Raw genomic sequence first — 100475 nt, 5'->3', positions numbered from 1 at the left:
TAATTCTGCTTTTTCTATCATTAGAGCATTAAAGCTTTCATTTTCTTTAGCTTTATCGAGTGAGAAATTGACTATTTCTTTATTTTTAAAAAAACTGCCTGACAGCGCTATTTCCTCTTCAATATCCTCTTCGATGGGTTCTAAACTAACATCATCAAAACGAAAATAAGATGTATAAGAAAAATCATTACTTGCTCGAACAGAAAAAAACCCCCTGCCAGGGTTGCTGACAGGGGGTTGGAATTATCGATTTAACACCGTATTACATCAGCGGTTGTGCCAACTGAACCAGCGAAATCAGCGGTTGCGGATAGATACCCAGCACCAGTACCAAAATCGCGGAAATCAGCACCACCACACCACCAGCAGTCAATGCCCAGTTGCTTGGTGTGTCACGCACCAGGGTTTCTGGTGCACTCAGGTACAAGCTTACCGTCACGCGCAGATAGTAATACAGGCCGATGGCGCTGCCCAAGACTACAGCACCGGTCAGCCACCACAGGTTGGCACTCACACCCATTGCCACGACAAAGAACTTACCGATAAAGCCCAATGTCATTGGAATACCAGCCAGTGACAGCATCATCACCGTCATCACCGCAGAGAGAATCGGCTTATGCCAGAACAACCCACGGTAGGAGAACAGTGATTCCGCGTCCGGGCCTTTGTACGGGCTGGACATCAGGCTGACGACACCGAAAGCGCCCAGGCTGCTGAACAGGTAACCGGCCAGATAGACACCAGCAGTTTCCAGTGCCAATTGATGAGTTTGCACTGCCACCAACGCAATCAGCAAATAGCCAAGGTGCGCGATAGAGGAATAACCCAGCAGACGCTTGATGTTGGTCTGGCTGATAGCCATCAGGTTACCAAACAGAATCGAGGCCACAGCAATCAGCGAAAGTACTAAACGCACCGCTTCACTGTCAGCGGCTGGCGCGTACAAGAACAAGCGCATCACCACCGCAAAGATGGCAATCTTACTGGCGGTCGCCAGGAAAGTAGATACCGGGGCAGGTGCGCCCTGATACACATCCGGTGTCCACAGTTGGAACGGCACCAGCGACAACTTAAAGCCAAGACCAACAATCATCATCCCCAGACCGGCCAGGATCAGCGGTTGGTGAATCATGGAGTCGCTCAGGCTTTTGCCCAGACCGGCGAATGACAAACTGCCAGATTCCGCATACAACAGCGCCATACCAAACAGCAGGAATGACGATGCCGCCGCAGACAGCAGCATGTACTTGATGCTGGCTTCCAGTGAGCGCTTCTGGCGATAGGCGTAACCAATCAGGCCAAACAGTGGCAGGGAAATCAGCTCGATACCCAGGAACAGCGATGCCAGATGATTGGCGCTGGCGAGCAAAATACCGCCCATAGTCGCAATCAGCACCAGCAGATAGAACTCTTCGCGGTTATCCGGATAGCCATTGAGCCACGGATAAGCAAAGGTGCTGGTCGCCAGACTGGCAACAATCACCAGCCCAGTGTAGAACATCGCGTAACCATCAACCCGCATCAGCGGTGTGACATCCATCGGCCCGACCTGGCCGACAAAGTAGAGTGACAGCAGCGCCAGGTTAAGCCCGATAACCGTCAGAGTGGCGTTGATAAAATGATCGCGTCGCCACGCAATGGACAGCATCACAACCACCACCGTCAATCCGACGATCAACAGCGGTAGCATTGCGATCAGTTGTTGAGGAGTTATTGTCATGGCGAATTACGGCCTTGTTGTTGGAATAATAGATGAAGCATTGAACCACTGCTGTACATTACTCATCGCAGCATGGGATGTGTCGAGAATTGGCTGCGGATAAACCCCCAGCAATACTAACAACACCACTAACAGCAGGATGATGGACAGTTCCCTTGCGCTCATGCCCGGTAATGCTTCTTCAGATTTTGGCGCGCCGTAATAAGCACGCTGCATCATAATCAGCGAGTAAACCGAAGCAAAAACCAGCCCAAAAGTAGAGATCACGGTAATCACCGGAACCACCTGGAAGCTGCCGAACAGGATCATAAACTCACCGACGAAGTTACCGGTACCCGGCATCCCCAATGTTGCCACCGCGAAGAACAGCGATAGCGCAGGCAAGTATTTGATTCGACCCCACAGACCGCCCATTTGGCGCATATCACGCGTATGCAGGCGCTCATATAGCTGGCCGCAGATGATGAACATACCGGCGGCTGACAGGCCGTGGGCAATCATCTGGATAACCGCGCCCTGGTAAGCCAACTGGCTGCCGGTATAGATGGCAATCAACACAAAGCCCATGTGCGATACGCTGGTGTAAGCAATCAGGCGTTTGATATCGGTCTGGCAGAAGGCCATCCACGCACCGTAGAAGATACCGATAACCCCTAACCACATGGCGATTGGCGCAAACTCTTGCGAGGCGGTCGGGAACAGTGGCAGGCTAAAACGCAGCAAACCATAAGCTGCGGTTTTCAGCAAAATCCCCGCCAGGTCGACAGAACCTGCGGTTGGTGCCTGACTGTGTGCATCTGGCAACCAACCGTGCAATGGCACCACCGGCATTTTTACCGCAAACGCGATAAAGAAGCCCAGCATCAGCAACCATTCCACATTGTGGGACATCGGGGTTTTCAACAAATCTTCATAGTTGAACGTCCAGATACCGGTGGCGTTGTAGTGCACAAACACCAGCCCCAAAATGGCAATCAGCATGATAAGGCCGCTGGCCTGGGTATAGATGAAGAACTTGGTGGCCGCCGCGATGCGGGTTTTACCGTCTGATGCTTTGTGACCCCACAAAGCAATCAGGAAGTACATCGGCACCAACATCATTTCCCAGAAGAAGAAGAACAGGAACATGTCGATGGCGAGGAACACGCCGATTACCCCACCCAGAATCCACAACAGATTCAGGTAGAAGAAGCCCTGATTGCGCTGAATTTCACGCCACGAACAGAGGATAGCCAGCACACCCAACAGGCCGGTCAGCACCACCATCAGCAGTGACAAACCATCTAAAGCCAGATGGAATGAGATGCCGAACCGTGGGATCCACGGCAAGGTGAACTCTGACTGCCACTGCGGGATACCCGCCGGGTTCATCAGTGAATAGTTGCCCTGCACCCACAATTGCAAGGAGAGCACCAATGTCAGCCCCATCGCGAGTAGCGCTATCCAGCGCGGTACTCTGGTACCGAAGCGCTCACACTGCCAAGACAGTAAGCCGCCGATAAAGGGGATAAGAATTAGCCAAGGTAATAGCATGGCGTTTTGTGTCCCTAATTAAACGAAAAGCAACAGAGCCAGTACAACGACTGCACCCAAACCCATAGACGCGACATACCAACGCACCTGTCCATTTTCACTGACGGTCAGACCGCGATTACTCCAGCGCGAAAGTATCGCCGGGGTATTCATCAGTGAGTTCAGCGGATCACGTTGCAACAATCTTGCAATCCACAGATACGGGCGGACAAACACGTTATGGTACAGCCAATCAAAGCCCCACGCGTGGAACCACCAGACCGTAAAGAAGCGGCCCGGCGCACTTTGCGCGATGCTGTTGACCAGCTGACGTTTGCCCAGATACAGCATTGCAGCCAGTGCGATACCAATCACCACCAACACGCCGGAGAAGATTTCCAGCGGCATTTTGCCCTCTTCACCGAAATGAAGCTCTGGCAATACACCCGCCAGCGGCGGAGTTATCAGCGCGCCAACAAATGTCGATAGCACCAGCAACACGATCAGCGGCAGGCTGTGAGTGATCCCTTTGACCGGATGCGCTTTGGTTTTTGGCTCGCCGTGGAACACAATGAAAATCATACGGAAGGTATACAGCGCGGTGAGGAATGCCCCAACCAGCCCGGCGACCATCAGATTGATATGGCCGCTGGCCAATGCGCCCCACAGAATTTCGTCTTTACTGTAGAAGCCTGCGGTGACGATTGGCAATGCTGCCAGCGCCGCGCCACCCACCAGGAAGCAGATATACACCAATGGAATAGTCTTACGCAGACCACCCATTTTGAAGATATTTTGCTCGTGGTGACAGGCCAGAATCACTGAGCCAGAGGAGAGGAACAGTAGCGCTTTAAAGAATGCATGCGTCATCAGGTGGAAGATAGCTGCATCCCATGCCTGAACGCCGAGCGCCAGGAACATGTAGCCAATCTGGCTCATGGTGGAATAGGCCAACACGCGCTTGATGTCGCTCTGCACCAGCGCAGCAAAACCGGCCAACACCAGAGTGACTGCCCCAATGATCCCCACCAGATGAAGCACTTCTGGTGCCATCAGGAACAGACCGTGAGTACGGGCAATCAGATAGACACCGGCGGTGACCATGGTAGCCGCATGGATAAGCGCGGAAACCGGCGTTGGGCCTGCCATCGCATCAGCCAGCCAGGTTTGTAACGGCAACTGCGCCGACTTACCCACTGCACCACCGAGTAACATCAGCGTCGCCCAGGTAATGGCGGTAGAGCCCATTTCCAGTTTCTGCGGTGCCAATACCATCAGCTCACGAATGTTCAGCGTGCCCAGTTCCTGATACAGGATGAACAGCGCGATAGCCAGGAACACGTCACCCACACGGGTCACGATAAAGGCTTTCATCGCCGCCGCACCGTTAGCCGGATTGGTGTAGTAGAAACCGATCAACAGGTAACTGCACAGACCCACACCTTCCCAACCCAGATACATCAGCATCAGGTTATCGGCCAGTACCAAAACCACCATACTGGCGATAAACAAGTTGGTGTAGGCGAAGAAGCGGGAGTAGCCCTCTTCTCCACGCATATACCAGGAGGCATACATGTGGATAAGGAAGCCCACACCAGTGACGACAGACAACATGGTCAGCGACAAGCCGTCCAGTGTCAGGGTCAACGGAATGTTGAAGGTGCCGACCGACATCCAGTTCCACAGGGTTTGGTTAAACACCTGAACCCCAGTGGCCTTCTGACTGAGGAAGTCCACGGCAACATACAGTGTCACCAGTGCCGTCAGACCAATCGATCCCACCCCGACAGTGGCAGCGGTATTTTCAGACCAACGCCCACGGGAGAATGCCAACAGCAAGAAGCCCAGCAGTGGCAGCAGAATTGTTAAATATAATAGGTTCATCCGCGCATCTCACTGACTGTGTCAATATTCAGAGTATGACGGCGACGATACAGCTGTAACAGCAGTGCCAGACCAATACTGGCCTCCGCCGCCGCCAGCGTGATCGCCAGGATATACATCACCTGACCGTCAGCCTGACCCCAATAACTGCCCGCCACCACAAAGGCGAGCGCCGCCGCGTTGATCATCACTTCAAGGCTTATCAGCATAAACAGCAGGTTGCGACGAATAATCAACCCCGTCAGCCCCAGCACAAACAGAATGGCCGCTAAAATCAGGCCATGTTGTAGAGGGATCATGCTTGTTCCTCCGTTTTTCTTTTCGCGCTTTCGCTTGCGCCCAGCACTTCACCCGGCTTGTGTTCACGCCCGATATGGAAGGCAACCACCAGACCGGCCAGCAGCAGCATTGAAGCCAGTTCCACCGCCAGTACATAAGGGCCGAACAGGCTGATACCGACTGCTTTGGCATCGACCATTTCACCGCTAATCCCGGAATCAGTGACTGAACTGATGGCATAAATCAGCACGCTGAGCAGTACCAATGCCAGTAAACCAGGGCCAATCCACAAGCTCGGTTTCAGCCAATCGCGCTCTTGTTGCTCGACATTGCCCAGGTTCAGCATCATCACCACAAACACGAACAGCACCATAATGGCACCGGCGTAAACAATGATTTCCAACGCACCGGCAAAGTAAGCCCCCAGTGAGAAGAACACGGCCGAGATAGCCAGCAAAGAGATAATCAGGTACAGCAGCGCATGTACCGGGTTGGTGTGAGTGATAACGCGAATAGTCGCCACCACTGCCACCAATGCTGCAATATAAAATGCAAATTCCATGGACGCTGGCTCCTAAGGCATCAGACCTTTAACGTCGATCGGTTTGGCTTCATTTTCGGCTTCGCCTTTTGGCTTGCCGTCAATCGCCATACCGGACATCCGGTAGAAGTTATATTCCGGATATTTACCCGGCCCCGAGATCAACAAGTCTTCTTTCTCATACACCAGATCCTGGCGTTTGAATTCGCCCATCTCGAAATCCGGCGTTAGCTGGATAGCGGTGGTCGGGCAAGCCTCTTCACACAGGCCACAGAAAATGCAGCGGGAGAAGTTGATACGGAAAAACTCCGGATACCAACGGCCATCTTTGTGCTCGGCTTTCTGTAATGAAATACAGCCAACCGGGCAGGCAACCGCACACAGGTTACACGCAACGCAGCGCTCTTCACCGTCGGGGTCGCGCGTCAGCACGATACGGCCACGGTAACGCGGCGGCAGGTAAACCGGCTCTTCCGGATACATTTGGGTTTCGCGCTTGTGGAAGGCATGAAGGCCAATCATCCACAGGCTGCGCACTTGGGTGCCGAAACCAACCACTAACTCTTTCAACGTCATGGTTCATTCACCCCTTATTGAGCGTTGTACAAAATGACCGCGGCAGTCGCCAGCAGATTCAGCAGGGTCAACGGCAGGCAAACTTTCCAGCCGAATGACATCACTTGGTCATAACGTGGGCGCGGCAAGGATGCACGGATCAGAATGAACATCACCATGAAGAAAGCCGTTTTCAGCGCAAACCAGATAAATGGCGGCAAGAACGGGCCTTGCCAGCCGCCGAAGAATAAGGTGACTATCAGTGCAGAGACAGTCACGATACCGATGTATTCACCGACGAAGAACAAACCGAATTTCATACCGGAATATTCAATGTGGTAACCATCGGCCAGTTCTTGTTCAGCTTCTGGCTGGTCAAAGGGATGACGGTGACAGACGGCAACACCCGCAATGGCAAAGGTCACAAAACCAAAGAACTGCGGGATAACATTCCAGACGTGCTCCTGAGAGTTAACAATATCCTGCATGTTAAATGAGCCAGCTTGCGCCACTACGCCCATCAAGGATAAGCCGAGGAACACTTCATAGCTCAGGGTTTGCGCGGAAGCACGCATCGCCCCTAACAGAGAATATTTGTTATTACTGGACCAACCGGCGAACAGTACAGCGTATACCGCCAGCCCCGCCATCATCAGGAAGAACAAAATACCGATATTCAGATCCGCAACCGCCCAGGTCGGGCTGACCGGGACGATGGCAAAGGAGAGCAGCAGCGAGGTAAAGGCAATCACCGGTGCCAGGGTAAAGATAGCCCGGTCGGAGAAGCGCGGTACCCAGTCTTCTTTGAAGAACATTTTGATCATGTCAGCCACCAGCTGCAATGACCCGCCCCAACCGACACGGTTTGGCCCGTAACGGTTCTGGAACAAGCCCAGCAAGCGACGCTCGCCGAAGCTCATAAATGCACCGCAAGTCACCACGACTAGCAGAATCACTACCGCTTTCAGGACAGAGATTAAAATCTCAATCAATTCAGGGGTAAACCAGCTCATAGCACTGCCTCCCGCAGATTCTCAACGCGCGCACCCACCATAATCGGTGGAATACCCGGTAAGCCAAGCGGCAAGCCGACCTGACCCTGAGCCAAGGTTTCACTCAAACGCACAGGTAGACGCAAGGTCTGACCGGCACAGTTGAACTCCACCAGCGTACCGAGGTTTACCCCGAGACGGGCCGCATCAGCAGGGTTGACCATCACATAAGGTGCTGGCATCCGCTGCTGGATGACATCTGAACGCTGAGACATCTCTTCACTACCAAACAGATGATAGTAAGGGGCAATCTGCCAGTTTTCGCCGTTGGCGGTAAAGGCGGCGGGTATAGAATCAAAGTAACCGAGCGTTCCCTCCCCTGCTTCAATCAAACGTACACCCGGATCACCAAAGCGCAGCTTGCCGCCCACTTCAGCCTGGAATTTGTTCCATGCTTGCGGTGAGTTCCAGCCCGGCGCCCAGGCAAATGGGATCTGCTGACGGTCAGCCAGTGGGCTGTTGTTCCCTTCCATTGAGAAGGCAAACGGCGTGTCGATATCTTGCGGCTGACGCGGTTCGTGCACACTGATATCCGCACGCATGGCAGTACGACCACTGTAACGGATTGGTGAACGAGCCAGTTTCTGACCACGGATACGGAAGCTGGCATCAGGTGCGGCGTCAACAATCCCTTCCAACTGCGGCAATGCTGCAACACAGGCGGCAATCACATGATCAAGCTGTGTCCAGTCTACGTGGCGGCTGGTATACGTTGAGTGCAGAGAATGCAGCCAACGCCAGCTTTCCAGCATGATACTGCGGCTTTCTGGTTTTTTCGGGTCGTCATAATAAGTTGGGTCATAAACCTGGAAGAAGCGCTGAGCGCGGCCTTCCTGATTGACCAGCGTACCGTCACTTTCAGCAAAACTGGCCGCTGACAGAATTAAGTTCGCTTTATCCATAATGGCGGTGCGTTGATGATCAACCACAATCAGGTTGGCCACTTTATCCAGCGCCGCATCAACTTTGTCTTGCGCCGCATGGCGATAGAGATCGTTTTCCATCACGATAACGCTGTCTGCATCGCCTTGAGTCAACGACTCCAGCGCTTGATCCAGAGAACCGCCGCCGATCATAGCAAGACCGATGCTGTTAGCCGCACTAGCAACGAAAGTAATACCGACATCCGAACCACGGCCTTTCAGGGCTTTCGCCACGTTAGCTGCGGCTTCAATGATGGCATCGCTGCCAGCACTGCTGCCGGTAATAATCAGTGGTTTCTTCGCACCCGCCAGGGCTTGCACGATGATATCCACTTTACCTTTCAGATTACGATCCAGGTCAGCTACTGCAGGGGCAGATTCATCCAATGCATGCGCAATGGCGAAACCTAACCGGGCCTGATCATCCACTGGCGCACGATAGTTCCATGCCGCGATATCATCCATGCGGGTGTTATCAACATTGGTGATAAACAGCGGATGTTTGGCATGCTGGCCGATGTTCATGATGGCCGCAATCTGCCAGTCAGCCACTTTCTGTGCCGCCGCCATTTCGCGGGCTTTGCCTTTCACCGCCTGACGAACTGACAGCGCAATACGGGCACCCGTCTGAGTTAAATCTTCACCCAGAATCAGCACGGCGTCGTAGCTTTCGATTTCACGTAATGCTGGCGTGTAGATACCGCCTTCGCGCAGCACTTTCAGCATCAGTTGCAGGCGTTGTTGTTCGCTTGCGGCGATGCCGGTATAGAAGTTTTCCGCACCCACCAGTTCACGCAACGCAAAGTTGCTTTCCAGACTGGCACGCGGTGAACCGATACCGATGGTTTTCTTCGCCTGACGCAGAATATCCGCCGCACCTTGCATCGCCTGTTCGGCGTTCAGGTGGATCCAGTCATTGCCACGCAATTGCTGTGGTTGACGTGGGCGGTCTTTGCGGTTGACGTAGCCATAACCAAAGCGGCCGCGGTCACACATAAAGTAGTGGTTCACGCTGCCGTTGTAGCGGTTTTCGATACGGCGCAATTCGCCATAACGTTCACCTGGGCTGGTGTTACAGCCTACACTGCACTGCTGGCAGATACTTGGCGCGAACTGCATATCCCATTTACGGTTATAACGCTCGGAATGGGTTTTATCGGTGAATACACCGGTCGGGCACACTTCTACCAGGTTACCGGAGAACTCGCTTTCCAACGTGCCGCTCTCGGTGCGACCAAAATAGACGTTATCATGCGCACCGTAGACACCAAAGTCAGTGCCATCAGCATAATCTTTGTAATAACGTACACAGCGATAACAGGCGATACAGCGGTTCATTTCATGAGAGATGAACGGGCCGAGATCCTGATTTTGGTGAGTCCGTTTGCTAAAGCGATAGCGGCGGAAACTGTGGCCGGTCATCACTGTCATATCTTGCAGATGACAGTTCCCCCCTTCTTCACAGACCGGGCAATCGTGTGGGTGGTTAGTCATCAACCATTCAACCACACTCTCACGGAACGCTTTGGCTTCACCGTCATCAATGGAAATAAAGGTTCCATCGGTGGCTGGCGTCATACAGGACATCACCAAACGCCCACGCGTGTCGTCCGCGTTTTGGTATTGCTTTACCGCACATTGGCGGCAAGCGCCGACGCTTCCCAGCGCCGGATGCCAGCAAAAGTAAGGAATATCGAGTCCCAGGGAGAGACAAGCCTGTAACAGATTGTCGGCCCCGTTTACGTCGTATTCTTTGCCGTCTACATGAATCGTAGCCATATGCATGCTTCCAAATGACCTACCTTACGGCAGGCGTTAATCCAAAATTCTGACCCCACGGCAAAACCGTAAGGGTATCTATGCTACCAGCGCGCTTTTAACAGGTTTGGTTGAATACCCGCTATGGCTCGGGTGTTGCCATAGTCTTTCGCTGCGATCCCGGCTTCGAATTCTTCCCGGAAATATTTGATCGCGCTTTGTAGTGGTTCAACCGCGCCCGGCGCATGAGCACAGAAGGTTTTGCCCGGCCCCAGGAAGCGGCAAAGCTGCTCCAGCGTCTCGATGTCGCCCGGCTGACCTTCGCCGCGCTCCAGTGCACGCAAGATCTTCACGCTCCACGGCAACCCATCGCGGCAAGGTGTACACCAGCCACAGGATTCACGGGCGAAAAACTCTTCCAGATTACGTACCAACGGAACCATACCGATCTCATGGTCTACCGCCATAGCCAAAGCAGTCCCTAAACGGCTGCCAGCTTTAGCGATATTTTCAAAGTCCATCGGTAAATCCAGGTGGTCGGCGGTCAGGAAGTCAGTCCCTGCCCCGCCCGGCTGCCAGGCTTTGAATTTCAAGCCATCGCGCATGCCACCGGCGTAATCTTCCAGAATTTCGCGAGCGGTGATACCAAACGGCAATTCCCACAGACCCGGATTTTTCACCCGGCCAGAGAAGCCCATCAGTTTGGTACCGGCATCGTTACTTTTACCGGCGGTAATCCCCTGATACCACTCCACACCATGCTCAAGAATGGCCGGAACGTTACACAGAGTTTCAACGTTGTTAACGCAAGTTGGTTTACCCCAAACACCAGAAGATGCCGGGAAAGGTGGCTTGGAACGTGGGTTGGCACGGCGGCCTTCCAGCGAGTTAATCAGTGCAGTTTCTTCACCGCAGATATAACGCCCCGCCCCGGTATGAACAATCAGCTCAAAATCAAAACCGCTGCCCATAATGTTTTTGCCCAGCAAACCCGCTTCAGTCGCTTCAGCAATGGCACGGCGCAAGTGCACGGCAGCTTCGATATATTCGCCACGCAAGAAGATGTAACCGCGGTAAGCTTTCAGCGCAAAGGCACTGATCAGCATCCCTTCCACCAACAAATGAGGCAATTGCTCCATCAGCAGGCGGTCTTTATAGGTACCCGGTTCCATCTCATCGGCGTTACACAGCAGATAGCGGATATTCATGCTTTCGTCTTTTGGCATCAGACTCCACTTCAAACCGGTGGAGAAGCCAGCACCGCCACGCCCTTTCAGGCCGGCGTCTTTGACTAAGCTAACAACATCAGGTGCTGCCATGCTTTTTAAGGCTTTTTCCGCGCCGACATAGCCGTTTTTGCTGCGATATTCATCCAGCCATACTGGCTGTTTATCATCGCGCAAACGCCAGGTCAGCGGATGCATTTCCGGTGTCCGGACAACTTCTTTGGTAAAACCTGAGTGGGTTGTCATGGATATTGCTCCAGTAACTTCTCAATATCTTCAGGCTTCAGGTAGCTGTGCGTATCGTCATCGATCATCATGGTCGGGCCACGATCACAGTTACCCAAACAGCAGGTCGGCAGCAGCGTAAAGCGGCCATCAAAGGTAGTTTGACCTGGCTGAATACTGAGTTTTTTCGAAATCGCGGCCTGGATCCCCTGATAACCGGTGATGTGGCACACCACGCTGTCACAGTAGCGGATCACATGACGCCCAACCGGTTGGCGGAAGATCTGGCTGTAGAATGTCGCCACACCTTCAACATCACTGGCGGGGATACCCAGCACTTCAGCAATGGCGTGAATCGCCCCATCCGGCACCCAGCCACGTTGTTTTTGCACAATTTTCAGTGCTTCAATTGACGCGGCGCGGGCATCTTCGTAATGGTGCTTTTCATGTTCGATAGCATCACGTTCTTCAGCACTCAACTCGAAAACTTCTGCTGTGGTCGCCGGTTCAGCCGCATTGACTGCCAGGTTCGCCACATTTTGGCTTTCGTTACCCACCTGAGTATCTTTTTGGTTGCTCATAATTAGCGGTCCACATCAGACATTACAAAATCAATACTGCCCAGATAGACGATCAAGTCAGATACCAGGCTGCCACGGATAACCGATGGGATCTGCTGCAAATGAGCATAGCTTGGTGTACGTATCCGGGTGCGATAGCTCATGGTGCTGGCGTCGCTGGTCAGATAGTAACTGTTGATCCCTTTGGTCGCTTCAACCATCTGGAATGATTCGTTAGCTGGCATCACTGGGCCCCATGAAACTTGCAGGAAGTGAGTGATCAGCGTTTCGATATGTTGCAGCGTGCGTTCTTTCGGCGGCGGAGTGGTCAGTGGGTGATCTGCCTTGAATGGGCCTTCTGGCATGTTTTTATAACATTGCTCCAGAATGCGCAGGCTTTGACGCAACTCTTCTACTTTCAGCATCACGCGGTCATAACAGTCGCCGTTGTTGCCGACGGGAACTTCGAAATCGAAGTTTTCATAGCCAGAGTACGGCCGCCATTTACGCACGTCAAACTCAACGCCAGTAGCACGTAAGCCAGCACCGGTCACCCCCCATTCCAATGCTTCTTTGGAATTGTAGGCGGCAACACCGACAGAACGCCCCTTCAGGATACTGTTCTGCAATGCCGCTTTGACGTAGGAATCCAGGCGTTTTGGCATCCAGTCAAGGAAGTCACGCAGCAGACGCTCCCAGCCACGCGGCAGGTCATGTGCCACACCACCAATACGGAACCAGGCCGGGTGCATACGGAAACCAGTAATCGCTTCTACCAAATCGTACACTTTCTGCCGGTCGGTAAAGGCGAAGAACACCGGAGTCATTGCACCGACGTCCTGGATGAACGTACTGATGTACAGCAAGTGGCTGTTGATGCGGAACAATTCAGACAACATCACGCGGATGGTTTTAACGCGATCCGGCACTTCTATGCCTGCCAGTTTTTCAACGGCCAGCACGTAAGGCATCTCGTTAACACAACCACCCAGGTACTCAATACGGTCGGTATAAGGAATGTAGCTGTGCCAAGACTGGCGCTCGCCCATCTTCTCCGCACCACGGTGGTGGTAACCCACATCTGGCACGCAGTCGACAATCTCTTCACCATCAAGCTGTAACACGATACGGAACGCACCGTGTGAAGAGGGGTGGTTCGGGCCGAGGTTAAGGAACATGAAGTCCTCATTTTCGGTCCCGCGCTTCATACCCCAATCTTCCGGTTTGAAAGTCAGTGATTCCATTTCCAGATCTTCTTTCTGCTTGGTCAGCACAAAGGGATCGAACTCGGTTGCACGGGCTGGGTAATCTTTACGCAGCGGGTGACCTTCCCAAGTCTGCGGCATCATGATGCGCGTCAGATGAGGGTGACCATCGAAGGTGATACCGAACATTTCCCAAGTTTCGCGCTCATACCAGTTGGCATTAGGGAAAATCTTGGTCGCTGTGGACACGTGCAAGTCTTTTTCAGACAGTGCCACTTTCAGCATGATATCGCGATTACGCTCAATGGAAAGCAGATGATAGAAAACAGAAAAATCCGCGTCAGGCAAGCCCTGGCGGTGGGTACGAAGGCGTTCATCTACACCATGCAAGTCAAACAGCATGACATACGGCTTCGGTTGTTTTCTCAGAAACGACATTACTTCCAGTAATTGTTCACGCTTCACCCATACCACGGGCATACCGGTACGAGTTGCCTGAACAACAAAGGCCTCTGGCCCAAAACGGTTCGACAGTTCACCAATCACCGGATCATCAAGATGGTCCCGGGTCTGCCATGCTGGCTGGGTGCTGTCGGACGTCGTTAAATCGGTCATTATTTATTCACCACACTGTTTTTTCACCACACTGAATGTGTCATTTTGTGGTCATTTGCCGCACACATGTTCTGGAAGAAAAACGGTTCTCTCCAAAAACAAATCACTTACGCACCAAAATCTTATGCCGAAAGGCACATTAGATTTCGTCAGGTGTACGCAGGTTAGTTACTGCAATTCGTTCAGCATGCTTACGTTCTCTTTCTGGCTGCATATTGGCGCGGTAAACACCTTGATCACCCACAACCCAAGAGAGAGGACGACGCTCTTTACCGATAGATTCCTGTAGCAGCAACAGTGCTTGCATATAGGCTTCCGGGCGCGGCGGGCAGCCAGGGATATACACATCTACCGGTAGGAATTTATCCACACCTTGTACTACAGAATAGATATCGTACATGCCGCCGGAGTTAGCACAGGCACCCATGGAAATAACCCATTTGGGTTCCAACATTTGTTCATACAAACGCTGAATAACTGGGGCCATCTTGGTAAAGCAGGTACCGGCCACCACCATAAAGTCGGCCTGGCGCGGGGAGGCACGCAATACTTCGGCACCGAAACGTGCCACGTCATGCACGGCGGTGAACGAGGTCACCATCTCCACATAACAGCAGGAAAGACCGAAGTTATACGGCCAAAGAGAGTTCTTACGCCCCCAGTTCACCATGTCATGCATGGCGTTCTCAAGTTTACCCATGTAAACACTACGGTGGACATGTTGCTCGAGAGGATCGCCGCTGACGGTTTCCTGAGTTTGCAGGGGGTAACGGTCGTTCTCACCGTTAGGGTCTATGCGGGTGAGCGTATAGTCCATGTTAATGCCTCGCTGTATTTATTGACCACTATACCCTTTGTACTTAGAGCCGCAGGGTTGTTAGCTGTGCACGTTCACCCCAATCACTTACCTGTCTAAAATTATAGATAAGTTCATCGGGATTTATTTGCTGGTAGCCGTACTTTCAACACCACGTTCTTTGGGTATAGCTTGCGGATGATTGCTGGCGTATTTAACTATGCTTGGTTTGCTCACGCGGCGATTAGAACGCGCAGGAGTCCAATCCAGAGCGCCAATACGCACCAGATAAACCAAACCAGCCAAGAGCACCAAAATGAAAATGGTTGCTTCGATGAAGCCTATCCAGCCGCTCTCACGGATAGAGATTGACCACGCATACAGGTACAGCGCTTCAACATCGAAAATAACGAAGAACATGGCGACCAGGTAGAACTTCGCAGACAAGCGCATGCGCGCGGAGCCTACTGAATCAATACCCGACTCATAAGGGACGTTTTTGGCACGGGCCCGAGCTCTCCCACCCAGGAAGAACGCACCTAGCAGCATCAAACCGCACAGCCCGATTGCGCCGATCAGGAATACAGCGAACGCCCAATGATGAGCGATAACTTCAGTGGTTGTTGACATACTCATTGCTTACTCATCAAAAGTGGCGTCGGACATCCTGCTCTTGTGTTGGCAGTTAGTGCACCACATCGATTCAAAGGGAAGGATAAAAACCACACAAAACACACTGTCTTTACAACTGTTTAGCCAGTGTTTTACTGTGGGCTTTTTACTCCTTTCAGTAACCTTTTGTCAACTTTGACAAAAGTAACTACAGATTAATTTACAAACGCACGATCTTACTTAACATTTGATGCGAACCAGCCAGCTTAATCGAGTCAGTAATTTGTTAAGCCAGAACATACACATATAAACCAACATGGATAGTTCCTACCAACTATACCATTGTCTCAGGAATAACCGGTTCTTCCACTCACTAGCTAGGGGTATTTTTTTGATCCAGAACACGTTTTGAGTGTTATTTCATAAATATTCGGTATAAAAAATTGTATTTTTTTATTTAAAAATAATGAAACATCGTTTTAATAAAAAAACGAATAGATAAAAATTAATATGAATATTAACCATTTTATTAATCAGGTTTATTACCTGCAATCTGCTTGAGAAAAACCTCCGTTTGTTAAATAAAACGACGTTTTACGGGTAAAATTAATCTTAACGGGTAAAAAAAGACTTTTAGCAAAAAGTGCAAACAAAAAAGCCCCTAAAATAAGGGGCTTAGAATGATTTATCCGAATGATGATTTAATGTTGATCGTCGATCAAATAATCAGAATCTAGTATTAAATCCGTGCCGGACTGTAAGCCATGTTGATGACCGGTCTGCATAGCATCGAAAATAGCCAGGGCCAATTCATTGCTACACTTGCTGTCTTTACATAACGAATAATGAGTTTCAGGCAGACGAGGTAACCCTTCAGTTTCACCCAATACGCGTAAATCAGGACTCATCATCTCAATCGGTCTGGCTGTGATGCCCACCCCAGCCCTCACTGCCGCACGAATGGCAGAAAGCGAGGAAGCAACATAAGCGATACGCCATGCAATACCGGCTCTGGTCAGATGCTCTATTGCCATATCACGGAACGGGCTTGGCTCATCCATGACAACTAAAGGTACTGATTCGCCGGGTTGGAATTGGTAATCGGCGGAGCAATACCACAGCGTCGGTGATGTTCTTAAAATCACATGAGGATGGTTGTCGACCTTGGCGGTGGTAATCGCCAGATCTGCTTCGCCATGACTCAGCATGTCAGCAATGAGCGGGCTACGTTTTACCCGCACATCGATGGCCAGCCGAGGATATAGCGTCGCCACTCGGTTTAGCAAGAAAGGCAACAGCGTATCGGCAGTATCATCAGATGCGCCGATAATGAGTGAGCCTTCTACATTGCTATACATCAGTGACGTACAAGCTTCATCGTTGAAACGTAAAATTTTTCTGGCATAGCCAAGTAACTGGAGACCATGTTCAGTGAGCAATTTGTTACGCCCGTGACGGGCAAATAACTCCTTACCTACTAACTGTTCTAACCGTTGCATTTGTTGGCTAACTGCTGACTGAGTTCGACAAACCGCTGCCGCAGCAGAGGCAAATGTATTTAAGTCAGCAACAGCTACAAAGGTTCTAAGCAGATCGAGGTCGAGATTAATTATCGGACGATTTGCATTTGTCATAGTGTATTCTTCACTTTTTTGAATTCTAATTACAAACTACCCTGGTGTTTATGTATTAGCGCGATCAATAAGGGACAACGCTAAGTATGACAGTACCCCACTCATTCGAGTAGGGCAAAAAATTTACTTATATTTCGTTACCGCTATCTCTTTTTAAAAAAACTATTGGCTGAATTCTGTCTATGTTTGTGAGTACAGTCATAAAAAAGTGCTAAATCTTCGATAAATGAAGATTTTTTTGTTTAGAAACCCTGCTTTTTGCAGCCTTTATAAAGCAGCTCATCTCCTATTTTAATTAAATTAACAAGACCAACCTATCGGTAAATATTAAAAAACATCAATATTTCTTTCGCGAAATTTCTTATCTAATTGAGAAATTTCAAGTGGTAAGATTTGATAATCGATAAGCATTTGTAAGATTAACATTAGATATTCTTAATAGTTTTCCTATTTACCAGTTTTCACCTTTTCCTCCCTCTATATATGTATGATGATATAAATTGTTGAATCCAGATTCGCAGCTTAAGACGCGACGTCATTGAGTATCGATATTCTTCCTTCCTCTCTATTTTTATCGCGCAGTGAATGGGGCTTAATTTTTATCGAAACCTATTTTTTAGCAATGCGCTCGTGCGATGAAATCTGGCAGAAGAAAACTTCAGGCAAACTCATCAATCACACATCACCCGGTAGGTTTGAGCGCAAAAACACGAGTAAAAATACCTATACTTTACGCCCAACAGTCATTTGCACTAAAGATGTGCATATAACTTCAAAAATCAACGGCGTCGGAGTACATTGGACACCTTGCAGTGTTCCACGCTGAGGACACGCTTTTACCAGCAAAAGGCTCAATTTTTTATGTCCCCCATTGAGAAATCCAGCAAACTGGACAACGTTTGTTACGACATTCGTGGCCCAGTGCTAAAAGAAGCTAAGCGTCTTGAAGAAGAAGGTAACAAGGTTCTGAAACTCAACATCGGCAACCCTGCCCCGTTTGGTTTCGATGCACCGGATGAGATTCTGGTGGATGTGATCCGTAATTTGCCGACTGCACAGGGCTATTGCGACTCCAAAGGCCTTTTTTCGGCGCGCAAAGCCATTATGCAGCACTATCAGGCACGCAATATGCGCGACCTGACGGTAGAGGATATCTACATTGGGAACGGCGTTTCTGAGCTGATCGTGCAATCCATGCAAGCATTGCTAAACCTGGGCGATGAAATGCTGGTACCGGCTCCGGACTATCCGTTATGGACGGCGGCAGTATCGCTTTCGAGCGGTAAAGCTGTGCATTATAGATGTGATGAAGGATCAGGCTGGTTCCCTGATTTGGACGATATCCGCAGTAAAATCACCCCTCGCACCCGCGGGATAGTGATTATCAACCCGAACAACCCGACTGGTGCGGTCTACAGCAAAGAATTGCTGCTGGAAATTGTCGAAATCGCTCGCCAACATAATCTGATTATTTTCGCCGATGAGATCTACGATAAGATTTTATATGACGACGCTCAGCATCATTCGATTGCCGCACTGGCACCTGACCTACTGACTGTGACTTTCAATGGTTTGTCCAAGACTTATCGTGTAGCTGGCTTCCGTCAGGGCTGGATGGTGCTGAATGGGCCGAAGAAACACGCGAAAGGGTATATTGAAGGGTTGGAAATGCTGGCATCCATGCGGTTGTGCGCTAACGTGCCCATGCAGCATGCAATTCAGACCGCATTAGGTGGCTATCAGAGTATCAGCGAGTTTATCCAACCCGGTGGCCGCTTATATGAACAACGTAACCGTGCCTGGGAGTTACTCAATGATATTCCTGGCGTTTCTTGCGTGAAGCCTCAGGGCGCGTTATACATGTTCCCGCGCATTGATAAGACGCGTTTTAACCTGAAAGACGATCAGAAATTGGTATTAGACCTTCTGTTGCAGGAAAAAGTGTTGCTGGTACAGGGCAGTGCCTTTAACTGGCCAGAGCCGGATCATGTGCGGATTGTGACATTACCGCGCGTGGATGAGTTGGAGATGGCTGTTGGGAAACTGGGGCAATTTTTGGAGACGTACCATCAGTAATTTGTTGATTTCGTGATTAGTTCGGTTGTTAAAGCACCTAAGTCAACTTAACCGCCGATGAACCAACCGGCAAAGGGGCCATAAGCGTGGCCCCTTATGCAATCCCGCGCTTGCGCGAAATATTGCCCTGCGGGTAAACCTCCCACGTCTTTCGGGCTGACGAGCCAGCGCGATTATAGCCTCTTCGAGGCTATAATCGGCCCGGTCCGTCTGCGTAATGATGAGTGAGGGAACCCACGCAGTGGGCAAGCGATACGTGCGAAGCGCGGGATTCCACAAGGGTGCGCGCCCGCACCCTTTGGCGGTTGAGGCATTGGAGGTTAGATGAGCGATGAAGCTCTAACAACCGAACCTAATCACAAGACCGAATAACAACCGAAATAGGTTCCGATCAAATCCAACATCAATCAAAACCCAATCTGATAAACTACCCCCTATTGCCTGCCTTAAAAGAACAAAAGAGAGAAAACTATGAGTCACTTCTTCGCTCACCTATCCCGCTTGAAACTCATCAACCGCTGGCCGCTGATGCGCAATGTCCGCACTGAGAATGTTTCTGAGCACAGTTTGCAGGTGGCATTTGTCGCTCATGCATTGGCTATCATCAAAAACCGGAAATTTAATGGCAACCTTAATGCCGACCGTATTGCGCTGCTGGCGATGTATCACGATGCCAGTGAAGTGATAACCGGTGATTTGCCTACCCCTATCAAGTATTACAATCCACAAATTGCTCATGAATACAAAAAGATAGAAAAAGTTGCACAACAGAAGCTGATTGAAATGCTGCCCGCCGAGTTACAACATGATTTTCGTTGTCTGCTGGATGAGCATTATTACAGCGAAGAGGAAAAAGCGCTGGTTAAACAAGCTGATGCCCTGTGTGCTTATCTCAAATGTTTGGAAGAATTATCCGCAGGTAATAACGAGTTCATCCAAGCCAAAGCGCGGCTGGAGAAAACCCTCGCCATGCGCCAAAGTCCGGAAATGGATTATTTTATGGAAGTTTTCGTCCCCAGCTTCAGCCTGTCATTAGACGAAATCAGCCTCGATTCACTGGATTAAAGTTGAAGTTGATTTTCAAAAGCACATTTGAGCTGTCGCGCGAAGAGTATAGGCAAGGAAAACGGGCAGGACGCCCGTTTTAGGCGTCACGCGGAGGGACCCGCGTAAAGCCGTCCGTCAGCCGAAACGATGAGTAAGGGGACCTGCGAAGCAGGCCGCGATACGTGCACTAGCGCGGGGATTCCACAAGGGGTCACGCGCTTGTGACCCCTTTGGCGGTTGAGGCACCAAGGGGCAAGGTGAGCACCAATCTCATATCAACCGAACTAAACACAACTCTTACCCTGTAGCATCCCAATTAAAAAGGAAAAAGTATCGGCACCACCATCACACTCACGATCATCACCAACAGGGTAAATGGCACCCCTATTCGGATAAAATCACCGAATTTATAGCCACCGGGGCCTAAAACCAGGGTATTAACCGGGGATGAAACCGGAGTCATAAAGGCCGCTGATGCAGCAATACCGATAATCATCGCGAATGGATACGGGGAAAGCGACATCTCACGAGCGGCAGCGATGGCAATGGGTGCCATCAACACCGCCGTCGCGGTATTGGAGATAAACAGCCCGATGGTGGCACACAGCACAAATAAGCACAGCAACATCACCCTTGGCCCCATGCCACCCGCGACATCCATCAAACCACGGACTATCAAATCTACCCCGCCAGTTTTTTGCAGCGCTTGTGCAAAGGGCATCATCCCGATAATCAGAATCAAACTCGGCCAATGGATTGAGCGATAGGCACTTTCCATATCAATACAGCGGAATTGCCCCATCAACAAACATGCCACCAACGCCGCTATCACATTCGGCACTTCATCAGTTAGCATCATCGCCACCATCAACGCCAGGCAGAATAAAGCATGGGGTGCTTGTGAGATAGCAGGTGCCACTTCATCAACTTCAGCCGGTAAGTTCAGCACGATAAAATCACGAGTTTTCTGCTGTAACTGTCGAATCAATTTCCAGTCGCCAATCACCAATAAGATGTCGCCAAACTGTAATTTGTCATCGACCAGTTTACCTTCCAGCGCCTTACCATTACGACGAATACCCACTACATTCAGGCCATAACGGGTACGGAAAGTGACTTCACGTAAGCTTTTTCCCAGCAGGGAGGAGTCTGGAATAAGAGAAACTTCGGCCATGCCGACGTTACGCGCCTGTTCAGAGAAATACTCACCACGCAGCACCATCGGCTCTAGCATCTGCTCAGTACAAAACTCGCGTAAATCCACATCGCAATCAGACATATCAATCAGCAAAACATCATTTTCGTGCAGCTCAGACGAACCGGTCGCACTGACCATAACTCGGCGGAAACGTTTCCAGCGTTCAATCCCGACTACGTTCGCACCATAGCGGGCACGCAGATGCAGCTCATCAAGAGAGCGGCCAATCAAAGGGGAATCGTGGCGAATTGCCAGGCGGCGGGCGCGGCCAGTAAGCTTATAATCGCGGATAAGATCACGGAAGGTACGGCGCTTCCATTGCTGCTCTTTTTCTGAACTTTCTGGCTTTCCCCCCAACCAGTGGCGGGCAACCAACATGTAGCCGACCCCCATCAGCAAAATAATAATGCCAATCGGCGTCACGCCGAAGAAGCCAAAACCTTTAATACCTTCACGCAGCAACTCACTGTTCACCACCATATTGGGTGGCGTCGCGACCAGTGTCATCATGCCGCTAATCAGCCCGGCAAAACTTAGCGGCATCATTAATCGCCCAGGTGAAATCTTCATTCGGCTGGCGACACTTAGTACTACCGGGATAAAAATCGCCACCACGCCGGTTGAGCTCATAAAGGCCCCCAATCCCGCCACAGTGACCATCAGTAACGCCAGCATTTTGGTTTCGCTGTGGCCAGCAACTTTGACCAGCCAATCCCCCACCTGATAGGCGACGCCGGTTCTTACTAACCCTTCACCAATGACAAACAATGCCGCAATCAAGATAACATTAGGGTCACTGAAGCCGCTGGTCGCCTCCCCTAATGACAGCGTTCCGCTCATGACAAAGGCAATAATGACCAATAATGCCACGACATCCATCCGCAGTTTATTGGTGGTAAACAGCACAATAGCTATCAGAAGTAGCGTCAACACCCACAATAGTTCGCTGTTCAAAATGGCCTCATTGGCAAAAAGTGAAAAGGAATATCCAGCTCAGGTAGTAAATCATCAAATTAAGACACTACCGCTGTTTGAGATCAATAATGACTGTAAATTTATGCGCTTACCATCCCACAACGGCATTAATTGTGTTTTTTTCTGAAAAATAATTAACCAATTTGTGATGCAGTATTCGCCAGTAAAAAAAACCACCAGAAACACTCCAATATTCAATAAGGTTTAACCGCCTGACTATACTGATAATACTGAGTGGCAGTCCATCATTGGGGCTATCTGGCTGGAGTGGTGAATGGTCGATATCACGGATTATCCGATTGTACTTTTTCTGCTGTCATGTGCCCTGCTATATAGTTCAGCTTATGTCGGTCAGGCCTTTTTCCGACGAGGGCGGGAGCTGGATGATAATCTTCGTGAGAATTTTACCGTCATCCAGGGGGCGATTCTCACCTTGCTGGGCCTGATTATCGGTTTTAGTTTTTCGATGGCGATCAGCCGCTATGATCTGCGCAAAAATTACGAAGAGGCGGAAGCCAACGCGATTGGAACCGAATATCTGCGCGTCGATTATTTACCAGCCGCCTCCAGTGCCGCCACCAAGGCATTGTTAATACACTATCTTGATCAACGGATACTTTTTTATACCACGCGCGATGAAAACCATCTAACAGAGATTAATAACCGAACTAATCAACTGGAAAATGCGCTGTGGGGCGAATTGCTCGGGCCGGTGAGTCAGCGCCCAGACCCTGTTATGGCGTTGGTCGTATCCGGTATGAATGATGTTTTGAACTCAGCGGGTTACACCCAAGCGGCGTGGTGGAACAGAATCCCACATGCGGCCTGGTTACTGATGCTAATTATCGCGATTTGTAGTTGTACCCTGGTAGGGTATGGCTCAAAGCAAGGTAAAAAAGGTAAGGTGATGACATTGATATTGCCGCTGGTTATCTCATTCTCTTTTATGCTCATCGCCGACATTGATAGCCCACGCGGGGGGATTATTCGGGTGAAACCACAAAACCTTCACAGCCTGGAAGACAGCTTACCGCCGCTCCCCTCAGTGCCATCGCTTCCCCAGCCGCGCTAAAAGCAAAAGAGCGCCATCAAGCGCTCTGAGGTTAACGACAAAGCTGTTGATAACTTAGTGAGTGAAGGGTTTACCGCACCTCGGGGCACTCCGGTCGCTTACGCACTTGTATTTGAAACAAAGAGCGACCCCAACGGCACGATTCCCCTTCATCTGGCTTTGTTAGCACTTTGAGAGCGCCATCAGGGCTCTCAATAACATACTCACTAAAGCGACTAGCCGATAAAGCGAACTACCGCGCCATTGGCTGTCTTTTCAACAGCAATATGTTCAAGTGAGCTGAGGACTAAATTAACTTGATCCAGTTTTGGTGTATCAGCAGGAGCATTCACAGCAATCACCTGGCAACCCGCTGCCAGCCCTGACAAAATGCCCGCTGGCGCATCTTCCACCACGATGCAATCCGCCGGAGCCAGGCCTAAACGTTCAGCACCCAGCAGGTAAGCATCAGGCATAGGTTTGCCATGTTTCACCTGTTCAGCAGTGACGAACACTTTTGGTTCAGGTAAATGGCCCGCCGCGCGGCGCGCAGAAGCAACGGGTACAGAGCCGGAAGTCACGATCGCCCACGGAATAGACAAGCTGTTCAGCCGCTCCAGTAATGACACCGCTCCCGGCAGAGCAGTTACACCATCAGTATCATTGGCTTCAATCTGCTCTAAAGCCAAAAACTCTGCTTGCAGTTCGGCATCACTCGCACCCGGCATAAAATGACGAAGAGAGGTAATTGCTTGTTTCCCATGGATAAATTCCAGCACTTCCGATGGATCAATGCCGCGACCTTGCGCCCAGCCAATCCAGGCTCGCTCCACAGCAGGTAGTGAATCAACCAGAGTCCCATCCAAATCAAAAAGAAAACCTTTACACTCCACAAGCACATCCTCGTTAGTCAATCCAGGTCTTGATCATTACGCGCTATCAGGCATTGATAATTTGCGAAATCTCAACAGCACTCAAATGATACTGGCGCGGGCATGATTGCCAGATAGCCAGCATCCGTTGGTATTTGTCCCACATTGGGGTTTGGGAATTGAAACCGTGCGTTCCTGAGTCAAAATGGGTATAGCGGCCTTCGGTATTCACCATAAAGCGCACATAACTCAGGTAACGCGATTCAGTAGCAGCATCAAAACCAAGGAACGCAATACGGCGCTCATCTAAATCTTGTTTGTCCTTCAGGTTACCCCAAGAGACTTGCAGCGCGTGATGCATCTCCATGATATTAATGATAGTACGGCAAGTATCTTCGCTCATTTCACCAAAATCACGGTCCAGTTCACGCATCTGCAAACCAAAGCCACGTTCGACGATGGTTTGCTGGCGGCGATAGCGCTCAGCGTTTTCCGGATCCAGCATGGTCATCATTTTGTACTGATTCGACAGAATCAGTCGTTGGGCGTTTGTCATATCCATCACTAAACTCCTAAGACATAAATAATGAGGAAATCATCGCATACAGAGTTGGGCCATACTTTGATTTGACAGGGGATTTTACGCTGCTGTTTATTAGATACATAAAAAGCCCCCAGTTACGGATAAAGCCCCGGTATGGATTCACGACATAGCCCAATGCCCAATCAAAGGCCACTGTTATAAATCATCAAGAAATGTTTTATCCAGTTGCTTGAAGGCGCGTTTAAGCACGTCGGCCAAAGATTGGTAAGTCGGCGTTTGTTCAATCGGCGCGACAGCTTGCCCGGCTTCAGTCAATTTATTCCGCACCTCGTGGAACCACTGCAATAATGTTGGCGGTAACGGCGTAATAGCACGTTTACCTAACCACCATAATCCTTGCAGCGGTAAACCGCAGGCAAACAATGCGGTGGCAATGGCTGGCCCTAATTGCCCGCCCAGAGCTATCTGCCAGGTCAGCGTAAATATAGCCAACGGCGGCATAAAGCGGATACCAAAGCGGGTCGCGGTCGCCACACGATTCTCGGGAAACACCGGCGCCAGGCGTTTGTCAGCCGGCCAGGTCTTCATATAATGCTGGCCGCGTTGCAGTACCTGAAACCAACTTACGGTATCAGAGGGTTTTGTTGTCATGGCTCACCTCAACTTCACAAGCAAAAATTAAAATTTTTTTTGTAATCCACTAACTAAAAATTAGTCTGTTAAATATATTTTGTTTTTAGGCGGCGCTATCGGTATCCTAGTCCGGCCTTTTGGCCGCTAGAAGATGACGCTAAATATGTCAAATTTTTGCAGCATTTAAATCAATTTTGTTAAATCGCGCAGGTTTTTACCACCAGGCATTAACGTTCTATCAGCGATTTTTCCATCATCATGCCTTTTTCGCTATCGCATGATGTTAATCATTAATGTCAACGCCAATATGCGCTACGCTTTTGGACAGATTGACGTTTTATTAACCACGTGTTTTTCGCTGTTTTTGTCCTCTCGATGCAATATAGGTATCGGTCATGCAAAAACAAATGTCGAACACGACTATAAATAGGTACTTCCATGTCGAGTAAGCTAGTACTGGTTCTTAACTGCGGTAGCTCTTCCCTAAAATTTGCTATCATCGACGCGACCAATGGTGAAGAACACCTCTCTGGTTTAGCCGAATGCTTCCACCTGCCGGAAGCCCGTATCAAATGGAAACTGGACGGCAGCAAACAGGAAGCAGCATTGGGTGCTGGTGCAGCACACAGCGAAGCACTGAATTTCATTGTTAAGACTATTCTGGCACAAAAACCAGAGCTTTCCGCTCAGTTGACGGCTATCGGTCACCGTATTGTTCATGGTGGCGAGAAATTCACTGCATCAGCTATCGTTACCGAAGAAGTTATTCAGGGTATCAAAGATTCCATCCCGTTTGCACCTCTGCATAACCCAGCGCACCTGATCGGTATCGCTGAAGCATTGAAATCCTTCCCGAATCTGGCTGATAAAAATGTTGCAGTCTTTGACACTGCCTTCCACCAGACCATGCCGGAAGAGTCTTATCTCTACGCCCTGCCATACAACTTATACAAAGAGCACGGTATCCGTCGCTATGGCGCACACGGCACCAGCCACTTCTACGTAAGCCAGGAAGCAGCAAAAACCCTGAACAAACCACTGGAAGAACTGAACGTGATTACTTGCCATTTGGGCAACGGCGGCTCAGTCACTGCAGTGCGTAACGGTAAATGTGTTGATACTTCTATGGGCCTGACGCCACTGGAAGGTCTGGTCATGGGCACCCGTAGTGGTGATATCGACCCAGCTATCATTTTCCATCTGTATGATGCGATGGGCATGAGCATGGAACAAATCAGCAAACTGTTGACCAAAGAATCTGGCCTGTTGGGCCTGACTGAAGTCACCAGCGACTGCCGTTATGTTGAAGACAACTACGAAACCAAAGCCGATGCACGCCGCGCAATGGATGTGTTCTGTCACCGTCTGGCGAAATACATCGGTGCTTACACTGCATTGATGGACGGTCGTCTGGATGCAGTGGTATTCACCGGCGGTATCGGTGAGAACGCAGCAATGGTGCGTGAACTGACCTTGGACAAACTGGGCCTGTTGGGCTTTGAAATTGACCATGAACGCAACCTGGCAGCACGCTTCGGTAAATCAGGCACCATCACCAAAGATGGCAGCCGTCTGGCTCTGGTTATCCCGACCAACGAAGAACTGGTCATCGCACAAGACGCCGCCCGTCTGACCGCGTAAGAATCCTTAACACCGTCAGCCAAGGCTGGCGGTGTTGCTTTTGACTAACGAGCAACCGTAAAGAGGTTTAGCCGTGTCCCGTACAATAATGTTGATCCCTACCGGCACCAGCGTTGGTTTAACCAGCGTCAGCTTGGGTGTCATCCGTTCCATGGAACAAAAAGGCGTACGCCTGAGCGTATTCAAGCCAATCGCACAGCCACGTGCTGGTAACGATGCTCCTGACCAAACCACCACCATCATTCGCGCGAACTCCAGCATCCCTGCTGCCGAGCCGCTGAATATGAATCATGTGGAAAACTTGCTGAGTTCTAACCAGCAAGATGTGTTAATGGAAGAGATTGTTGCCCGTTACCACGAAAACACCAAAGACGCCGAAGTGGTTCTGGTGGAAGGTTTAGTGCCAACGCGCAAACATCAATTTGCCAATGCGCTGAACTACGAAATTGCCAAAACGCTGAACGCGGAAATCGTGTTTGTTATTGCGCTGGGTAATGATTCACCAGACCAATTGAAAGAGCGTATCGAACTGGCTCGTTCCAGCTTCGGTGGCAGCAAAAACAAAAATATCACCGGCGTTATCATTAACAAACTGAATGCGCCAGTTGATGAGCAAGGCCGTACCCGCCCTGACCTGTCTGAAATCTTTGATGATTCCACCAAGGCCAGTGTGGCGAGCATCGATCCAAAACAGCTGTTTGCCAACAGCCCGCTGCCTGTTCTGGGTTGCGTGCCATGGAGCTTCGAGCTGATTGCAACCCGTGCAATTGATATGTGTAAGCACCTGAATGCACGCATTATTAACGAAGGCGATATCAAAACCCGCCGCGTTAAATCGGTGACATTCTGTGCGCGCAGTATTCCACACATGCTGGAACACTTCCGCCCAGGTTCTCTGCTGGTGACCTCAGCAGACCGCCCAGACGTGTTGGTTTCTGCTTGTTTGGCAGCCATGAATGGCGTTGAAATCGGTGCCATTCTGCTGACTGGCGGTTACGCCATTGATGAGCCAATCAAAAAGCTGTGTGATCGTGCCTTCCAAACTGGCCTGCCAGTATTTATGGTTGATACCAATACTTGGCAGACCTCTCTGAGCCTGCAAAGCTTCAATCTGGAAGTCCCGGCAGATGACCATGAACGTGTTGAGAAGCTGCAAAACTACGTTGCCAGCCATATCAGCAGTGAGTGGATTGATTCTCTGAGCGCCACATCCGAACGTTCACGTCGCCTGTCTCCTCCAGCATTCCGTTATGAGTTGACCGAGTTGGCACGTAAAGCCGGCAAACGTATCGTGCTGCCAGAAGGTGATGAGCCACGTACAGTTAAAGCTGCGGCTATCTGTGCTGAACGCGGTATCGCGACTTGTGTGCTGTTGGGTAATCCAGAAGAGATCCAACGTGTTGCTGCGGCTCAAGGTGTTGAGCTGGGCAAAGGCGTTGAAATCATCGATCCAGTTGCGGTGCGTGAGCAGTATGTGCCACGTCTGGTAGAACTGCGTAAGAGCAAGGGCATGACCGAAGTGGTTGCTCGTGAGCAACTGGAAGACAACGTGGTTCTCGGCACGCTGATGCTGGAGAAAGGCGAAGTTGATGGTCTGGTGTCTGGTGCTGTTCATACCACTGCAAACACTATCCGCCCACCGTTGCAGTTGATCAAAACCGCGCCGGGCAGTTCACTGGTTTCTTCTGTGTTCTTCATGCTGCTGCCTGACCAGGTTCTGGTTTACGGTGACTGCGCGATTAACCCAGATCCAACTGCTGAGCAACTGTCAGAAATTGCTATCCAATCTGCTGATTCTGCGGCGGCATTCGGTATCGAACCGCGTGTAGCGATGATCTCTTACTCCACCGGCAACTCTGGTGCAGGTAGCGATGTAGAAAAAGTGCGTGAAGCAACTCGTCTGGCACAGGAAAAACGCCCGGACCTGATCATTGATGGTCCGTTGCAGTATGACGCGGCAATCATGGCAGATGTGGCTAAATCCAAAGCACCTAACTCGCCAGTTGCCGGTAAAGCGACTGTGTTCATCTTCCCTGATTTGAACACCGGTAACACCACCTATAAAGCGGTACAACGTTCTGCTGACCTGATCTCCATCGGGCCGATGCTGCAAGGCATGCGCAAACCAGTTAACGACTTGTCCCGTGGCGCGTTGGTAGACGATATCGTCTATACCGTAGCGCTGACCGCAATTCAATCGGCTCAGGCTGACGCATCTTAATTTCACAATTAAGTATGTATAAGAAATACCAACGCCAGCCTTGTGCTGGCGTTTTTATTGCGGGCTTTTTATTGTGTTCGGGCAAGCACGGGCACAAAAAAACCGCCATAAAGACGGTTTTTCTGCGCTGGTCCGGTAAGCGGCCTTTCCAGCAGGTTTGTATTGCCGTTGTAACGCAAGCACTCCCCCGTGTTGGGCATATTGTCTTGCTTAGGAGTGGCTGTCAAGTTTTTAACAACCCAAACATTAGTGTACACTCGCGTCGGGCCTTTTCGCCGTCTTAAGCAAGCGGGCATCGGTTTAAGGAAAGGAGTTCCAACGGCCGTAAACACAGGCACTCTCCCGTGCTTGTATTCACGGCAGTGTCGCCGATGGTGCTGGCGTGAAGCGGTCTAAGCATGGACCGCACAATGAAACGATACTTTTGTATTGTGCTCGTTGTATTTGGTGCGTTGTTAACATCCTGGAATGGGGGTTGGAGTATCTTCAACAACTCAATCACGGTAATCATCAACACATCAGGCAAGTAAAATAGGTGGCCGTCCTTCGGGGCGGCTTTCCTTCAGAGTTTGTCTATCTTCATGTGCTTTGCCGCGGTTCAAATTTATAGTTGAAATTCTGGCTTAGAGGTTCACCCTCTTCATCATTATCCAATAGCTCAATCAGCATTTTGCCAGCTTCTTTGCCCATTTTTTTGTAATCAATACGCATTGAAGTCAAGGTCGGATGGGTTTGATCACAGCTGTCAGAGCCATCTAAACATGCTACCGCAATGCCACTGGGGATTTTCAACAGCCGCCGCTGGCATTCAAATAACACACCGAGCGCGATATCTTCGTGACTGCATATCACCGCATCCAATTCTGGCTGGCGCTGGAGTATTTCTGTCAATGCATAGCGGCCAAACTGCAAACTGGCCGTTTCAGGTGTTGTGACGGTTTGATCTGCATTTTTATAGTGCTCTAACATCGCCTTATGCCAACCATTCAACTGCTGGCGTTGCAGGCGGTTATCCATATGAGCGCCGATAAAGCCAATATTGTGATAACCCCGTTCCAACAAGTGGCGGCTTAATTCATAGGCCGACTCAAAAAAAGCCGCCTCAAGAGTAATTTTGGCCCCTTTGAAATAGGAACCGACCACATTGACCGTCGGGATATTGGCGCGTTCCAATAATTGGTAGGTTTTATCTGCCAGTTGTGAGCCAAATATCACTACCGCTGCTGGGTTACTTTGCAGCAAAGTCATCAATATTTCCGCTTCTTTGCGCTGGTTATATTCATGGCAACCTAGTAATAACTGGAACTCATTTTTATTTAGAATCTGTTGCAGCGCCTGCATAAATCGGGAACTGGCTTTGTCCGTTAATGACGGAATTAAAACAGCGACAGTATCGCTGTGAGCCGAGGCCAATGCTCCAGCAGCCCGGTTGGGAATATAGCCAAGAGTTTCAACCGCTTGTTCTATTTTTTCACGTAACTTATCTGAAACCTGCTCCGGCGTTCGCAGCGCTCTGGAAACAGTCATCGACCCTACCCCGGCGTAATTCGCCACATCGGATAGAGTGACCCGCCCGGTATTACGGCGCTTGCGCGTTTTTTCCATGCTGATTTCCTGCCTGATTAAAATTCTTGTCTGAGTAAAACTTTCCCACACTGGCCCTCGACAATACATTGCATTGTATATGGCTTATTTGGAGATAGCCAAAGCCCTTGGTGTGACAAATGATAGCGCTATCACAAATTTTGATAGCGCTATCAGGTAGCGCTATCAATTGAGATATTCATCACATTAATACCAGTGATAAAAATCTACTCTCACGTTAACAGTCATCGGGAGTCATATATATCATGTTAAAAACACTGTTAACGCCAGACGTCATTCAAGTCGTCAGCCAGGCAAAAGACTGGCGTGATGCCATCGCGATTTCATGTCAGCCACTGATTGATAATGGCTCGATTGAAGCCCGTTATGTCGAGGCAATCTATCGCTCCCATGAGGCTATTGGCCCTTACTATGTTGTTGGGCCGGGCATTGCCATGCCGCATGCCCGCCCGGAAGAAGGTGCCAATAAACTCTCTCTGGCCTTAACCGTCATCACAGAGGGCGTCACTTTCAATGCTGAAGGTAACGATCCGGTAAAACTGCTCATAGTGTTAGCCGCGACAGACAGTACTAGCCACATCGAGGCTATTTCTCAACTCGCTCAGTTGTTCGATAACGATAACGATGTACAAACCTTACTTAATGCCAAAACGCCGCAGGATATCTTATCCGTCATTGCGCGCTATTAATCTCAGCATTGAGTTCGGATAATAATTTCAAGGGGAAAGAAAATGAAAATTACAGTGGTTTGCGGTAACGGTTTAGGTACCAGTCTGATGATGGAAATCAGCATCAAAAATATTCTGAAAGAATTGGCGGTCAATGCAGAGGTGGATCATGTGGATCTCGGTTCTGCCAAAGGAACGCCCAGTGACATTTTCATCGGCACTAAAGATATCGCCGAGCAATTAATTGCTCAGGCCGTGGGTGGAAAAATCGTGGCACTGGACAATATGATCGACAAGAAAGCCATGAAAGAGCGCTTGTCTGTAGCATTAACCGAATTAGGCGCTTTGTAACTGGAGGCTGGTATGGATTTCTTTCGCTTTTTAATGAGTGATGTTCTTTCCGAACCAGCGGTGCTGGTTGGTCTGATCGCCTTAATCGGCCTGATTGCACAGAAAAAACCGGTCACGGAGTGCATTAAAGGCACCGTAAAAACCATTATGGGTTTTGTGATTTTAGGTGCCGGTGCTGGTCTGGTGGTTTCATCTTTAGGTGATTTCGCCAACATCTTCCAACAAGCATTTGGTATTCAGGGCGTTGTGCCGAATAACGAAGCCATTGTGTCTGTGGCACAAAAGAGCTTCGGTAAAGAAATGGCGATGATTATGTTCTTCGCTATGGTTATCAATATCCTGATTGCCCGCTTTACGCCGTGGAAATTCATCTTCCTGACCGGGCACCACACGCTGTTTATGTCGATGATGGTAGCGGTAATTCTGGCGACCGCCGGGATTAGTGGTGTGACTCTGATTGTGATCGGTTCTCTGGTCGTGGGGGTTGCGATGGTATTCTTCCCAGCCATTGCCCATCCTTACATGAAGAAAGTTACCGGCTCAGATGATGTGGCAATCGGCCACTTCTCAACCCTGTCTTATGTATTAGCTGGCTTTATCGGCAGTAAGTTTGGCAATAAAGAACATTCGACTGAAGACATGAATGTGCCAAAAAGTCTGTTGTTCTTGCGTGATACGCCGGTCGCTATCTCCTTTACCATGTGTATCATTTTCATCGTCACCTGCCTGTTCGCTGGGCCGGAAGTGGTGAAAAGCCTGAGCGGTGGTAAAAACTGGTTTATGTTCTCACTGATGCAATCCATTACTTTCGCCGCAGGTGTATACATCATCTTGCAAGGTGTGCGTATGGTTATTGCCGAGATCGTACCGGCCTTCAAAGGGATTTCCGACAAGTTAGTGCCAAATGCAAAACCTGCATTGGATTGCCCGGTCGTGTTCCCTTACGCGCCAAATGCAGTATTGGTTGGCTTCCTGAGCAGCTTTGCTGCCGGCCTTATCGGTATGTTCGCGCTGTATTTGATGAATATGACCGTAATCATCCCAGGTGTTGTACCTCACTTCTTCGTCGGTGCTGCTGCAGGGGTGTTTGGCAATGCAACCGGTGGGCGTCGTGGTGCTATCTTGGGTGCCTTTGCTCAAGGCTTGCTGATTACCTTCCTGCCAGTATTCTTGCTGCCAGTGTTGGGTGATATCGGATTCGCCAACACGACGTTTAGTGATGCTGACTTCGGTGCTCTGGGTATCCTGCTAGGGATTATTGTTAGATAGTCAGTAAATTAAGTCATAAAAGAAGCCCCTGCATTTAGGGGCTTTTTACTGTTAGTGCGCTGCTCGCGTGGAGCGCACCACTATCTCGTTCACATCCACATCCTCCGGTTGTTCAATGACATAACGCACCGCCCTCGCAATTGCATCCGGTTGCAGCGCAATGGCGCGAAAACTCTTCATCGCCTCGGCGGCAGTTTGGTCGGTAATGGTATCGGCCAATTCACTTTCTACCGCGCCAGGATGCACGCACGTCACACGTAGCTGATTGTTCTCCTGACGTAAACCATCTGATATCGCGCGAACGGCATATTTTGTTGCACAGTAAACAGCCGCTGTTGGCGACACATTAAGTGCACCAATCGAGCCGATATTGATAATGTGCCCAGCTTTACACTCCAGCATGAATGGGAGCACCGAAGCAATGCCGTACAATACACCTTTAATGTTCACATCAACCATCCGCTCCCATTCATCCACTTTGAGTGACGCCATGGGTGACAACGGCATGACACCTGCGTTGTTGATCATCACGTCGATACGTCCCCATGTTGTCAATGCCCGTTGTGCAAAAGCCTGCATCGATTCACGGCAAGTCACATCAAGCTCATGAATATCTACCTCCGCACCACGAAAACGAAGCTCAGTTGCCAGGGTTTTCAGGCGTTCAACACGGCGGGCACCCAGTAATAAAATAGCGCCGCTCGCAGCCAGTTCACGAGCTATGCCAGCACCAATTCCGCTTGAGGCGCCAGTTATCAAAATCACTTTCTTATACATAAAAAACTCCTGTTAAGATGTCGAAAGTGATCTTATGCTGACCAAACTATAAACATAACCCCATCACTACTTCATGGACTGGTAACAGTAACTAACCAATGATGCTTGATAAAAATACGCTGGATGTTTTTGTTATGGTGGTTGAGACACGCAACTTTCGCATAGCGGCAGAACGATTAGGGGTGACACGACCAGCCATCAGTCAGGCCCTACGCAGGCTGGAAGACCGACTCAACATCTCACTAATGAACCGTACCACGCGCAGTATTAGCCTGACTGAAGCCGGTGAACGCTTGTACGCTGAGGTTGCACCCGCGATAATCCAGTTAAATCGAGCCGTTGCTGATATTGCCGAGCTGGCAGGTGAACCTCGCGGGCAACTGCGGCTGGCAGTTTCCTCAATAGCCGAACGCTTTATTGCTGGCCCTTTATTGGCGACATTTATCGAGCAATATCCACATATTGAATTGGATATCACGATTACAGATAGCGAATTTGATATTGTGGCACAGGGCTACGATGCCGGTGTGCGGCTAGGTGAAATCATTGCTAAAGATATGATTGCAGTACCGGTTTCAGCGCAACAGCGCCAGATAACCGTGGCGTCACCGCAGTATCTGCAACAGCATGGCACCCCACAGCATCCCTATGATCTCATTCATCACCGCTGTATCGGATGGCGCAAGGAACCCGGCTCATCACCTTACCGCTGGGAATTTTCCCGGCAGGAACTCCAATTTGATGTGGCGGTTAATCCACAGGTAACAACCAACGATATGGGCATAATGATCCGTACCGCCTGCGCTGGCGGTGGTATTACCCTGGGTATGGAGGAAACCTTCAGCCCTTATATCGAGCGCGGTGAATTAGTATCAATACTGGAAGCCTGGCTACCGACATTTCCCGGATTTTACCTCTATTTCCCTAGCCGGAAGAATTTGGCCCCCAAGTTGAGAGCATTGATTGAACATGTCAGGATGTGAGTTAAACATTAACGTCAGAGAATACACCATAAAAAACACCGCCAAATGCCAGATGATTATCCAGCATTTGGGGTGCAATTTATATTTACAGGCATTTTATCGCCGACTGAGATTAATCTTCGCGCGGTGTAATTTTACCGTAATCCTGCTCATTATTACGGGTTAACCACAGCGATAGCGCTTTCAGGGAATCTGGCGTGAACTCGTCACAACGCGCGGTAATTTCCTCTGGCAGCATCCAACGAACTTCGTCTATCTCTTCCGCCTGCAATGCAAATGGGCCATGGGAAACGCAGCTAAATAAAGCCCCCCACACGCGGCAGCACTCTTCTTCAAAGTAGAACTGACCATGTTCAGCAAAAGGCACGCCAGCAATGCCTAACTCTTCTTCCGCTTCACGCCGTGCAGACTCAAGGTAGTTTTCACCACTTTGCACCACACCACCGGCCGTCGCATCCAGTTTTCCTGGATAGAAATCTTTGCTCTCAGTACGGCGTTGTACCAGTATTTTGCCCATTCCATCGTGCACCACAATATAGGTAGCACGGTGGCGTAGTCGTTGAGCTCTCATTTGTTGACGACTGCATTGAGCAATCACTTCATTTTGCTCATCAACAATATCAACCCACTCGATGACTGCTGCTGGATTTTGCTCCACCATCCTCTGAAACCTTCTATCTGGGCGCGATTAGATACGCGCAATTGTTAATCAAGAGTTTATAACTCATTATATTATTTAGTCTTTTAATACCAACTGGGTGACAGGTTCATCATTTTGTAGGGCCAGAACCTGTAAAACTCCCCCATCCAACATGCCATAGCTCGCCGGATATCCCCCTTTAGGAATGCTGACTGAACCGGGATTAAAGCATATGACGTCATCTTGCCACTCTGCCTGTGGTAGATGGGTATGACCATAAACTAAGACATCCCCCTTACGCAACGGAGGAAGCGCCCCCGGATGATAAAGGTGACCATGCGTCAAAAATAAACGTGTTTCTGGCATAATAATCTGTTGCCAGCCGGCCATGATAGGGAACTGTAATAACATCTGATCGACTTCGCTATCGCAATTACCTCGCACAGCAATAATCTGGTTTTTATAGGGATTAAGACATTCCGCAACCGCTGCCGGTTGATAGCCTGCCGGTAACGCATTACGTGGCCCGTGGTTGAGTAAATCTCCCAATAACACCAGCCATTGCGCCCCACTGCGGTCAAAAATCTCCAGAGTTTTTTCAGTAGCCGGTAGCGACCCATGCAGGTCAGAAGCAAACATTAACTTCATGGTATCGTCGTCTCTTAGGTCTAATTTCAGTCAATCTGGCGACACCTGCCGCCGCAGTAAGTCGTGAGAACTCAATGAGGCTTTATTCTATCATCCAATACGTCAGATTAATCCGAGAAAAAGCCGCCATTTATCATAAGAAAATTTTTTCGTAAAATACTTTTATCGTAAAAAATACAATGCCGACATAAAAGAATAATGTCAGCATTGCGCAAGATAAGATGGGAGGGAGAGTGTTAAAGCAAAGATTGCGATACCAATTCATCCAGTGTCAGCTGATTGAATAAATATCCCTGCATTGCATCAATATTACTGCCTTTAAGTTGCTCCGATTCATCCTGGTTTTCTACGCCAACCACAATCACCCCGAGGCAGTATTTCTTAATATTATTGATCAAAATCGGGAAGGTATGCTTATTGTGCTGCCAGAAGAAATGCTTATCAATTTTCACATATTCGAAAATATTGGCAGTGACCGCATTTAAGGTAGAGCCACCGCTGCCAAGGTCATCCAGCCATAGCGGATAGCGCTCAGCCATATCGCGTAACAGCGGATTATTCATTCCATCAGATAAATTGGAAAATGTTTCCATTATTTCCAAGCGTAAAAAAGGCAATTCGTCAAGCATCAGACGGGTTGACTCATCAGTAACAATCACGCTTGCCAAGTCAAAATCGATATTAATTGAAAGCAGAACATTATGAGTGATAAACCACTCGCTATAAACTTTCACTGCGCGTAATTGATCCTGGAATAAATCGGTCTTTCCATCGATATCCAATTTATTAATAAAATCTTCAACATCGATGGGTAAATCTACCGACTTAGCTGAAAATCGGCTCAATAGCTCTACCGCTAATAAACTACCGTCTTGCTTATGTATGGGTTCACACACATAAGAACAATTAACTTCAATGTTTAGCTTCATGCGCACCTGAAAAGTGTATGGACAACAATGAGGCAGCAAGCTGACCTCAACCAGAGGATTTATAAGCCGCCGTGAGTTTTTATGAAATACTCAACTTTTATTTATAAAATATCCAACATTACAAGGTGAAAGAGACAGATGGCCTCTTTTCCATACCGATGAGTATATTGACTCTAGCAGAAAATCGCGAATTCAGAGCTTTGTCGTCATCGGTAAGACTTATAACCATTGTTCGCGTTCAGAAACAATAAGGTACATAGTCCTGACCGTTCAACTACGCAATGGGTAATAGCCGAGTATTCAATCCTGTATTCATCGGATAGATCAGCAAATTTATTTAGTTATTATTTTTATTTTGCTAAAAATTTCACTCAGGATGTGCTCAGCGTCGTGGGAGAAGAGCGCAAGATAACCTATGCTAAAAAAGAAATCAGGCTACCGCTATCCCCAAAGAACGTGGAGTTGCAGGTAAGCATTAAGTCAGAAGGGCATATACGGAGATTGGCTATGCGTATTGTAATCACTGGAGCTACAGGACTGATCGGGCGCAGTCTGACCGCCTTCCTTTTATCGCAAGCCCATCAAATAACAGTTTTAACCCGCGATCCCCAACGGGCGAAAGACGTGCTTGGTTCACAAGTCACCTGCTGGTCGACATTAGATGACCAACATGACCTCAATAATTTTGATGCCGTTATCAATCTGGCGGGCGAACCTATTGCGGAAAAGCGCTGGACGCCGCAACAGAAAGAGATCTTATGTCAGAGTCGCTGGCAAATAACGGAAAGACTGACAACATTAATTAGAGCCAGTAGTCAGCCGCCAGCCGTCTTTATTTCAGGATCAGCCGTCGGGTTTTATGGTGACCAGGGGCAAGCCGTGGTTACCGAAGATGAAGTCCCTCATGATGAGTTTACTCATATGTTATGTGAGCGCTGGGAGAATCTCGCCAGAGCTGCTGCAAGTCAGCACACTCGGGTTTGTCTACTGCGCACTGGCATCGTATTGGCTCCACATGGTGGAGCATTAGCTAAAATGGTACCGCTGTTGCGTCTTGGGCTAGGCGGCCCGATCGGGGATGGTCGCCAATACCTGCCGTGGATACATATAGATGATATGATTCATGGTATTCATTATTTACTGACCACCGATGGCCTTAGCGGCCCATTTAATATGGTTTCCCCTTATCCGGTCCATAATGAGCAATTTATTGCCACTCTGGCCGAGGTATTAGATCGCCCTGCGGTTATTCGTACTCCTGCGGCAGCAATTCGCTTATTGCTAGGAGAATCTGCAACTATGGTATTAGGTGGGCAGCGGGCGATCCCAAAACGTTTGGAAGAAGCCGGTTTTGCCTTCCGTTATTTCGAACTGGAAGAAGCGCTACGTAATGTGTTGCACAAACCCATTCCATAAAATATCTATGCTTCAAGTCCGTTCTTGCAGAATTAAATAATTTTGCAGAAGGAATAGTATATTGCGGGGAATTGATATAACGATGAGATGAACATCACGCTCATCTCATCGGAATAAATTACTTCAATGCACCAGAAAGAAACTGCTGCAAACGAGGACTTTTAGGATGGCCAAACAGCTCGGCGGGCGGGCCTTCTTCTTCGATTAACCCTTGGTGCAGGAAAATAACATGGCTGGAAACATGGCGGGCAAACTCCATTTCGTGGGTCACCACTACCATGGTTTTCCCTTCTTCTGCCAGTTTTTGCATTATTCGCAAAACTTCACCGACCAGTTCCGGGTCGAGCGCAGAAGTCGGCTCGTCAAATAGCAATACGTCCGGCTCCATCGCCAATGCCCGCGCAATAGAGACACGTTGCTGTTGACCACCGGAAAGATGTACTGGATATTTGGCTCGCGCACGCTCATCAATGCCGACTTTATCCAGATAACGGATAGCACGCTCTTTGGCTACTGATTTACTTAGCCCTAATACCTGGACTGGCGCTTCCATCACATTTTCCAGCACCGTCATATGGCTCCATAAATTAAAATGCTGGAATACCATCGTCAGTCGAGTGCGCAGTAATTGCAGCTCTTTTTTATCAAAGACTTTTAATTGCCCGTCTTTATCGCGCACCAATCGGATATCCTGATTATTGACGCTGATCGACCCTTCACTGGGTTTTTCCAGGAAATTGATACAACGTAAAAAGGTACTTTTCCCCGATCCAGACGAACCAATAATGGAAATAACGTCCCCTGCTTTGGCTGAGAGTGAAACGCCTTTTAAGACCTCATGCTCCCCATAGCGCTTATGCAATTCCGTCACAGACAGTTTGGTTGCAACTTTTTTAGATTCTAATATGTCAGTCATAAGGTTCTCCGTACTTAATGCGATGCCTGAGGTTTTATATGTACCAGCCAACGTTTCTCTGCCTGGCGGAACAGGCTAATCAGCGTAAAGGAGATAATCAGATAAAGTACGGCAGCAATACCAAAAGCATAAAACGGTTGATAAGTCGCAGCGTTAATATCGCGCGCTATTTTCAGTATATCTGGCACCGTGGCGGTAAAAGCCAACGCGGTAGAATGCAGCATTAAAATAACTTCATTACTATAGGCGGGTAAAGCAATACGCAGTGCGGAAGGTAAAATAATGCAACGATACATTTTAAAGCGCGAGAAACCATAGGCTCTTGCTGCTTCAATTTCACCATGGGGCACCGAACGAATAGCGCCGGCGAATATCTCGGTGGTGTAAGCACAGGTATTTAGCGTCAAGGCCAAAATAGTACAATTCAATCCACTGCGGAAGAATGCATTAAGTAGATCGTTGCCTCGGACTATCTCCAGGCTGTACATGCCAGAATAGAACACCAGCAATTGCACATATAATGGCGTACCGCGAAAAATATAAGTAAATATCCACACCGGTAAGCGAATCCAGCGCCGCTCGGCAACACGCGCCACCGCCAACGGTATTGCCAGCAATCCGCCCATCACGACTGAGCTAATTAATAGCCATAGGGTAACAGCCATGCCGGTAAATCGATAACCATCACTCCAAAGCAGGGCTTGCCAATATTGATGTAAGATATCAATCATAATTCAGCCCTCTTCACCCCTTGGGAATAGTGCCGTTCCAACCACAGTAAAACACCATTGGATAAGGTGGTGAAAATGAGATAAACCACACCCGCCACCAAAGCGAAGAAGAATGGCTGATAAGTGCCCTTTCCAGCTAACTGGGTGGCTTTAACCACATCATTCAATCCCAAAATAGAGACTAATGCCGTCGCCTTGAGAATAACTTGCCAATTATTACCAATGCCTGGCAGCGCATAACGCATCATGGCAGGGAACATAATTCTGCGGAAAATCTGGCTGGAAGAGAAACCAAATGCTCTGGCGGCTTCAATCTGGCCGGTTGGAACCGCCATATAAGCGCCACGGAATGTTTCAGTGAAATAAGCACCATAGATAAAACCGAGGGTGATAATCCCAGCTGAGAGGGGATCAATATTGATTTGCGCAAAACCAAGGGATTCAGTAATGCTATTTAGGACTATCTGCAAACCATAGAAGATAAGCAACATCAAAACTAAATCAGGAACGCCACGTATCAGCGTGGTATAGCACTCAAATAAGCCAGATAACAGCCGATTTGACGATAATTTCCCACCGGCACCTATTAAGCCGATAATCACTGACAGCAGCACTGAGCACAGTGCCAACTCCAGCGTCACCAGCGCACCTTCAAATATCAGTTTGGAATATCCATCCAGCATCTGGGTTATCCTCTTTTACTGAGTAAGGAGTCTGGTTAATGACTTTGGATTGCCCCATAACGGCCCCTGCCCTATTTAGGCAGAGGCCGTTACAGCAAACGGAATTAACCGCCGTAAACATCGAAATCGAAATATTTTTTCGCAAGTTTATCGTAGGTGCCATCTTTGCGCATTTCTGCAAAGGCTTTATCCAGCGCGGCTTTCAGTTCAGCGTCATCTTTACGCAGGCCCATACCCGTACCTACCCCAAAGAATTCATCATTTTTAACTGATGGGCCGGCGAAGGCATAACCCTTACCTGCATCTTGTTTCAGGAAACCCTCACTACCTGCAACTTCATCCTGAAAAGCAGCATCAATACGACCAGAACTTAAGTCGGAGTAAATTAAATCCTGATTCTGATAGGCGACAACATCTATGCCTTTTGGCTGCCACTCAGCATTTGCAAATGCTTCCTGAGTCGAACCTTGTAATACACCAACACGTTTGCCTTTCAACGCCACCAATGTTGGCTCAATTTTGCTGTCTTTCGGCGCAATCAAGCGGGCATTAGCTGCATAAAGTTTGTCGGTGAAAGCAATTTCTTTTTGGCGTTTTTCAGTAATGGAAAGTGAGGAGATAATGGCATCAATTTTTTTAGCTTTCAGCGATGGAATAAGTGCATCGAAATCACTTTCAACAAAAGTACATTTGGTATCAATCCGATTGCACAACTCTTTGGCTAAATCGATATCAAAACCTACCAGCTCACCACTGGCATTTTTTGATTCGAAAGGAGCATAAGTTGGATCTGTACCAATTTTGATATCCTTAGGAATAGCAGCAAAAGCAGTGCTGGTAGCAGCCAATGCTAATACGAGAGGCAGAACCAAAATTTTCTTATTCATACATAACCCTCAAATTGATTTTCGATGCCGCAAACCGCGTTAGTTTTTGTACAACCCATAGCGTCCATAAATCAATTTGCAGTAATCGTGCCAGTAATCATTGGGAGGAAAAACAAATGTCATCACCACTTTACAGGCATAATTACCGTTAAATGCAGGCATAGGGTCGTAGGCAAAAACTGAATACGAAATCTATGCAACAAGTACGCACTCTGAAACAGCATCATTGTGGTGCATAATGCGCCCCATTTCAGTGCGATGTTGCACAAATGTATCAATTGAGGGATAAATGTTAACTCGCGCCTTGCCAACGCGTAAATAAATCTTCAGGCAACTCAATATCGAATTGATCGATGACCCGATTAACCGTCTGATCAACCAGATCTTGGATAGTCTGTGGGCGATGATAAAATGCAGGCATCGGCGGCATGAGGACCGCCCCCAACTCAGCAGCCTGTAGCATTAGCCGCAAATGGCCTAAATGCAGTGGCGTTTCGCGCACGCACAGCACCAATGGGCGACGCTCTTTCAATATGACATCAGCGGCGCGAGTCAATAAACCATCGGTATAGCTATGGACAATGCCAGATAACGTTTTGATTGAACAAGGTAAAATAACCATCCCACAGGTCTTGAACGATCCCGAAGAGACACAAGCTGCAATATCGCGCGAATCGTGCACCACATCCGCTAGCGCCTGCACATTCTTGACGCTGAAATCTGTTTCCAGCGCTAATGTCTGACGTGCCGCATGACTAAGAATCAAGTGGGTTTCCACGCCCTCGACCTGCTGTAACACCTGTAACAGGCGAACACCATAAATGGCACCGCTGGCACCGCTAATACCGATAATAAGTCGTTTCATGGAAAAGTCCCTCAAGCTGGCTTTATGCTTTATAAATTAAGCATAACATAAAGAAATATGGCGAGACTTTGCCGTATCAGAGATCAATTAGCAAATTACCACCCGCTCATTTAGCCATATCATTCCGGGTTCTGTTAGCAACAAAAAAGGCGCACCGCGCCTGCACGCTGGTTGCACCTTTTTGATTCACTCTCACCTTTTCACTAAAACAACCGTGAATTACCCTTCGTTATGCATCTCCAGGTTTTCCGCTTCGTTATGACTACGTAATGCTTGCGCATCGTCGTTACGTAACGATTCCAGATATTCCAGATAGCTTTGATCCACATCTTTAGTGACGTAAACGCCGTTAAAGACTGAGCACTCGAACTGAGTAATATCTGGGTTATCTTCGCGTACCGCCTCGATAAGGTCAGTAAGATCCTGGAAAATCAGCGCATCTGCACCGATCAACTGACGAATCTCATCCACTTCACGCCCATGTGCAATTAATTCATTGGCACTTGGCATATCTATGCCATACACATTCGGGAAACGAATTTCTGGAGCGGCAGAAGCGAAATATACTTTCTTCGCTCCAGCTTCACGCGCCATTTCAACGATCTGTTCTGACGTGGTACCGCGCACAATAGAGTCATCCACCAATAACACGTTCTTATCACGGAATTCTGCACGGTTGGCATTCAGTTTACGGCGCACTGATTTACGGCGTTCCTGCTGGCCCGGCATGATAAAGGTACGGCCAACATAACGGTTTTTCACAAACCCCTGGCGGTAGGGCTTATCCAGAATACGGGCGATTTCCAGCGCAATATCACAGGAAGTTTCCGGGATAGGAATCACAACATCGATATCCAGGTCTTCCCACTGTTTGGCAATTTTTGCGCCTAACTTCTGGCCCATACGCACACGCGCACTGTAAACAGAAATTTTATCCATAAAGGAGTCGGGGCGAGCAAAATAAACATACTCAAACAAGCACGGATTGTATTTCGGATTTTCAGCACACTGGCGAGTGAATAATTGGCCTTTCTCGGTGATATATACCGCTTCACCCGGAGCAACATCACGCAAGAATTCGAAGCCAAGGGTATCCAACGCCACACTTTCAGAAGCGACCATATATTCATTACGGCCATCAGCGAGAGTGCGCTTCCCCATAACCAGCGGGCGAATACCGTTAGGATCACGGAAAGCAACCATACCATGACCAATGATCATCGCGACGCAAGCATAGGCACCACGAATCAATTGATGTGTAGCGGCAACAGCGGCAAAAATGTTGTCAGATTCCAACGGATAATGCTGGAAACGGTCCAATTCGCTGGCAAAAATATTCAGCAGAATTTCTGAGTCAGAAGTGGTGTTCACATGACGGCGAGAAACTTCGAATAATTCCTTTCTCAGCTGGTGAGCGTTAGTCAGATTACCGTTATGGGCCAAAGTGATGCCAAACGGTGAGTTAACGTAGAAAGGCTGAGCCTCGGAAGCACTGGAGCTGCCTGCTGTTGGGTAACGAACATGGCCAATACCCATATTCCCCTGTAAGCGCAGCATATGCCGGGTTTCAAATACATCCTTCACCAAGCCGTTTGCTTTACGCAGCCGGAACCCATTATGGGCATCAATGGTAACGATGCCCGCAGCATCCTGGCCTCGGTGCTGAAGCACCGTCAACGCATCATAAATCGACTGGTTTACCGGTGCAAAACCGGCGATACCGACAATACCGCACATGTTGTCTTTTCCTCATAAGCCGCTCCGAATCGGTAATTGATTCGGTAAGAAACTCGACGTGCTCTGTAGGTAGTCAAAGAACCACCTGATGATATAACTGAACTGCGGGATTAATTGTGACTGTTTCCAATCAGCACTCTGCGAGAAGCCGGTAAACGTATCCAGAAAGAACAACATGGCCGAGACAATCAACACGCCTCGCAGCGCACCAAAACAGATGCCCAAAACCCTGTCCGTTCCTGATAACCCCGTACGTTCAACCAGCGAACCAATCACATAGTTAACAATAGCCCCGACGATCAATGTCGCGATGAACAAAATGCCGATAGCAATTCCGTTGCGAACCACTTCATCTTCAAAGCGGGTGAAGTAGATAGCAAGGTAAGTGTAAAAGTGGCTGGCAACAAAAAACGCACATCCCCATGTTACAAGTGACAATGCTTCACGGACAAAACCCCGGATTAAGCTGACTAAAGCAGAAAATCCGATAATCCCTATAATGACGTAATCAATCCAGACCATGACTATTCCAATGACGAAATCGCCGCTGCATCCTGTTCGCGGCGAATTCTAACAGAAAAAGAAAACGTTTGCGTAGAGGAATTCTTACCGGCGACAAATTAAAGTGCGGCGATTTTAAAAACAACAATCGCCGCACAAACTTAACGCGAAAAACCCTATACACCCTGATGTCTTAACTTTTAATCAAACTTTAGCGCCCCGTACCATAGGGCTTAACCTGCCCATTCAGACCACTTAATGAATTAAGCTCTGGCAAGGCCGATTGCAGTTTCTGTTTTGACGCATCAGGCCCGACATACACGCGGGTAATCTGGCCTTGAACCGGCGTCGCTGGCACCGTAAATGCGCGATGACCTGACAATCGCAGCGTCGCAACAATCTCATTCACTTTGGCCGCATTTTTCAGCGCTCCCAGTTGGACGACATAGGCCTGCCCCACTGGTGCTTTTTCTTCAACAGCCGATTTGTTTTCTGGTTGTACTTGCGGTTTAACCTCAGGTTTTGGCTTAACTTCCTGCGGTTTTTTCTCGACTGGCGCGGGCTTAACCTCAGCCGGTTTCTTCTCGACGGGTTTCACTTCAACCGGCTTACTTTGTACCGGTGGCGGTGCCACGATAGTCGGTTCAGACGGCAGGTTACCGGCATCATTAGCGGCCTCTGAGCCGGAATCATCTTTAGGGACTGCCACGGCTTGCGCTGCACCTTCCGGCGGCGCAATAGGCAGGGGCTGACTGACCGGTGGAACCGCATCAATCTCCTGACTATCACCGGGTTTTGGCACTAATGGGATGGCAGCAAACTCATCCTCATAATGCTTCTTTTTACCATCCAGTAGCCCCGGCAGTACAATCACGCCCAACGCCACCAGAATTATGGTCCCGACTAAACGGTTCTGGAACTTACTTGCCACTCGCACTCCCCATTTCAATGTCTTGATAAACTCAAGCTGTTACAAATCCATTGCTGCCATAACATGAGCAACCGTATGGAAAGAGCCACAGACAATGACCACATCCTGTGGTTCTGCATCCTGCATGGCCTGACGCCAGGCAGTTTCGACATCACTAAACTGGCGTGATTGCGCCAAATGCTCGGCTAACTGCTCCGCGCTGGCCCCGCGCGGCCCTTCCAGCGGCGCACAGTACCATTCATCGACTTGCTCAGATAAACACGCCAGCGTACCACCAATGTCTTTATCCGATAACATTCCAACCACCGCGCGCACTTTGCCCTGTTTGGGCAGTTGAGCCAGTTTATCTGTCAAATAACGCGCGGCGTGCGGATTGTGAGCCACATCCAAAATCAACAATGGCTGCTCACTGATTATCTGAAAACGCCCCGGTAAACTGGCGGCCTGTAATCCCTGACGAATCACGTCTTCGCTCAATGGCAATCCAGAATAATGCAATACTGCCAGAGCTGTAGCAGCATTGGCTAGTGGCACATTTGGTAGCGGCAAATCGTTCAGTTGGCGATCACCGCATTGCCAGTTCCAGCTGTTTTTTTGTTGATCAGAAGGTTTTTGCTGACTGAACTGCCAGGCAATATTTCGCTGATACAGATGCGCACCGAGTGTTGCCGCAACATCTGCAATCGACTGCGGCATATCAGGTTCGCCCACCACTGCGGGTTTACCCGCACGGAAGACACCGGCTTTTTCACGGCCAATGCTTTCTCTGTCGAAGCCTAGCCAATCGGTGTGATCGATCGCAATGCTGGTAATGGCGGCAACATCTGAATCCACAATATTAGTCGCATCCAAACGCCCCCCCAGACCCACTTCCAGAATTACCACATCAAGCTTAGCCTGCTTAAACAGTTGCAGGGCAGATAAGGTGCCGAACTCGAAGTAAGTCAGTGAGATATCTTCGCGCCCAGCTTCAATTTTAGCAAAAGAATGGCTGTGTTCCGCTTCAGGCAATTCTTGCCCCTGAATACGAACGCGCTCGGTGTAACGCAAAAGATGAGGTGAGCTGTAAACTCCGACCCGCAGACCCGCTGCCAGTAAAATTGATTCCAGGGTACAACAGGTGGTGCCCTTGCCATTGGTTCCGGCAACGGTAAAGACTTTAGGGGCAGGTTTAAGCAAGTCCAAACGCTCAGCAACCTGTTTAACACGTTCCAATCCCAGCTCGATTGGCTGAGAATGCAAACGCTCAAGATAGTAAAGCCACGCGGCCAAAGGCGACGTGGCTTGGGGAGTTTGATGGTTTTTCATAAGTCCCGTCACTGACCTTTATACCCATCATACTTCAAGCTGCATGTGCGTTGACTGCTTTCATTCACCCGAATCATTGACTAACGTCAACTCATCGGGATTCACTCAATTGCCGCCTTCCTGCAACTCGAATTATTTTGGGTATATATTTTCTTTTTAAAGCTATAAAGCTTAAGTTGCGATAATGCTCGATAACCGGGTACCACCTTATCAGGGTGGCACCCGTTCTGATAATCAGGCATCAGCCTGATTATCAGCCACAGCCGCATCAGCCTTAGCATCATCCGCTTTTGGTTGCGGTTGATTGGTCAATTTCGACAAAATGCTGGCCAGCGTCTGACGCATAACCGGGCGGCGAACTATCATGTCGATAGCGCCTTTTTCAATCAAGAACTCACTGCGCTGGAAGCCTGGCGGCAGTTTTTCACGCACAGTTTGCTCAATAACCCGAGGGCCAGCAAAGCCAATCAGAGCCTTAGGTTCAGCGATATTGATATCACCCAACATTGCCAGACTGGCGGATACACCGCCCATAGTCGGATCAGTCAGCACTGATATATACGGCAAACCACGCTCTTGCATTTTAGCCAGAGCAGCACTGGTTTTTGCCATCTGCATCAAAGACATCAATGCTTCCTGCATACGGGCACCGCCACTGGAAGAGAAGCACACCAGTGGGCAATTGTCTTCCAGTGCCTGTTCTACCGCACGAACAAAGCGAGCACCGACCACTGACGCCATTGACCCGCCCATAAAGGCAAATTCAAATGACGCGGCAACAATCGGCATATCACACAAAGTGCCTTTCATTACCACCAGAGCATCTTTCTCGCCCGTCTCTTTTTGTGCAGCAACGAGGCGATCTTTATACTTTTTGGAGTCCTTAAATTTCAGGACATCCTTTGGCTCCAGTTCGCTACCTAATTCCACTTCACTGCCTTCATCCAGCAGCATATGTAACCGCTGACGGGCTGACATGCGCATGTGATGATCACACTTAGGACACACTTCCAGATTGCGTTCTAACTCGGCACGATAAAGTACCTGACCGCAGCTGTCGCACTTCGTCCACACCCCTTCAGGAATACTCGCTTTACGGGTTTGTGTGATATTGCTTTTGTTGAGAATTCGTTCAATCCAGCTCATCGATGACCTTTCTGTTTGAACCTGGCTGTTGCCAGTTCGCTGTTCATGCTTTAACCATCTCCCTGAAAACACTCCAATAAAAAATGCCTAAGATATACGCCAATGTGGCGTAACTAAGGCACTTAACTCGGATTGTCCGCAGGAACAGACCACAAATGTGACTCATTAAACCATATTGGTTCGACAGTGTAGATAAAAAACTGGTCGAACCCACGGCTTAGGTAACATTTTTACTGATTTTTCTGACGTGCTGCTGCCCGCCGATGCCGCCAAACCTCGAATACGCCCGGCAAAATTGACACCACAATAATGGCAACAATCAGCAATTTCAGATTATCCTGAACAAAAGGCATGTTACCAAACCAGTAGCCAGCATAAGTGAATAACAGCACCCATACCAACGCTCCAATCACGTTATAAGCGGCAAAATGGCGATAGGACATTTTGCCCATACCCGCAACAAACGGCGCAAAAGTACGAATAATCGGAACAAATCGCGCCAAAATAATCGCTTTACCACCATGTTTTTCGTAAAACTGATGGGTTTTATCCAGATAACTACGACGGAAAATTTTGGAGTCCGGGTTACTGAATAACTTTTCACCGAATATTCGCCCAATGGTGTAGTTAATCGCATCACCTAAAATCGCGGCCGTGACCATCAGAGCAACCATAATGTGAACATTGATGTCATTGGAAGGCAATGAGGCTAATGCACCGGCCACAAACAGCAGAGAATCGCCCGGCAAGAATGGCGTTACCACCAACCCGGTTTCACAGAATAAAATCAGGAATAAAATACCATAAACCCAGATGCCGTACTGTGCTACCAGTTCTGCCAAATGCACATCAATATGCAAAATAAAATCAATAACGAAACGTATAAATTCCATAAATACTCTCGAAGGTAAACGGGCCTAATCTCTGCGAGCTTAACTGAACTTCCTTAGGTATTCCTTAGCCCCAAGTGATTCATCCGCCTAATACATGTTGTTGCATAAAAATAAGGCAATAATATTAGTCGTCAGCTAAAAAAAGCGGCCCCAATGGCGTTTTGGGTAGAGCAAAGTGCTCAGGATAGTCAACCGAGACTAAATATAACCCTTCTGCTTTCGCGGTTGCCGCCGCACGCGATCTGTCTTTCAGCGCCAGTAACTCGGCCATCCAGGTGACACTCTGATTACCGCAACCAATCTCAATCAGGCTACCGACAATATTGCGCACCATATGATGAACAAATGCGTTAGCCTTGATATCTACCACGATATACGCGCCATGTCGGGTAACTTTGACATGTTTTACATTTCGCCAGGGTGTACGGGACTGGCACTGTATCGCACGAAACGAAGTAAAATCATGTTCACCGAGCAAACATTGCGCAGCCTGTTCCATTTTTTCGGCATCCAGCGGCATGTAACAATGGGTGACCCCTTGCGCCAAAACCGCTGGCCGATAGCGATGGTTAAAAATAATATAACGATAGCGTCGAGCCGTGGCACTGAAACGGGCATGAAAACTATCATCAACTGTTTTGACCCAACGAACCGCAATATCAGGCGGTAAATGGCTGTTGACGCCCATCGTCCAGGCGGCATCTTTGCGCTCGGCCGTGGTGATAAAATGAACTACCTGCCCCGTCGCATGCACCCCGGCATCTGTCCGTCCGGCACATAATACGCCGATAGGCTCATTGGCGACTTTTGACAGTGCGGCCTCCAGACAAGCCTGTACGCTGGCAACCTCTTGCTGGCGCTGCCAACCGAAATAACGGCTGCCGTTGTATTCAATACCCAGCGCGATTTTAATCCCCGCAGCCTCAGCCACGGTATTTTCTGGCTGAGTCAACTCAAGTTCGGACATCAGTATAGTTGCTCCTGCAACAGGCGCTCCGCCGTTTCAATGGCCATCAGCGCACCGCCAAAACGAATGTTGTCGGTCACCGACCAGAATTGCAACACTTCGGGGATACCATAGTCATTGCGGATACAACCAATACTCAAAACATCACTGCCAGAAGCATCAGTCACTTGTGTTGGGTAATCATCTTCTTCCGATAACTGGATATCGTCGCAACTTTCCAGCTCACTGCGGGCTTCTTCCGCGGCGATTGGGCGTAAGGCTTCCAAATGAACCACTTGTGCCTGGCCGTAGAATACGGGCGACTGTACACAGCTCACGGAGATAGGTAACCCCTCGTCTTGCAAGACTTTACGCACCTGATCCACTAAACGGCGTTCTTCACGTACGCTACCTTCTTCATCAGCCAGCAGCGGTAAAACGTTAAATGCCAATTGCTTAGCGAAAACACCTGGCTCCGCAGGGATACCATTTAACAGCTTGGCGCTTTGCCCGGCGAGATCATCCACTGCGGCTTTACCGTGAGCGGAAGCCGAAATCAGCGCGGTAACATGCAAACGGGACAAACCGGCCTGTTCGGTTAGCGGCTTAATCGCCGTCAATAACTGGCTGGTCAGGCTATCGGCGACCGCCACAATATTGCGGTTGCGGTACTCCGCCAGCACTTGAGGATTCACACTTGGCACCACCAGCGGTACATCCTGTTCCATGGCAAACAAGCCACTGCTGTCGATAACCAAACAACCAGCATTTGCCGCTTCTTCAGCGTATTGCTGTGAAGCTTCACGGCCAGCGACAAAGAAAGCCAGTTGCGCCTGTGACCAGTCAAATTCTGCGGCATTTTCAACCAGCACACTTTTACCGTTAAAGCGCACAGTCGCACCAGCACTGCGCTCGCTGGCCAGAGGATACAATTCACCAACCGGGAACTGGCGCTCATTTAACAGCTCCAGCAAAGCTTCACCTACTGCGCCCGTTGCTCCTAACAGAGCTATATTCCAGCCGTCAGACATGTTGGTTTTCTCCACTAAAGTTCATTAAATTACAAGGATTTATACAAAGACAAAGGCGGTAAAATACCGCCTCAAACTGCTGACAAAGTTAAATGAAGGGGAAACGTGCCGATGGGGTCGTAACGGCGTAAGCCGTCGAAGCGCCCCTAGGTACGGTCAACCCTTCACTCACTAAGCGATCAATAGCTTTGTCATTAACCTCAGACGGCAAAATACCGCCTGATATTCCATCATGATTAATCTATAGAGCGGCTTAGAGTAATTGAGTGCTAAACCCTAACTTTTGCAACAACTCAGCACTGGCAGCATCATCGCACTGCACACAAAGTGATGACCATTCGCGCCGCTCTTGATAGTGCTTACGCAGGCGGTCAAACTCGCCCGGCTGACCAGCAACACGCCGTAACGGCGCATCATCGCGGCGCACATCATACACCAAGTGCATCAATCGTTTTAATTTGCCTTCGTCTAACTCACCATTTAGCCGTAACTGGCTGAATTCGGGCTGTGGCAATAAGCTGGCAAGCTCAACGGATTGTGGCTGACCCAAATATTGACTAAATGCTTCAAACACTTGAGTTGTACCGCGCGCCTTGCCTTCCAATGTGTATCCGGCGATATGGGGTGTCCCGATATCAACGCGAGCCAATAACGGCAAAGATAACTCTGGCTCTGGTTCCCACACATCCAGCACTACACTGAGCTTTTTGCCCTTTTCCAGCGCACGGAGCAGTGCGGTGTTATCAACCACCGCACCGCGACAGGCATTAATCAGAATGCGACCATCGGGTAAAGCTGCCAGCAGTTCATCATCTGCCATATGCAAGCTTTGGTAAGGGCCGGTTTTATTCAGCGGTGTATGGAAGGTGAGAACATCAGCCTCGCGTACCAGCTTTTCCAGCGGCCAAAATGTTTCGTTATCACCGCGATCCGCGCGTGGTGGGTCACACAGAAGAGTCCGTACCCCAAGAGCTTGCAGGCGAGCATTCAGCCGTGATCCCACATTCCCCACACCAATGATACCAACTGTTTTATCACGCAGTTGGAAGCCATCGCGTTCGGCCATCATCATCAGCGCAGAAAAAACATATTCCACCACGGCAATAGCATTACAGCCGGGTGCGGCGGAGAAGCCAATGCCCTGCTGTTGCAGCCAGTTATCATCGACATGATCAGTGCCCGCGGTCGCGGTGCCGACAAAACGAATTGACGTGCCTTGCAACAAGGCCTCATTCACTTTGGTGACCGAGCGCACCATCAACGCATCTGCACCAGCCAGCGCATCAAGGGGGATTGGCCGCCCCGGCACTGCCTGCACATCACCTAACCGCTGAAATAGCACATCGGCGTATGGCATATTCTCATCAACCAGAATTTTCACTTTGTTCTCCGGCAGCTTGCTGCCTTACAGATGAAAAACAGGGCGCTTAGTATATCCCCAAAATCGTTGAAGTTGCAGGTAGGCGGCAAGCGAATAAACCCCGATGAGCTGACTCAAGTCAGTGATTCGGGTGCGTAAACGTAGCCAACCCTCTGCGGCCTCAAGGAGGAAGGGGATTGGTGCGACGAAAACGCTCTGGTGTCGTCCCCGAAATTTGCTGGAACATGGTAATAAAAGCTGACGCTGAACTATAGCCTACATCAAGTGCCACACTTTGCACCGTTCTCCCCTGTTCCAGTAGCGAAATTGCATGTAAAAAACGCAAACGTTGCCGCCATTCACTAAATGCCATACCTAACTCTTGCTGGCAACGGCGTGATAAGGTTCGTTCAGTGGTATAGACCCGTTTGGCCCAAACTGCCAGCGAGGTATTGTCTGATGGACAGCGTTCCAGCGCTGCCAAAATGGGCGATAGCAACTTATCTTGTGAGGTCGGCAAATAGGTGCACTGCACCGGTGAGACTCTGAGCTGATCAATCAGCACCAGACTTAAGCGCAAATCTTGTTCGCTTTGCGGCATTAATAAACCACGGGCGAAACAATCCTCCACGATGGCATTAAAAATCGGGCTGACATTAATCAGACAAGCTGAGGTGGGTAACTCTTTGCAGTGTTCTAACGCGATATCGATAGCGCGAAAATGCATTGATTTACGGTTATAACTGGAATGTTCGACGCCAGCGGGGATCCAGACACTGAATTCAGGCGGAGCCAAAAAGCGCTGCCCGCCAATGCTCATGGCCAGTACACCCGATTTCACACATATCAATTGCCCATAGGAATGGGTATGGGGCAGAAATTCAGTATTGGCATTGTATATCTCGCAGCGGAAAGAGAGATTCTGCGGCGCGGTGGCCGCGACCATCGGGAGATTAGGTTTTATCATCGTCATTCATACCCTGCGGCCTACAGCTCTGCCCGTTTAAAGTTGTCTTAATCACGGCAACGATTGTCTGATTATCAGTATATAGAATAAATCAGACAGCGTTACACTGCACCGCATTAGTATCTCAATGAGAATTATGTGCATGAATGTGTTATTCCCCTTATTTGCGGTGATTATCTGGTCAATTAATGCCGTGGTCAGCAAGGTCTCCGCCACCGCTATTGATCCGGCGGCAATCTCCTTCTATCGCTGGGTACTGGCATTACTGACCCTAACGCCATTTTTGCTAATGGGCGTTATCCGCAACTGGCAGGCAATCCGCGTTTATTGGTGGAAACTGATGATTCTGGGGTTATTGGGGATGGTGCTGTACCAAAGCCTGGCTTATTACGCTGCCCACAGTGTTAGCGCCCTGTTTATGGGAATACTCAGTTCGTTAATTCCATTATTAACCGTGCTTATTAGCATTGTGGTGCTACGTGTGGCGCCTACCGTCGGGATTGCGCTGGGCAGTGTATTGTCATTAGGGGGATTGGTGTGGTTGGTCAGCGCGGGTAACCCGGCGCAATTGCTGCAACATGGCATCGGCAAAGGTGAATTGATGATGCTTGGTGCCTCGGCAGCCTATGCTCTCTACGGGGTGTTAACCAAGCGCTGGGCGATTCAATTACCTAACTGGCAATCCCTATATATGCAAATTGTCTTTGGTGTGGTGCTGTTATTACCGAACTTCCTGTTGGCCGCGGATGTTCAATTAACGGCACAGAATATCCCGCTGGTATTATTTGCCGGCATTCCCGCTTCTATTATTGCGCCTTATTTATGGATTCACGGCGTCATGCGACTGGGGGCAAATACCGCGTCGATATTTATGAACCTGACGCCAGTGTTTACCGCCATTATCGCCGTGACTTTCCTGCATGAACAGTTGCACAGTTACCATCTGATTGGCGGCGGAATTACGCTCGCAGGGGTGATATTAGCGCAACGTCTGCGCACACCATTACGTCGAAAAACCGCGTAATAAACACTCTCAGGGTGAGATAACACTATTACTCGCTGTTGCTATCTCACCCTGAGTATTATCTTTTCTATGTAGCATTAATACGCCCAATAAAACCAATGCACTGCCCAGTAATTGCGCAGCCGATAAGATTTCATCCAATAGAAAATAAGCAATTACAGCGGTGAACACCAATTCCAGGGTGAGTATTAAACTGGCGACGGCCAGCGGGAGCGTTTTCAAGCTCAGATTAAACAGACCAAAGCCCAGTAATGTCGGGCCAGCGGCCAGAATCAGCAATAACCACCAGCCAGACCATTGCACACCTTCTGTCCCGATGGATAAAAAGAACAGATTTCCCACCATCTGCTGTAACCCCTGTATTGGGAACCACAACAACAGTTGATTAAATATCAATTGATACACAGCGGAAAGTCCAAACACATATAAAATGGTATTCCACACAGGGTAACGGCGCTCCGTGGCAATTCGCCCGGCCAGAGTATAAAAGCTGTAACCAATTCCCGACGCCAATCCAATGAATAAACCCACAAAATTAAAATCTGCCGCCGTGATATTCACCCCATCGCTGACCAGAAAACAGCCCACCATGCTAATCACGATAACGAAGAACTCACGCCAACCCATATATTCGTTATAAAAAATCCAGCCCAGAAAAACAGTAAAACCTACCGAGCAATACACCAAAATGGTGGATATCGATGCGCCGTTTAACGCCACAGATTCTGTCCATAAGCCATTAAATACCGCCAGCAACAGGCCATAAGCCAAATAGAATTTGACCTGATCGCGGCGTAATTTGGCCCACTCAGGCTTGATCACTAATAAAATAGGCAACAGAACGGCGGCGACCAACCCTGCCCGCCAAAAAGCTAAGACTGAAGTCGGCAAATGATAATGCGCAGTGAGAATGCGGATAATAATCCCGGTAAAACCCAATAACATGGCACTGATAAGCGCCAGCACATACCCCTGCCGTTTACCGGTCAAAAAACCGCTTCCCACCAGCGGAGCACGAATTATAGATGGGGGTAATCCCGCCGGCATTGCCATAACAGCCTCATTAGATTGACGACATTGCTTAATTTAAGGCAATTTTACTCCGCCATTTTTTTGCCACCAGAGCCACTTCCCTCCTGATTGATGCAGGCCACTTTTTCTTGCTTGAAGCCTTGTTGGCATTGGGTATAGTAAAAGTATCATTTCTAGCCTGAGCCACTTTTGGCGTTATCACATGCATATTCCCTTAGATCGCCAACAAGACATTCCGCTGTATCTGCAAATTGAAGAAGCACTGCGGCGGGCTATTCTCAGTGGCGTCTTTGCTGATGGGGATAAATTGCCGTCAACCCGTACTTTGGCAGCAGAATTGTCCGTCAGCCGCCTAACGGTGGATAACGCCTACGCCGAGTTGGCAGCTAAAGGTTTTTTGCAACAACGACGCGGCAGCGGTGCCTATGTTCGCCATCTCTCGCCACCGCCAAGTCAGCCACAGCCGCTATTACCAGGGGAATTCCCACTCGACCGTTTTACCACCGTGACTTCACGGCTGGACGGTTATGCTGATATTCCCCTCCCCCCAGACACCATCAATTTCGCTGCGGGCATTGGCAGCCCAAAGATTTTTCCACTGGATGAATTCCGCCAGATTCTGCAATCGATATTGCGGCGTCATGCTGAGGAGGCATTCAGTTACGGCGATTACTGCGGTTATTACCCGCTGCGCGATACCCTGAGCCGCATTCTTTCTGCGCAGGGAATCGCGACACGCCCAGAGCAATTGCTAATAACCAATGGTTCGCAACACGCCATCAGTTTGGTGAGCCAATCATTATTGGCCCCAGGTGATACCGTGTTGGTAGAAGAACCTACTTATGCCGAAGCAATTGCCCTGTTTCGCCTACATAAAGTGAATGTTGTTGCACTACCCAGTGATCAGCAGGGCATGCAATTGGATACGCTGCCTGCGCTATTGGTTAAGCATCAACCCAAACTTATTTATTGCATTCCTAATTTTAATAACCCGACGGGCCGCTGTCTGAGTGAAAGCCGTCGCCATCAGCTATTGCACATCGCACGAGCCGCCGGAGTGCCGATTCTTGAAGATGATTACGTCGGGGATTTGCGCTACAGCGGCAAAAAACTGCCTTCATTGCGTTCACTGGCGGCACCGGGCGAGGTTATCTATGTCAGCACCTTTTCCAAAATGTTGCTGCCCAGCATGCGTATTGGTTATTTGGTTGCTGACCAACCTCACTACACGCAGTTGGCACGTTTAAAACATGTAGATAGTTTCACCAGTTCGAACCTGATTCAGCGGGCGCTGGATGCCTTCGTTACCGTCGGGCGATATGACAAACAGCTACGGCGGGCGTGCCGTTTATATCGTCAGCATCGTGATGTGATGGTTGAGGCTCTCACCCAGACATTACCGCCGGATTGTCAGTTTGAAATACCTGATGGTGGGTTATTTATCTGGCTGCAACTACCTGAAAATAAGCCAATTTCTCAACTGATGCCGCTGGCGTGGCAAGCGGGCGTGACTTTTGCCAAAGGAGGTGGTTTTCACACCCAGGAAGCTTACGGGGAGTTTACCTTGCGTTTGAATTTTGCCGCCAACTCCCCAGAATTGATAACTCAAGGAATAACCCGGCTAAGTGCCGCTATCAGGGAGTGCGGGGCAGAAAAAAGCCCAGCCTAATGGCACTGGGCTATCTATGAGAAAATATTATCAGGAAAATATTACGTCAGAAGGACGCCAGCCACAGGCGCAGTTTCATCCCCCAATAGCTGGTCCAGCCGCTGCTGTGTTGTACCATTTTGCCTTGGTAGAGAATAACCACGGTCGGTGTGACATTAATTTGCCACTGGGCGGATAACTCACCTTGCGGGTCATTTATCACCGGCAACTGGTAACCTTTTTTACGCAGCCAAGTCCCAACTTGTGCGGAGTCTCCTGACTTCAGCGCCACGGTCAGGACATTTTCACCCTCTTGCACCAACTGATTGACACTGGGAGTGGTGAATTTGCACACACCACACCATGTCGCCCAGAAATAGATAAGTAGCGGTTTTTCCTGACTCATTTCGGATAACGAAACCACTTTTCCCGCCAGCGTTTGCCGTGGTGTATCTGGCCAATTTGCAGGCGCTTGCGGGCTACGCAACCAATCCATTGCCACTGAAACCGCCACCACCAGCAGCAATAGAACCATCAGTTCTTTGCCCCAGCGCTTTAAGCGATTCATTTACCCGCCTGTGCCAGTTGTTGCTTCACTATCTCTTCCAATTCTTGATAAGAAATCGCGCCCGGTACTAACTGGTCACCAATTAAGGTGGCGGGGGTGCCCTGAATACCCAGTTGGTCGGCCAACTTCAAATTGGAGCGCAGCACATTCAGACTTTGCTCACTTAGCGCAGCCGGTGTCACCCCGGTTTTTTTCTGTGCAGCGGCAATACTGCTCGCATCGTGGAAGCCTTTTTTCGCCATCAAACGCTGATGAAAAGCCATCCATTGTTCCGGGTGCTGTTGCCACAGAGTCAATGCCAATCGCGCACTGGTCACCGAGCTTTCCCCTTTGAATGGCAATGGTTTTATCACCACCGCCACCTGCGGGTACTCTTTGACTAACTTTTCCAACAATGGGTCAAATGTTTTACAGAATGGACAATTGTAGTCGGTGAAAGAAACCAGGGTCAGTTGCGGTGCCGTCGCGCCAAAACGCGGGCTGCCGGGATCTTGATACAGGGCTTGTTTATTCGCCGCGATAAACTGACTCAGTTGTTGCCCTTGTGCTTCATTGGCCTGTTGCTGCCAGGCATTGACCGCTTGTTCCAGAATATCTGGATTAGAGATTAGCGTTTCACGGATCAGTTCTTTAATGCGAACTTCCTGTTCAGGGGTGAAGGGAGCCGCCGCCCATAGAGGGTTCGAAAACATAACAAACAGTAATACAGTCAATATTCTCATTTTTTATTTCCTTTCGCATCGGCCAACACTTTGAGCAGAACATCACTGTCCAGCAGCGGAGAAAGTACCACTCCCTGCGGTTGCTGCGGCCCATAAATTTGGTTGAACGGAATGGCAACACTGCCACGTTCACGTAAAAAAGCGGTGATATCCGCAGAAGGACGCGTCCAGTCTCCGCGTAACGCCACCACATCCGGCGCTTGCAAAGCCTGTTGCACATCATCACGCATCAGCACGTGTATCTTGTTAACTTTGCAAGTCACACACCAATCGGCGGTGACATCGACAAACACGCGTTTATGTTCGGCCAACGCCTTTTTAATGGCTGTTTCGGTTAATGGCTGCCACGGGATATTGTCATGCAGCGGTTTGCGCCATAAATCTGCGGTTAATGACCCCACCAGCAGTAATCCCCCAACAATCAGCACGGCGATTAAACTGACTATCGCGGCAATGCGAGCGCCGTAACGTCTGCCAATAGCCAGTAGTAATGCCAGCAAGACTATTCCGGCGATGATAATGGCAGTTTGCAGGCCGATATGACTGATCATCAAGCTAAGTAACCACAGACAGGACGCCAGCATCAGTACGCCCATGGCGATCCGCAAGTGATTCATCCAACGGCCGGGGCGCGGTAGGCACAACGCGAGTTTCGGCCACGCGGCGACTGCCAACCACGGCAAACTCATCCCCACCCCGAGCGCGGTAAAAATCCCCCACAGCGCGGGCATTGGGGCCGCCAGTGCGAAAGCCACGGCGGTACCAAGGAAGGGAGCAGAACACGGGGTTGCCAGCAAAGTCGCCAAAGCGCCTTGCCCAAAGTGGCCCGCCATCCCCCGAGCGCCCGTTTTTTCAATGCGTGGGGCGGCGATGCGGGTATTCAATGATGAAGAGAGCTGAATCTCGAACAGCCCGAACAGGTTGGCGCTAAAGAGTGCGGTCACCAAGACCATAAAACCGATAAACCACGGATTTTGGAACTGGATCCCCCAGCCAAGCGCATGATTACCCAGTCGCAAGAGCGTCATCAGCAAGGCCAGCAGCCAGAAGGAGGTGATTATCCCAGCAGACGAGGCCAGAAACTGCCAGCGTACCTGACGGCGAGTTTGATGCTCAGTTTGCAGAATGGAACCAAGCTTCATCGCCAATACCGGCAGCACACACGGCATCAGGTTAAGGATTAACCCACCCGCCAGCGCCATCAGAATCCACGACCAAAACGAGGAGCTAGATTGCGGTAACGTTAGCGCGGATCCGATAGTCACCGTCGCCTCTTGCGCCAGCCCACCATCCGCTATCACCAGAGTCAGCGACTTACCGCTCAGATTGCCTGTTCCCTCCCCCCAGCCATCGGTAGCCGGCACCCGCACGGAGAGTTGATTACCCTGCACCGTGACGACCGGTTTGCCGAGGTCGACATCTTCGAGGGTGTCGAAGAACAGTTCTGGCTGCTGCCAACCTTCATCACGCAGAGCAAGAATTTGTACTTCTCCCTGACTAAAACCCGCTTGAATTTGCGGGGTCAATGCATTGGCAATCGGCACTTGCCCCATCGCTTGGGCAAAATCGTGTTCAAATTGCTGCTGGTTTTCAGCGCTGACTGCCGCAGACATATCCAGGCTAAATGGGTAGTCAGTCAAAATGCAGACATTACTGCATGTCGACAGGGTTAATGTTCCGCTGAGTGTTGTGGGGGCTTTACCGGAAATCACGATTGGCAAAACGGCCTGTTCATGATAGCCCTGAGTAGAAATTCCAGACACATCAAAACGTTGCGGTACCGGCCAGTACCATTTTACGGTTTCAAGAGGTGGCGACCAGGTAATAGCGGGTGCAATGCCCCCTTCTCCCGGCGAGCGCCAATAGGTTTTCCAGCCTTTTTCCAGCTGAACGCTCAGTAACATACGGGTTTCATTACCGACAGAAGGCTCGGCACGGACTCGAACCTTGGCATGGTCATTTTGCGCACTGACCAGCCAGCCGCTATCTGCTGCCCAAAGGGTGGGCATCCATAGCAGCAACAGACAGAACAAAGCTGTCTTGCTTAAATTGAGCATTGTCTTTCTCCAGAAATAGATTAATTACAACAACATAGGGAGTTGTTGTGCTATTCCCGGAAAATGCATAATCGCAAATGCACCCTCAAACCGCTGGGTGATATGACTCTGGGCGGAGGGAACCGCATGCTGGCGGGTATGATGGGTACCAATAACAGCAGCAATAAGCCCAGAGAGAAAATGGCTAATTCGAACAGAACGGGAGGTGATGCCAGCAGGGATTTGGCACTTAATTCACAAGGGGTTGGGGCGTCGTTTGCATCGGCAACAACCTGTGATGATGATGGCAAAAGCAAACTTTTTTCCAACGCGTGCAAGCTGGCAATGCGTTGCGTCATACAAACCAGTATGACCAGGCAAGCCAGACAGAGGAACCACTTTGCGGCGCGTTGTCGTTTAAACATTATCCCTATTTAACCCTATCCGCACTCAACGATATTCATGATCAACCTTGCATCGAATAAATTATCCTTGGCATTGTTAACTCAATGCTATTCAAGGTTGAGCGCCCATCTTAGCGGCATAATTTAGATTATCAATCTTTGAACCTAAACAATCAGCCAAAGTGACATTTCATTACAAAGGCATATGGGTCGCCCACATGGTATTATACCAGCAACCTGCGTTTACCCGCGGATCACCGATGAATCTTCCACACTATCGCCTCCACTGCGAAGGACAGGTTATATGCAACCTTTGAACAGCCCAGGTGCCTCCATTACCAATGGCAGTAATATTGCACCGACCAAATTGCCCTCTGCGGGCCAAGTGGAAGAGCGGGCGCTGACCCCGGCACAGCGCACCACGTTGGAAAAGCTAATAGTGCGGATCATGGCACTTAGCCCGATAAAATCTGCCGAAATTTGGGCGGGGTTGCGCCATGATTTATCCCTTAGCAGCACCAGTGATTTACTGGCTCGCCACTTCCAACCAGCCGAGCAGTTACTGCAAACTCGCTTGTCTCAGGCTCAGGAAAACCATGCCAATCACCAGCTACGCCAACAGCTTACCGAGTTGTTGCCCCAAGGCAATAACCGCCAGGCGGTGAGCGATTTTATCCGTCAGCAGTTTGGTCATACAGTGTTAAGTCAATTAAGCCATGCTGAGTTGCAACAGGTGTTGGTATTACTGCAATCCGGTACGCTGAATATTCCCCAGCCCCAGTTAACAACGATAACTGACAGGCCATTGTTACCTGCCGAACATCAGCATATTCAATCGTTGGTGGCTAAACTCAGTGCAGCAACCGGCGAGCAACCCGCCAAAATTTGGCAAGCACTCTTTGATATGGTGGGAGTGAAAAGCAATGACCCGCTGCCCGCGCGCCATTTCCAAATACTCAGCCAGTTTTTGCAGGTCAAAGTGGCCCTCAGCCAGCAAACCGCACCGACACTGATTAACCTGCAAACGGCGCTGAAACAGCCCGCCGATGCGCAGGAACAGCAGCTATTGATTGATTATAGTCAGAATCGTTTCCAGGCCAGCCCAACCACACCGCTAACGCAAGCGCAGTTAAACGACATCATTAATGTCTTGTTTGCCGCCCGATTAGACCGGGCGAGTGCCGCCCAGCACTTAGCCGAAGATCAAAAAACCATTCAACCGTTGATTAACCCGCTGATTGTCGCCCTGCCACAGTCATTACAAACTTTGTTGCAAAAGCCATCACTGGCCTTTATCGCGCTGATTATTGTGATGGCTTTTTTACTGGCTATTTTTCTCTAAGCGCATTGAGTCACTTATTGGCATAGATTTACTCTCTGAGCCAATAAAGTGGCTATCCTTCTTTCAGAACGCTAATAACAGCCAGCCGACCAATGCACTCCAGAATAAGAATGGCAGTGAATATGCATGGAATTTTAGCCAGATGGCCGGTTCACCCGCCATTCTCAGCGCGATTAAATTGGCCATAGACCCCAAAGCGAAGCCAAAGCCGCCAATATTAACTGCATAAGCCACCAGCGCACTGGAAGGCAGATAATTAAGTAATAAAATGGTCGCCGGAACATTACTGATAACTTGAGATAACCCGATACCCAATATATAAGCCGCAGCCGCAGATAAGGTTTTGATTTCACCGAAAAGCGACTGTAAGCCGGGTAATTCAGTCAATAAGCGCACATCAATAAACATCGCCATAAAGACCACGATCAAGCTCCAGTCTATTGCCAGTAAAACGCGCCGCGCCAGTAATAATAACCCGGTAAAAACAACCAATAACCCATACTCCGCCCAGCCTAAATCAACACAAATAATAAAAATCACATACAGCGCCAGGCAACTGAGCAATAAACGAGACTGGTAAGGATAAACCGGGCTGGTAGCGTGTTTGTTAATTTTACGCGCAGGGAAACGCCACCAGGTCACTGCCAGCAGGGTCAACAAAATTGTTGCTGCCAGCGGCGCCATTTGGAGTGTAAAACCAATAAATGACAGCTCGGAACGGCTCCATAATAAAATATTCTGTGGATTGCCGATCGGCGTTAATAGCGAGCCTGCATTCACCGCCAGTGCAGAGAAGATAATCAGGCGGGAAACCGGTAAATAAGATATTTTCTTTAGCGTTAAAATCAGTGGAACAATGATAAACAGTGCCACATCATTGGTCAGAAAAGAGGACAACACTGCGGCCGACAAGACTAAAAACAGCGCCAGATGCCGCTCCGTCTGTAATGTATTAATAATCTTCCGACCGATAAAATCGAAGTAACCACTCACCTCGACGCCTTTCGTCAGTAGCATTAATCCCAATAAAGTGACAATGGTGGTCCAGTCAATAAACTGTGGGAAGGCCGAAATCTTTGTGGGCATCAATGCGGTCAGGCCGATACCTAAAACCAATAGAATATGTAGCAAGCGGTCTTGCAAAAAAGGCCTAAAAACAGTTTTTACCGCGTGTTGGGTGGTCGTGAATAGTGTCATCAGAAGGTCTACAAATAGCAGGGGCTGACAAAGAAGGCCACGTTAGCGCAGCCCGTCGTTTTATGCCAGCACCTATTCTCTGCGTACAGCCAAATTTATGGCTGCTACAGATTTGTTACAACAGACGTGATAAACAGAGGGAAAGTCACCGCGCCATTTTAAACAGAAATCATTTCCTGGCGGGCATATCCGGAATAATTAAATCCCCACGTAATGCGTATGAACCCAACACGCTTTTGGTTTTCTCATTAAGCCATGCCACTATTTTCGCTGCCATCGCATCCATAGAATATTCAATTGCAGGAATGGTCGGCACTCCCGGATAATGTAAAGATCCGGCCAGGCTAAATACCATAATGTCATCAGGAACAGATTTATTAAACGCCTGGAGCTGTGGAATAACGCTTTGAGCTTCCCGCTCATCAGCCACCAGCAAGGCATTAAAATTAAGTGTCGCACTGCTATTAAGTAGCACTTGTAACGCAACCGATGATGAGGCGGAATCCATAAAAATCAGGTCACGATTGAAGGGTAAAAAGTTATTTTCCAATGCTCGCTTATAACCTAACAGCACTTCGTCCACATATCCGCTGGTATCCGGATTTATTAAGGCAATTTTTCTTCTGCCCTGTTTTATTAGATAATTACAGGCGGTTTCTGCGGCAAAAGCGTGATCAAAATGGATACTATTCGTGGCATCGACATCCATACAATCGACCAGAATAATACTGTCATCCGCGAGGTTAAGCGGGAAACGGGCACCAATGATCAGTACGTCATCACACAAACCACAGGTCAACTCATCCAGTGCCTGCATAACTTCAGCTTTGTTATTGGCAAAACGCAACAGCAAATGCTTTTGATGCTGACTCAGATGTTTTTCAAGCGCATACAAATAACCGGTGGTTTGGTTTATATTTTCCTGCGCACAGATAACACCAATACAGCCTGTTGACTGACTTAATAATGATTGCGCGATAACATTTGGCCGATAATTAAGTTCATCGACCGCTTTTAATACGGCCAGGCGGCTGGCTTCCTTAACGCCACGTGAACCACTCAACACCCGTGAGACTGTGGCTTTAGAAACCCCAGCTAAACGCGATACATCGTTGATTGTAGACATGATTCTCTCCTCGGCAGGCTTTAGTCCTTACCTGTCATTCCTAAATACGACTCTGGCCCAACTGGTACTACTTCCTGAGTATAATCGTTTCCATTTGCCATGGAAACCGAATTTCCATCACGTTTCAAAATAGTTATCCAAACCTCAAAGCTGTGATAGCCATCAAATAAATAATCCCTTTATACACTGGACTTTGATGGCTATCACAGTTCCACTCACTTTGGATGGAAAACGGTTTCCGCATGATATCCAATCATTCTCGAAACAACCGCATTACCTAATTGGAAAACGGTTTCCATATAGTGTCAAAATCGTTTTTCATCCCGTTTTTATATTTTGAGGATGGTTGTAGATGTTCAAGATTATGTTGTGTTGTTCTGCCGGGATGTCCACCAGCATGTTGGTCAAGAAAATGCGGGTCGTTGCCGATGAAAGAGGAATTCCTGTTGAGATTGATGCTTTTGGCGTATCTGAATTTGATACTCAGTTTCCGCGCTATCAGGTCGTTCTACTCGGGCCGCAAGTGAAATACATGTTAGGTATGCTCTCAGAAAAGGCTGCTGTTCACGGCATTCCCGTTCAGCCCATTGATATGATGGATTACGGAATGCAGCGTGGCGATAAAGTCCTGGACTATGCACTGTCGCTCATTAACGCGACCCACTAAGAAGGTGTTCATATGAGTTCTCTCTACCAATCGATGGTTGCTGTTATTGAACAATCCATCACTCCGTTAGCCGGACGTCTTGGACAGCAAAAATATGTTATTGCTATCCGTGATGGCTTTACCGCAGCACTGCCTTTCATGATCATCGGCTCATTTATGCTGGTGTTTATTTTCCCTCCCTTTTCTGCCGATACCACAATAGGATTCGCGCGGGCGTGGCTGGACTTTTCTCAGACCTACCGTGCACAGCTCATGCTGCCATTCAATCTGAGTATGGGGGTCATGACATTTTTCATTTCGGTGGGAGTAGGTGCCAGTCTGGGTCGACAGTTTAATCTCGATCCGGTCATGACAGGCTTACTGGCATTTATGGCCTTTTTGTTAGTCGCCGCGCCTTTCGCCGACGGCAAAATCTCGACTCAGTACCTGTCTGGTCAAGGGATCTTCACAGCACTGATTACCGCAATTTATTCCACCCGCGTTTATGCCGCGTTGAAGCAACACAATATTACTATTCGCTTGCCGAAAGAGGTGCCAACCGGTGTTGCGCGCTCTTTTGAAATCCTGATCCCGGTTCTGGTCATTATTGCCACCCTGCATCCACTCAATCTATTCATTGAATCGCAGACTGGCATGATCATCCCAGAAGCGATCATGCATTTACTGGCTCCATTAGTTTCTGCATCAGATTCATTGCCAGCAATGTTACTGTCAGTATTGTTGTGCCAGATTTTCTGGTTCTCCGGTATTCACGGTTCACTGATTGTTACCGGCATCATGAGCCCATTCTGGATGACCAATCTGGCGGCAAACCAGGCCGCATTGGCCGTCGGCGCAACCTTACCGCATATCTATCTGCAAGGTTTTTGGGATCACTACTTACTGATTGGTGGCGTAGGTTCCACATTGCCACTGGCTTTTCTGCTGTTACGCAGCAAAGTCACTCATTTACGTACCATTGGCAAGTTGGGCGTAGTACCAAGCTTCTTCAATATAAATGAGCCTATTTTGTTCGGTGCTCCCATCATTATGAACCCAATAATGTTCATACCTTTCATTTGCGTACCCATGATCAACGCCGTGCTGGCCTACACTGCAACCAAACTGGGGTGGCTGGCTCAAGTGGTTTCCCTGACGCCATGGACAACACCGGCTCCGATTGGTGCATCCTGGGCGGCAAACTGGGCCTTTAGCCCTGTCGTGATGTGTTTGATATGTATGATGGTTTCTGCCCTGATCTATCTGCCATTCCTGCGTGCTTATGAGCGCTCACTAGTCAAAACTGAAGGGGAAAAAGTCTCAGGCAACGCACCATCACTTTCAGATACCGTTCGCAGCAACTGATAAAGAGAGCAGATTAATGAAATACCAATTTCCAGATAACTTCTGGTGGGGCAGTGCCAGTTCTGCACTGCAAACTGAAGGAGAAAGCTTGCGCGGAGGCAAAAGCCCCACAACTTGGGATGCCTGGTACGCCAGCCAACCATCGCGCTTTCACCAACAGATTGGCCCGAATGATACCTCTACATTCTATCGCCATTGGAAACAGGATATTGCTTTACTTAAGCAACTGAATCACAACAGCTTTCGCACATCATTGAGTTGGGCGCGGTTAATCCCCAATGGCGTTGGGGAAGTGAATCCTGAGGCAGTGACTTTTTATAACAATGTGATAGACGAACTTCTGGCCCAAGGTATTACGCCCTTTATTACCCTGTTCCACTTTGATATGCCGATGGCGATGCAAGAAATTGGCGGTTGGGAAAACCGTGAAGTGATTGATGCCTGGAAGCACTACGCCGAAGTGTGTTTTGAACTGTTCGGCGACCGGGTTAAGCATTGGTTTACCTTCAATGAGCCAATTGTTCCTGTTGAAGGTGGCTATCTATATGACTTCCATTATCCCAATGTGGTGGATTTCAGACGTGCGGCAACCGTGGCATATCACACGGTGCTGGCACATGCGACAGCAGTTAAAGCTTATCGCGCTGGTTCATATGAGGGGGAAATCGGTATCGTGCTGAACCTGACCCCTTCATACCCACGCTCGCAGAACCCTGCTGATCTGAAAGCGGCTGAATATGCAGATCTCTTGTTTAACCGCAGCTTCCTTGATCCAGCTTTGCTCGGTGAGTATCCGCAGGAACTCATTGATTTACTGTGTGATTACGACCAGATGCCAGTACGCCTGCAAGGGGATAAAGCCCTAATTGCTGAGAGCAGAATCGATCTGCTGGGTATTAATTACTATCAACCACGGCGCGTAAAATGCCGTGACAGTGCGGTAAATCCACAAGCACCTTTTATGCCGGAATGGCTGTTTGATGCCTACGAAATGCCCGGCCGTAAAATGAACCCTTACCGTGGCTGGGAGATTTATGAACCCGGAATTTACGATATTTTGACCAATTTACGGCTTAATTATGGTAACCCTCGCTGCTTTATTTCTGAAAATGGTATGGGGGTCGAAAATGAAGAGCGATTTATCCAAGACGGAAAAATTAACGATCAGTATCGCATAGACTTTATTTCCGACCATTTGAAATGGCTACATAAAGGAATCAGTGAAGGTTGTAATTGCCTTGGCTACCATATGTGGACATTTATCGATAACTGGTCCTGGTGCAATGGTTATAAAAACCGTTATGGCTTTATTCAATTAGATTTATCCAGCCAGAAACGAACAATTAAAAAAAGCGGGGAATGGTTTACGGCTACCGCAGCAAATAATGGTTTTGATTAATTTAGGAATATATCATGATTGAATTAGAAGAAGCAGTGATGGAAATTATTGTTAATGCTGGGCAATCACGTAGCCTGTGCTTTGAAGCATTACAAGCTGCACGCAAAGGCGACATTGATAAAGCCAAAAGTTTGCTACAGGAAGCTGATGGCTTTGCCCGTCAGGCGCACCATATGCAAACCAAGCTGATTGAACAAGATGCAGGAGAGGCCAGACAGCCGATGACGCTTATTATGGTGCACGCACAAGACCATTTAATGACTTCTTTATTGGCTCGTGAATTATCAGAAGAAATTATTCATCTTTATCAGCGTTAAGTTTTAAATATATTATCCATTTAATACGGAGAGACTATTACGCCTAAAATTTAAATAAAACTTATTCTAATGAAATTAGATACCTTACTTTGGTGATAGCACTATTATCCTGTTAAATTCGGGCGGGATAATATCGCCTACTATAATAAAATACTAAATTGAGATAGCGATGAAAATATATAAACAACTTCCATTAGCAATGGCGGTTATCGCCGCGCTTTGCCCTATTTCTGTACTGGCAAAAGAAGCAGTTACCACGATTACCACTGAACAACTTAATAAAATAGTGGCCGACGCAGTAGAAAAAGCACTGGCAGAACGTAAGGAAAAAATAGAAACCGCGACTATTCAAAAACCAAGTGTAGATATCGTAGAGAAAGCCTCTATTCCGCCAAGCCCGGATATGGCTATCCCTTACGGCCTAAAATTCAATGCTTATGCGCGTTATGGTGCACAGTTCCAGGCGGGTGACCAAAAATACGTGGGTGTTGATGGCTCCTATAATGGCTCTTCAGCGATTGGTCGTTTGGGTAATGAAGGCAACGGTGGGGAATTCCAACTTTCTAAAGCCTTTAAAGGCGACAATGGCGCTATATGGGATGTGGTGGTCATGCTTGACCATTGGGGTGACGAAGTTAACCTGAAAAAAGCGTACGCCGGGGTGACTAACTTATTTGAATCTCAGCCAAATGCCTATTTGTGGGCCGGACGCGATTTCCATCAGCGCCCACAACAAGGTATTAACGACTACTTCTGGATGACTCACGATGGACAAGGTGCCGGGATAAAAAATCTGGATCTCGGTGTTGTTCAACTTGATGCCGCGGCTGTTGGTGCGGTGCAATCCTGTAATCCTGAAGTTGTCGCAGACCAATCAAATCCATCGCGCATTACCTGTACCGGTGGTTCAGGAACCGGCGATAACGGCCATTATGCGCTAACATCAAAACTGCATGGTGTGAAGTTGGGGCCAATCAATTTTGAGCTGTATACCAACTATGGTTTTGACTCTAAGGCAATTGAGAGTGAGGAAAAACTAAAAGCCTGGCAGACCGCCGTGGTGCTTAGCCATACCGGCGAAAATATCGAAAATAAATGGGTCACCCGTTATTCAGATAATTCCGACAACAGCGTTTATAACAAAACCGCTGACCTTCGTACCATTTATACCAGTGTTGAGGGTACCTATAAGTTCACACCACAAACTTCTGTGACCTACCTCGCCGCATTCCATGATTATGATAGAAGCAACCATAGTGAGGATAATCGTCGTAACTATGGTGTCATTATTCGCCCGATGCATTTCTGGAATGACGTCCATTCGACCTGGCTTGAAGCTGGTTATCAGCGGGTAGATTATGACACCGGCGGCGATAACAAAGGCTGGAAACTGACTCTTTCTCAGAATATTTCTATCGCAATGGGCGCAGACTTCAGACCAATGCTGCGCTTCTATGTCACCGGTGGTGAAGTCGATAACAAACATACTGCCACCACGACCGACACCGAAGATACACGTCTTGACTCTTTCAACGTCGGAGCGATGTGGGAAGCCTGGTTCTAGTCCCTATTCAGGATAGCCGCTACGGCGGTTATCCTGAGGCAACACTGCATTGATAATTATATAATTAATAAAAATCCCATCTCGTCATCATTACCTCATATTGTCTTACAGTATATCTGCCGTTATCTTGGTATTTATGTGGAGTCGGACTTTCGCCTGCCATAGACAACGGATAGGAATAATAATGATGAAGGTTTTGGGCCTTATTGGCGGTATGAGTTGGGAATCAACTATTCCCTATTACCGGATGATCAATCAACAGGTGAAAGAACAATTAGGCGGATTACACAGCGCCAAGATCATTCTCTTCAGTGTGGATTTCCATGAAATTGAGCAGTTACAGGCCAACGGTGATTGGCAGACTGCGGGCCAGGTGCTATCCGATGCCGCGCTGTCCTTAAAACGTGCCGGGGCCGAGGTTATAGTGGTATGCACCAACACCATGCACAAAGTGGCAGATGATATTGAAACCGCCAGTGGATTACCTTTATTACATATTGCCGACGCTACTGCTGTGCAAATAAAGCAACAAGGGATCAATAAGATCGGTTTACTCGGCACCCGCTATACCATGGAGCAAGATTTCTACCGTGGCCGTTTAACTGAAAAACACCATATTGACGTGATTACGCCAAACAATGCAGACCGCGAAATCATCAATCGCATTATTTATGAAGAGCTATGTCTTGGCATTATCAGTGAAACGTCACGTCAGGAGTATCGCCGTATCATCGGCCATTTAGAGGAGCAAGGCGCACAAGGGATTATCTTTGGTTGTACTGAAATTACCCTATTGGTTAATGCACAAGATGCCACTGTGCCGGTGTTTGATACCACGGCGATACATGCTAAAGCTGCGGCTCAATATGCACTTCAGCAATAATAATACCTAAAACCAACGGCATCGCGGGCCAAGGATATCAACCACTAATAATATTCTTGCCTGCTGCCTTTGAATAATAGAGCATTTTATCTGCGCGAATGAGCAATTGCTCCTGCGATTCGTTTTGTTCCAACTCAACCACGCCCAGACTCATTGTGACATGAATATTGCCATCCACCGGCATGATCTCAACCAGTTTTCTGATTTTCTCAGCGATGCTTTTGGCCTCAGTTAATTGCGTATTAGGCAAGACAATCATAAATTCATCGCCACCCCAACGGCCTAAAACGTCAATCTCTCTAATGTTATTCCTAATAACATCAACAATATGTGTCAAGGTTAAGTCGCCCACCAAATGGCCGTATTTGTCATTAATAGATTTAAAATTATCTAAATCCAATGAAAGTAATGATAGCGGCTGGCAAAAACGCTTAGCGCGATTATATTCATGCTTGAGAACTTTCTCTAACAAATAACGATTTGCAGCAGAGGTTAATACATCCGTTTCTGAAAGAATTTTTTTAATATCTAATTGCTGTTGAAGCTGAAAATTACTTTCACGTAACTCAGTAGTTCGTTCTTCGACTAATGCTTCCAGGGTTTTATTTTTTAATTCCAATTTTTCAAGACGATTTTTTCTGTCATGGATATTCCGGTGAGCACCTATCATTCTGGATACTGTGCCATCAGAATTACGCTCAATCACCTTGCCGCGATCCTCAATCCAGATATAGTCACCATCATGGGTTCGGCAGCGGTATTCAATCTGATATCTTTCAGCTTGTTGATTTATATACGCATCAAACTGAAACATAACCCTTTCAAAATCATCTGGATGGATAATTTTCTCCCAGGTATGTACTGTATTCTCAAAAGCATGGGCCGGATATCCCAGCATTTCATACCAGCCAGAATTACGGTAAACAAATCCATTGTTGGCATTCCAGTCCCAGATACCATCACTTATCACTTCGAGAATTTCATGAACAACGCGCTCGTTTAAATCGGCAATCTTAAGTTTCTGATCACTTTGATTATGGTTCATTTAACTACCCTGCTGTGTTGGTAAATTAAAAGGCACAACTAAATTTGTTTAATTATTGTTCTAATATTGTGAATTAAGGTTTTTGAGCAGGCAAGGGTTTTTTAACTCTAAATTTGACTTTAAAAGAATATAAATGCATTAAAAACAGATAAGATTTACCTTAATACTTTAGTATTCAATCACCTACTTTTTACAATGTTATCTGTATAGGATTTTTAGTATAAGATATTTTTATGAATAACGTGTGATCCGCCAGCCTTCTTTTAGAAAAAATAGCAGATTTAACAAAAAAATATATTTACGTGGTAATGAGATTATTTGGGAAGCGGTGTTTATTTTATAGCGAATAAAAAAGCCTGCGATCGCTCGCAGGCCTAATTATTAACGATCATGTAGCAGAAATATCTGCGATTGATCTTATTTCTGGTATTTACGCATAACCAGGGTAGCATTGGTGCCACCGAAACCGAAGCTGTTAGACATTACAGTGTTCAGCTCACGTTTGGTTGGCTCAGTGACGATATTCATCCCCGCAGCCTGCTCATCCAGATTTTCAATATTGATACTTGGGGCAATAAAGCCGTGTTCAACCATCAATAAGCTATAGATAGCTTCGTGCACACCAGCGGCACCCAAAGAGTGACCGGACATGGCTTTGGTTGAGGAGATAGCCGGCGTGTTATTACCAAACACTTCGCGGATTGCACCCAACTCTTTTACATCACCCACCGGAGTAGAAGTGCCGTGTACGTTCATGTAGTCAATGGGTGTATCAACGCCTTCCATTGCCATCTTCATGCAACGTACTGCGCCTTCACCCGATGGGGCCACCATATCCGCGCCATCTGACGTTGCGCCATAACCCACTATCTCAGCATAGATATGTGCACCACGCGCCAGAGCATGTTCCAACTCTTCAACAACAACCATACCGCCGCCGCCAGCAATGACGAAGCCATCACGGTCTTTATCATAGGTACGGGATGCTTTCGCCGGAGTTTCATTGTATTTAGTAGACAATGCGCCCATAGCGTCGAACTCGCAGGACATTTCCCAGCACAGTTCTTCACCGCCACCGGCAAACACCACATCTTGTTTGCCCAGTTGGATCAGTTCCAACGCATGGCCAATACAGTGGGCTGAGGTCGCACAAGCGGAACTGATAGAATAGTTTACGCCTTTGATTTTAAAGGGTGTTGCCAGACACGCGGAAACACCGGATGCCATGGCTTTAGTCACCATATAAGGGCCTACGCCACGCAAACCTTTCGCGCGCATGCCATCAGAACCGGCAACCTGGTTACGTGGTGAGCCGCCACCAGAGCCGACAACCAGCCCACTGCGGAAATTAGAGACTTGTTCTTCCGTCAGACCAGAATCTTCAATGGCCTGTTTCATGGAAAGATAAGCATAAACAGAGGCGTCGCTCATAAAGCGCAGCACTTTACGGTCGATATTTTCTGTAATAGTCTCAGGTGAGAGCTTTACGTCTCCCCACACATGGCTGCGCATGCCTGCGTCTTTAAATTCCTGAGAGAAAGTAATGCCAGAGCGGCCTTCCTGTAAAGATGCCAGAACTTCCTGCTGGTTATTACCAATGCTGGATACAATACCCAAGCCAGTAATGACTGCACGCTTCATTCAATACCTCTTCCACTTATTTTGCATTCGGGATTTTGCAACGCACTTTAGCGTACAGTTGTACGCCGAACAAGTCCGATCAGCGTAATATACTCAGATAATTTTACGATTTGCACGTGGCGTGTCACATAGTTAGAATCGCCCTACCCCTTGAGATATGAGTCTTTCAACGTGAGCCACCCCCCAATCCAAACGGCAACATTAAGCTGGAATGAACAGGGTACACCTGTATCGGAACAGTTTGATGACATCTATTTTTCTAATGAAGATGGATTAGAAGAGACTCATTACGTTTTTCTCAAGGGAAATGGCTTTCCCGATCGCTTTGCACAGCACCCGCGTGATAACTGTATTTTTGCCGAAACAGGTTTTGGTACTGGCTTGAATTTCCTGACATTATGGCGTGACTTCGCTCAATTTCGCCAGCATTATCCTGCGGCTAAACTGCAACGTTTGCACTATATTAGTTTCGAAAAATACCCACTTCAGATCGCTGATTTAGCCGCCGCCCATCAGCGCTGGCCAGAACTGGCTTCTTTTGCCGAGCAACTGCGCGCCCAGTGGCCGTTGCCGCTGGCCGGATGCCACCGCATTTTACTGGCTGAGGGGGCTATCACGCTGGACTTGTGGTTTGGTGATGTGAATACCCTGTTGCCCCAGTTGGATTCCAGCTTGAATAATCAAGTGGACGCGTGGTTCCTTGATGGTTTTGCACCGGCTAAAAACCCTGATATGTGGAATGACGCGCTGTTTAATGCCATGGCACGGATGGCCAGGCCCGGCGGCACATTCGCCACATTTACGGCGGCCGGATTTGTGCGCCGTGGCTTGCAACAGGCAGGGTTTGATGTCGCTAAAATAAAAGGGTTTGGGCAGAAACGTGAGATGCTGACCGGCACACTGCCACAACGCCTTAATACCCAATCTGAACCTTGGTATCACCGGCCATCGGCCACCCGCTGTGATGATATTGCCATTATCGGCGGAGGAATTGTCAGCGCCTTAACTGCACTAGCGTTGCTGCGCCGTGGCGCCAAAGTGACACTTTATTGTGCCGACGCACAACCCGCCCAAGGTGCCTCAGGTAACCGGCAAGGCGCACTCTACCCGCTGCTTAATGGCAAAAATGATGCACTGGAAATATTTTTCACCAGTGCTTTTACCTTTGCCCGCCGCCAATATTCTCAATTACTTGAGCAAGGTATCCGCTTTGATCATCAGTGGTGCGGTGTCAGCCAGTTGGCCTTTGATGCTAAAAGCCGTGGCAAGATTGATAAAATGCTGCAAACCGATTGGCCGGCATCACTGGCCGCAGCAATGAGTCGCGAGCAACTTAGTGCGCTGGCTGGGTTAGATTGCGCTCACGATGGTATCCACTACCCCGCCGGCGGTTGGCTGTGTCCATCAGACCTCACCACAGCACTCATGGCGCTGGCGCAACAAAATGGTATGACCTGCAACTATGAGCATGAACTGCATCAGCTTGAGCGGATTGACGGGCTATGGCAGCTCATATTTAAGCAGCGGGAACACAGACAACATGCCACTGTGGTACTGGCCACCGGCCACCGCTTACCCGAATGGGAGCAAACACGGCATCTGCCGCTGTCGGCTGTGCGCGGACAAGTTTCACACATTCCCACCACGCCGGTACTCAGCCAGTTGCGGCAAGTGTTGTGCTATGACGGTTACCTGACACCAGTGAACCCCGCCAATCAACACCACTGTATTGGTGCCAGTTATCAGCGCGGTGATGTTACGACTGATTTTCGTGTCGACGAACAGCAAGAAAATCGAGATCGCCTGTTACGTTGCCTGCCGAATGTCAGTTGGCCGCAACAGGTAGATATCAGTGATAATGAGGCGCGCTGTGGCGTGCGTTGCGCTATTCGTGACCATTTGCCGATGGTGGGCGCAGTACCGGATTACAGTGCCACACTGGCGCAATACCAGGATTTGCCGCGTAAAATTCAGCATGGCGAAAACATTCCCCTCGCGCCGGTGTGGCCAGAGCTATTTATGGTGGGTGCTTTGGGGTCACGCGGTTTGTGCAGCGCACCATTGGTGGCAGAGATTCTGGCCGCACAAATGTTTGGCGAACCGCAGCCATTAGATGCAACCACGCTAGCGGCACTGAATCCTAATCGATTCTGGATCCGAAAATTACTGAAAGGCAGGCCGGTACAACAGCGTACTTCAACTGTCTCTGGATAAGTATTATTGAAGTTGCTGCATGTCCAAAGACTGACGGGGTGACTGCACCGATGGGCGCTCCGACGGCTTACGCCGTTACGACCCATTCGGCACATTTCCCCGTCCTGGCTAGCTTATTTGCTGCCTGAGTTGAGGGCTATTAAGTAAAATATTTAGTGTGGCAACTGGGCGTTTTCTAATAAACGATCCCACAACCCCAGTACCAAAACCTGATCCGGTGGGGAAAGCTCACCGGCTTTAATGGCTTTATCCAGGCTGGTTTGCACCCGAGCGTGTAGTTGCTCAGCGGTGTGCTCACCAAAGGCTTCAGATTCAGCCACAGCCAATGTCAAATGACCGCGCAGGTAACCGCCAGCAAATAAATCATCATCACTGGCGTGCTCTACCATGTCATCAATCTGCGCCAGGATGTGCGTTTCAAACTCTGCGATCATTGTTTCCTCAATATATTCATTTTTATATCCAAAAATAATGGATTTTCAGTCAGACAGAAAACTAAGCTAAATCTTCCGGGTAAGGGAAAAGTTCTGCTGACAGCAGCGGCGTATTGTAAAACGATTGTAGCGCCTGAATAAAGCCCGCAGGTCGTGGGGATATTCCGTTTTCCAGATGCCACAATACCTGTTCGCGCACTTTTCGTTGAAATGTGATGCGGTCTGGCTCGCAATCACCTTCCAGATTGTCGCAACTGACATTGAACGGGAAGCCGGCTGCTACGCAAAACATCCATTCCAGTGCCTGTGGCTTGATTTCGACTGCTTCAAACTGACTTTGTGTTAATGCATCGCGCCCATCGGGGCAGTACCAATAGCCAAAATCGACTAATTTGCGGCGCTCTTCCCCGGCAATACACCAATGGGAGATTTCGTGCATACCGCTAGCGTAATAACCATGGGCGAAAATCACCCGATGATAAGAAAACTGTTCATCGGCGGGCAGATAGATGGGTTCATCATCGCCTTTTACCAATTGGGTATTATATTCATCACTAAAACAGCGATTAAAAATATCGATTAATTGTTGATAATCATGAGTCATGCTTGGGTCCGTAAAAACACCATACTCGTCATACTTCAAGCTGCATGTGCGTTGGCTGCTTTCGTTACTCGGCCCGTCCATGGGCCTCGCCTCTACGAGGCCGCTGCAAGCAGCGTTCAAATCTGCTCCCGGCAGATTTGTCACCCGAATCACTTACCTGAGTAAGCTCATCGGGATTTACTCAATTGCCGCCTTCCTGCAACTCGAATTATTTAGAGTATAAAATATGAATTAAATTAGGCGAAAACGTGTAATCCTAGCCAGGTGGCCATCTCGGCACCGTGGCTGTCATACAGTAGCTTGCAGCTCATGACGAATGACACCACGACAATCATTGGGCGAATCAATTTCTGCCCCTTGGTCAATACCATGTGTGCCCCCAGGCGTGCGCCCAGGACTTGCCCCACCAGCATCACCAAGCCGATACTCCACACCACTTTGCCGCCGACAATAAAGAAAATCAGGCTACCCAGATTGGAAGTGAAATTGAGCACCTTGGCGTGAGCGGTGGATTTCGCCAGATTAAAGCCACACAAGGTCACAAAGGCCAGGGCATAGAAAGAACCGGCTCCGGGGCCAAAGAAACCATCATAAAAACCCACACCACCGCCAGCGATTAGGGCAAATGGCACTGCCGACAGGCGGCGTTGTTGATCAACCTCACCGAGCTTGGGTGTCACCAGAAAATAGACCCCAATACCTATTACCAACAGTGGCAAAATTTGCCGCAGAATATCGGCCCGCATATGCTGAACTAAAATAGCGCCCAGAATTGATCCCACCACAGTGAGAGCAATGGTAAGCCGTTGTTCTTTCAGATTAACCGCTCCACGGCGGATAAAATAAAGGCTAGCGGAGAATGAACCGCCAACAGATTGCAGCTTGTTGGTCGCCAACACCTGCGCCGGAGGTAACCCCACCGCCAGTAGTGCCGGAACGGTTAGTAACCCGCCGCCACCGGCAATGGAATCAATAAATCCGGCTAATAAAGCGACTAAAAATAATATCCCTAAAACCGCAGGGCCCAAGGTAAACCAATCCATGATTTATTCCGCAGCAAAATGGTTATCCAACAAAGCCTGACAGGACGGTGGCAATGGTGGTGGTAAGGTTTTACCCGGTTTAGCACTTGGTTGATGAGGCTGGAACCAACTTTCCAATTCTGCACCACAGCCATCACCCGGTGGTGGCGTATCTTGATCCAGACATTCCAGACTATCGGCCGGGCAACGCAAACGCACATGCATATGGGCGCGATGCCCAAACCACGGGCGCACCTTATGCAGCCAGGTGCGATCCGCACCGGCATCTAAACAAAGCTGCTTTTTAATCGCCGGATTGACGAAAATACGTGTCACTTCATTATCATTGGCTGCCAGTTTAATCAGGCTTTCAACTTGCGGCTGCCACAGTGCTGGCACCACGCGTTTACCATCAGTGGCAACCAAATCAATGGGTTGTGGTTTTAATAATTGCTGCTGGCTCCAACGCTGCTTCGGCAGTTGCAGCCAAATATCCACATCCAGGCCAGATTGATGGCTGGCATGACCGCTGCTAAAACGCCCACCGGCAGGCATCGCCATATCACCAATCAACACGGTACCAAGTTGATTTTTCTGGGCTTTATCACTCAGGCGATGGATAAAGTTCAGCAGATCCGGATGACCAAAATAGCGACGCTGATCCGGGCGCATCACTTGATAATCGGCTGACTCAAGTGGCAACGGCAACGCGCCGATAACGCAGCCATTGGCAAAACCACCAATTGCCTGCGGCGATCCTGCTACCGGGTGAGTAATCTGTTGCCATGGCGTCGCTGCCATAACCGGGCTGATGGCAATCAATACCAATAAGCCCGCTATCCATTTTTTCATTGTGCTTACCAGCGCGGAACGTCTGAAACCACATCGCCACACTGTGCACGCTGGCGCAGTAGGTGATCCATTAACACAATAGCCATCATCGCTTCGGCAATCGGCACGGCGCGGATGCCGACGCAAGGGTCATGACGACCACGAGTAATCATCTCCACCGCTTCGCCCTGCCGGTTAATAGTTTGCCCCGGAACCGTAATACTGGAAGTGGGTTTCAACGCGATATGTGCCACCACTGGCTGCCCGCTGCTGATGCCACCTAAGATGCCGCCAGCATGGTTACTTTGGAAACCTTGTGGCGTAATTTCATCGCGGTTTTCGCTACCACGTTTGGTCACTACCGCAAAACCATCACCAATTTCCACCCCTTTCACCGCATTGATACTCATCAGCGCATGGGCTAAATCAGCATCTAAACGATCAAATACGGGCTCACCCAAACCAACAGGCACATGTTCAGCCACCACGGTAATTTTGGCACCAATAGAGTCACCGGCCTTTTTCAGCTCGCGCATCAGGGCATCCAGTGATTCCAATTTGCTGGCATCCGGGCAGAAGAAAGGATTTTGTTCAACTTGATCCCAGTCAACCACGTCACAACTGATATCACCGATTTGTGCCAAATAACCGCGCACCTGCACGCCAAATTTCTGCGCCAGATATTTTTTCGCAATAGCACCGGCAGCAACACGCATCGCCGTTTCACGGGCAGAAGAGCGGCCACCGCCACGATAATCACGCACCCCGTATTTCTGCTCATAGGTGTAGTCGGCATGGCCTGGGCGGAACACATCTTTAATTGCGCTGTAATCTTGCGAACGTTGGTCGGTATTTTCAATCATCAAGCCGATACTGGTACCGGTGGTGACCCCCTCAAATACGCCAGACAGAATGCGCACTTGATCCGGTTCTCGGCGTTGAGTGGTGTAGCGCGAGGTACCTGGCCGACGTCGGTCGAGATCCAACTGAATATCAGCCTCGGTGATAGGAATGCCCGGTGGAACACCGTCGATAATACATCCCAAGGCGATGCCGTGAGATTCACCAAAAGTGGTGACGCGGAAAAACTGCCCTATACTGTTCCCAGCCATCACGGCTCCTTGAATTCTCGAATAAGCACTTTGTCAGGGCAATTCTTGTCACCCTGACAGGTTTAAAAGTTAATGATTAATCGCGATACATGCTGAAATGTGACGCACAATCAATTAGTTGCTGTTTGGTCAGCATAAAGACGCCGTCACCGCCATTGTCAAACTCCAGCCAAGTGAACGGCACATCTGGATATTCATCCATCAAATGCACCATACTGTTGCCCACTTCACAAATCAGCACGCCATCATCTTGTAAAAAGTCTGGCGCACAAGCCAGAATGCGACGGGCCAGTTTCAAACCATCGCTGCCCGCAGCCAGACCCAGTTCAGGCTCGAAGCGGAACTCCTGTGGCAAATCAGCCATATCTTCAGCATCAACATACGGCGGGTTGGTGACAATCAAGTCATATTTGATAGGCGGTAAATCGCGGAACAAGTCAGAGCGAATCGGCGTGACCTGATGCTCCATGCCGTGCTGCTGAATATTGTGCTCAGTCACCGCTAACACGTCATTGGAGATATCGACAGCATCCACTTCCGCTTCCGGGAAAGCGTAAGCACAAGCAATAGCAATACAGCCGCTGCCAGTGCACATATCCAAAATATGCTTAGGTTGCTGGCGAATCAGCCCAGAAAAATTGTTATTAATCAGCTCACCAATCGGTGAACGTGGTACCAATACACGCTCATCAACGTAATATTCCATGCCACAGAACCAAGCTTTATTAGTCAGGTAAGCAACAGGAATGCGCTCATTTACCCGGCGAATAACTCGCTCAACAATACGATGGCGCTCGCTGGATGTCAGACGCGCACTGCGCATATCTTCTGGAATATCTATCGGTAAAAACAGGCTTGGAAAAACCAATTGCACCGCTTCGTCCCACGGATTATCAGTACCGTGACCATAAAAAATATTGGCCGCGTTAAAACGGCTGACGGCCCAACGCAACATATCCTGAATGGTGTGCAGCTCATTTACTGCTTCATCGACGAAAATCTTGTCCAAGGTATTCTCCAACTGGGGCTTAAAATCATTATCTATCTATGCCCCTAGTTTGCCATGAAGCCCGCCACAAATCAGCAGCAATACATCAGTTGAATGATAACCAAATAATGAAATAGACATTAAAGCCATCAATCCTACCGTTACATTTATTTAGACAGATGAATCTCAACAGGTAAACTGGGGGAATTGCATAAGTACGATGAACAGATAATGAAAAATAAATATCACCTGACAACAGATGAATTACAGCTATTTAAAGAGTCGATAGCCGGAGCAAAGAAGCTAAAACAAGACACGATAGTCCATCGCTCGCCACCCAAACTGGGTAAAAAAATTGCACCGGAGCGGTTGCTGCAAGAACAAGTGGATGCCAGTTATTATTTTTCCGACGAATTCCAACCGCAGTTGGATACCGAAGGCCCCACACGCTATGTGCGGCCCGGTGTTGATCATTTTGAAGTGAAAAAACTGCGACGCGGCGATTACTCACCCGATATGTTTTTGGATTTACACGGATTAACGCAGAAACAAGCCAAGCAGGAGTTGGGAGCATTAATTGCGGCTTGCAAACGCGAACATGTACATTGTGCCTGTGTGATGCATGGGCATGGCAAGCATGTTCTGAAGCAACAAACACCGCTATGGCTGGCGCAACATCCAGATGTGCTGGCATTTCATCAGGCCCCGAAAGAATGGGGTGGCACAGCTGCATTATTGGTGTTGATTGAATTAGAACAGTAGCCGAATTGGCTGGTGGGATGCATTTTTGCTAACGCTGTATACATACAATCTACCCGTTACAAAGAGTAGAAATAACAAGAGCGCGACAGTGACGCCGCGCCCATTGATCATTGGCTCAAATGATACTTAGCCGTGACAGGCTTTAGCTAAAAGCTGTGTCGGGCTAACCTGCCAGTCAAAAGTCCCTTTGCCCGTCTCATCATCCAAATCAACACAAGCGATGGCCGACGTCGCAAACATCGGCGGGCATTGCCCCGGACAAAGTTCAGCGACTAAATAGCCGACCAGTGGCAAGTGTGAAATGACTAGCACCGCAGCACAGTCTTCTTTTGCCAATGCTTGTAAATAGCAACTAACAAAAGCAGCATCCCCACCCGGCGTTAATTCTGGCATCACTTCCTGTTCAGCCGGAAGTGTCAGCACTTCACGCACCACTGCCAATGTCTGCCCTGCGCGTAAATAAGGGCTAACTAATACCCTATCAACATCAACGGACTGGTCGTTTAACCAGCTCGCGATCTGACGTGATTCATCTTGACCACACAGAGTCAGAGGCCTTTGCGCATCACTGGCTGCGTCAAGAGCCGCGTCGCCGTGACGCATAATGAAAACTTGCATATTGCACCGTTTTTGTTAACAAAATAACGCTATACAGAAACGCTTTGCGTGCTGTACCGCCGAAACCTTTGCTTGAGAGCAAAGAAACTTCATAACGATAACGCGCCGTCTCTCTATGGCGGCCGGGCATTTTGCCTGAAACTTAAGGTAAAGAAAATGGCTGTTTTTACACCAGTAACACCGACAGCCAACCTTGATTGGTTACAGAGTAACCATATCAACAGCTTAATCCAAACTCTATCACCTATGCAATAAGTGACAATTCATTCATTTTGGCATGAATAGTCACTTTACGTGATTCTAATTTAAGGTAGCGCGGGTAGCCCCCGATGTATAGCTACCTTATCCGTTAGAATTGCAGGTGGTGATCTTGTTCACACTCTTAATTATGTGCGGTAATGGCCCCTTCATCCATACTGTTTTCAGATGGATAAAACCTTTTTTGCTGCTCAGCCATCGTTACCAATAATGAGCAAGGCTCAAAACGCTCGCCATATTGCTGGGCAAGTAAATTCAGTGTTTTTACCACTTTATCTGCGCCCAGCCTGTCCATATAGCGGAAAGGCCCGCCCAGGAACGGAGGGAAACCAATCCCGAACACTGCACCAATATCCCCATCGCGCGGATTACGAATGATGGATTCATCCAGACAGCGCGCGGCTTCATTCAGCATCATCATCGTGCAGCGCTGTCCTATTACGGCAGATTCAAGATGCGCCCTCGGTGTGACACCCAGTAAGGTATACACGCTGGTATCCACTTGCTTGCCGGGGCTTCTTTTCCACTTAAAACCGCTACTTTTAGCGGGATAAAGGTAGAAACCGCGACTATTTTTACGCCCTTTCCGCCCATCCTTCAAGATGACATCAAAAGAAGGCGGTGCGGCAAAACGTGCCCCTAATTTCTCCACCAAAATAGGCATTATTTTGGTTCCCACATCAATTCCCACTTCATCCAGCAAGGTTATCGGGCCAACCGGGAAGCCAAAATCGACCAGCGCTTTATCAACTGAATCGATAGGTTCACCGTCTAATAGGCAGCGGGCTGCTTCATTGATATACGGAGCCAAAATACGGTTTACATAGAACCCGGCACGATCAGCGACCACAATCGCTGTTTTGCCCTGTTTGCGCGCTAAGGCAACCGTAGTTGCAATGGTTTCTTCGCTCGTTTTTGCATGCGGAATAACTTCCACCAACGGCATTTTATCCACCGGACTAAAGTAATGCAGGCCGATAACCTGCTCCGGCCGCTGTGCCTGTGCCGCGATGTCGCTGATTGGCAGAGATGATGTGTTAGAGGCGAAAATAGTGTGAGGAGCTGCGAAATGCTCAATATCTGCCACCATCTGCTGTTTCAGAGATAAATCTTCAAATACCGCTTCAACCACAATATCCACATTACCAAAACCACAATAATCGGTGCTACCGGAAATCAGCATCATCTGCCGTTGCCGCTCAGCCGGGCGCATCCGTTTACTGCGCACCCGCTTGCCTAAAGCATCCCAGGTATATTTCAGCGCCTGATTAATTCCGGTTGGATTGATATCTTTAATCCGTACCGGCAAACCCGCACGGGTTGCAGTGACATTAGCAATACCACCGCCCATCAAGCCCCCCCCTAAGACCCCGACACGATGGATCGCACGAGGCTTCGCTTTGCCACCGGTCTCTTTTTTCAGCGAGGTGGTGGCAAAAAACAAGCTGCGTAATGCGGCTGACTCAGGGGTCATCGCCAGCTCACCAAAAGCTTTAGCTTCGGCTTCATAACCTGCAGGCCCACCGTGATCCAGCCCTTTACGTACTACATCAATAATACGCTCTGCCGCAGGATAATGGCCTTGGGTCTTTGCCTGCGTTTTCTTACGAACGATATTAAATAACAGTGCCTTACCTAGCGGGCCACTGAGTAAACGTTCCTGCCACGGCAAGGCGGGCTTATCAAGCCAACCAGCTTTTGCCCGCTGAATAGCCACATCCAGCAAGATGTCCTGTGGCACTACATCGTCCACCAGCCCCATTTTAAGTGCCTGTCGCGCACGAACCTGCCTGCCCGTTAATATCATATCCAGCGCCTTACTGACCCCCACCAGGCGCGGCAAACGCTGAGTGCCACCCGAACCCGGCAGCAGCCCCAATTGCACCTCTGGCAAGCCGAGCACGGTTTTATCATCCTGTGAGCAAATTCGGCTATGACATGCCAGCGCCAGTTCCAGACCACCCCCGAGGCAAGCACCATGGATAGCGGCGACCACCGGCACAGGGAATGCCGCGATTTGTGCCAGAATGGATTGGCCTTTTTGAGCCAGAACGCGAGCATCTTGCGCAGTGCGACAAGCTGCAATCATGGTGATATCAGCACCAGCGATAAAAGAGTCCGGTTTGCCAGAAATAATCACTAAGCCCTGCAATTGGCTCAAGGCCTGTGCTTGTTGCAGTATTTCAGCAATTTGTTCTGCGAATTCAGCTTTTAAGGTGTTCACTTTATCACCGACAACATCAACAGTAATGATACCAATATTGTCGGGCCGAACATTGAGGGTGAATACAGAATGGGCTGAGGCGGCAACGCCCACTGGGGCCGTTTCATTACCGTTGCTAAGGGTATTTTCCTGACTCATTACTCCACCTCCAAAATCATTGCTGCACCCAAACCACCCGCAGCACATGCGGTTGTTAACCCTAGCCCACCACCACGGCGACGTAATTCATGTAATGTTTGAGTAATCATACGCGCGCCTGTCGCCGCAAAGGGGTGACCATAAGCAATGGAGCCACCTAATACGTTGAATTTACTCATATCAACTTCACCAATCGCCTGACTGCGCCCCAGTTTTTCGCGGGCGAAGCTATCACTGGCAAACATTTTCAGATTCGCCAGTGTTTGTGCTGCAAAGGCTTCATGCATATCAATAAGGGTTAAATCCGATAGAGTAATTCCAGCACGATCCAACGCCAGAGGGGTAGCGTAAGAGGGGCCTAATAGCATGTCTTGCCAGACATCAATGGCCGAAAAGGCAAAGCTGCGCAAGTAACCTAACGGTTGGAGACCCAATTCCTTCGCTTTTGATTCACTCATCATCATGACGGCGGCTGCCCCGTCGGTCAGTGGTGTACTGTTCGCCGCAGTGACGCTGCCGTGCTTGCGATCAAAGGCCGGACGTAATTTGGCATATTGCGCCATGGTAGAATCTTTGCGGATATTATTATCTTCAGTGATGGCATCACTAAACGGTGGAATATAAGCCGTCATCACCTCATCGTGTAATAACCCCTGTTGCCAGGCCTGTGCCGCCATTTGGTGAGAGCGTAGCGCTAGCGCATCCTGATCCTCGCGGCTAATTCCATAGGTTTTTGCCATCTGCTCGGCTGTATCCCCCATACGTAAACCCGTTGAATACTCAGCAACAGCGGGGGCTACTGGCAGCAAATCACGCAGTTTTAACCGGCTGAATAATTTCAATCGTTGGGATAGGGTTCGGGCTTTATTAACATCAACCAGCGTCCGCGCCAGCGCTTTGCTGACACCAATAGGTAAAACCGAAGAGGAATCTGCGCCGCCGGCAATCGCTACAGTGACGGAACCAGCCATGATGCTTTCCGCCACATTCGCCACCGCCTGAAAACTGGTCGCACATGCGCGCGAAACACTGTAAGCATCGGTATGCACACTCATGCCCGTGCCCAATACAATTTCACGGGCAATATTGGGCGCTTCTGGCATCTGTACCACTTGGCCGAATACCAGTTGATCAATCAATTCAGGAGCAATACCACTTCTGGCTAATAATTCACTGACCACAATTTTGCCTAAATCTACAGCCGGCACGCCATGATAAGCAGTTGCTTGCTTGGCAAAGGGGGTGCGCAGGCCGCTGACTATGGCAATGCGATCGCCCTGGCGCGTCACTAGCGGTAATGGCTTACTCATAAATGCTCCTGATAAGTCAAAGTGGCTTTGATTAAAGCATAACAAATAACAGGTCTGACCTGATCCAATTATTGTTAACCAAATATTTACATTTGGTAAACCTATAGAACAGGAAAGTGAGAGCAGGAGCAACTTTTCAGACTAAAAATTGGGAGTGAGAAGAACTGACAGGCTAATAACTTATGTACAAATGATGTATCAAACACGATGCATCAAAAAGACAAATCATTCAAAAACAAACGCGAAGCCAGAAGCTCCGCGTTTTTAGGTATTCGGCTGAACTGAGTCAGTGCGGATTAACGCAGACCTAACTGAAAAATCATGGTTTCAGCCTGGCAGGCAAAAGTGAAATCAACGGTTAAACGCACGCCACCGTCAGTTTCTTCCAGCTTATGCTCGATTAGGCAAGGCTCAGATTCAACAGCACGCGCTTTTTCAGTTAGTGTTTTCAGCATCGCTTCAGCTTCTGCACGATTATCGAATACACAGCTATAGGACGCGGTGCAATCGGTATTGTCCATGATAGTGCCTACATCTATACAGCAGCAGGCTGCGGTTTCTTCCGCGCTACAGCGGTTGTTTGTTGATCCAACAGTTGCATCTGACATCTTCAATTCTCCTCAACGGACATTTCAAAATAGGTGCAAATTGCCTATCAGATAGCGCAAATAACAATTGGCGCAAACAAATAAGACATAGTGCAAAAAATATTTTCTCTGACGCTATTTTACTACCGTCCGTCATCTGGCACTAGGACTTACTGTTTATAGGCCTATTAAGTGACGGAAATCACACTCAAATTGCTTGTTCAAGCATCAATAATGTAATAGTTGCTACATATTTGTGAGTTTTTTGTTAACTGCGTCTATTTTTTGCAATCAAATTAGACCAAATGTCAAAACATACTTGCAACACCCTCGCTGGTCAGACCTATACTTCAGCCACTGGTCTGCTTTGTCTGACCGATAACGGACCCTACAATCCCGCATTCTCTTGTTACGGTATGTAACATTAATTAAAATAATGAGGTTTTGGTCATGAACCAGAAAAACCTGTTTACCCGATCAGCTCTGGCAGCTGCAGTGGCAATAATTTCTTCAAACGTTTCTGCGGCCGGTTTTCAGCTGAATGAATATTCAGCAGCTGCATTGGGCCGCTCTTTCTCTGGTGAAGGCGCTGTTGCTGACAATGCCTCTGTTGGTAGCCGCAACCCCGCCGCAATGACCTTGTTCGACCGCCCTTCGTTCTCCGGCGGTGTCGTGTATGTCGATCCCAACGTTGATATCAGTGGTACATCACCCTTATCGGGCAGAAGTACCAGTGCCAAAAACATCGCGCCATCGGAGTGGATCCCCAATATCCACTTTATTATGCCGCTGAATGAGCAATGGGCAATTGGTGCTTCCGGTACCTCAAACTACGGTTTAGCCACTGAATTTAATGATGATTATGTTGCCGGTTCTCTGGGTGGTCAAACTGACCTGAAAACCGCAAACCTTAATCTGAGCGCAGCTTATCGCTTGAATGAAAACTTCAGTTTTGGTTTGGGTTTTGATGCAGTTTATGCCGATGCAAAAATTGTACGCCATATTGGTGAAGCTGGTCGAGGGGTTATCCCAGCCAGCACTGAAGTCACCCGTATGGAAGGAACCAAGTGGGGCTATGGTTGGAATGCGGGCGTTCTGTATGAAGTCGATAAAGAGAACCGCTACAGCTTCACCTATCGCTCCAAAGTAAAAATAGACTTTGATGGTGATTTCAGCAGCCAGTTACCACCACCAAGTGGCACAGGTGGTGCAGTGATTCCAGGTGCCCTGACTCTGAACCTGCCAGAAGTGTGGGAAGTATCCGGCTATAACCGCGTTGCACCACAATGGGCGATTCACTACAGCATGGCCTACACCAGTTGGAGCCAGTTCAAAGAGCTGAAAGCCACCGGGACTAATGGTCAAACGCTGTTCGAGAAGCAAGAAGGCTTCCACGATGCTTACCGTATCGCGCTGGGTACCACCTATTATTACGATGATAACTGGACCTTCCGTACTGGTATTGCTTTCGATGACAGCCCGGTTCCAGCAGATAACCGCACTATTTCGATTCCAGACCAAGACCGTTTCTGGATAAGTGCGGGTACCACCTACGCATTTAACAAAGATGCATCAGTTGACGTGGGTATTTCCTATATGCATGGCCAGAACGTGCATATCACGGAAAAAACACCAACAGCATTGGGCGGAACAACTTATGAGTTCGACTCTAAAGGTACCGCACTGCTGTATGGCGTGAACTTCAACTACGCTTTCTGATAACCATTATTGGCAACGTTGTTTTCCTAACAATAGTTGCCCACAAAAAAGCGCCTCGCGGCGCTTTTTTATTTATTCAATCCCTGAGAAGAGAGTAGATGTTCACCGCCAATGAGCGGGATAAGTCTCGCTAACACCTCATTATATAAACCCGCTTCTGATTCAGTCAGAAATTTAGCTTTACGCTGACGCCAGTCAAAGGTTTGGATTAGGGTTGTTGCCACAACACAAGGTGCATCAAGGTTGGTAACCGGAACTTCGGTAGGTGCGCCACGAACACTGCTACTCACAGGACAACACATCACCAATCCGGTTAAGCGGTTATATGTTTCATGTGAAAGAATAAGAGCAGGACGATATTTGCCAATCTCTTTCCCTTTCGTTGGTTCAAAATCCAACCAACAAATATCGCCTCGCTTTGGTATATACATTAATAATCAAGCTCCCTCTCCGTGGGATGTGTAAGTTCATCAGCATGTGCCGTGTAAGCGCTAAGTCCGGCAAGCAGGCTTTCTTCGGTCAATGGCTTTTTGACGACTTTTTGAATCACTAATCCTTGTTCGCTGATATCGATATCAACAGTGTCACCCACCTCAAAATTAGGGATAGTTTTAAGATTACCCGACAAACGTAAGGCAACACTATTGCCCCATTTTTGTAATGTGGCTTGAGCTCGCATAATCACCCCTTTCACTTTATGTATCTACAATGAGTATACACTCTTCAACTACGTAGATACAGCAGCAACAAAAAAGCGCCTCGCGGCGCTCTTTTGTGTGTCGAAGTAGCATATCTATCAGTTAGGTGAATCGATACTTTCCAAATCACCCTCAATAGCCTGAGCATTCGAGTTAACTTCTGGTTTTAACTGCCCACCGTTCGCCAGGAAATCATAGCGCTGGAAGTAGGCCTCACGCACCATCAAATAGGGATCGGAGGAGTTACGTAGCAAGCCATCTGAATCTAACAACTGTGCACGGGTTTCAACCCCTTCCAGCATCCATTTACCTGCCGACATCCAGAAAGTCAGATAACTCAGCACCGGATAGACGTAATCAGCCGCATTACCACCATCTTCACGGATCGTGAAGCTGCCATAGCCCGGTAATACTACGTAAGGCCCATAGCCAACATTATAGTGCCCCAACGTACTACCAAAACGGTTCGGCACTTTTTTCGCCAGCTTGGGATTCGCCATACCGGCCACATCTATTAAGCCCCCCATTCCCAAAATAGTGTTGAGGAAGAAGCGGTTAAAGTGCTTCATGGCGTTGTACGGGTCACCCACCAGGAAGCTGTTGACCATGCTGGCTGGCTCTTCAAGGTTACCCAGGAAGTTGCTCATCCCATTACGCGCAGGTTGTGGCACATAATCGCGCCAAGCAACGGCCACCGGACGCACGAGATAAGGGTCAAGAACCTCATAGTTAAAATTGAACATTGCCCGGTTAAAACCTTCCAGCGGATCTGAGCGGCCCTGCTCCATTTGATCCGGCGAGCTACTGGCGCAGCCTATTAATAGTACGGTTGCAAAAGCCAGCCCAATCAGGCGGTAGTTCATATCTTTCTCCATGAAATTCTTTCCAGCCCCTTATATTTAAGGGAGCTGTTTGTTTATCTGAACATGAATAGTTTGTGGCTGCCCTTTCGGGCCGAAATCCTGCACACCACTTTCACCAAACCAGTCACCTGGCTGCGGATTGGCAGTGCCATCCAGTGAAATACGCGCACGCACTTTCACCTGTTGCAACGAGGAGAGCAAACGCTCCGGCATCATTGCATTGCTATCATCCAGCGTCACGGATAGCGGGAATCGGCTCAAAGGTAGCTGTTTTACCGCTACGGGGATCGGGTTTGTGCCATCCGTTACCGAGATAATCAGCGCCCCTTGCTGGGGTAATTTCTGGGTAGCCTCTGGTGACAACGAGACCTCTATTCCCAGTGTAGCTGTTTCCTGCCCTGCCTGTGATTTCGCTTGCGCAATACTGCGTTTTATCACTTCGATGCGAGAATCACCAGCAGGCAGCAATTTTAGCATAACTTCCCACGCACCAATGGCTTGTTTAAAATCGCCCTGCTCAAAAGCATTAAAAGCTAACAAGCTCATGGCGCGTAAGTTGGTGTGATCCTGCCCGACCATAGTGCGCAACATCTTGGTTGCCAACTGATTATCTTGCGGATCATTGGAACGAGTCAGCACTTCAGCATAACCCAGCCTAACGTCATCATTATCGGGCGCAAGTTGGTAAGCTTTAGCAAAAGCTTGCGTGGCGGTAGTGGCATTATTCAGTGCCATGCCCACTCTGCCGAGCATCATCCAATCGTTGACGTTACCGCTATCTTGCTGCAATGAGGTACGCAATCCCAGCCCCAAACGTGCGACTTCCTCCATGGTCAGAGGCTCAGCCCGCTCATTGGCGACTCTGGCGCGCAACTCTGGCATCTGAGCTTCAACCTGATGCCACGCCTGCACTTGCGCCAGGCCGCCTGTTTTCACATATAACCCAACCGAAACCACTACCAGAATGACTACGCCCGGTAATAAAACCCAGCGGTTGATTGGGTTGGTGTCCTCAGTGGATTCATGTGGGATATCTGTTAGCAGATTTTGCTGTAATTCCTGAATCAATTCAGGCCGCTGTTCCACTACGCCCTGGGCTTCATCTGCTGCCAATTCAGATAACCGGTCTTGATAAATCGCCTTATTTAGCTCATCTCGGGTAGTTACCGATGAATTGTTCTCTTGTCGCAGCGCCGGAATGACCAACAAGGCACCCGCGACCGCCAGCAAAATAATCACTATCAGCCAAAAAACCATTATGGTTGTTTCCTGTTCGTCTTTTTGTGTGGAGCCGGAGGTTGTTTTTGTTCAGCCAGCAGAATGTCTAACCGCTGCTGCTCCTGCGGTGAAAGTAAGGCCTCTTTTTCCACCCGCCGCCGGGCGCGTAACACCACAATCACCGCACCAAGCAGAACAAACATGGTCGGGCCGACCCACAAAATCAAAGTTGCTGCCGTCACCGGTGGCTCATAAGTGACGAAATTGCCATAGCGGGCCACCATATAATCAATGATTTGCTGTTTAGAATTACCCTGCTGCTGCAATTCATACACCTTGCCACGCATATCGGCGGCAATGATGGCATTAGAATCAGCAATGCTGTTGTTTTGGCATTTAGGGCAACGCAATTGCTCGGTTAACTCACGATACTGCTGTTCCTGCTCCACTGAGCTAAAGGTGTAAGTATCAATGGCGGCAAAAACATTGGTCGCAAAAATACTCCAGCCCAATATCAGGCCCAGTGCCAGGCTGAATAATCTCATGCGCCCCCCTGATACTTTTTATACAGCGGCAGGATTTCCTGCTGCCAGACGCGATCATTAAGATCACCGGCATGGCGATAGCGAATAATGCCCTGACCGTCGATCAAGAAAGTTTCTGGTGCGCCATAAACCCCCAGATCCAGCCCCAACATGCCATCGCCATCATACAAACTCAGCGCGTAAGGATTACCCAGCGAATTAAGCCACTGCACCGCTTTGGCCCGATCATCTTTATAGTTCAACCCCACCACACGAATACCCTGCGCCGCCAGCTTATTCAGATATTCATGCTCGGCACGGCAAGTGGGGCACCATGTGGCCCAGACATTGAGCAACATGGGTTTGCCGTCATGCAATACCGCCTGATCGAAAGTTTTCCCCGGTTGATCAAGGGATTCCAGTTTAAAAGTCGGTACCGGTTTGCCAATCAGCGCCGATTCCAGCATGGTGGGATCATCACCATTGGCATTGCGGGTCAATTGCACCAGAAAAGCCACAACCAGCAGCAGAAAGAGCACCAGCGGAATGAACATCAGCTTATTAAATGAAGATTGAGATTTCATTATTTAGCCTCCGTCGCCGCGCCGCGTTTTAACTTTTTGCTCATCCGATAACGGGGATCAAACATACAGAAAATGCCGCCGATGGCCATAAACACCCCGCCATACCAGATCCAACGGACAAATGGCTTGTAATACAAGCGCACCGCCCAGGAGCCATCATCCAGCTCTTCACCCAGCGCGGCATACAGATCGCGTGTCAGGCCACCATCAATGGCAGCTTCCGTCATCATCGAGCGAGCCACACTGTAATAGCGTTTTTCTGCATGTAAGGTCGCTTCAGGTTTGCCGTTTCGGGTGACATCAATAATGCCCACACCGCCGGTATAGTTTGGCCCTTTAACATCATGAACATCGCGGAATACGAAGTGATAATCGTGAATATCGATGCTATCACCAGCTTTCATGCGCACATCGCGTTCGACACTGTAATTCTGACTGAACGCAATACCGATCACGGTCACCGCCACCCCAAGGTGCCCCAGCACCATCCCCCAATGGCTACGGGATAGATGGCTCAGACCACGCCAGAAACCATGACGATGCGTGGCGCGTTCGTGCAACTCCATCAGGGTCAGGATAATCACCCAGATAGCCATCATCAGGCCAACTACGGTCATTCCGGCAATAGTATCTTGCAGCAACCAAGGGACTAATATCGACATGAGCAAAGTGACCACCAGCGCCACACCCAAGCGTTTGTAAAGCTTGCTCGGCTCATCGCGACGCCAGCGCACCAATGGGCCAATCCCCATTAAGAGCGCCATCGGAGCCATCAACCAGGTAAACATGGTATTAAAGAAGGGTTCGCCGATGGAGATGCTGCCTAATCCAAGCTGTTTGTGGACCAATGGCAGCAAGGTGCCGAGCAATACCACCAACATAGCAGCAATTAGCAGCACGTTATTACCCAGCAGGAATGTCTCGCGCGAGAACACTTCATGCTGAGTCCGGCTGCGCACTTGTGCGCCTTTAACCGCATACAGCAGCAAAGAGCCGCCGATAACTATCACTAAATAGGCCAGGATAAACATGCCGCGCGCGGGATCAGAGGCGAAAGAGTGCACCGAGACTAATACACCGGAGCGCACCAGGAATGTCCCCATCAGGCATAAAGAAAATGCGGTAATTGCCAGCAATACTGTCCACGCTTTGAATGTTCCGCGTTTTTCAGTGACGGCCAATGAATGAATCAGCGCCGTCCCTGCCAGCCACGGCATAAAGGAAGCATTCTCTACCGGATCCCAGAACCACCAACCGCCCCAACCGAGTTCATAGTAAGCCCAAGCGGAGCCGAGCACGATCCCCATAGTCAGGAACACCCATGCGGCCTGAGTCCACGGGCGTGACCAGCGAGCCCAGGCGCTATCGAGCCTGCCGGCCATTAAAGAGGCAATGGCGAAAGCAAATGCCACTGAGAAACCGACGTAACCCATATAAAGCAAAGGTGGATGGAAAATCAACCCGACATCTTGCAACAGCGGGTTCAAGTCATTGCCATCAATCGGGAAGTCCGGCAAGGTGCGGTTGAACGGATTCGAGGTCAGAATAATAAACAGCAGGAAGCCGCCAGTAATCATCCCCAATACTGACAACACACGGGCGACCGCATCATCCGGCATGGAGCGGCTAAACAGTGCCACCGCCAGTGACCAACAACTGAGTAGCAATACCCACAACAGCAGTGACCCTTCGTGCGCCCCCCAGGTTGCCGCAATGCGGTAATAGACTGGCAGATGTGAATTTGAGTTTGCCGCGACATAAGAGACGGTGAAATCATTTACTACAAACGCATATACAAGGCATATAAATGACAGCGCGATGGTGGCAAACATACCGTAGGTCAATGGCCTGCCGGTTGCCATCATGCGGGCATCCTGACGAGCAGCACCCCACTGCGGGTACAAGCTCAGCAATAGCGAAATTGCCAGCGCCAGACATAACAAGAAACTACCCATTTCTGGCATCATGAGGCATTACCTTGCGCAGCGGTGCTGTTGTAGGCCTCAGCCGGGCGGGTATGGTTTTCTTTCATCGCCTCTTTGACTTCCGGTGGCGTGTATTTTTCATCATGTTTTGCCAAGACTTCTTTGGCATTGATGGTATTGCCTTCAGCAAAGACACCTTGCGCCACCACCCCCTGCCCCTCACGGAACAAGTCGGGCAAAATACCGGTATAGGTCACAGTGACGGCACCTCGCGCATCGTAAACCTTAAAACTCATTTCTAACGTTTTGTCGTCACGCTTCACCGACCCCGGCATCACCATACCGCCGATACGCAAGCGCTGACCGATTTCCGGCTTCTCATGGCGCTCGCCTTTGCCCTGCAAAATTTCACCCGGCGTATAAAACAAATCAATATTAGAACGCAGCGCGTACAGCACCAGAGTGGTGGTCAAACCGATACCGATTAGAACCACAATCGCCAGATAGAGCCGACTTTTTCTACGTGGGTTCACTGTTGTTTCTCCTGCGAACGAGCGGCATGTTGCGCCTGATTTGCCTGACGAATACGATGCTCTCTCGCCTCACGGCGCTTAATATCCGTTAATAATTGTTTGTGCTGCCATACCGTGTGTATCCATAGGCCCAGCAGTGATAAAACCGTCGCTGCTATCGCCAGCCAGACATAAAAGGCATACCCCCCCATGGCAAAAAATGCCGCCCAGGAATTAAAGGCCGGATTCATACACGAGGCTCCTTATGCAACAAAGCGGCGACCCAAGGCCGATGGCGCTCTTGCTGCAAAATCAGATTGCGCAGGCGCATTAATGTCAGGGTGATAAAGAAGAAGAGATAGCCAAAAATAGCCCAGCGCAGCGGGGAGCGCATGCTCGGATCAATGCTTTGCTGCATGTTAGTCGAACCTTGATGCAAGGTATTCCACCACACGACAGAGAAATGAATAATCGGAATATTAACCACACCGACCAGCACCAAAATACCGGCGGCGCGCCCGGCCAGTTTGCGGTCTTCAAAAGCGTTATACAGGGCGATCACCCCTAGATAGAGGAATAACAGCACTAACTCGGAGGTCAACCGCGCATCCCAGATCCACCATGTTCCCCACATGGGTTTACCCCAGGCCGACCCGGTAACCAAGGCAATAAAGGTAAATACGGCACCTACCGGGGCCATGGCGGCCACGACGTTATCGGACATTTTCATTTGCCAGACCAAACCGACAAACGCCGCGATAGCCATCGACATATAAATGCCCATCGACCAAATCGCCGCCGGAACATGCAAGTAGATGATACGGAAGCTATCACCTTGCTGGTAATCCGACGGGGCGAAACCAAAGCCCCACACCCAGCCCACCATCAGGCAGATAGCTGCCCCGATGCTCAGCCATGGGATAAATCGGCCACACAACTGATAGAGCCGTTCAGGTTTAGCGAATTGATGAAACCATTTCCACATTTTTCATTGCTCACATTAAAATTGGACGGGCATCACCACAGGTGGGTAATACCGGTGCAGGGTACGGCGCGCAATCTGCTCTGACTGGTGTTGGCTACCGCGCTTAAGCTTCTGAAAATCGGTACTCTTTTCTTCTTATTATAAATCGTTTATTACTCATACCCGCCGTAAACAGCTAGTGCACACTTACTCTCAATGCAGCGGCGGTAGCAAAAGGCGCCAGTGTCGCGCTCCCCGCCAGCATCGCGCCCAAAATCGCCAGATAACCATCGATGGGTAATGACATTGAAGCGGCGTCAATGGCCGCAGTAGCAAATATCAGCACCGGGATATACAGCGGCAGCACCAATAAGCTTAGTAAAACCCCTCCTTTACGTAATCCCACCGTTAGCGCCACACCGATTGCCCCGATAAAACTTAAAGTTGGCGTTCCCAGTAACAGTGTCAGCGCCATCGCAATGGCCGTGTTGCTATCAAGGGAAAGCAATAAAGCCACCAGCGGCGATAAAATCAGTAACGGTAGCCCGGTAACCACCCAGTGAGCACACACTTTGCCTAACACCGTGAGTGTCAGCGGGCTGGGTAATAACAGCAACTGCTCAAGCGAGCCATCGTGAAAATCATCACGGAAGAGTCGTTCCAGCGATAATAATGATGCTAATAGTGCGGCGACCCAAACAATGCCCGGTGCAATCCGCGCCAGTAATTGTGGCTCTGGGCCGATACCCAGCGGAAATAAGGTGATGACAATCAGAAAAAACCAGAGCGGATTAACGATTTCTGCGCCTTTCCTGAAGGCAATTTTTAATTCGCGGCGCAACACGCTAATAAACATTAATTCTCCTGCGTGTTGGTTAAACGGATTTTACGTACCTGCTGCCCGACATCATCCAACTCCTGATGAGTAGTGAGCAGCACCATGCCCCCTTTAGCGGCATGTTCCACAAACAGAGCCAACAAGGTGCTAACCCCCTGTTTATCTATTGCGGTCAGTGGCTCATCCAAAATCCACAATGGTGATTGGCTCAACCACAAACGGGCTAAAGCCACCCGCCGCTGCTGCCCCGCCGATAGTTGTGATACCGGCAAATCTTCATATCCTACCAGCCCGACTTGAGATAATGCCTGCCAGATGGCAGCGCTATCAACCTGTTGAAATACCGATTGATAAAAGGCCAAATTCTCAAAAGGGGTGAGTACCGATTTGATTCCCGGCTGATGGCCTAAAAAGAGTAAATCCTGATGATAACGGGCGCGGTCACGGCGGATATTCTCCCCCAACCAATTCACCTGCCCTTCGTCGGCATCGGCAAGGCCCGCCAGAATGCGCAACAGGCTGGTTTTACCGGCCCCGTTTTGCCCCTCGACCTGCACAATCTCTCCCGCAGCCACACAAAAACTGAGCTGTTGAAATAAGCTTCTTTCATCTCGGATGCAGGTCAGATTTTTAGCTTCCAGCATGAAGGATTGTCTTCCACCGTAGGATTGTCAGTTCAGGAAAACCGAATGATAACATAAAGGCTTAATCCTTACGTAGTATGGGCCCAACGCTATCGCTACCCTTATAGAGGTAATATTCGGGTTAAGATCAATGTTCTGTAGAAAAAACCAACAACATGAACATCAGGTGACCTGCTACTTTCGCGTGCATGACTAAAAAGCCGCGAATAAAGATTTGCCCCATCAATCTAAAAAAACGATAAAGTGGACGGTGATTCACCGCCCCCAACCCCGTAACGGCTCGTATTTTGCGGCTATATCTGATGTTTTTTGCCAATAAATACTCATTATTCACCACCAGTTGGCGACAGAGTAACCAAACAGATAGCTAACTGCTTATTATCTGGGTCAAAATGCGTATAATACTCCGGCAGTGCATTTCATCGACAATCACCCTACCGGTGAGCAGGTCCCCGTAGTTAAACGGATATAACAAGCCCCTCCTAAGGGCTAGTTACTGGTTCGATTCCAGTCGGGGACACCATTAGCACTTATCACTCCCTCCTTTTCCCCGAAAATGCTTACCTCCCCTGTTGACTTATTTTGCTAGAAGTATACTTTTCAGGACATGAAGAAAATTCTCATTATTGTTCCTGATGGCGGCATGTTGTTCGAGTCTGCCGGTATTGCTGACATTCTGATGCAGGCTAACCAGTTGCATACGGAAGGCCTGGATCGCCCTCGTTATCATGTTGGTATTGCAACAACTCAGCTGCATCAGGTGATCCACGGCCAGTCCGGGTTAAACCTGCTGGCCGATCATCGCCTTCATGAGCTGGATCCCCGTGAGCCGTTCGATACCATACTCATTACTGGCCGGGGCCAAAATGAGCTGGAAGGCACTGCCATTGTCGATTGGTTGCATCTCGCAGCGCCACATGCGCGCCGTATAGCCTCAATTTGCGGTGGGGCGATGCTGTTGGCGCAGGCCGGATTGCTTAATGGAAGACGAGCAACGACTCACTGGAAATTGCTGGAAACCATGCAGTCAGCATTTCCTGAAATAAAGGTCGAAAGCGGGCCGCTGTATATTCAAGATGGGCCTATCTGGACATCCGGTGGTGTCAGCTCCGGTTTTGATCTGACACTGGCACTGGTTGAGGAAGATTACGGTTTTAGCCTTGCCCGCGATGTCGCACAGGATTTAGTGATGTATCTTCGCCGTCCCGGCGGTCAATTACAGTTTAGCCGCTACGATCTGCGGAAAAACAGCGGTTCTGGCCCGATAAGCGATCTACAGTCGTGGATCCTGGAAAATATTACCTCCGACCTCTGCGTTGAAAATCTGGCAGAAAAAGTGGCGATGAGTCCGCGCAATTTCACCCGCGTTTTTACCCGTGAAACCGGCGCATCTCCGGCGCGCTATGTTGCCGAAGCTCGCCTTGCTGCCGCACGGCAACGGCTGGAGCAAACCACCGATATGTTGGACGAAATTGCCGCACAAACGGGTTTCGGCAGCAGTATCAATCTGCGCCGTATGTTTGAAAAACAACTGCACCTGACACCGGGGGAATATCGCCAGCGCTTTCATTGTCGCAAAATGGCGTAAAATGATCCTTTTTTGTCATTTACGCCAAACTGCTCTGGGCCTAAAGTCACTCCTGAGACAACACATTAGGAGTTCATCATGGTCAAGGTCGGTATTAATGGTTTCGGGAGAATCGGGCGCAACGTACTGCGCGCAGCACTGGGCAATCCGGATATTCAGATTGTGGCAATCAACGATCTGACAGACAGCAAAACGCTGGCTCATCTGCTGAAATACGACTCTCTACTGGGTACGCTGGCATGTTCAGTGGATGCAGCCGATGGGCAACTGACTGTCGATGGTCAACCAATCGTGGTATTCAGTGAACGCGATCCGGCCCGCATTCCTTGGCGAGATGTGGACGTGGATATCGTGATTGAGGCGACGGGTTTCTTCACTGAACGCGAAAAAGCAGCGGTGCATATTAACAGTGGCGGGGCAAAACGCGTCATCATCTCAGCACCGGGCAAAAATGACGATTTAACCGTAGTGATGGGCGTCAACCATCAACTGTACGACCCGCAAAAACACTTTGTTGTCAGTAATGGTAGCTGCACGACCAATGGTCTGGCACCTGCCGCACAAGTGCTACACCAACATTTTGGTATCAAGCACGGCCTGATGAATACCACCCACGCCTATACCAACAGTCAGGTATTGCACGACCAGCCCGAACAAGATTTACGCGGTGCACGCGCGGCAGCGCTGTCGATTGTGCCTTACTCCAGTGGTGCTGCCAAAGCGTTAGGGAAAGTCATTCCCGAACTTGATGGCCGGCTGACAGGCTACTCGCTGCGGGTGCCCGTTCCGGTGGTGTCGATAGTCGATCTCACCGTGACGCTTGAGCGTGATGTCGCTGTGCAAGAAGTTAACGATGCATTCCGCCAGGCGGCAGCGTCTGGGCCGTTGCAGGGTATTCTGGGTTATAGCGACGAACCCTTGGTTTCGAGCGATTATCAGGGCGATCCGCGTTCATCTATTATTGATGGGTTATCGACACTGGTTATCGGCGGAAATATGGTCAAAATCCTCGCTTGGTATGACAACGAATGGGGATTCTCAAATCGCCTTGTCGATCTGGCATTAATGATGAACCAGCGCGAACGATAATCAATGCGGCTCTCGAACACCCGATTTTATCGGGTGTTTGCATGGCTCTACCGGCACACACTGTTCTGAACGGGTAAATCCCACAAAAATCGCAACTTAGTGAATGAGAAAATGATAGTTATTTTTATCTCACGCCATCGTGCTTAAATTGAATATAAAGCCCCATTAAGTTATTTACATTATATTTCCGGTAAATTTTCATTCGGTGGGCGCTGGCTGTTTTATGACTAATATTTAATAACTCCGCGATATCAGCATTAGATATTCCGGTTAAAATAAGATGCATAACTTCCTTTTCCCTTGGTGTTAACGGGCAGTCACCTTTTAACTGACTACTGATTTTTAAGTCACGCTTCTTTACCCGGCGATCCAATACAAAATCTTCCAACATTCGTTTCAATAGCTCTAATGGGGCATTTTTATATAAAAAAACTGTGGGTAATCTTCGCATTTCGCCGAGAAAATTTAAGGCGTTCTGTTCTTTGATAAATAAGAATATGTTGGATTTTTTGGTTTTATTATTTATCAGACTAAAAATATAAAGCAAGTCTAATTTATTGATATTATCGGCATCAAGAATTATTCGCGCATTATCCACTTGCGAGATTGATTTATGAAACTCTGCTAATGAATAACAAATAGTAATTGAAAAATCAGACTTGTTATTTTCCTTATTAGAAATCTCAGTTATTATTTCATTAAAAA

93 protein-coding genes, 1 tRNA gene and 1 pseudogene are annotated in these 100475 nt (G+C 48.9%); 25 read left to right on the top strand and 70 right to left on the bottom strand.

Going from position 1 to position 100475, the window contains the following annotated elements; translation table 11 throughout:
- Positions 1–262: 262 nt before the first annotated feature.
- From nuoN to rovM, 14 genes and pseudogenes are all read right to left on the bottom strand, one after another.
- The gene (nuoN, locus tag HU019_RS06375) at positions 263–1720 is read right to left on the bottom strand and encodes an NADH-quinone oxidoreductase subunit NuoN (protein WP_046694800.1); all 1458 of its coding nucleotides are present in this window, start codon (positions 1718–1720) and stop codon (positions 263–265) included.
- A 6-nt stretch (positions 1721–1726) separates the two neighbouring features.
- Positions 1727–3253: an NADH-quinone oxidoreductase subunit M gene (nuoM, locus tag HU019_RS06370; protein ID WP_174846949.1), complete on the bottom strand. Its 1527-nt coding sequence runs from the start codon at positions 3251–3253 to the stop codon at positions 1727–1729.
- 18 nt (positions 3254–3271) lie between these two features.
- Complete coding sequence (gene nuoL / locus HU019_RS06365) at positions 3272–5116, bottom strand: NADH-quinone oxidoreductase subunit L (protein WP_019083543.1); 1845 nt, start codon at positions 5114–5116, stop codon at positions 3272–3274.
- Positions 5113–5415 (bottom strand): NADH-quinone oxidoreductase subunit NuoK, encoded by a 303-nt coding sequence (nuoK, locus tag HU019_RS06360; protein ID WP_005159229.1) that lies wholly within the window; start codon positions 5413–5415, stop codon positions 5113–5115. The genes nuoL and nuoK overlap by 4 nt, the downstream gene beginning before the upstream one ends.
- The gene (gene nuoJ, locus HU019_RS06355; RefSeq protein WP_174846948.1) at positions 5412–5957 is read right to left on the bottom strand and encodes an NADH-quinone oxidoreductase subunit J; all 546 of its coding nucleotides are present in this window, start codon (positions 5955–5957) and stop codon (positions 5412–5414) included. Before nuoJ ends, nuoK begins: the two co-directional genes overlap by 4 nt.
- Positions 5958–5969: 12 nt before the next feature.
- Positions 5970–6512 (bottom strand): NADH-quinone oxidoreductase subunit NuoI, encoded by a 543-nt coding sequence (nuoI, locus tag HU019_RS06350; RefSeq protein WP_038631826.1) that lies wholly within the window; start codon positions 6510–6512, stop codon positions 5970–5972.
- 14 nt (positions 6513–6526) lie between these two features.
- Positions 6527–7504, bottom strand: coding sequence for an NADH-quinone oxidoreductase subunit NuoH (gene nuoH / locus HU019_RS06345; protein WP_005159221.1), 978 nt, complete (start codon positions 7502–7504; stop codon positions 6527–6529).
- Positions 7501–10245, bottom strand: coding sequence for an NADH-quinone oxidoreductase subunit NuoG (gene nuoG / locus HU019_RS06340; protein WP_174846947.1), 2745 nt, complete (start codon positions 10243–10245; stop codon positions 7501–7503). The genes nuoH and nuoG overlap by 4 nt, the downstream gene beginning before the upstream one ends.
- An 83-nt stretch (positions 10246–10328) precedes the next feature.
- On the bottom strand, positions 10329–11696 hold the full coding sequence (gene nuoF, locus HU019_RS06335; RefSeq protein ID WP_174846946.1) for an NADH-quinone oxidoreductase subunit NuoF: 1368 nt from the start codon (positions 11694–11696) through the stop codon (positions 10329–10331).
- Positions 11693–12192, bottom strand: a pseudogene (gene nuoE, locus HU019_RS06330) (NADH-quinone oxidoreductase subunit NuoE). The gene nuoF and the pseudogene nuoE overlap by 4 nt, the downstream one beginning before the upstream one ends.
- Before the next feature lie 66 nt (positions 12193–12258).
- The gene (gene nuoC, locus HU019_RS06325) at positions 12259–14055 is read right to left on the bottom strand and encodes an NADH-quinone oxidoreductase subunit C/D (RefSeq protein ID WP_174846945.1); all 1797 of its coding nucleotides are present in this window, start codon (positions 14053–14055) and stop codon (positions 12259–12261) included.
- A 139-nt stretch (positions 14056–14194) separates the two neighbouring features.
- Positions 14195–14872: a NuoB/complex I 20 kDa subunit family protein gene (locus HU019_RS06320; RefSeq protein WP_002210278.1), complete on the bottom strand. Its 678-nt coding sequence runs from the start codon at positions 14870–14872 to the stop codon at positions 14195–14197.
- Between the two features lie 123 nt (positions 14873–14995).
- On the bottom strand, positions 14996–15487 hold the full coding sequence (gene nuoA, locus HU019_RS06315) for an NADH-quinone oxidoreductase subunit NuoA (protein ID WP_174846944.1): 492 nt from the start codon (positions 15485–15487) through the stop codon (positions 14996–14998).
- Positions 15488–16164: 677 nt separating this feature from the next.
- Positions 16165–17097: a virulence transcriptional regulator RovM gene (rovM, locus tag HU019_RS06310; protein WP_174846943.1), complete on the bottom strand. Its 933-nt coding sequence runs from the start codon at positions 17095–17097 to the stop codon at positions 16165–16167.
- 861 nt (positions 17098–17958) lie between these two features.
- On the opposite strand from rovM, the gene HU019_RS06305 reads away from it, so the two are divergent.
- Both HU019_RS06305 and yfbR read left to right on the top strand, forming a co-directional pair.
- Positions 17959–19173: a pyridoxal phosphate-dependent aminotransferase gene (locus HU019_RS06305; RefSeq protein WP_174846942.1), complete on the top strand. Its 1215-nt coding sequence runs from the start codon at positions 17959–17961 to the stop codon at positions 19171–19173.
- Between the two features lie 471 nt (positions 19174–19644).
- A complete protein-coding gene (yfbR, locus tag HU019_RS06300; protein ID WP_005276407.1) occupies positions 19645–20238 on the top strand; it encodes a 5'-deoxynucleotidase in 594 nt (197 codons plus the stop codon).
- A 298-nt stretch (positions 20239–20536) separates the two neighbouring features.
- On the opposite strand, the gene HU019_RS06295 is transcribed toward yfbR, so the two are convergent.
- On the bottom strand, positions 20537–22372 hold the full coding sequence (locus tag HU019_RS06295; RefSeq protein ID WP_174846941.1) for an SLC13 family permease: 1836 nt from the start codon (positions 22370–22372) through the stop codon (positions 20537–20539).
- Positions 22373–22667: 295 nt separating this feature from the next.
- Here HU019_RS06295 and HU019_RS06290 point away from each other — a divergent pair, with 295 nt between their 5' ends.
- Positions 22668–23465, top strand: coding sequence for a bestrophin-like domain (locus HU019_RS06290; protein ID WP_174846940.1), 798 nt, complete (start codon positions 22668–22670; stop codon positions 23463–23465).
- 215 nt (positions 23466–23680) lie between these two features.
- On the opposite strand, the gene HU019_RS06285 is transcribed toward HU019_RS06290, so the two are convergent.
- The 3 genes from HU019_RS06285 to yfbV form a co-directional block, all read right to left on the bottom strand.
- The gene (locus HU019_RS06285; RefSeq protein WP_174846939.1) at positions 23681–24337 is read right to left on the bottom strand and encodes a sugar phosphatase; all 657 of its coding nucleotides are present in this window, start codon (positions 24335–24337) and stop codon (positions 23681–23683) included.
- 46 nt (positions 24338–24383) lie between these two features.
- Positions 24384–24878 carry a YfbU family protein gene (locus tag HU019_RS06280; RefSeq protein WP_174846938.1) on the bottom strand — a complete coding sequence of 165 codons (495 nt, stop codon included), beginning with the start codon at positions 24876–24878 and terminating at the stop codon, positions 24384–24386.
- A gap of 177 nt (positions 24879–25055) precedes the next feature.
- The gene (gene yfbV / locus HU019_RS06275) at positions 25056–25511 is read right to left on the bottom strand and encodes a terminus macrodomain insulation protein YfbV (protein ID WP_174846937.1); all 456 of its coding nucleotides are present in this window, start codon (positions 25509–25511) and stop codon (positions 25056–25058) included.
- A 420-nt stretch (positions 25512–25931) separates the two neighbouring features.
- On the opposite strand from yfbV, the gene ackA reads away from it, so the two are divergent.
- Both ackA and pta read left to right on the top strand, forming a co-directional pair.
- Positions 25932–27134, top strand: a complete 1203-nt coding sequence (gene ackA / locus HU019_RS06270) for an acetate kinase (protein WP_174846936.1) — start codon at positions 25932–25934, stop codon at positions 27132–27134.
- An 88-nt stretch (positions 27135–27222) separates the two neighbouring features.
- Positions 27223–29355: a phosphate acetyltransferase gene (pta, locus tag HU019_RS06265; RefSeq protein ID WP_174847131.1), complete on the top strand. Its 2133-nt coding sequence runs from the start codon at positions 27223–27225 to the stop codon at positions 29353–29355.
- Positions 29356–29934: 579 nt separating this feature from the next.
- Here the strand turns inward: pta and HU019_RS06260 are convergent.
- Complete coding sequence (locus HU019_RS06260) at positions 29935–30960, bottom strand: LacI family DNA-binding transcriptional regulator (RefSeq protein WP_174846935.1); 1026 nt, start codon at positions 30958–30960, stop codon at positions 29935–29937.
- Positions 30961–31205: 245 nt separating this feature from the next.
- On the opposite strand from HU019_RS06260, the gene HU019_RS06255 reads away from it, so the two are divergent.
- The 3 genes from HU019_RS06255 to HU019_RS06245 are packed head-to-tail and all read left to right on the top strand — an operon-like array spanning position 31206 to position 33248.
- The gene (locus HU019_RS06255; protein ID WP_174846934.1) at positions 31206–31649 is read left to right on the top strand and encodes a PTS sugar transporter subunit IIA; all 444 of its coding nucleotides are present in this window, start codon (positions 31206–31208) and stop codon (positions 31647–31649) included.
- A gap of 42 nt (positions 31650–31691) precedes the next feature.
- Positions 31692–31979 (top strand): PTS sugar transporter subunit IIB, encoded by a 288-nt coding sequence (locus tag HU019_RS06250; protein ID WP_050078338.1) that lies wholly within the window; start codon positions 31692–31694, stop codon positions 31977–31979.
- 12 nt (positions 31980–31991) lie between these two features.
- Positions 31992–33248: a PTS ascorbate transporter subunit IIC gene (locus HU019_RS06245; protein WP_025378942.1), complete on the top strand. Its 1257-nt coding sequence runs from the start codon at positions 31992–31994 to the stop codon at positions 33246–33248.
- Between the two features lie 51 nt (positions 33249–33299).
- On the opposite strand, the gene HU019_RS06240 is transcribed toward HU019_RS06245, so the two are convergent.
- Positions 33300–34025 carry an SDR family oxidoreductase gene (locus HU019_RS06240; protein WP_174846933.1) on the bottom strand — a complete coding sequence of 242 codons (726 nt, stop codon included), beginning with the start codon at positions 34023–34025 and terminating at the stop codon, positions 33300–33302.
- A gap of 98 nt (positions 34026–34123) precedes the next feature.
- On the opposite strand from HU019_RS06240, the gene HU019_RS06235 reads away from it, so the two are divergent.
- Complete coding sequence (locus HU019_RS06235; protein ID WP_174846932.1) at positions 34124–35008, top strand: LysR family transcriptional regulator; 885 nt, start codon at positions 34124–34126, stop codon at positions 35006–35008.
- Positions 35009–35120: 112 nt separating this feature from the next.
- Here the strand turns inward: HU019_RS06235 and yfcD are convergent, their stop codons facing one another.
- The 3 genes from yfcD to HU019_RS06220 all read right to left on the bottom strand — a co-directional run bounded on the left by yfcD (position 35121) and on the right by HU019_RS06220 (position 37225).
- Positions 35121–35669 (bottom strand): NUDIX hydrolase YfcD, encoded by a 549-nt coding sequence (gene yfcD, locus HU019_RS06230; RefSeq protein WP_174846931.1) that lies wholly within the window; start codon positions 35667–35669, stop codon positions 35121–35123.
- 75 nt (positions 35670–35744) lie between these two features.
- Entirely contained in the window at positions 35745–36296 is a 552-nt protein-coding gene (gene yfcE, locus HU019_RS06225; RefSeq protein ID WP_174846930.1) for a phosphodiesterase, read from the bottom strand.
- A gap of 236 nt (positions 36297–36532) precedes the next feature.
- Positions 36533–37225: an EAL domain-containing protein gene (locus HU019_RS06220; RefSeq protein WP_174846929.1), complete on the bottom strand. Its 693-nt coding sequence runs from the start codon at positions 37223–37225 to the stop codon at positions 36533–36535.
- Positions 37226–37732: 507 nt separating this feature from the next.
- Here HU019_RS06220 and HU019_RS06215 point away from each other — a divergent pair.
- Complete coding sequence (locus HU019_RS06215) at positions 37733–38641, top strand: TIGR01777 family oxidoreductase (protein ID WP_174846928.1); 909 nt, start codon at positions 37733–37735, stop codon at positions 38639–38641.
- Between the two features lie 118 nt (positions 38642–38759).
- On the opposite strand, the gene hisP is transcribed toward HU019_RS06215, so the two are convergent.
- The 15 genes from hisP to HU019_RS06140 form a co-directional block, all read right to left on the bottom strand.
- Positions 38760–39557: a histidine ABC transporter ATP-binding protein HisP gene (gene hisP, locus HU019_RS06210; protein WP_174846927.1), complete on the bottom strand. Its 798-nt coding sequence runs from the start codon at positions 39555–39557 to the stop codon at positions 38760–38762.
- 14 nt (positions 39558–39571) lie between these two features.
- Positions 39572–40288 carry an ABC transporter permease gene (locus tag HU019_RS06205; RefSeq protein ID WP_174846926.1) on the bottom strand — a complete coding sequence of 239 codons (717 nt, stop codon included), beginning with the start codon at positions 40286–40288 and terminating at the stop codon, positions 39572–39574.
- Positions 40285–40971: a histidine ABC transporter permease HisQ gene (locus HU019_RS06200; RefSeq protein WP_174846925.1), complete on the bottom strand. Its 687-nt coding sequence runs from the start codon at positions 40969–40971 to the stop codon at positions 40285–40287. The genes HU019_RS06205 and HU019_RS06200 overlap by 4 nt, the downstream gene beginning before the upstream one ends.
- A 104-nt stretch (positions 40972–41075) precedes the next feature.
- Entirely contained in the window at positions 41076–41858 is a 783-nt protein-coding gene (gene hisJ, locus HU019_RS06195) for a histidine ABC transporter substrate-binding protein HisJ (protein ID WP_174846924.1), read from the bottom strand.
- Positions 41859–42150: 292 nt separating this feature from the next.
- A complete protein-coding gene (locus tag HU019_RS06190) occupies positions 42151–42723 on the bottom strand; it encodes a UbiX family flavin prenyltransferase (RefSeq protein WP_174846923.1) in 573 nt (190 codons plus the stop codon).
- A 219-nt stretch (positions 42724–42942) separates the two neighbouring features.
- Positions 42943–44460, bottom strand: a complete 1518-nt coding sequence (gene purF, locus HU019_RS06185; RefSeq protein ID WP_174846922.1) for an amidophosphoribosyltransferase — start codon at positions 44458–44460, stop codon at positions 42943–42945.
- A 12-nt stretch (positions 44461–44472) separates the two neighbouring features.
- On the bottom strand, positions 44473–44982 hold the full coding sequence (gene cvpA / locus HU019_RS06180; RefSeq protein WP_174846921.1) for a colicin V production protein: 510 nt from the start codon (positions 44980–44982) through the stop codon (positions 44473–44475).
- Between the two features lie 190 nt (positions 44983–45172).
- Positions 45173–45892, bottom strand: a complete 720-nt coding sequence (gene dedD, locus HU019_RS06175; RefSeq protein ID WP_174846920.1) for a cell division protein DedD — start codon at positions 45890–45892, stop codon at positions 45173–45175.
- A 39-nt stretch (positions 45893–45931) separates the two neighbouring features.
- Positions 45932–47200 (bottom strand): bifunctional tetrahydrofolate synthase/dihydrofolate synthase, encoded by a 1269-nt coding sequence (gene folC / locus HU019_RS06170; RefSeq protein WP_174846919.1) that lies wholly within the window; start codon positions 47198–47200, stop codon positions 45932–45934.
- 234 nt (positions 47201–47434) lie between these two features.
- Positions 47435–48346 (bottom strand): acetyl-CoA carboxylase, carboxyltransferase subunit beta, encoded by a 912-nt coding sequence (accD, locus tag HU019_RS06165; protein ID WP_174846918.1) that lies wholly within the window; start codon positions 48344–48346, stop codon positions 47435–47437.
- Between the two features lie 230 nt (positions 48347–48576).
- Positions 48577–49239 carry a DedA family protein gene (locus HU019_RS06160; protein WP_174846917.1) on the bottom strand — a complete coding sequence of 221 codons (663 nt, stop codon included), beginning with the start codon at positions 49237–49239 and terminating at the stop codon, positions 48577–48579.
- A 124-nt stretch (positions 49240–49363) separates the two neighbouring features.
- The gene (gene truA / locus HU019_RS06155; protein ID WP_174846916.1) at positions 49364–50206 is read right to left on the bottom strand and encodes a tRNA pseudouridine(38-40) synthase TruA; all 843 of its coding nucleotides are present in this window, start codon (positions 50204–50206) and stop codon (positions 49364–49366) included.
- The gene (locus HU019_RS06150) at positions 50206–51216 is read right to left on the bottom strand and encodes an aspartate-semialdehyde dehydrogenase (RefSeq protein ID WP_077173828.1); all 1011 of its coding nucleotides are present in this window, start codon (positions 51214–51216) and stop codon (positions 50206–50208) included. The genes truA and HU019_RS06150 overlap by 1 nt, the downstream gene beginning before the upstream one ends.
- 253 nt (positions 51217–51469) lie before the next feature.
- Positions 51470–52597 carry a 4-phosphoerythronate dehydrogenase PdxB gene (pdxB, locus tag HU019_RS06145; protein ID WP_174846915.1) on the bottom strand — a complete coding sequence of 376 codons (1128 nt, stop codon included), beginning with the start codon at positions 52595–52597 and terminating at the stop codon, positions 51470–51472.
- A gap of 160 nt (positions 52598–52757) precedes the next feature.
- Positions 52758–53543, bottom strand: a complete 786-nt coding sequence (locus HU019_RS06140) for an AraC family transcriptional regulator (RefSeq protein ID WP_050078399.1) — start codon at positions 53541–53543, stop codon at positions 52758–52760.
- A 142-nt stretch (positions 53544–53685) separates the two neighbouring features.
- On the opposite strand from HU019_RS06140, the gene HU019_RS06135 reads away from it, so the two are divergent.
- Positions 53686–54567, top strand: a complete 882-nt coding sequence (locus tag HU019_RS06135) for a DMT family transporter (protein WP_174846914.1) — start codon at positions 53686–53688, stop codon at positions 54565–54567.
- A gap of 9 nt (positions 54568–54576) precedes the next feature.
- On the opposite strand, the gene HU019_RS06130 is transcribed toward HU019_RS06135, so the two are convergent.
- Positions 54577–55620, bottom strand: a complete 1044-nt coding sequence (locus HU019_RS06130; protein WP_174846913.1) for a DMT family transporter — start codon at positions 55618–55620, stop codon at positions 54577–54579.
- Between the two features lie 181 nt (positions 55621–55801).
- Between HU019_RS06130 and pdxR the strand changes: the two genes are divergently transcribed.
- Positions 55802–57268 carry a MocR-like pyridoxine biosynthesis transcription factor PdxR gene (gene pdxR, locus HU019_RS06125; protein WP_174846912.1) on the top strand — a complete coding sequence of 489 codons (1467 nt, stop codon included), beginning with the start codon at positions 55802–55804 and terminating at the stop codon, positions 57266–57268.
- Between the two features lie 46 nt (positions 57269–57314).
- On the opposite strand, the gene HU019_RS06120 is transcribed toward pdxR, so the two are convergent.
- The 4 genes from HU019_RS06120 to HU019_RS06105 are packed head-to-tail and all read right to left on the bottom strand — an operon-like array spanning position 57315 to position 60998.
- Entirely contained in the window at positions 57315–57815 is a 501-nt protein-coding gene (locus tag HU019_RS06120) for a protein disulfide oxidoreductase (protein ID WP_174846911.1), read from the bottom strand.
- Positions 57812–58537 (bottom strand): DsbA family protein, encoded by a 726-nt coding sequence (locus HU019_RS06115; RefSeq protein ID WP_174846910.1) that lies wholly within the window; start codon positions 58535–58537, stop codon positions 57812–57814. The genes HU019_RS06120 and HU019_RS06115 overlap by 4 nt, the downstream gene beginning before the upstream one ends.
- A complete protein-coding gene (locus HU019_RS06110) occupies positions 58534–60594 on the bottom strand; it encodes a protein-disulfide reductase DsbD family protein (RefSeq protein ID WP_174846909.1) in 2061 nt (686 codons plus the stop codon). The genes HU019_RS06115 and HU019_RS06110 overlap by 4 nt, the downstream gene beginning before the upstream one ends.
- Before the next feature lie 50 nt (positions 60595–60644).
- Complete coding sequence (locus HU019_RS06105; protein WP_174846908.1) at positions 60645–60998, bottom strand: copper resistance protein; 354 nt, start codon at positions 60996–60998, stop codon at positions 60645–60647.
- A gap of 283 nt (positions 60999–61281) precedes the next feature.
- Here HU019_RS06105 and flk point away from each other — a divergent pair, with 283 nt between their 5' ends.
- Positions 61282–62319, top strand: coding sequence for a flagella biosynthesis regulator Flk (gene flk, locus HU019_RS06100; RefSeq protein WP_174846907.1), 1038 nt, complete (start codon positions 61282–61284; stop codon positions 62317–62319).
- A 63-nt stretch (positions 62320–62382) separates the two neighbouring features.
- On the opposite strand, the gene HU019_RS06095 is transcribed toward flk, so the two are convergent.
- Together HU019_RS06095 and HU019_RS06090 are read right to left on the bottom strand one after the other, a co-directional pair.
- Positions 62383–63516 carry an SLC13 family permease gene (locus tag HU019_RS06095; protein ID WP_174846906.1) on the bottom strand — a complete coding sequence of 378 codons (1134 nt, stop codon included), beginning with the start codon at positions 63514–63516 and terminating at the stop codon, positions 62383–62385.
- A gap of 169 nt (positions 63517–63685) precedes the next feature.
- A complete protein-coding gene (locus HU019_RS06090) occupies positions 63686–64642 on the bottom strand; it encodes a LacI family DNA-binding transcriptional regulator (protein ID WP_174846905.1) in 957 nt (318 codons plus the stop codon).
- Positions 64643–64994: 352 nt separating this feature from the next.
- Here HU019_RS06090 and HU019_RS06085 point away from each other — a divergent pair, with 352 nt between their 5' ends.
- The 6 genes from HU019_RS06085 (at position 64995) to HU019_RS06060 (ending at position 70816) form a co-directional block, all read left to right on the top strand.
- A complete protein-coding gene (locus HU019_RS06085) occupies positions 64995–65309 on the top strand; it encodes a PTS sugar transporter subunit IIB (RefSeq protein WP_050078370.1) in 315 nt (104 codons plus the stop codon).
- A gap of 12 nt (positions 65310–65321) precedes the next feature.
- Entirely contained in the window at positions 65322–66653 is a 1332-nt protein-coding gene (locus HU019_RS06080; protein ID WP_005171888.1) for a PTS cellobiose transporter subunit IIC, read from the top strand.
- 16 nt (positions 66654–66669) lie between these two features.
- On the top strand, positions 66670–68052 hold the full coding sequence (locus HU019_RS06075) for a glycoside hydrolase family 1 protein (RefSeq protein WP_174846904.1): 1383 nt from the start codon (positions 66670–66672) through the stop codon (positions 68050–68052).
- Between the two features lie 14 nt (positions 68053–68066).
- Positions 68067–68369, top strand: coding sequence for a PTS lactose/cellobiose transporter subunit IIA (locus HU019_RS06070; RefSeq protein ID WP_005171894.1), 303 nt, complete (start codon positions 68067–68069; stop codon positions 68367–68369).
- Between the two features lie 169 nt (positions 68370–68538).
- On the top strand, positions 68539–69933 hold the full coding sequence (locus tag HU019_RS06065; RefSeq protein WP_174846903.1) for a carbohydrate porin: 1395 nt from the start codon (positions 68539–68541) through the stop codon (positions 69931–69933).
- Between the two features lie 187 nt (positions 69934–70120).
- A complete protein-coding gene (locus HU019_RS06060) occupies positions 70121–70816 on the top strand; it encodes an aspartate/glutamate racemase family protein (RefSeq protein ID WP_174847130.1) in 696 nt (231 codons plus the stop codon).
- Between the two features lie 37 nt (positions 70817–70853).
- On the opposite strand, the gene HU019_RS06055 is transcribed toward HU019_RS06060, so the two are convergent.
- Together HU019_RS06055 and fabB are read right to left on the bottom strand one after the other, a co-directional pair.
- Positions 70854–71861 carry a sensor domain-containing diguanylate cyclase gene (locus HU019_RS06055; protein WP_174846902.1) on the bottom strand — a complete coding sequence of 336 codons (1008 nt, stop codon included), beginning with the start codon at positions 71859–71861 and terminating at the stop codon, positions 70854–70856.
- 417 nt (positions 71862–72278) lie between these two features.
- The gene (gene fabB, locus HU019_RS06050; RefSeq protein ID WP_174846901.1) at positions 72279–73502 is read right to left on the bottom strand and encodes a beta-ketoacyl-ACP synthase I; all 1224 of its coding nucleotides are present in this window, start codon (positions 73500–73502) and stop codon (positions 72279–72281) included.
- Positions 73503–73673: 171 nt separating this feature from the next.
- Between fabB and mnmC the strand changes: the two genes are divergently transcribed.
- On the top strand, positions 73674–75716 hold the full coding sequence (gene mnmC / locus HU019_RS06045; protein WP_174846900.1) for a bifunctional tRNA (5-methylaminomethyl-2-thiouridine)(34)-methyltransferase MnmC2/FAD-dependent 5-carboxymethylaminomethyl-2-thiouridine(34) oxidoreductase MnmC1: 2043 nt from the start codon (positions 73674–73676) through the stop codon (positions 75714–75716).
- 152 nt (positions 75717–75868) lie between these two features.
- Here mnmC and HU019_RS06040 read toward each other — a convergent pair whose 3' ends face one another.
- The 6 genes from HU019_RS06040 to prmB form a co-directional block, all read right to left on the bottom strand.
- Positions 75869–76150 carry a YfcL family protein gene (locus HU019_RS06040; protein ID WP_174846899.1) on the bottom strand — a complete coding sequence of 94 codons (282 nt, stop codon included), beginning with the start codon at positions 76148–76150 and terminating at the stop codon, positions 75869–75871.
- 61 nt (positions 76151–76211) lie between these two features.
- A complete protein-coding gene (locus HU019_RS06035) occupies positions 76212–76754 on the bottom strand; it encodes an elongation factor P hydroxylase (RefSeq protein ID WP_174847129.1) in 543 nt (180 codons plus the stop codon).
- A gap of 236 nt (positions 76755–76990) precedes the next feature.
- Entirely contained in the window at positions 76991–77797 is an 807-nt protein-coding gene (locus tag HU019_RS06030) for a sulfite exporter TauE/SafE family protein (RefSeq protein WP_174849996.1), read from the bottom strand.
- A 3-nt stretch (positions 77798–77800) separates the two neighbouring features.
- A complete protein-coding gene (gene mepA, locus HU019_RS06025) occupies positions 77801–78628 on the bottom strand; it encodes a penicillin-insensitive murein endopeptidase (RefSeq protein ID WP_174849995.1) in 828 nt (275 codons plus the stop codon).
- Between the two features lie 5 nt (positions 78629–78633).
- On the bottom strand, positions 78634–79719 hold the full coding sequence (aroC, locus tag HU019_RS06020) for a chorismate synthase (protein ID WP_005158591.1): 1086 nt from the start codon (positions 79717–79719) through the stop codon (positions 78634–78636).
- 76 nt (positions 79720–79795) lie between these two features.
- Positions 79796–80728 carry a 50S ribosomal protein L3 N(5)-glutamine methyltransferase gene (gene prmB / locus HU019_RS06015; RefSeq protein ID WP_019081969.1) on the bottom strand — a complete coding sequence of 311 codons (933 nt, stop codon included), beginning with the start codon at positions 80726–80728 and terminating at the stop codon, positions 79796–79798.
- A 210-nt stretch (positions 80729–80938) separates the two neighbouring features.
- On the opposite strand from prmB, the gene smrB reads away from it, so the two are divergent.
- On the top strand, positions 80939–81469 hold the full coding sequence (gene smrB, locus HU019_RS06010) for an endonuclease SmrB (protein ID WP_019081967.1): 531 nt from the start codon (positions 80939–80941) through the stop codon (positions 81467–81469).
- A gap of 126 nt (positions 81470–81595) precedes the next feature.
- Here the strand turns inward: smrB and sixA are convergent, their stop codons facing one another.
- The 4 genes from sixA to HU019_RS05990 form a co-directional block, all read right to left on the bottom strand.
- Positions 81596–82087, bottom strand: coding sequence for a phosphohistidine phosphatase SixA (gene sixA / locus HU019_RS06005; protein ID WP_005158598.1), 492 nt, complete (start codon positions 82085–82087; stop codon positions 81596–81598).
- A 382-nt stretch (positions 82088–82469) separates the two neighbouring features.
- Positions 82470–84707, bottom strand: a complete 2238-nt coding sequence (fadJ, locus tag HU019_RS06000; protein WP_174849994.1) for a fatty acid oxidation complex subunit alpha FadJ — start codon at positions 84705–84707, stop codon at positions 82470–82472.
- On the bottom strand, positions 84707–86017 hold the full coding sequence (gene fadI, locus HU019_RS05995) for an acetyl-CoA C-acyltransferase FadI (protein ID WP_174849993.1): 1311 nt from the start codon (positions 86015–86017) through the stop codon (positions 84707–84709). Before fadI ends, fadJ begins: the two co-directional genes overlap by 1 nt.
- Before the next feature lie 296 nt (positions 86018–86313).
- Positions 86314–86625, bottom strand: coding sequence for a YfcZ/YiiS family protein (locus HU019_RS05990; RefSeq protein ID WP_019081964.1), 312 nt, complete (start codon positions 86623–86625; stop codon positions 86314–86316).
- Positions 86626–87054: 429 nt separating this feature from the next.
- On the opposite strand from HU019_RS05990, the gene fadL reads away from it, so the two are divergent.
- Positions 87055–88323, top strand: coding sequence for a long-chain fatty acid transporter FadL (gene fadL, locus HU019_RS05985; RefSeq protein WP_174849992.1), 1269 nt, complete (start codon positions 87055–87057; stop codon positions 88321–88323).
- Positions 88324–88391: 68 nt separating this feature from the next.
- Here fadL and HU019_RS05980 read toward each other — a convergent pair whose 3' ends face one another.
- The 12 genes from HU019_RS05980 to ccmA form a co-directional block, all read right to left on the bottom strand.
- Positions 88392–88754, bottom strand: a complete 363-nt coding sequence (locus HU019_RS05980; protein WP_174849991.1) for a type II toxin-antitoxin system PemK/MazF family toxin — start codon at positions 88752–88754, stop codon at positions 88392–88394.
- A complete protein-coding gene (locus tag HU019_RS05975) occupies positions 88754–89002 on the bottom strand; it encodes an AbrB/MazE/SpoVT family DNA-binding domain-containing protein (protein WP_005171960.1) in 249 nt (82 codons plus the stop codon). The genes HU019_RS05980 and HU019_RS05975 overlap by 1 nt, the downstream gene beginning before the upstream one ends.
- A 117-nt stretch (positions 89003–89119) precedes the next feature.
- Positions 89120–89884, bottom strand: a complete 765-nt coding sequence (gene mlaA, locus HU019_RS05970; RefSeq protein ID WP_072081724.1) for a phospholipid-binding lipoprotein MlaA — start codon at positions 89882–89884, stop codon at positions 89120–89122.
- A 36-nt stretch (positions 89885–89920) separates the two neighbouring features.
- Positions 89921–91141 (bottom strand): c-type cytochrome biogenesis protein CcmI, encoded by a 1221-nt coding sequence (gene ccmI / locus HU019_RS05965; protein ID WP_174849990.1) that lies wholly within the window; start codon positions 91139–91141, stop codon positions 89921–89923.
- Entirely contained in the window at positions 91141–91647 is a 507-nt protein-coding gene (locus HU019_RS05960) for a cytochrome c-type biogenesis protein (protein WP_174849989.1), read from the bottom strand. Before HU019_RS05960 ends, ccmI begins: the two co-directional genes overlap by 1 nt.
- Positions 91644–92210 (bottom strand): DsbE family thiol:disulfide interchange protein, encoded by a 567-nt coding sequence (locus HU019_RS05955; RefSeq protein WP_174849988.1) that lies wholly within the window; start codon positions 92208–92210, stop codon positions 91644–91646. The genes HU019_RS05960 and HU019_RS05955 overlap by 4 nt, the downstream gene beginning before the upstream one ends.
- Positions 92210–94177, bottom strand: a complete 1968-nt coding sequence (locus HU019_RS05950) for a heme lyase CcmF/NrfE family subunit (RefSeq protein WP_174849987.1) — start codon at positions 94175–94177, stop codon at positions 92210–92212. The genes HU019_RS05955 and HU019_RS05950 overlap by 1 nt, the downstream gene beginning before the upstream one ends.
- A complete protein-coding gene (gene ccmE / locus HU019_RS05945) occupies positions 94174–94668 on the bottom strand; it encodes a cytochrome c maturation protein CcmE (RefSeq protein WP_019083583.1) in 495 nt (164 codons plus the stop codon). The genes HU019_RS05950 and ccmE overlap by 4 nt, the downstream gene beginning before the upstream one ends.
- On the bottom strand, positions 94665–94898 hold the full coding sequence (gene ccmD, locus HU019_RS05940) for a heme exporter protein CcmD (protein WP_174849986.1): 234 nt from the start codon (positions 94896–94898) through the stop codon (positions 94665–94667). The genes ccmE and ccmD overlap by 4 nt, the downstream gene beginning before the upstream one ends.
- Positions 94895–95632 (bottom strand): heme ABC transporter permease, encoded by a 738-nt coding sequence (locus HU019_RS05935; protein WP_174849985.1) that lies wholly within the window; start codon positions 95630–95632, stop codon positions 94895–94897. Before HU019_RS05935 ends, ccmD begins: the two co-directional genes overlap by 4 nt.
- Positions 95633–95807: 175 nt before the next feature.
- Positions 95808–96467 (bottom strand): heme exporter protein CcmB, encoded by a 660-nt coding sequence (ccmB, locus tag HU019_RS05930; RefSeq protein WP_011815897.1) that lies wholly within the window; start codon positions 96465–96467, stop codon positions 95808–95810.
- Entirely contained in the window at positions 96467–97093 is a 627-nt protein-coding gene (ccmA, locus tag HU019_RS05925; RefSeq protein ID WP_174849984.1) for a cytochrome c biogenesis heme-transporting ATPase CcmA, read from the bottom strand. Before ccmA ends, ccmB begins: the two co-directional genes overlap by 1 nt.
- A gap of 448 nt (positions 97094–97541) precedes the next feature.
- On the opposite strand from ccmA, the gene HU019_RS05920 reads away from it, so the two are divergent.
- The 3 genes from HU019_RS05920 (at position 97542) to gap (ending at position 99770) form a co-directional block, all read left to right on the top strand.
- Positions 97542–97616 (top strand) — tRNA-Arg (locus HU019_RS05920).
- Positions 97617–97700: 84 nt separating this feature from the next.
- Entirely contained in the window at positions 97701–98681 is a 981-nt protein-coding gene (locus HU019_RS05915) for a GlxA family transcriptional regulator (RefSeq protein ID WP_174849983.1), read from the top strand.
- Between the two features lie 78 nt (positions 98682–98759).
- Entirely contained in the window at positions 98760–99770 is a 1011-nt protein-coding gene (gene gap / locus HU019_RS05910) for a type I glyceraldehyde-3-phosphate dehydrogenase (RefSeq protein ID WP_174849982.1), read from the top strand.
- Between the two features lie 124 nt (positions 99771–99894).
- Here gap and HU019_RS05905 read toward each other — a convergent pair.
- On the bottom strand, positions 99895–100475 hold a 581-nt coding region (locus HU019_RS05905), incomplete at its 5' end, for a helix-turn-helix transcriptional regulator (protein WP_174850479.1).

Origin of the sequence: Yersinia artesiana (assembly GCF_902726545.1) — a bacterium.
GTDB classification, from domain to species: Bacteria; Pseudomonadota; Gammaproteobacteria; order Enterobacterales; family Enterobacteriaceae; genus Yersinia; species Yersinia artesiana.
The sequence above is the reverse complement of the archived record's forward strand: the minus strand, read 5'-3'. Positions and strand labels throughout refer to the sequence as shown.

Coding starts and splice junctions, on each gene's coding strand:
- HU019_RS06255 (WP_174846934.1), top strand. CDS start 31,206: ATGTTAAAAACACTGTTAACGCCAGACGTCATTCAAGTCGTCAGCCAG.
- hisP (WP_174846927.1), bottom strand. CDS start 39,557: ATGACTGACATATTAGAATCTAAAAAAGTTGCAACCAAACTGTCTGTG.
- nuoA (WP_174846944.1), bottom strand. CDS start 15,487: ATGAGTATGTCAACAACCACTGAAGTTATCGCTCATCATTGGGCGTTC.
- HU019_RS06280 (WP_174846938.1), bottom strand. CDS start 24,878: ATGGATATGACAAACGCCCAACGACTGATTCTGTCGAATCAGTACAAA.
- truA (WP_174846916.1), bottom strand. CDS start 50,206: ATGTCCGAACTTGAGTTGACTCAGCCAGAAAATACCGTGGCTGAGGCT.
- aroC (WP_005158591.1), bottom strand. CDS start 79,719: ATGGCTGGGAACAGTATAGGGCAGTTTTTCCGCGTCACCACTTTTGGT.
- ccmB (WP_011815897.1), bottom strand. CDS start 96,467: ATGTTTATTAGCGTGTTGCGCCGCGAATTAAAAATTGCCTTCAGGAAA.
- HU019_RS05935 (WP_174849985.1), bottom strand. CDS start 95,632: ATGTGGAAATGGTTTCATCAATTCGCTAAACCTGAACGGCTCTATCAG.
- HU019_RS06115 (WP_174846910.1), bottom strand. CDS start 58,537: ATGAGAATATTGACTGTATTACTGTTTGTTATGTTTTCGAACCCTCTA.
- HU019_RS06290 (WP_174846940.1), top strand. CDS start 22,668: ATGGTCGATATCACGGATTATCCGATTGTACTTTTTCTGCTGTCATGT.
- fabB (WP_174846901.1), bottom strand. CDS start 73,502: ATGAAGCGTGCAGTCATTACTGGCTTGGGTATTGTATCCAGCATTGGT.
- pdxR (WP_174846912.1), top strand. CDS start 55,802: ATGCATATTCCCTTAGATCGCCAACAAGACATTCCGCTGTATCTGCAA.
- HU019_RS05975 (WP_005171960.1), bottom strand. CDS start 89,002: ATGCGAGCTCAAGCCACATTACAAAAATGGGGCAATAGTGTTGCCTTA.
- fadI (WP_174849993.1), bottom strand. CDS start 86,017: ATGAGTAAGCCATTACCGCTAGTGACGCGCCAGGGCGATCGCATTGCC.
- HU019_RS06320 (WP_002210278.1), bottom strand. CDS start 14,872: ATGGACTATACGCTCACCCGCATAGACCCTAACGGTGAGAACGACCGT.
- HU019_RS05915 (WP_174849983.1), top strand. CDS start 97,701: ATGAAGAAAATTCTCATTATTGTTCCTGATGGCGGCATGTTGTTCGAG.
- accD (WP_174846918.1), bottom strand. CDS start 48,346: ATGAGCTGGATTGAACGAATTCTCAACAAAAGCAATATCACACAAACC.
- sixA (WP_005158598.1), bottom strand. CDS start 82,087: ATGCAAGTTTTCATTATGCGTCACGGCGACGCGGCTCTTGACGCAGCC.
- HU019_RS06260 (WP_174846935.1), bottom strand. CDS start 30,960: ATGGAAAAAACGCGCAAGCGCCGTAATACCGGGCGGGTCACTCTATCC.
- HU019_RS06065 (WP_174846903.1), top strand. CDS start 68,539: ATGAAAATATATAAACAACTTCCATTAGCAATGGCGGTTATCGCCGCG.
- HU019_RS05960 (WP_174849989.1), bottom strand. CDS start 91,647: ATGAGATTATTCAGCCTGGCACTGGGCCTGATATTGGGCTGGAGTATT.
- HU019_RS06075 (WP_174846904.1), top strand. CDS start 66,670: ATGAAATACCAATTTCCAGATAACTTCTGGTGGGGCAGTGCCAGTTCT.
- cvpA (WP_174846921.1), bottom strand. CDS start 44,982: ATGGTCTGGATTGATTACGTCATTATAGGGATTATCGGATTTTCTGCT.
- HU019_RS06140 (WP_050078399.1), bottom strand. CDS start 53,543: ATGATAAAACCTAATCTCCCGATGGTCGCGGCCACCGCGCCGCAGAAT.
- fadL (WP_174849992.1), top strand. CDS start 87,055: ATGAACCAGAAAAACCTGTTTACCCGATCAGCTCTGGCAGCTGCAGTG.
- gap (WP_174849982.1), top strand. CDS start 98,760: ATGGTCAAGGTCGGTATTAATGGTTTCGGGAGAATCGGGCGCAACGTA.
- pta (WP_174847131.1), top strand. CDS start 27,223: ATGTTGATCCCTACCGGCACCAGCGTTGGTTTAACCAGCGTCAGCTTG.
- HU019_RS06120 (WP_174846911.1), bottom strand. CDS start 57,815: ATGAATCGCTTAAAGCGCTGGGGCAAAGAACTGATGGTTCTATTGCTG.
- HU019_RS06190 (WP_174846923.1), bottom strand. CDS start 42,723: ATGAAACGACTTATTATCGGTATTAGCGGTGCCAGCGGTGCCATTTAT.
- HU019_RS06070 (WP_005171894.1), top strand. CDS start 68,067: ATGATTGAATTAGAAGAAGCAGTGATGGAAATTATTGTTAATGCTGGG.
- HU019_RS06090 (WP_174846905.1), bottom strand. CDS start 64,642: ATGTCTACAATCAACGATGTATCGCGTTTAGCTGGGGTTTCTAAAGCC.
- HU019_RS06110 (WP_174846909.1), bottom strand. CDS start 60,594: ATGCTCAATTTAAGCAAGACAGCTTTGTTCTGTCTGTTGCTGCTATGG.
- HU019_RS06060 (WP_174847130.1), top strand. CDS start 70,121: ATGAAGGTTTTGGGCCTTATTGGCGGTATGAGTTGGGAATCAACTATT.
- HU019_RS06040 (WP_174846899.1), bottom strand. CDS start 76,150: ATGATCGCAGAGTTTGAAACGCACATCCTGGCGCAGATTGATGACATG.
- nuoM (WP_174846949.1), bottom strand. CDS start 3,253: ATGCTATTACCTTGGCTAATTCTTATCCCCTTTATCGGCGGCTTACTG.
- nuoG (WP_174846947.1), bottom strand. CDS start 10,245: ATGGCTACGATTCATGTAGACGGCAAAGAATACGACGTAAACGGGGCC.
- yfbR (WP_005276407.1), top strand. CDS start 19,645: ATGAGTCACTTCTTCGCTCACCTATCCCGCTTGAAACTCATCAACCGC.
- ccmI (WP_174849990.1), bottom strand. CDS start 91,141: ATGGTTTTTTGGCTGATAGTGATTATTTTGCTGGCGGTCGCGGGTGCC.
- HU019_RS06215 (WP_174846928.1), top strand. CDS start 37,733: ATGCGTATTGTAATCACTGGAGCTACAGGACTGATCGGGCGCAGTCTG.
- ccmD (WP_174849986.1), bottom strand. CDS start 94,898: ATGAATCCGGCCTTTAATTCCTGGGCGGCATTTTTTGCCATGGGGGGG.
- nuoL (WP_019083543.1), bottom strand. CDS start 5,116: ATGAACCTATTATATTTAACAATTCTGCTGCCACTGCTGGGCTTCTTG.
- HU019_RS06030 (WP_174849996.1), bottom strand. CDS start 77,797: ATGGATTGGTTTACCTTGGGCCCTGCGGTTTTAGGGATATTATTTTTA.
- HU019_RS06240 (WP_174846933.1), bottom strand. CDS start 34,025: ATGTATAAGAAAGTGATTTTGATAACTGGCGCCTCAAGCGGAATTGGT.
- HU019_RS06080 (WP_005171888.1), top strand. CDS start 65,322: ATGAGTTCTCTCTACCAATCGATGGTTGCTGTTATTGAACAATCCATC.
- nuoF (WP_174846946.1), bottom strand. CDS start 11,696: ATGACAACCCACTCAGGTTTTACCAAAGAAGTTGTCCGGACACCGGAA.
- HU019_RS06250 (WP_050078338.1), top strand. CDS start 31,692: ATGAAAATTACAGTGGTTTGCGGTAACGGTTTAGGTACCAGTCTGATG.
- purF (WP_174846922.1), bottom strand. CDS start 44,460: ATGTGCGGTATTGTCGGTATCGCCGGTTTTGCACCGGTAAACCAGTCG.
- HU019_RS06055 (WP_174846902.1), bottom strand. CDS start 71,861: ATGAACCATAATCAAAGTGATCAGAAACTTAAGATTGCCGATTTAAAC.
- nuoI (WP_038631826.1), bottom strand. CDS start 6,512: ATGACGTTGAAAGAGTTAGTGGTTGGTTTCGGCACCCAAGTGCGCAGC.
- HU019_RS06085 (WP_050078370.1), top strand. CDS start 64,995: ATGTTCAAGATTATGTTGTGTTGTTCTGCCGGGATGTCCACCAGCATG.
- ccmA (WP_174849984.1), bottom strand. CDS start 97,093: ATGCTGGAAGCTAAAAATCTGACCTGCATCCGAGATGAAAGAAGCTTA.
- flk (WP_174846907.1), top strand. CDS start 61,282: ATGCAACCTTTGAACAGCCCAGGTGCCTCCATTACCAATGGCAGTAAT.
- nuoJ (WP_174846948.1), bottom strand. CDS start 5,957: ATGGAATTTGCATTTTATATTGCAGCATTGGTGGCAGTGGTGGCGACT.
- ackA (WP_174846936.1), top strand. CDS start 25,932: ATGTCGAGTAAGCTAGTACTGGTTCTTAACTGCGGTAGCTCTTCCCTA.
- nuoK (WP_005159229.1), bottom strand. CDS start 5,415: ATGATCCCTCTACAACATGGCCTGATTTTAGCGGCCATTCTGTTTGTG.
- HU019_RS06205 (WP_174846926.1), bottom strand. CDS start 40,288: ATGATTGATATCTTACATCAATATTGGCAAGCCCTGCTTTGGAGTGAT.
- folC (WP_174846919.1), bottom strand. CDS start 47,200: ATGAAAAACCATCAAACTCCCCAAGCCACGTCGCCTTTGGCCGCGTGG.
- yfcE (WP_174846930.1), bottom strand. CDS start 36,296: ATGAAGTTAATGTTTGCTTCTGACCTGCATGGGTCGCTACCGGCTACT.
- HU019_RS06200 (WP_174846925.1), bottom strand. CDS start 40,971: ATGCTGGATGGATATTCCAAACTGATATTTGAAGGTGCGCTGGTGACG.
- yfcD (WP_174846931.1), bottom strand. CDS start 35,669: ATGGTGGAGCAAAATCCAGCAGCAGTCATCGAGTGGGTTGATATTGTT.
- nuoN (WP_046694800.1), bottom strand. CDS start 1,720: ATGACAATAACTCCTCAACAACTGATCGCAATGCTACCGCTGTTGATC.
- nuoC (WP_174846945.1), bottom strand. CDS start 14,055: ATGACCGATTTAACGACGTCCGACAGCACCCAGCCAGCATGGCAGACC.
- rovM (WP_174846943.1), bottom strand. CDS start 17,097: ATGACAAATGCAAATCGTCCGATAATTAATCTCGACCTCGATCTGCTT.
- fadJ (WP_174849994.1), bottom strand. CDS start 84,707: ATGAGTCAGGAAAATACCCTTAGCAACGGTAATGAAACGGCCCCAGTG.
- yfbV (WP_174846937.1), bottom strand. CDS start 25,511: ATGACAACAAAACCCTCTGATACCGTAAGTTGGTTTCAGGTACTGCAA.
- HU019_RS06135 (WP_174846914.1), top strand. CDS start 53,686: ATGAATGTGTTATTCCCCTTATTTGCGGTGATTATCTGGTCAATTAAT.
- nuoH (WP_005159221.1), bottom strand. CDS start 7,504: ATGAGCTGGTTTACCCCTGAATTGATTGAGATTTTAATCTCTGTCCTG.
- HU019_RS06035 (WP_174847129.1), bottom strand. CDS start 76,754: ATGACTCATGATTATCAACAATTAATCGATATTTTTAATCGCTGTTTT.
- HU019_RS06245 (WP_025378942.1), top strand. CDS start 31,992: ATGGATTTCTTTCGCTTTTTAATGAGTGATGTTCTTTCCGAACCAGCG.
- HU019_RS06105 (WP_174846908.1), bottom strand. CDS start 60,998: ATGTTTAAACGACAACGCGCCGCAAAGTGGTTCCTCTGTCTGGCTTGC.
- HU019_RS06130 (WP_174846913.1), bottom strand. CDS start 55,620: ATGGCAATGCCGGCGGGATTACCCCCATCTATAATTCGTGCTCCGCTG.
- smrB (WP_019081967.1), top strand. CDS start 80,939: ATGAAAAATAAATATCACCTGACAACAGATGAATTACAGCTATTTAAA.
- HU019_RS05990 (WP_019081964.1), bottom strand. CDS start 86,625: ATGTCAGATGCAACTGTTGGATCAACAAACAACCGCTGTAGCGCGGAA.
- mepA (WP_174849995.1), bottom strand. CDS start 78,628: ATGAAAAAATGGATAGCGGGCTTATTGGTATTGATTGCCATCAGCCCG.
- mlaA (WP_072081724.1), bottom strand. CDS start 89,884: ATGAACTACCGCCTGATTGGGCTGGCTTTTGCAACCGTACTATTAATA.
- HU019_RS06150 (WP_077173828.1), bottom strand. CDS start 51,216: ATGTCTGACGGCTGGAATATAGCTCTGTTAGGAGCAACGGGCGCAGTA.
- HU019_RS06220 (WP_174846929.1), bottom strand. CDS start 37,225: ATGAAGCTAAACATTGAAGTTAATTGTTCTTATGTGTGTGAACCCATA.
- hisJ (WP_174846924.1), bottom strand. CDS start 41,858: ATGAATAAGAAAATTTTGGTTCTGCCTCTCGTATTAGCATTGGCTGCT.
- HU019_RS05955 (WP_174849988.1), bottom strand. CDS start 92,210: ATGAAATCTCAATCTTCATTTAATAAGCTGATGTTCATTCCGCTGGTG.
- HU019_RS05980 (WP_174849991.1), bottom strand. CDS start 88,754: ATGTATATACCAAAGCGAGGCGATATTTGTTGGTTGGATTTTGAACCA.
- HU019_RS06160 (WP_174846917.1), bottom strand. CDS start 49,239: ATGGAATTTATACGTTTCGTTATTGATTTTATTTTGCATATTGATGTG.
- HU019_RS05950 (WP_174849987.1), bottom strand. CDS start 94,177: ATGATGCCAGAAATGGGTAGTTTCTTGTTATGTCTGGCGCTGGCAATT.
- HU019_RS06095 (WP_174846906.1), bottom strand. CDS start 63,516: ATGACACTATTCACGACCACCCAACACGCGGTAAAAACTGTTTTTAGG.
- HU019_RS06235 (WP_174846932.1), top strand. CDS start 34,124: ATGATGCTTGATAAAAATACGCTGGATGTTTTTGTTATGGTGGTTGAG.
- HU019_RS06305 (WP_174846942.1), top strand. CDS start 17,959: ATGTCCCCCATTGAGAAATCCAGCAAACTGGACAACGTTTGTTACGAC.